The 111,738-nt window shown below is 70.6% G+C and carries 114 protein-coding genes, 1 tRNA gene and 3 pseudogenes (2 of these 118 running past the window's edge); 45 read left to right on the top strand and 73 right to left on the bottom strand.

Annotated features, from left to right (window positions below; translation table 11 throughout):
• On the bottom strand, positions 1 to 2,396 hold the 5' portion of the coding sequence (locus ACLQ23_RS11575; protein WP_355587394.1) for a putative bifunctional diguanylate cyclase/phosphodiesterase. The gene continues 130 nt to the left of window position 1, outside the view; the window shows 2,396 of its 2,526 coding nt (coding positions 1–2,396); it begins with the start codon at positions 2,394 to 2,396; its stop codon lies beyond the left edge, outside the window.
• 639 nt (positions 2,397 to 3,035) lie between these two features.
• Between ACLQ23_RS11575 and ACLQ23_RS11570 the strand changes: the two genes are divergently transcribed.
• The 6 genes from ACLQ23_RS11570 to ACLQ23_RS11545 all read left to right on the top strand — a co-directional run bounded on the left by ACLQ23_RS11570 (position 3,036) and on the right by ACLQ23_RS11545 (position 9,081).
• Complete coding sequence (locus tag ACLQ23_RS11570) at positions 3,036 to 4,727, top strand: BTAD domain-containing putative transcriptional regulator (RefSeq protein ID WP_425880633.1); 1,692 nt, start codon at positions 3,036 to 3,038, stop codon at positions 4,725 to 4,727.
• On the top strand, positions 4,643 to 6,094 hold the full coding sequence (locus tag ACLQ23_RS11565) for a tetratricopeptide repeat protein (RefSeq protein ID WP_425880632.1): 1,452 nt from the start codon (positions 4,643 to 4,645) through the stop codon (positions 6,092 to 6,094). Before ACLQ23_RS11570 ends, ACLQ23_RS11565 begins: the two co-directional genes overlap by 85 nt.
• Before the next feature lie 285 nt (positions 6,095 to 6,379).
• The gene (moaC, locus tag ACLQ23_RS11560) at positions 6,380 to 6,871 is read left to right on the top strand and encodes a cyclic pyranopterin monophosphate synthase MoaC (RefSeq protein ID WP_377672306.1); all 492 of its coding nucleotides are present in this window, start codon (positions 6,380 to 6,382) and stop codon (positions 6,869 to 6,871) included.
• On the top strand, positions 6,868 to 7,338 hold the full coding sequence (locus tag ACLQ23_RS11555; RefSeq protein ID WP_425880631.1) for a MogA/MoaB family molybdenum cofactor biosynthesis protein: 471 nt from the start codon (positions 6,868 to 6,870) through the stop codon (positions 7,336 to 7,338). The genes moaC and ACLQ23_RS11555 overlap by 4 nt, the downstream gene beginning before the upstream one ends.
• Before the next feature lie 61 nt (positions 7,339 to 7,399).
• Positions 7,400 to 8,656, top strand: coding sequence for a molybdopterin molybdotransferase MoeA (locus ACLQ23_RS11550; protein WP_425880630.1), 1,257 nt, complete (start codon positions 7,400 to 7,402; stop codon positions 8,654 to 8,656).
• On the top strand, positions 8,653 to 9,081 hold the full coding sequence (locus tag ACLQ23_RS11545; RefSeq protein ID WP_425880629.1) for a molybdenum cofactor biosynthesis protein MoaE: 429 nt from the start codon (positions 8,653 to 8,655) through the stop codon (positions 9,079 to 9,081). The genes ACLQ23_RS11550 and ACLQ23_RS11545 overlap by 4 nt, the downstream gene beginning before the upstream one ends.
• Positions 9,082 to 9,085: 4 nt before the next feature.
• Here the strand turns inward: ACLQ23_RS11545 and ACLQ23_RS11540 are convergent, their stop codons facing one another.
• Complete coding sequence (locus tag ACLQ23_RS11540; RefSeq protein ID WP_355629324.1) at positions 9,086 to 10,531, bottom strand: glycosyltransferase 87 family protein; 1,446 nt, start codon at positions 10,529 to 10,531, stop codon at positions 9,086 to 9,088.
• Positions 10,532 to 10,746: 215 nt separating this feature from the next.
• Positions 10,747 to 11,295 (bottom strand): DoxX family protein, encoded by a 549-nt coding sequence (locus ACLQ23_RS11535; RefSeq protein WP_355587370.1) that lies wholly within the window; start codon positions 11,293 to 11,295, stop codon positions 10,747 to 10,749.
• Between the two features lie 137 nt (positions 11,296 to 11,432).
• On the opposite strand from ACLQ23_RS11535, the gene ACLQ23_RS11530 reads away from it, so the two are divergent.
• Positions 11,433 to 11,981 (top strand): GNAT family N-acetyltransferase, encoded by a 549-nt coding sequence (locus tag ACLQ23_RS11530; RefSeq protein ID WP_355587367.1) that lies wholly within the window; start codon positions 11,433 to 11,435, stop codon positions 11,979 to 11,981.
• A gap of 22 nt (positions 11,982 to 12,003) precedes the next feature.
• On the opposite strand, the gene ACLQ23_RS11525 is transcribed toward ACLQ23_RS11530, so the two are convergent.
• From ACLQ23_RS11525 to ACLQ23_RS11515, 3 genes are all read right to left on the bottom strand, one after another.
• Entirely contained in the window at positions 12,004 to 13,245 is a 1,242-nt protein-coding gene (locus ACLQ23_RS11525) for an ATP-binding protein (RefSeq protein WP_355587364.1), read from the bottom strand.
• Between the two features lie 153 nt (positions 13,246 to 13,398).
• Positions 13,399 to 13,806, bottom strand: coding sequence for an LppU/SCO3897 family protein (locus ACLQ23_RS11520; RefSeq protein WP_355588436.1), 408 nt, complete (start codon positions 13,804 to 13,806; stop codon positions 13,399 to 13,401).
• Between the two features lie 419 nt (positions 13,807 to 14,225).
• Positions 14,226 to 14,726 (bottom strand): LppU/SCO3897 family protein, encoded by a 501-nt coding sequence (locus ACLQ23_RS11515; protein ID WP_355588434.1) that lies wholly within the window; start codon positions 14,724 to 14,726, stop codon positions 14,226 to 14,228.
• A gap of 437 nt (positions 14,727 to 15,163) precedes the next feature.
• Here ACLQ23_RS11515 and ACLQ23_RS11510 point away from each other — a divergent pair, with 437 nt between their 5' ends.
• Together ACLQ23_RS11510 and ACLQ23_RS11505 are read left to right on the top strand one after the other, a co-directional pair.
• Positions 15,164 to 16,162 carry an EamA family transporter gene (locus ACLQ23_RS11510; RefSeq protein WP_425734985.1) on the top strand — a complete coding sequence of 333 codons (999 nt, stop codon included), beginning with the start codon at positions 15,164 to 15,166 and terminating at the stop codon, positions 16,160 to 16,162.
• Positions 16,163 to 16,172: 10 nt separating this feature from the next.
• Complete coding sequence (locus ACLQ23_RS11505) at positions 16,173 to 16,802, top strand: prepilin peptidase (RefSeq protein ID WP_425734986.1); 630 nt, start codon at positions 16,173 to 16,175, stop codon at positions 16,800 to 16,802.
• 47 nt (positions 16,803 to 16,849) lie between these two features.
• On the opposite strand, the gene ACLQ23_RS11500 is transcribed toward ACLQ23_RS11505, so the two are convergent.
• The 5 genes from ACLQ23_RS11500 to ACLQ23_RS11480 form a co-directional block, all read right to left on the bottom strand.
• Complete coding sequence (locus ACLQ23_RS11500) at positions 16,850 to 20,047, bottom strand: UvrD-helicase domain-containing protein (RefSeq protein WP_425880628.1); 3,198 nt, start codon at positions 20,045 to 20,047, stop codon at positions 16,850 to 16,852.
• Between the two features lie 61 nt (positions 20,048 to 20,108).
• On the bottom strand, positions 20,109 to 21,353 hold the full coding sequence (locus tag ACLQ23_RS11495; RefSeq protein ID WP_355587354.1) for a metallophosphoesterase: 1,245 nt from the start codon (positions 21,351 to 21,353) through the stop codon (positions 20,109 to 20,111).
• Between the two features lie 13 nt (positions 21,354 to 21,366).
• Positions 21,367 to 21,621 (bottom strand): MoaD/ThiS family protein, encoded by a 255-nt coding sequence (locus ACLQ23_RS11490; RefSeq protein ID WP_355587352.1) that lies wholly within the window; start codon positions 21,619 to 21,621, stop codon positions 21,367 to 21,369.
• A 3-nt stretch (positions 21,622 to 21,624) separates the two neighbouring features.
• On the bottom strand, positions 21,625 to 22,638 hold the full coding sequence (moaA, locus tag ACLQ23_RS11485) for a GTP 3',8-cyclase MoaA (RefSeq protein WP_355587350.1): 1,014 nt from the start codon (positions 22,636 to 22,638) through the stop codon (positions 21,625 to 21,627).
• On the bottom strand, positions 22,635 to 23,549 hold the full coding sequence (locus tag ACLQ23_RS11480) for a fructosamine kinase family protein (protein ID WP_425880627.1): 915 nt from the start codon (positions 23,547 to 23,549) through the stop codon (positions 22,635 to 22,637). Before ACLQ23_RS11480 ends, moaA begins: the two co-directional genes overlap by 4 nt.
• Positions 23,550 to 23,711: 162 nt before the next feature.
• On the opposite strand from ACLQ23_RS11480, the gene ACLQ23_RS11475 reads away from it, so the two are divergent.
• The 5 genes from ACLQ23_RS11475 (at position 23,712) to ACLQ23_RS11455 (ending at position 28,021) form a co-directional block, all read left to right on the top strand.
• Entirely contained in the window at positions 23,712 to 24,758 is a 1,047-nt protein-coding gene (locus tag ACLQ23_RS11475) for a DUF4192 domain-containing protein (RefSeq protein ID WP_425734990.1), read from the top strand.
• A gap of 125 nt (positions 24,759 to 24,883) precedes the next feature.
• Positions 24,884 to 25,837 carry an ATP-binding cassette domain-containing protein gene (locus ACLQ23_RS11470; protein WP_425880626.1) on the top strand — a complete coding sequence of 318 codons (954 nt, stop codon included), beginning with the start codon at positions 24,884 to 24,886 and terminating at the stop codon, positions 25,835 to 25,837.
• A gap of 11 nt (positions 25,838 to 25,848) precedes the next feature.
• On the top strand, positions 25,849 to 26,646 hold the full coding sequence (locus tag ACLQ23_RS11465) for an ABC transporter permease (protein WP_355587343.1): 798 nt from the start codon (positions 25,849 to 25,851) through the stop codon (positions 26,644 to 26,646).
• Positions 26,643 to 27,224 carry a TetR/AcrR family transcriptional regulator gene (locus ACLQ23_RS11460; protein ID WP_355587340.1) on the top strand — a complete coding sequence of 194 codons (582 nt, stop codon included), beginning with the start codon at positions 26,643 to 26,645 and terminating at the stop codon, positions 27,222 to 27,224. Before ACLQ23_RS11465 ends, ACLQ23_RS11460 begins: the two co-directional genes overlap by 4 nt.
• Before the next feature lie 83 nt (positions 27,225 to 27,307).
• Positions 27,308 to 28,021 carry a GAP family protein gene (locus ACLQ23_RS11455; protein WP_355629342.1) on the top strand — a complete coding sequence of 238 codons (714 nt, stop codon included), beginning with the start codon at positions 27,308 to 27,310 and terminating at the stop codon, positions 28,019 to 28,021.
• Here the strand turns inward: ACLQ23_RS11455 and fdhD are convergent.
• A complete protein-coding gene (gene fdhD / locus ACLQ23_RS11450) occupies positions 28,011 to 28,865 on the bottom strand; it encodes a formate dehydrogenase accessory sulfurtransferase FdhD (RefSeq protein ID WP_355587334.1) in 855 nt (284 codons plus the stop codon). The genes ACLQ23_RS11455 and fdhD overlap by 11 nt on opposite strands.
• Positions 28,866 to 29,017: 152 nt before the next feature.
• On the opposite strand from fdhD, the gene mobA reads away from it, so the two are divergent.
• The 3 genes from mobA (at position 29,018) to ACLQ23_RS11435 (ending at position 31,158) form a co-directional block, all read left to right on the top strand.
• On the top strand, positions 29,018 to 29,680 hold the full coding sequence (gene mobA, locus ACLQ23_RS11445; RefSeq protein WP_425734993.1) for a molybdenum cofactor guanylyltransferase: 663 nt from the start codon (positions 29,018 to 29,020) through the stop codon (positions 29,678 to 29,680).
• Positions 29,677 to 29,970 carry a DUF6457 domain-containing protein gene (locus ACLQ23_RS11440; protein WP_355587331.1) on the top strand — a complete coding sequence of 98 codons (294 nt, stop codon included), beginning with the start codon at positions 29,677 to 29,679 and terminating at the stop codon, positions 29,968 to 29,970. The genes mobA and ACLQ23_RS11440 overlap by 4 nt, the downstream gene beginning before the upstream one ends.
• An 81-nt stretch (positions 29,971 to 30,051) precedes the next feature.
• A complete protein-coding gene (locus ACLQ23_RS11435; protein WP_355587328.1) occupies positions 30,052 to 31,158 on the top strand; it encodes a T3SS (YopN, CesT) and YbjN peptide-binding chaperone 1 in 1,107 nt (368 codons plus the stop codon).
• Positions 31,159 to 31,163: 5 nt separating this feature from the next.
• Here ACLQ23_RS11435 and ACLQ23_RS11430 read toward each other — a convergent pair whose 3' ends face one another.
• Together ACLQ23_RS11430 and ACLQ23_RS11425 are read right to left on the bottom strand one after the other, a co-directional pair.
• Complete coding sequence (locus ACLQ23_RS11430; protein ID WP_425880625.1) at positions 31,164 to 32,120, bottom strand: zinc-binding dehydrogenase; 957 nt, start codon at positions 32,118 to 32,120, stop codon at positions 31,164 to 31,166.
• Between the two features lie 78 nt (positions 32,121 to 32,198).
• Entirely contained in the window at positions 32,199 to 32,657 is a 459-nt protein-coding gene (locus ACLQ23_RS11425; protein ID WP_053651590.1) for an Lrp/AsnC family transcriptional regulator, read from the bottom strand.
• A gap of 59 nt (positions 32,658 to 32,716) precedes the next feature.
• Between ACLQ23_RS11425 and ddaH the strand changes: the two genes are divergently transcribed.
• The gene (ddaH, locus tag ACLQ23_RS11420; RefSeq protein ID WP_355587323.1) at positions 32,717 to 33,550 is read left to right on the top strand and encodes a dimethylargininase; all 834 of its coding nucleotides are present in this window, start codon (positions 32,717 to 32,719) and stop codon (positions 33,548 to 33,550) included.
• 76 nt (positions 33,551 to 33,626) lie between these two features.
• Here the strand turns inward: ddaH and ACLQ23_RS11415 are convergent, their stop codons facing one another.
• Both ACLQ23_RS11415 and ACLQ23_RS11410 read right to left on the bottom strand, forming a co-directional pair.
• A complete protein-coding gene (locus ACLQ23_RS11415; RefSeq protein ID WP_355587321.1) occupies positions 33,627 to 34,814 on the bottom strand; it encodes an ABC transporter substrate-binding protein in 1,188 nt (395 codons plus the stop codon).
• Positions 34,815 to 34,893: 79 nt separating this feature from the next.
• Positions 34,894 to 35,691 (bottom strand): alpha/beta hydrolase family protein, encoded by a 798-nt coding sequence (locus tag ACLQ23_RS11410; protein WP_355587318.1) that lies wholly within the window; start codon positions 35,689 to 35,691, stop codon positions 34,894 to 34,896.
• Positions 35,692 to 35,783: 92 nt separating this feature from the next.
• Here ACLQ23_RS11410 and ACLQ23_RS11405 point away from each other — a divergent pair, with 92 nt between their 5' ends.
• The gene (locus ACLQ23_RS11405; RefSeq protein ID WP_355587316.1) at positions 35,784 to 36,386 is read left to right on the top strand and encodes a bacterial proteasome activator family protein; all 603 of its coding nucleotides are present in this window, start codon (positions 35,784 to 35,786) and stop codon (positions 36,384 to 36,386) included.
• A gap of 7 nt (positions 36,387 to 36,393) precedes the next feature.
• Here the strand turns inward: ACLQ23_RS11405 and ACLQ23_RS11400 are convergent, their stop codons facing one another.
• The 3 genes from ACLQ23_RS11400 to ACLQ23_RS11390 form a co-directional block, all read right to left on the bottom strand.
• The gene (locus ACLQ23_RS11400) at positions 36,394 to 37,206 is read right to left on the bottom strand and encodes an HAD family hydrolase (protein WP_425880624.1); all 813 of its coding nucleotides are present in this window, start codon (positions 37,204 to 37,206) and stop codon (positions 36,394 to 36,396) included.
• Entirely contained in the window at positions 37,206 to 38,027 is an 822-nt protein-coding gene (locus ACLQ23_RS11395; RefSeq protein WP_355587312.1) for an HAD family hydrolase, read from the bottom strand. Before ACLQ23_RS11395 ends, ACLQ23_RS11400 begins: the two co-directional genes overlap by 1 nt.
• 210 nt (positions 38,028 to 38,237) lie before the next feature.
• On the bottom strand, positions 38,238 to 38,984 hold the full coding sequence (locus ACLQ23_RS11390) for a hypothetical protein (protein ID WP_425880623.1): 747 nt from the start codon (positions 38,982 to 38,984) through the stop codon (positions 38,238 to 38,240).
• Between the two features lie 172 nt (positions 38,985 to 39,156).
• Between ACLQ23_RS11390 and ACLQ23_RS11385 the strand changes: the two genes are divergently transcribed.
• From ACLQ23_RS11385 to ACLQ23_RS11375, 3 genes are all read left to right on the top strand, one after another.
• Complete coding sequence (locus tag ACLQ23_RS11385; protein ID WP_355631962.1) at positions 39,157 to 39,588, top strand: OsmC family protein; 432 nt, start codon at positions 39,157 to 39,159, stop codon at positions 39,586 to 39,588.
• A gap of 167 nt (positions 39,589 to 39,755) precedes the next feature.
• The gene (locus tag ACLQ23_RS11380) at positions 39,756 to 40,103 is read left to right on the top strand and encodes a metallopeptidase family protein (RefSeq protein ID WP_197281399.1); all 348 of its coding nucleotides are present in this window, start codon (positions 39,756 to 39,758) and stop codon (positions 40,101 to 40,103) included.
• A 106-nt stretch (positions 40,104 to 40,209) separates the two neighbouring features.
• Positions 40,210 to 40,932 (top strand): AIM24 family protein, encoded by a 723-nt coding sequence (locus tag ACLQ23_RS11375; protein ID WP_053651572.1) that lies wholly within the window; start codon positions 40,210 to 40,212, stop codon positions 40,930 to 40,932.
• Positions 40,933 to 41,007: 75 nt separating this feature from the next.
• On the opposite strand, the gene pheA is transcribed toward ACLQ23_RS11375, so the two are convergent.
• The 5 genes from pheA to ACLQ23_RS11350 form a co-directional block, all read right to left on the bottom strand.
• On the bottom strand, positions 41,008 to 41,964 hold the full coding sequence (gene pheA, locus ACLQ23_RS11370; protein ID WP_355587305.1) for a prephenate dehydratase: 957 nt from the start codon (positions 41,962 to 41,964) through the stop codon (positions 41,008 to 41,010).
• Between the two features lie 10 nt (positions 41,965 to 41,974).
• Positions 41,975 to 42,487, bottom strand: a complete 513-nt coding sequence (locus ACLQ23_RS11365) for a hypothetical protein (RefSeq protein WP_425880682.1) — start codon at positions 42,485 to 42,487, stop codon at positions 41,975 to 41,977.
• 157 nt (positions 42,488 to 42,644) lie between these two features.
• Positions 42,645 to 43,034 carry an ACT domain-containing protein gene (locus ACLQ23_RS11360; RefSeq protein ID WP_355587303.1) on the bottom strand — a complete coding sequence of 130 codons (390 nt, stop codon included), beginning with the start codon at positions 43,032 to 43,034 and terminating at the stop codon, positions 42,645 to 42,647.
• 75 nt (positions 43,035 to 43,109) lie between these two features.
• Complete coding sequence (locus ACLQ23_RS11355) at positions 43,110 to 43,568, bottom strand: hypothetical protein (protein WP_355587301.1); 459 nt, start codon at positions 43,566 to 43,568, stop codon at positions 43,110 to 43,112.
• 165 nt (positions 43,569 to 43,733) lie between these two features.
• The gene (locus tag ACLQ23_RS11350) at positions 43,734 to 44,474 is read right to left on the bottom strand and encodes a hypothetical protein (protein ID WP_355587298.1); all 741 of its coding nucleotides are present in this window, start codon (positions 44,472 to 44,474) and stop codon (positions 43,734 to 43,736) included.
• A gap of 163 nt (positions 44,475 to 44,637) precedes the next feature.
• Between ACLQ23_RS11350 and ACLQ23_RS11345 the strand changes: the two genes are divergently transcribed.
• Positions 44,638 to 45,867 carry an arginine deiminase gene (locus tag ACLQ23_RS11345; RefSeq protein WP_355587296.1) on the top strand — a complete coding sequence of 410 codons (1,230 nt, stop codon included), beginning with the start codon at positions 44,638 to 44,640 and terminating at the stop codon, positions 45,865 to 45,867.
• Between the two features lie 26 nt (positions 45,868 to 45,893).
• Here the strand turns inward: ACLQ23_RS11345 and ACLQ23_RS11340 are convergent, their stop codons facing one another.
• The 13 genes from ACLQ23_RS11340 to ACLQ23_RS11280 form a co-directional block, all read right to left on the bottom strand.
• Positions 45,894 to 46,781: a DUF5926 family protein gene (locus ACLQ23_RS11340; protein ID WP_355587293.1), complete on the bottom strand. Its 888-nt coding sequence runs from the start codon at positions 46,779 to 46,781 to the stop codon at positions 45,894 to 45,896.
• A gap of 61 nt (positions 46,782 to 46,842) precedes the next feature.
• On the bottom strand, positions 46,843 to 47,259 hold the full coding sequence (locus ACLQ23_RS11335; protein WP_355588427.1) for an ATP-binding protein: 417 nt from the start codon (positions 47,257 to 47,259) through the stop codon (positions 46,843 to 46,845).
• Between the two features lie 61 nt (positions 47,260 to 47,320).
• Positions 47,321 to 48,772 (bottom strand): PAS domain-containing sensor histidine kinase, encoded by a 1,452-nt coding sequence (locus tag ACLQ23_RS11330; protein WP_355587292.1) that lies wholly within the window; start codon positions 48,770 to 48,772, stop codon positions 47,321 to 47,323.
• A 52-nt stretch (positions 48,773 to 48,824) separates the two neighbouring features.
• Positions 48,825 to 49,613, bottom strand: a complete 789-nt coding sequence (locus tag ACLQ23_RS11325; RefSeq protein WP_355587290.1) for a glycerophosphodiester phosphodiesterase — start codon at positions 49,611 to 49,613, stop codon at positions 48,825 to 48,827.
• Between the two features lie 10 nt (positions 49,614 to 49,623).
• A complete protein-coding gene (locus tag ACLQ23_RS11320; RefSeq protein WP_355587287.1) occupies positions 49,624 to 49,959 on the bottom strand; it encodes a rhodanese-like domain-containing protein in 336 nt (111 codons plus the stop codon).
• A gap of 58 nt (positions 49,960 to 50,017) precedes the next feature.
• Complete coding sequence (locus ACLQ23_RS11315) at positions 50,018 to 50,980, bottom strand: LCP family protein (protein ID WP_355588425.1); 963 nt, start codon at positions 50,978 to 50,980, stop codon at positions 50,018 to 50,020.
• A 168-nt stretch (positions 50,981 to 51,148) separates the two neighbouring features.
• Complete coding sequence (locus ACLQ23_RS11310) at positions 51,149 to 52,180, bottom strand: LCP family protein (RefSeq protein ID WP_355588423.1); 1,032 nt, start codon at positions 52,178 to 52,180, stop codon at positions 51,149 to 51,151.
• A gap of 497 nt (positions 52,181 to 52,677) precedes the next feature.
• A complete protein-coding gene (locus tag ACLQ23_RS11305) occupies positions 52,678 to 53,079 on the bottom strand; it encodes a hypothetical protein (protein WP_355587284.1) in 402 nt (133 codons plus the stop codon).
• 86 nt (positions 53,080 to 53,165) lie between these two features.
• Positions 53,166 to 54,389 (bottom strand): LCP family protein, encoded by a 1,224-nt coding sequence (locus ACLQ23_RS11300; RefSeq protein WP_355631956.1) that lies wholly within the window; start codon positions 54,387 to 54,389, stop codon positions 53,166 to 53,168.
• 76 nt (positions 54,390 to 54,465) lie between these two features.
• Positions 54,466 to 55,443 (bottom strand): NAD-dependent epimerase/dehydratase family protein, encoded by a 978-nt coding sequence (locus tag ACLQ23_RS11295; RefSeq protein WP_053651553.1) that lies wholly within the window; start codon positions 55,441 to 55,443, stop codon positions 54,466 to 54,468.
• A 93-nt stretch (positions 55,444 to 55,536) separates the two neighbouring features.
• On the bottom strand, positions 55,537 to 57,228 hold the full coding sequence (locus ACLQ23_RS11290) for a solute symporter family protein (RefSeq protein ID WP_355587280.1): 1,692 nt from the start codon (positions 57,226 to 57,228) through the stop codon (positions 55,537 to 55,539).
• Positions 57,206 to 57,571 carry a DUF485 domain-containing protein gene (locus ACLQ23_RS11285; protein WP_355587277.1) on the bottom strand — a complete coding sequence of 122 codons (366 nt, stop codon included), beginning with the start codon at positions 57,569 to 57,571 and terminating at the stop codon, positions 57,206 to 57,208. Before ACLQ23_RS11285 ends, ACLQ23_RS11290 begins: the two co-directional genes overlap by 23 nt.
• Before the next feature lie 169 nt (positions 57,572 to 57,740).
• Complete coding sequence (locus tag ACLQ23_RS11280) at positions 57,741 to 58,493, bottom strand: flavin reductase family protein (protein ID WP_355588421.1); 753 nt, start codon at positions 58,491 to 58,493, stop codon at positions 57,741 to 57,743.
• Between the two features lie 475 nt (positions 58,494 to 58,968).
• Between ACLQ23_RS11280 and ACLQ23_RS11275 the strand changes: the two genes are divergently transcribed.
• Together ACLQ23_RS11275 and ACLQ23_RS11270 are read left to right on the top strand one after the other, a co-directional pair.
• Complete coding sequence (locus ACLQ23_RS11275) at positions 58,969 to 59,754, top strand: helix-turn-helix domain-containing protein (RefSeq protein ID WP_355587275.1); 786 nt, start codon at positions 58,969 to 58,971, stop codon at positions 59,752 to 59,754.
• Positions 59,751 to 59,957: a DUF397 domain-containing protein gene (locus ACLQ23_RS11270; protein WP_355587273.1), complete on the top strand. Its 207-nt coding sequence runs from the start codon at positions 59,751 to 59,753 to the stop codon at positions 59,955 to 59,957. The genes ACLQ23_RS11275 and ACLQ23_RS11270 overlap by 4 nt, the downstream gene beginning before the upstream one ends.
• Positions 59,958 to 59,966: 9 nt before the next feature.
• Here the strand turns inward: ACLQ23_RS11270 and ACLQ23_RS11265 are convergent, their stop codons facing one another.
• The 7 genes and pseudogenes from ACLQ23_RS11265 to ACLQ23_RS11235 all read right to left on the bottom strand — a co-directional run bounded on the left by ACLQ23_RS11265 (position 59,967) and on the right by ACLQ23_RS11235 (position 63,811).
• A complete protein-coding gene (locus tag ACLQ23_RS11265; protein ID WP_355587271.1) occupies positions 59,967 to 60,506 on the bottom strand; it encodes a S24/S26 family peptidase in 540 nt (179 codons plus the stop codon).
• 14 nt (positions 60,507 to 60,520) lie between these two features.
• The gene (locus ACLQ23_RS11260) at positions 60,521 to 60,757 is read right to left on the bottom strand and encodes a hypothetical protein (RefSeq protein WP_425880687.1); all 237 of its coding nucleotides are present in this window, start codon (positions 60,755 to 60,757) and stop codon (positions 60,521 to 60,523) included.
• A gap of 72 nt (positions 60,758 to 60,829) precedes the next feature.
• Positions 60,830 to 60,895 (bottom strand): annotated as a pseudogene (locus ACLQ23_RS11255) (hypothetical protein); the annotation flags it as partial.
• A 71-nt stretch (positions 60,896 to 60,966) separates the two neighbouring features.
• Positions 60,967 to 61,581: pseudogene (locus tag ACLQ23_RS11250) on the bottom strand (ATP-binding cassette domain-containing protein); the annotation flags it as partial.
• An 830-nt stretch (positions 61,582 to 62,411) separates the two neighbouring features.
• Entirely contained in the window at positions 62,412 to 62,615 is a 204-nt protein-coding gene (locus tag ACLQ23_RS11245; protein WP_355587269.1) for a hypothetical protein, read from the bottom strand.
• 90 nt (positions 62,616 to 62,705) lie between these two features.
• Positions 62,706 to 63,263: a TlpA family protein disulfide reductase gene (locus ACLQ23_RS11240; RefSeq protein WP_355587267.1), complete on the bottom strand. Its 558-nt coding sequence runs from the start codon at positions 63,261 to 63,263 to the stop codon at positions 62,706 to 62,708.
• Positions 63,260 to 63,811, bottom strand: a complete 552-nt coding sequence (locus ACLQ23_RS11235; protein WP_355587264.1) for a MauE/DoxX family redox-associated membrane protein — start codon at positions 63,809 to 63,811, stop codon at positions 63,260 to 63,262. The genes ACLQ23_RS11240 and ACLQ23_RS11235 overlap by 4 nt, the downstream gene beginning before the upstream one ends.
• 152 nt (positions 63,812 to 63,963) lie before the next feature.
• On the opposite strand from ACLQ23_RS11235, the gene ACLQ23_RS11230 reads away from it, so the two are divergent.
• The gene (locus ACLQ23_RS11230) at positions 63,964 to 66,720 is read left to right on the top strand and encodes an ABC transporter permease (protein WP_355587262.1); all 2,757 of its coding nucleotides are present in this window, start codon (positions 63,964 to 63,966) and stop codon (positions 66,718 to 66,720) included.
• A gap of 12 nt (positions 66,721 to 66,732) precedes the next feature.
• On the opposite strand, the gene ACLQ23_RS11225 is transcribed toward ACLQ23_RS11230, so the two are convergent.
• A complete protein-coding gene (locus ACLQ23_RS11225) occupies positions 66,733 to 67,482 on the bottom strand; it encodes an ABC transporter ATP-binding protein (protein WP_355587260.1) in 750 nt (249 codons plus the stop codon).
• A gap of 195 nt (positions 67,483 to 67,677) precedes the next feature.
• Between ACLQ23_RS11225 and ACLQ23_RS11220 the strand changes: the two genes are divergently transcribed.
• Positions 67,678 to 68,445, top strand: a complete 768-nt coding sequence (locus ACLQ23_RS11220) for an AfsR/SARP family transcriptional regulator (RefSeq protein ID WP_355587258.1) — start codon at positions 67,678 to 67,680, stop codon at positions 68,443 to 68,445.
• A gap of 22 nt (positions 68,446 to 68,467) precedes the next feature.
• On the opposite strand, the gene ACLQ23_RS11215 is transcribed toward ACLQ23_RS11220, so the two are convergent.
• The 12 genes from ACLQ23_RS11215 to ACLQ23_RS11160 form a co-directional block, all read right to left on the bottom strand.
• Positions 68,468 to 70,171, bottom strand: a complete 1,704-nt coding sequence (locus ACLQ23_RS11215) for an ABC transporter permease (RefSeq protein WP_355587256.1) — start codon at positions 70,169 to 70,171, stop codon at positions 68,468 to 68,470.
• On the bottom strand, positions 70,156 to 70,920 hold the full coding sequence (locus tag ACLQ23_RS11210; protein WP_355587253.1) for an ABC transporter ATP-binding protein: 765 nt from the start codon (positions 70,918 to 70,920) through the stop codon (positions 70,156 to 70,158). The genes ACLQ23_RS11215 and ACLQ23_RS11210 overlap by 16 nt, the downstream gene beginning before the upstream one ends.
• Positions 70,921 to 71,009: 89 nt before the next feature.
• Positions 71,010 to 72,650, bottom strand: coding sequence for a cation acetate symporter (locus tag ACLQ23_RS11205; RefSeq protein ID WP_355587250.1), 1,641 nt, complete (start codon positions 72,648 to 72,650; stop codon positions 71,010 to 71,012).
• Positions 72,651 to 73,064, bottom strand: a complete 414-nt coding sequence (locus tag ACLQ23_RS11200) for a hypothetical protein (RefSeq protein ID WP_355587247.1) — start codon at positions 73,062 to 73,064, stop codon at positions 72,651 to 72,653. It lies immediately after the preceding gene.
• 37 nt (positions 73,065 to 73,101) lie between these two features.
• The gene (locus ACLQ23_RS11195; RefSeq protein ID WP_355587246.1) at positions 73,102 to 75,222 is read right to left on the bottom strand and encodes a DUF4153 domain-containing protein; all 2,121 of its coding nucleotides are present in this window, start codon (positions 75,220 to 75,222) and stop codon (positions 73,102 to 73,104) included.
• Entirely contained in the window at positions 75,219 to 76,298 is a 1,080-nt protein-coding gene (locus ACLQ23_RS11190) for a sensor histidine kinase (protein ID WP_355588419.1), read from the bottom strand. The genes ACLQ23_RS11195 and ACLQ23_RS11190 overlap by 4 nt, the downstream gene beginning before the upstream one ends.
• Positions 76,298 to 76,975, bottom strand: a complete 678-nt coding sequence (locus tag ACLQ23_RS11185; RefSeq protein WP_355587244.1) for a response regulator transcription factor — start codon at positions 76,973 to 76,975, stop codon at positions 76,298 to 76,300. Before ACLQ23_RS11185 ends, ACLQ23_RS11190 begins: the two co-directional genes overlap by 1 nt.
• 122 nt (positions 76,976 to 77,097) lie before the next feature.
• Complete coding sequence (locus ACLQ23_RS11180) at positions 77,098 to 77,760, bottom strand: DUF5701 family protein (RefSeq protein WP_355587241.1); 663 nt, start codon at positions 77,758 to 77,760, stop codon at positions 77,098 to 77,100.
• A 65-nt stretch (positions 77,761 to 77,825) separates the two neighbouring features.
• Positions 77,826 to 78,584, bottom strand: a complete 759-nt coding sequence (locus ACLQ23_RS11175) for a LytR/AlgR family response regulator transcription factor (RefSeq protein WP_355587240.1) — start codon at positions 78,582 to 78,584, stop codon at positions 77,826 to 77,828.
• Positions 78,581 to 79,807 (bottom strand): sensor histidine kinase, encoded by a 1,227-nt coding sequence (locus ACLQ23_RS11170; protein ID WP_355628436.1) that lies wholly within the window; start codon positions 79,805 to 79,807, stop codon positions 78,581 to 78,583. The genes ACLQ23_RS11175 and ACLQ23_RS11170 overlap by 4 nt, the downstream gene beginning before the upstream one ends.
• Positions 79,808 to 79,845: 38 nt before the next feature.
• A complete protein-coding gene (locus ACLQ23_RS11165; RefSeq protein WP_355588417.1) occupies positions 79,846 to 81,417 on the bottom strand; it encodes a sugar transferase in 1,572 nt (523 codons plus the stop codon).
• 265 nt (positions 81,418 to 81,682) lie between these two features.
• Positions 81,683 to 82,543 carry an Fpg/Nei family DNA glycosylase gene (locus ACLQ23_RS11160; RefSeq protein ID WP_355587235.1) on the bottom strand — a complete coding sequence of 287 codons (861 nt, stop codon included), beginning with the start codon at positions 82,541 to 82,543 and terminating at the stop codon, positions 81,683 to 81,685.
• 24 nt (positions 82,544 to 82,567) lie between these two features.
• Between ACLQ23_RS11160 and ACLQ23_RS11155 the strand changes: the two genes are divergently transcribed.
• Positions 82,568 to 83,842 (top strand): glycosyltransferase, encoded by a 1,275-nt coding sequence (locus ACLQ23_RS11155; RefSeq protein ID WP_355628434.1) that lies wholly within the window; start codon positions 82,568 to 82,570, stop codon positions 83,840 to 83,842.
• Positions 83,843 to 84,063: 221 nt separating this feature from the next.
• On the opposite strand, the gene ACLQ23_RS11150 is transcribed toward ACLQ23_RS11155, so the two are convergent.
• The 5 genes from ACLQ23_RS11150 to ACLQ23_RS11130 all read right to left on the bottom strand — a co-directional run bounded on the left by ACLQ23_RS11150 (position 84,064) and on the right by ACLQ23_RS11130 (position 87,835).
• Complete coding sequence (locus ACLQ23_RS11150) at positions 84,064 to 84,783, bottom strand: CDP-alcohol phosphatidyltransferase family protein (protein ID WP_355587232.1); 720 nt, start codon at positions 84,781 to 84,783, stop codon at positions 84,064 to 84,066.
• Positions 84,758 to 85,825, bottom strand: a complete 1,068-nt coding sequence (locus ACLQ23_RS11145) for an iron-containing alcohol dehydrogenase family protein (protein ID WP_355628431.1) — start codon at positions 85,823 to 85,825, stop codon at positions 84,758 to 84,760. Before ACLQ23_RS11145 ends, ACLQ23_RS11150 begins: the two co-directional genes overlap by 26 nt.
• Positions 85,813 to 86,544 carry a phosphocholine cytidylyltransferase family protein gene (locus tag ACLQ23_RS11140; protein ID WP_355628428.1) on the bottom strand — a complete coding sequence of 244 codons (732 nt, stop codon included), beginning with the start codon at positions 86,542 to 86,544 and terminating at the stop codon, positions 85,813 to 85,815. The genes ACLQ23_RS11145 and ACLQ23_RS11140 overlap by 13 nt, the downstream gene beginning before the upstream one ends.
• A 77-nt stretch (positions 86,545 to 86,621) precedes the next feature.
• A complete protein-coding gene (locus ACLQ23_RS11135; RefSeq protein ID WP_355587225.1) occupies positions 86,622 to 87,389 on the bottom strand; it encodes a hypothetical protein in 768 nt (255 codons plus the stop codon).
• A complete protein-coding gene (locus ACLQ23_RS11130) occupies positions 87,386 to 87,835 on the bottom strand; it encodes an NUDIX domain-containing protein (protein ID WP_355587222.1) in 450 nt (149 codons plus the stop codon). The genes ACLQ23_RS11135 and ACLQ23_RS11130 overlap by 4 nt, the downstream gene beginning before the upstream one ends.
• A gap of 114 nt (positions 87,836 to 87,949) precedes the next feature.
• On the opposite strand from ACLQ23_RS11130, the gene ACLQ23_RS11125 reads away from it, so the two are divergent.
• From ACLQ23_RS11125 to corA, 4 genes are all read left to right on the top strand, one after another.
• On the top strand, positions 87,950 to 88,342 hold the full coding sequence (locus tag ACLQ23_RS11125) for a CBS domain-containing protein (RefSeq protein WP_355628425.1): 393 nt from the start codon (positions 87,950 to 87,952) through the stop codon (positions 88,340 to 88,342).
• An 86-nt stretch (positions 88,343 to 88,428) separates the two neighbouring features.
• Positions 88,429 to 88,887 (top strand): ester cyclase, encoded by a 459-nt coding sequence (locus tag ACLQ23_RS11120; protein WP_355587218.1) that lies wholly within the window; start codon positions 88,429 to 88,431, stop codon positions 88,885 to 88,887.
• Positions 88,888 to 88,992: 105 nt separating this feature from the next.
• Positions 88,993 to 90,087, top strand: coding sequence for a PLP-dependent aminotransferase family protein (locus tag ACLQ23_RS11115; RefSeq protein WP_355587215.1), 1,095 nt, complete (start codon positions 88,993 to 88,995; stop codon positions 90,085 to 90,087).
• A gap of 387 nt (positions 90,088 to 90,474) precedes the next feature.
• Entirely contained in the window at positions 90,475 to 91,623 is a 1,149-nt protein-coding gene (gene corA, locus ACLQ23_RS11110) for a magnesium/cobalt transporter CorA (protein WP_355628422.1), read from the top strand.
• A 110-nt stretch (positions 91,624 to 91,733) separates the two neighbouring features.
• Here corA and ACLQ23_RS11105 read toward each other — a convergent pair whose 3' ends face one another.
• Entirely contained in the window at positions 91,734 to 92,513 is a 780-nt protein-coding gene (locus ACLQ23_RS11105) for a hypothetical protein (RefSeq protein ID WP_355628419.1), read from the bottom strand.
• Between the two features lie 84 nt (positions 92,514 to 92,597).
• On the opposite strand from ACLQ23_RS11105, the gene ACLQ23_RS11100 reads away from it, so the two are divergent.
• Both ACLQ23_RS11100 and ACLQ23_RS11095 read left to right on the top strand, forming a co-directional pair.
• Positions 92,598 to 93,128 (top strand): peptidylprolyl isomerase, encoded by a 531-nt coding sequence (locus ACLQ23_RS11100; protein WP_355587207.1) that lies wholly within the window; start codon positions 92,598 to 92,600, stop codon positions 93,126 to 93,128.
• A 100-nt stretch (positions 93,129 to 93,228) separates the two neighbouring features.
• Entirely contained in the window at positions 93,229 to 94,140 is a 912-nt protein-coding gene (locus tag ACLQ23_RS11095; RefSeq protein WP_355587204.1) for a rhomboid family intramembrane serine protease, read from the top strand.
• A gap of 7 nt (positions 94,141 to 94,147) precedes the next feature.
• Here the strand turns inward: ACLQ23_RS11095 and ACLQ23_RS11090 are convergent, their stop codons facing one another.
• Positions 94,148 to 94,582 carry a PH domain-containing protein gene (locus ACLQ23_RS11090; RefSeq protein WP_355587201.1) on the bottom strand — a complete coding sequence of 145 codons (435 nt, stop codon included), beginning with the start codon at positions 94,580 to 94,582 and terminating at the stop codon, positions 94,148 to 94,150.
• A gap of 79 nt (positions 94,583 to 94,661) precedes the next feature.
• Here ACLQ23_RS11090 and ACLQ23_RS11085 point away from each other — a divergent pair, with 79 nt between their 5' ends.
• The 6 genes from ACLQ23_RS11085 to ACLQ23_RS11060 all read left to right on the top strand — a co-directional run bounded on the left by ACLQ23_RS11085 (position 94,662) and on the right by ACLQ23_RS11060 (position 100,454).
• On the top strand, positions 94,662 to 95,834 hold the full coding sequence (locus ACLQ23_RS11085; RefSeq protein ID WP_355587199.1) for a thiolase family protein: 1,173 nt from the start codon (positions 94,662 to 94,664) through the stop codon (positions 95,832 to 95,834).
• Between the two features lie 93 nt (positions 95,835 to 95,927).
• Entirely contained in the window at positions 95,928 to 96,941 is a 1,014-nt protein-coding gene (locus ACLQ23_RS11080; protein ID WP_355628416.1) for an aminoglycoside phosphotransferase family protein, read from the top strand.
• Between the two features lie 111 nt (positions 96,942 to 97,052).
• Positions 97,053 to 97,565 (top strand): hypothetical protein, encoded by a 513-nt coding sequence (locus ACLQ23_RS11075; protein WP_355587194.1) that lies wholly within the window; start codon positions 97,053 to 97,055, stop codon positions 97,563 to 97,565.
• A gap of 78 nt (positions 97,566 to 97,643) precedes the next feature.
• A complete protein-coding gene (locus ACLQ23_RS11070; RefSeq protein WP_355587191.1) occupies positions 97,644 to 98,336 on the top strand; it encodes a response regulator transcription factor in 693 nt (230 codons plus the stop codon).
• Positions 98,329 to 99,810, top strand: coding sequence for an ATP-binding protein (locus ACLQ23_RS11065; protein ID WP_425735005.1), 1,482 nt, complete (start codon positions 98,329 to 98,331; stop codon positions 99,808 to 99,810). Before ACLQ23_RS11070 ends, ACLQ23_RS11065 begins: the two co-directional genes overlap by 8 nt.
• A gap of 56 nt (positions 99,811 to 99,866) precedes the next feature.
• Positions 99,867 to 100,454 (top strand): hypothetical protein, encoded by a 588-nt coding sequence (locus ACLQ23_RS11060; RefSeq protein WP_425735006.1) that lies wholly within the window; start codon positions 99,867 to 99,869, stop codon positions 100,452 to 100,454.
• Positions 100,455 to 100,506: 52 nt separating this feature from the next.
• On the opposite strand, the gene ACLQ23_RS11055 is transcribed toward ACLQ23_RS11060, so the two are convergent.
• Positions 100,507 to 102,117, bottom strand: a complete 1,611-nt coding sequence (locus ACLQ23_RS11055) for a ricin-type beta-trefoil lectin domain protein (protein ID WP_355587185.1) — start codon at positions 102,115 to 102,117, stop codon at positions 100,507 to 100,509.
• A 196-nt stretch (positions 102,118 to 102,313) separates the two neighbouring features.
• Complete coding sequence (locus ACLQ23_RS11050) at positions 102,314 to 104,461, bottom strand: hypothetical protein (RefSeq protein ID WP_425735007.1); 2,148 nt, start codon at positions 104,459 to 104,461, stop codon at positions 102,314 to 102,316.
• Between the two features lie 123 nt (positions 104,462 to 104,584).
• Between ACLQ23_RS11050 and ACLQ23_RS11045 the strand changes: the two genes are divergently transcribed.
• Complete coding sequence (locus ACLQ23_RS11045) at positions 104,585 to 105,292, top strand: glycosyltransferase family 2 protein (RefSeq protein ID WP_355587180.1); 708 nt, start codon at positions 104,585 to 104,587, stop codon at positions 105,290 to 105,292.
• On the opposite strand, the gene ACLQ23_RS11040 is transcribed toward ACLQ23_RS11045, so the two are convergent.
• Positions 105,278 to 106,171 (bottom strand): transketolase family protein, encoded by an 894-nt coding sequence (locus tag ACLQ23_RS11040; RefSeq protein WP_425735008.1) that lies wholly within the window; start codon positions 106,169 to 106,171, stop codon positions 105,278 to 105,280. The genes ACLQ23_RS11045 and ACLQ23_RS11040 overlap by 15 nt on opposite strands.
• A 5-nt stretch (positions 106,172 to 106,176) precedes the next feature.
• Positions 106,177 to 106,872, bottom strand: a complete 696-nt coding sequence (locus ACLQ23_RS11035; RefSeq protein WP_355628407.1) for a transketolase — start codon at positions 106,870 to 106,872, stop codon at positions 106,177 to 106,179.
• Between the two features lie 46 nt (positions 106,873 to 106,918).
• On the opposite strand from ACLQ23_RS11035, the gene soxR reads away from it, so the two are divergent.
• A complete protein-coding gene (gene soxR / locus ACLQ23_RS11030; protein ID WP_355587171.1) occupies positions 106,919 to 107,374 on the top strand; it encodes a redox-sensitive transcriptional activator SoxR in 456 nt (151 codons plus the stop codon).
• A gap of 20 nt (positions 107,375 to 107,394) precedes the next feature.
• Here soxR and ACLQ23_RS11025 read toward each other — a convergent pair whose 3' ends face one another.
• Complete coding sequence (locus tag ACLQ23_RS11025; RefSeq protein WP_355587169.1) at positions 107,395 to 108,369, bottom strand: NAD(P)H-quinone oxidoreductase; 975 nt, start codon at positions 108,367 to 108,369, stop codon at positions 107,395 to 107,397.
• A 172-nt stretch (positions 108,370 to 108,541) separates the two neighbouring features.
• Between ACLQ23_RS11025 and ACLQ23_RS11020 the strand changes: the two genes are divergently transcribed.
• A tRNA-Ser gene (locus tag ACLQ23_RS11020) sits at positions 108,542 to 108,628 on the top strand.
• Between the two features lie 124 nt (positions 108,629 to 108,752).
• Here the strand turns inward: ACLQ23_RS11020 and ACLQ23_RS11015 are convergent.
• On the bottom strand, positions 108,753 to 108,881 hold the full coding sequence (locus tag ACLQ23_RS11015) for a hypothetical protein (protein WP_425880686.1): 129 nt from the start codon (positions 108,879 to 108,881) through the stop codon (positions 108,753 to 108,755).
• Between the two features lie 75 nt (positions 108,882 to 108,956).
• On the opposite strand from ACLQ23_RS11015, the pseudogene ACLQ23_RS11010 reads away from it, so the two are divergent.
• Positions 108,957 to 109,172: pseudogene (locus ACLQ23_RS11010) on the top strand (HAD family hydrolase); the annotation flags it as partial.
• A gap of 137 nt (positions 109,173 to 109,309) precedes the next feature.
• On the opposite strand, the gene ACLQ23_RS11005 reads toward ACLQ23_RS11010, so the two are convergent.
• Positions 109,310 to 110,266, bottom strand: a complete 957-nt coding sequence (locus tag ACLQ23_RS11005; protein WP_425880622.1) for a toll/interleukin-1 receptor domain-containing protein — start codon at positions 110,264 to 110,266, stop codon at positions 109,310 to 109,312.
• Between the two features lie 136 nt (positions 110,267 to 110,402).
• On the opposite strand from ACLQ23_RS11005, the gene ACLQ23_RS11000 reads away from it, so the two are divergent.
• Positions 110,403 to 110,957 (top strand): hypothetical protein, encoded by a 555-nt coding sequence (locus ACLQ23_RS11000; protein WP_425880621.1) that lies wholly within the window; start codon positions 110,403 to 110,405, stop codon positions 110,955 to 110,957.
• A gap of 290 nt (positions 110,958 to 111,247) precedes the next feature.
• On the opposite strand, the gene ACLQ23_RS10995 is transcribed toward ACLQ23_RS11000, so the two are convergent.
• Positions 111,248 to 111,568: a hypothetical protein gene (locus ACLQ23_RS10995; protein WP_425880620.1), complete on the bottom strand. Its 321-nt coding sequence runs from the start codon at positions 111,566 to 111,568 to the stop codon at positions 111,248 to 111,250.
• On the bottom strand, positions 111,565 to 111,738 hold the 3' portion of the coding sequence (locus ACLQ23_RS10990; RefSeq protein ID WP_355587163.1) for a helix-turn-helix domain-containing protein. It continues 333 nt past the right edge of the window; only the last 174 of its 507 coding nucleotides appear in the window; its start codon lies beyond the right edge, outside the window; its stop codon occupies positions 111,565 to 111,567. The genes ACLQ23_RS10995 and ACLQ23_RS10990 overlap by 4 nt, the downstream gene beginning before the upstream one ends.

Here is a 111,738-nt window from a genome sequence, read left to right as displayed (position 1 = left end):
CGCTGCAAGGTGGCGAGCAGCGTGCCGGCGGGCATCGGCCGGGCGAACAGATGGCCCTGGCCGGCGACGCAACCGAGCTCCCAGAGGGCGCGTCGCTGCGGCTCGCTCTCGACGCCCTCGGCGACCACGTCCAGGTTGAGGCTCCGGCCCAGGTCGAGGGTGGAGCGGATAACGGCAGCGGCCTCCGCCGAACTCTCCATCGTCGTCACGAAACTGCGGTCGATCTTCAACTCGTGGACCGGGATGCGGGAGAGCAGGGAGAGCGAGGAGTAACCGGTGCCGAAGTCGTCAAGCGCCAGCCGGACGCCCTCGTCGCGTAGCCGGCTCAACACCCGGTCCACCACGTCGAGCTGACTGAGCGTCAACGTCTCGGTCAACTCCAGCACCAGCCGGTCCGGTGGCAGGTCGTGGGTGCGCAGGCGGGCCAGCACCGAGCCCGGGAACCGCGCGTCCAGCAGGCTGCGCGGAGACACGTTCACCGCGACCGGTATGTCGAAGCCGGCGTCCCGCCAGTTGGTCGCGGCGATCAGCGCCTGATCGAGGATCGCCTCGGCGAACGCCGGCAGCAGGCCGGAGCGCTCCACCGCCTCCAGGAAACGCAGCGGATCGATCAGGCCGTGCGTGGGGTGGTGCCAGCGGGCCAACGCCTCCGCGCTCGTCACCTCGCCGGTGCCCAGATCGACGATGGGTTGGAAGTTGACGATGAACTCGTGGTCGGCGACGGCCCGTGGCAATTCGCCGCCGAGGGTGAGACGGCCCAGGTCGGCGGTGTCCCGGGTCGGGGCGTACGTGGAGATGCGCTGCCCGGCCCGCTTGGCCTGGTACATCGCGACGTCGGCGCGGCGCAGCAACTCGGCCATGCCGCCGCTGGCCGGGGCGACGGAGATCCCACCGCTGGCCTCGACGCTGATCCGCATGCCGTCCAGATCGAACGGCTCGTGCAACGCCGCGAGCAGCGTCTCCGCCCGGTGCGCGGCGATCGCGGGGGCCGGCAGCCCGCGCAGGAGTACGGCGAACTCGTCGCCGCCGAGACGCGCCACCAGGTCACTGCCCTGGGCGGCGTTGCGCAGCCGATCGGCGACCTGCACCAGCACCTGGTCCCCGGCGGCGTGCCCGAGCGTGTCGTTGACCTCCTTGAAGTGGTTGAGGTCGATCAACACCAGCGCGGTCACCCCGTCGGCGTGCCGGGTGGTCAACTGTTCGGTGCCCTGATCGAGCAGGTGCCGACGGTTGGCCAGGCCGGTAAGCGCGTCGTGCGAGGCCGCGTACGCGTGTTCGTCGGCCACCCGGGCCAGTTCGGCGTACGCCTGGGCATTCCGGACGGCGGTGCAGAGGGCGGAAGCGAAGGTACGCAGCGTGTACTGCTCCCGCTCGGAGAGCTGCACCGGGCCCCGGAAACGCAGCCGCAGCATGCCGACGTCGACGGAACGGTCATGACCTTCCAGCGGCGCGGGGACGACGGTGCCGTCCACTTCGGTGGGCGTACCGGTCGCGGCGTCGAAGGTGATGCCGCCGGTGCCGCCCCGGACGGTACGACCGCCGTCGCGCAGCTCGATCTCGACCTCGTCGGCGGAGAACAACTCGGCCGCCTGGGTGACGGCGGTGGTGAGGACCTTGTCGAGGTCGACGACGTTGAGGGCGTCGGTGGTGCGGGCGAGGCGCTGCCACGCCTGCTGCTCGGTGCGGCCCCGGATGCGCGCGGAGTAGGCCAGGTGCAAGCTCAGGACCAGAGGTGGGACGGCAAGCAGAAGGCGAGGGTCTATCCGAAGGACGAGCAGCGTGCAGGCCGCGACAACGAAACGCACGGCGAAGCCGCCGAGCCGGAGGTCGAGATTGCTCCGAAACTGCTTCGCGATCTTGGTCCCGGACGCCAGCGCGATGACCGGGATGGCGAGCAGATCGTCCAGTAGGGCGGCGACCATGTAGGCGAGGGCCAACGGCACGATGAGGGACGCGGTGCCCGCCGGGGGCCAGGTCCACGTCGTCATCGCCAGTGCCGTGCCGGCACCCCAGGCCACGATCACGTTCTTTCCGATGCCGAATGCCAGCTTCATCGGCGAGAGGCGAATTGAAGCGAGAGCAATCCCGACCGCAGTGCAGAGCACCACGACCGAGGTCGGAGCAATGGCTACGCCGACGATGATCGCCGTATCGTTCCAACTGATCGACTGGGTCGTCGACCGGATCCGCACCCGGGCCTTGACCAGGGTCCCCAGCGCGATCACGAGGGTGATCATGACGAGCTTCGCCGCGTCGTTCACCGTCGCAGGCTTTGCTGAACTCAGCGCGGCTGAAAGCGATGTGACGACGATGGTTCCGGCCACAACGACGATGAGACCGACGAGCAGCAACAGCCGCCGATCGGTCTCGATCTCTCGTCGCTGAGGAAGGGTCACGCCCGCTCCCGAAGGACTGCTTCCACCGTGTTCGCAGCCTACCCCTCGGGCCTCAGAAGTTCCCGGGCCGAGTTTTCAGTTCCAGTCGGTGCCACGCATCGGGATGCCCCTCTCTTCAGCCGTGCCGTTGGATGACCTACCCCATGGGGTCTTCCTACGAAAGGCAGCTTAAGAGGAGTAAGGGCAGCATAGAAGTAATAAATGTCGGTATGCGCAACATTAGTCAAGCTGAGGCTTATTTATCACGTTCTGTCCATCGCCGCTAAACGGAGTGCGGTCGGTCTGCGGGTGCTGGATCCGGGGTCAGGCGACAACTGCGGACGCTATCCGTTCAAGTTATGGACGTGCTATTCCCCCTGAGTCTGGGTGAGTTACGGCAGATCCCTCATCCGAAGTTTGGCTGGGCGTAAGGGCGGGTTGGGCAAAGTTGGCACAGTCGGGGCGTCCGGCTGGGGACGAGCGGTGCAACTTGCTGCTGGCATGCTGCCGTAGTGGGTAGGCAATCGGCGTCTCCTAGGTAGATCCTGAGGTCGACGACCCGTGTGGCTTCATGCGCGAGCGGCGAGGCGTCCAAGGCCCAAGTCGTCAACTTCGTTGCGTGATTGACTGAATACCGGCGATGGCTGGAGCGGGGACGGGGTGGAGATTCAGGTTCTGGGTGGCCTTTCGGTGCAAGTCCCTGCCCGCACGTTGCGCCTAGGTACGCCGAAACAGCAAGCCATCTTCGCAATGCTCGCAGTTCAGCCGGGCCAACTGGTGACAGCGTCCGAGCTTGTCGATGAGTTATGGAACGATTGCCCACCGCGATCAGCGGTCGCGAATGTTCTCAGCTATGCCGCGAATCTGCGCCGGGCTTTCGAGGCTTGCCCGTCGGGCCGAGGGATCATCGTGCGGCAGCGGAACGGCTATCGGCTCGACGTACCGCCGGAGCTGATAGACATCTTTTGCTTCGAGGCGGAGCGGAGCGCTGGTCGGGAAGCCCTGACCGCCGGCCACCTGGACGAGGCTCGGGTGCTGCTCGGTCGCGCGGTGACGAGGTGGCAGGGCCCGATGCTGGCAGGCATCCCGCTCGGGCCAGTCCTGACCGCCCGAACCGTGGCTGCCGAAGACGAGCGCCTGTTGGCCACGGAACTCCTGGCCGATGTCCAGCTCCGCGCCGGCCGGGATGACCTGGCGATTCCGCTGTTGCGGGAGGTGGTGGCCCGCCATCCGCTCCGCGAACCGGCCTACGCCCTCCTGATGCGGGCGTTGTATGAGCGTGGCGATCATGCTGGGGCGCTCGTCGCGTACGACGAGATCCGGGCACGGCTGAGCGCGGACCTGGGGGTGGCCCCAGGGGGCGACATCGAGGAACTGCACCGCAGGATCGCCATCCCAGTCCCGACGCCGGTCGCGGTCGCCCAACCAGGACGCCCCGCATGGGCCATGCGCGACGCGGCGGGTGCAGCGGCAACTGAACAGACGCGCCAGCTCAAGCCGGTGGATCATCTGCCCCGGGCGGTCGCCGACTTCGTCGGGCGGGAAGACGTGCTGGCGCGGTTGCTGGCGGAGACGCGGCGCGTCGAGGAACGAGTGCCCGCCGTGCACATCATCGACGGGATGGCTGGTAGCGGGAAGACGACCCTCGCCGTCCACTTGGCCCGTCGGTTGTCCGCCCGGTATCCGGATGCCGTGCTGTTCATCGACCTGTGCGGGCATGGCGAGAAGAATCGGGTGGAGCCAGCGACCGCCCTGGTCACCCTGCTTCGTCAACTTGAGGTGCCGGTCGAGCAGGTTCCGGTCGAGTTCGAGGCCAAGGTGGAGTTGTGGCGACGGGAACTCGCTCGCCGGAGGTCTGTGATCGTCCTCGACAACGCCGCGAGCAGCGAGCAGATTCTGCCACTCCTGCCGACCGAGCCGACCGCCGTTGTGCTTGTGACTTCGCGGCGGCGACTTGCCCACCCGGACGTCGCCCCTTCGCAGACGCTGCCGGTCATGAACCCCGAAGAGAGCGTCGACCTCCTCGCGCTCACTGTTGGTCGGGCTCGGGTCGACGCCGAGCCGGAGGCGGCCGCCGAGGTGGTCCGGCAATGCGGCCACCTTCCCCTGGCGATCCGACTCGCCGGCGCGAGGCTGGCCCACCGACGCAACTGGCGGTTGGCGGATCTCGCCGAGCAGATGACCGCTGGCGCGCCTGCGCTGCACTCGTCTACCTGGCGCAGGAGGAGAGCACTGTCGCCAAAGCCTTCGCCGCCTCGTACGAACCTTTGCCGGAGCCGACCAGGCGAGTCTTCCGGTTCCTCGGTCTGTACCCCGGTAAGCGGCTCAGCCCGTCGGCCGTCGCCGCCCTGACCGGCCTGACGGTGACGGAGGCTCATGCGGCGCTCGATGGCCTTGTCGATCGGAACCTGGTGGAGGACCTGGACTCCACGCGGTACGGGCTGCACGACCTCATGCGCCAGTACTCCGTCGAGCTGTGCGTTCGCACCGACTCCCCGAGCGACCGGAGGCTTGGGCTGGGCCGGCTGTTCGACTTCGTGCTGGAGGCGGCCCTCAGGGTCGCCGACCTGCTGGAGCCCGGTGTCGTCAGAGCCCAGGTCACCCACGTCTGGTCCGGACATCCCGAACTGGCCGAGGCCCTCGGAGAGTCGACCGCTGAATGGTTGGAGACTGAGCGGACGGAACTGGTGACGATGGTGCGGTCAGCACACGAGGCGGGCTTCTATCGGCACACGTGGCAACTTGCGCGGAGCCTTTGGAGATTCTGCTACATCCGCGGTTACTACGAGGACATCATCCTGACCCACACTGCTGCGCTGGCGGCAGTAGAGGCAGCGGGTGATGTCGATGCGATGGCGATGGTGAACAACTACCTGGCTTCCGCCTACGTGCGAACCGGCGACAACCGCAAGGCGCTCGATCATCTGACCCGCTCGGTTGCTCTCTCCCGCGACTCCCGGGACGTGTTGAGCGCGGCGCGCTACCGCGCCAACCTCGCCGCGATTTACTGGTGGAGCGGTCAACTCACCGAGTCTGTGGAGCTTGGCTTTGAGTGCCTGCGTGACTACAAGGTGTACGGCAATCTCGGGGTCCCGATCCTGTTGCCGAACCTCGGCTTGGCACTCATGGCGCTGGGGCGCCATAAGGAAGCGTTGCAGCTTCATCGTCGCCACCTGGCCTGGGCGCGGACGAACTCCGACGAATTCCATCTGCTGAACGCGCTCAGCCACATCGGCACCGTACGAATCCGTATGGGCGACTTTCGTCAGGCGGCCCGGATCCTCGTGGCCTCCCTGGCCCTGCGCGACCGCACCGGCCACCGGTATGCCGAGGCGGAGGTGCACAACGACCTCGGCATTGCCTACCGCGGTCTTGGTCGACTGGTCGACGCCCAGCATGAACACGAGGTCGCCCGAAGGCTGTCGATCGCCTCAGGGGAACGGCACGTCGAGGCGGCGGCGTTGAACGACCTCGGGCGCACCCTGCGGGCGCAGGGGCGGGACGGAGAGGCGGCCGGGATGCACGAGGCGGCACTGCGGTTGGCGACCCGGATCGCGCACCCGTACGAGCAGGGACGGGCTCTGGCCGGGTTGGCCGAGCACTTCGCCGGCATCGATTCGGCCGAGGCCCGGCGACACTGGGAGCGGGCGCTGGCGATCTTCCGGCGGATGGGTGTGCCGGAGCGCCTCGAAGCCGAGCGCCGCCTTGCCGAGACGTAGACCACCAAAGCAGGGCGCTGAGCTGCGCAGACAGCGCTTATCGATTTCTTATCGCCAGCCTCGGTAGCTTCTGCCGCGTATCGGCGGACGGGGGAGGTTCTGCCCCTGGGGCAGAACCGGGTCGTCGACACGACGCCTGCTGCCAGGTTTCCCCAGTGGCCTCGGCGGCGGGTCGGTGAGGAAGGGGCGGCGATCCCGCGAGCGCGCTGACGCACCCGGCGACGTGAACGGGCCGCCGCTCCTTCCGAGCACCTTCACGTCGTACCGCACCGATAGGCTCACGCCGTGACCGAACCCGCGCAGCTCAGCCACGTCGATCGCGCCGGCGCGGCCCGCATGGTCGACGTCTCCGCCAAGCCGGTGACCGGCCGGTTGGCCGTGGCGGCGGGCCGCCTGCGGACGACGCCCGAGGTTGTCGACCTGTTGCACCGTGACGGGTTGCCCAAGGGCGACGCGCTGGCGGTCGGGCGGTTGGCCGGGATCATGGGCGCCAAGCGCACTCCGGAGCTGATCCCGCTCTGCCATCCGATCGCCCTGCACGGTGTCACAGTCGACCTGCGGCTGACCGCCGACACGGTGGAGATCACCGCCACCGCCCGCACGGCGGACCGGACCGGCGTCGAGATGGAGGCGCTCACCGCGGTGGCTGTCGCTGGTCTCGCCCTTGTCGACATGGTCAAGGCTGTCGATCCGGCGGCCTCGGTGGAGGCGGTCCGGGTGCTGCGCAAAGAGGGCGGCAAGACCGGCGAGTGGGTCCGGCCGGAGGACCGGCCGTGATCCGGGCGCGGGTGATCGTCGCGTCCAACCGGGCTGCTGCCGGCGTCTACGCCGACACCAGTGGGCCGCTGCTCGTCGCCGGCCTGCGTGAGCTGGGCTGTCAGGTCGACGACCCGGTGGTGGTGCCTGACGGTGAGCCGGTCGGCAGGGCTCTGGAAAATGCTCTCGACGACGGCGTCGACGTGGTCTTGACCAGCGGTGGCACCGGCGTCACCCCGTCGGATCGCACGCCGGACGTGACCCGCGGCCTGCTGGATTACGAGATCCCCGGCATCGCCGAGGCCATCCGCGCGCACAGCCGCGACCGGGTGCCGACCGCGGTGCTGTCCCGCGGGCTGGCGGGGGTGGCGGGCCGGATGCTGGTGGTCAACCTGCCGGGCTCGACCGGTGGCGCTCGCGACGGGCTGGCCGTGCTCGGGCCGATCCTCGGGCACACAGTCGATCAACTTCGCGGGGGCGACCATTGACCGGGCACCGGGGGTGCAGGCACCGGAGGTGTGGTGCCGTCCGCCCCGATAGGCTCGACCGGTGAGTACGGAAACCGCACCAACCGCGGACCGGATCGTCGCGCCCCCGCCGGCCGGGTGGGAGGAGGCGCGGGCCCGGGTGTACGCGGTCGGCCTGTCCGCCGCGCTCCCCGCCGTCGCCCGGCCACTTGTCGACACCGACGGTCTGACTCTGGCCGAGCCGTTGACCACCCGCACCGACCTGCCCGCCTTTCCCACCTCCAGCGTGGACGGCTGGGCTGTGCGGGGCGACGGGCCGTGGCGCGTCGTCGGCCGGGTGCTGGCCGGCAACACTCCCGCCCCGCTCGGGGACGACGGCACGACAGTCGAGATCGCGACCGGGGCCATGGTGCCCGAGGGCGCCACGGCCGTGCTGCGCGTCGAGGAGTCCACGGTCACGAATGGCCTGGTCAGCGGCACTCCCCGGCAGACGCCGGAGTGGCGGCAGCCGGGCGAGGAGGCGTACGCCGATGAGGAGCTTCTGCCGGTCGGCACGCCTGTCGACCCGGCGGTGATCGGCCTGGCCGCCTCCTGCGGGCACGACACGCTGCGCGTCCGGCGGGCGCCGCGGGCCGCGCTGCTTGTCTTCGGCGACGAATTGCTCACCACGGGCCCGCCCTCGGCGGGTCGGGTACGCGACGCGCTGGGACCGGCGGTCCCGTCGTGGCTGCGGCGGTACGGCTGCCAGGTCCGCCCGTCCGACGTGGTGGGTCCGGTGGCCGACACGTTGCCCGCGCACGTGGCGGCGCTGCGCTCGGCGCTTGCAAACGCCGACCTGGTCTGCACGACCGGCGGCACGATGCACGGCCCGGTCGACCACCTGCACCCGGCCCTGGAGGCGCTGGGCGCCGACTACGTGGTCAACACCGTGGCGGTCCGGCCGGGCTTCCCGATGCTGCTGGCACGGCTGGCCGGCCACGACGGTCGGGTCCGGTTCGTCGCCGGTCTGCCCGGCAACCCCCAGTCGGCGATCGTCGCGTTGGTGTCGCTCGTCGCCCCGCTGCTCGCCGGGCTCCAGGGCCGCTCGATGCCGGTGTTGCCGCAGGCCACGTTGGCTGAGGCGGTGCCCGGCCGGGGCAATCACACACACCTTGCGCTGGCCCGGTTGGACCGTGCTGCCGGCACCGCCCATCCGGTGCGGCACGTCGGTTCGGCGATGCTGCGAGGGCTCGCCGGTGCCGACGGTTTCGCCGTCATCCGGCCCGACACCAGCGGCGAGCCGGGTGACAGGGTGCCGATCGTGCCGCTGCCGCTGCTGCCTGGGGAGTGGGCGTCGTGACCGCACCGGTGATCACGTTCGGTGAGGTCACCGACCAGCCGCTCGACCTCGCCGCGCACGAGGCGGCGGTCGCCGACCGGCGGGCCGGGGCGGTCGTCTCCTTTCAGGGTGTGGTCCGCGACCACGACCACGGGCGCCCGGTGGTGGGCCTCGAATACGAAGGGCACCCGAGCGCCGCCCAGGTGTTGCGTGACGTTGCCGCCGAGATCGCCGCCGATCCCGACGTCTACGCGGTGGCGGTCTCGCACCGGGTCGGCCCGCTGGCGATCGGTGACGTGGCGTTGGTCGCCGCGGTGAGCACCGCGCACCGCGCGGCCGCCTTCGCGGCCTGCGCACGGCTCGTCGACGAGGCCAAGGCCCGGTTGCCGATCTGGAAGCGTCAGGTCTTCGCCGACGGCACCGAGGAATGGGTCAACTGCCCCTGACGGATCAGCGGCGACCGTTGACGAGCGCGGCGCGGTTGAGGCGTTCCCCGTAGAACGCCGGCTCGGCGCCGGGCCGCCACGGCAGCGCGGCGACGAGCACGATCAGCGCGAGAGCCAGCGAGTTCTCCATGAGCGCGCCGAACAGGCCGTCCTGGTAGTGCGACTCCTCCGGCAGTTGGTGCTCGTACGGCCAGATCGGGGAGACCAGGAAGAGCAGGTAGAGCCCGACCGCCGCGACGCCGTGCCGCAGCCCGGTCAGGGTGGGGTACCAGATCGGTGGGCGGAGGCTGTTGAGCCCGGTCAGTCCGCCGAAAGCCTGACCCTGGCTGCTGCGCTGCGCCACGCTCCGACTCGCCTCCCGGCGGCGGACCGCCGCGTCGGCCAGCACGATGATCGCCGGGATCACCCAGACCAGGTGGTGCGTCCAGGAGATCGGGCTGATCACATTTGCGGTGAGGCCGACCAGAGTGAACGCCGTCAACTCGTCACCGTCGGCGCGGGAACTGGCCGCCCGTGACAGACCGAGCGCCAGGATCAGCACCGAGAAGGCGAACCAGAGCAGCCCCGGAGTCTCGATCGAGTCGTACAACCGGGCCAGCAGGCCGGCGAGCGACTGATTGGGCGTCATGTCGGCCGCGCCGACCCGTTCGGTCTGCCACAACACGCTGCCGAAGTACGCCCGTGACTCGTCGCCGACGATGCCGAAGCTCGCCACTGTGACGCCGATTGTGGTGCCGATCGCGGTGGCCGCCACCCGCCACTGACGGGTGATCAGCAGGTAGGCGATGAACAGCGCCGGAGTGAGCTTGACGGCGGTGGCCAGGCCGATGCCGGCACCGGCCCACGCGCCGCTGTAGACGAAGCGCAGCAGGGGGCCGTCGGTCGCGGCGTAGTGGGTGCCCCGGCGTGAGCGCCACCGAAGCCCGATGAGGTCGGCCATGATCAGGGCGAACAGCAGGATGTTCACCTGGCCGTAGCCGAGGGTCTCCCGGCCCGGCTCGATGGCGACGGCGAGTGGCACCGCCACCGCCACTGTGAACCAGAGGGGCCAGCCCAGCCGGTCCACGATGGGTCGGAGCAGCCCGGCCAGGATCAGCGCCAACGCGGCGATGCTGGCGAGCGCGTTGACCATGCCGGCGCCGGCGATCGGAAGCTGCGCCATCGGCAGCATGACGAGCCCGGCGAACGGTGGGTAGGTGAAGCCGAGCGTGGTGCCGGGCGCGATGAACTCGTAGAGCTCGTGACCGCTCGCCCACCACACCACCGCGCCGTGGTAGATCTTCATGTCGAAGAAGTTGTACGGCCGCCCGAACTCGCCGATGGCAAGCCATGCGGCATAGGCGACGGCGGCCACGATGGCACCCCGTACGACGTTCCTGCGATCGATCCCACGCATCACGCGTTGAACTGGGGCGAGGCGGTCCGCCCGTCTACCGACAATCGTCGGCATGGCGTGGCCACCCCCGTACCAAGGTCGTCCTACCCGTCCAGGTCCTGCACGGAGCCTAGAACGGCGCCTCACGTCAGTGCCTCCCGCGTTATGCGACCGTGTCCGATCCCACACATGTTTTTGACATTTCCACCGCGTTAACGCCTAGCGGGTGGTTCAGGTAATTCGCGGCCTTAGCGGGGGTGGGAGGCAGCGGAGAGGTAGATCGACGCAGGTCAGCCGGGTAGGCGTCGGGCGGTCGCGGCGGACCGGACGGCGATCCGGGCCTCCCGCTTGGCCGTACGGACGGCTCGCTCCACGGAACGTCGAGAGTGACCGATGCGGTGGCCGGTGCGCCACCGCAGACCCGGCTTGCCCTCGGTGTCGGCTGCGGCGAGCAGTAGACCGCCGAGGAGACCGATGTTCTTCAGAAAGTGAACCTTGTTCGTGTCACGCAGGGATTGTTCGTCATCCTGGTTCCAGAAAGGATGCCCGGCGAGGGTCGTCGGCACGAGCGTGCCGGCGAGGACCAGCGCGGCGGGCCGCGTCAGCCGTCCGGTGGCGAGCATCAGCCCGGCGCCGAGCTGCACCGCCGCGTTCATGCGGATCAGCTGCTCGGTCTCGGTCGGGAAGTTGGGGTGCACCTTCTTCAGCAGCGGCGTCGCCCGCTCGGTCACCGGCGCGGCCTTCTGGGCGAGCCGCTCCGGAGCACGGAGGTTGCGGTATCCGCTGACGACGAAGATGCCGCTCAACATTGCACGGGCGAGGGAGCGTACGGGCGTCATGGATCAGTCATACCCCGTCGCGGCGTTCGCTACCCTGCCAACCGCCGGATCCGGATCGGTGGACGTGGACGCCGCGCGCCACGCCGATTTGAGCGACAGTCGCTGATGGACCGGCCACGACGGGTAACGTCGCGCGGGTGACGACGCTGCGCCTCCGACCCGAGGGTCCGGCCGACGCCGGGTCGGTGCGTCGGGTGCTGGCAGGCGCGTTCGCCAGACCGGACGTGTCGACACCGCCGGAGGTCGCCCTGGTCGACGAGCTGCGGGGCACCGAGGCGTGGCTGCCGGAGCTCGCCATGGTCGCGGAGCACGGCGGTGAGGTCGTCGGGTACGCGCTGCTCACCCGCGTACGGGTGCGCCCGGACCGGGGCGGCGACGCCCTCGCCCTGGCGCTGGGGCCGGTGGGCGTCGCACCCCACCGCCAGCGGGTGGGGCATGGCACGGCGGTGGTGCAGGCCGCGCTGGACGCGGCCACCGAGTTGGGTGAGCGGACGGTGGTGGTGCTCGGCGCCCCGGCCTTCTACCGGCGGTTCGGCTTCGGGCCGGCCGTCGATCTGGGCCTGACAAGCCCGTGGTCCGGGCTCGGCGAGCCGTGGCAGGCGCTTGTCCTGCCGCCGTCGACGAGCGGCGAGGCACCACCACCGCGAGGTGAGGTGCTCTTCCCGGCGCCCTGGTCCAAGGTCTGACGTCGGATGCGCCCCGGTGCTGTCAGGCCGGCTGGGTACGCAGGTACCGGCCGAAGTGCGGGACGGTGAAGGCCACGGTGCCGCGCTCACCGGAGTAGATGAGCCCCTTCTTGATCAGCGCGTCCCGGGCCGGTGAGAGGCTGGCTGGCTTGCGGCTGAGCGCGCGGGCGATCTCCGCGGTGGGCACCGCGGCGTCCATGTCGTCGCGCGTGACACCGCTGGACTCCCCGTCCACCAGGGACAGCGTGGCCATCGCCCGCATGTACTCGCGTTCGGCCGGGGTGGCCCGCTCGAACCGGGAGCCGAAGAAGCCGACTGCAAGTTCGGCCTCCGCTTCCGGGGCGGCGACCCGGACGTCGGCGGCGGTGATCGGGGAGCGCGGCGCGTGATCCCAGGTCGCCTTCCCGTACGCCTGCACGAAGTAGGGGTATCCGCCGGACTTCTCGTAGAGCAGATCGAGCGCTTTCTGCTCGTACTCCACTTCTTCGCGCTCGGCCGGCGCGCAGAGCGCCTGGTCGGCGGCGATCCGGTCGAGGCGGTCGATGCGTTGGTAGCGGAAGAGCCGCTCGGAGTACGACTTCGCGGCGCTGAGCACGGCCGGCAGGTGCGGAAGCCCGGCGCCGACGACGATCAGTGGCGCACCGATCTGGGACAGCTCGTGGCAGGCGGCGCAGAGCGCCGACACGTCCTCCGGACCGAGGTCCTGCATTTCGTCGATGAAGATGGCGATGCCGGTGCCCACGTCGCTGGCCACTGCGGCGGCGTCGCTGAGCAGCTCGACGAGGTCGATTTCGATGTCGCCGGAGTCGGCCCGACCGCTTGCGGCGGGAACGTCGATGCCGGGTTGCCACCTGTCGCGCAGCTTCGGGGACGCCCCGGCGCGCCCGACCGGTGCGGACCGCTGGGCGAACGCCTTGAGGACGCCGAGGAAGGCATCGATCCGGTCGGGCGCGCGGTGCCGGGGCGCGAGTTCGCGGACCGCCATGTGCAGCGCGGCGGCGACGGGGCGGCGCAGTGACTGGTCCGGACGTGCCTCGATCTTGCCGCTGCCCCAGAGGTGGTTGATCGCCTGCGACCGCAGAGTGTTGAGCAGGACGGTCTTGCCGACGCCGCGAAGCCCGGTGAGCATCAGGCTGCGTTCAGGGCGGCCCCTGGCGATGCGTTCCAGCACGATGTCGAAGACGTCGAGCTCCCGCCCCCGCCCGGCGAGTTCGGGCGGGCGCTGGCCTGCGCCCGGGGCGTAGGGGTTGCGGACCGGATCCACGCATCGCAGAGTATCGGCCCGTCTAGCTGCCAGGCTAGACATGGATAGACGGAGCTACCGGCGTGTCGGGGCCGCCGACAGGAGTCAGGGCCGTCGACAAAAAACTAGGGCTGTCTAGCGTCCACGCTAGACAGCCCTAGTTTTGTCAATCGCCTAGCGCTTCTTCAGGCAGAGCACGTAGTCGAACAGGTCGACAGTGTTGTCGTGCACGTAGTTGGCGGTGGCCTGCGGCGCAAGCGTCTTGCACCGGTCCCCGTCGGTAGTCGCAGGAATCCGCAGCAGCACCTGGTAGGTGTCCGGCCCACACGGCACCTTGCGCAGATCCGCATCGGCCTCGGTGCCGTCGTTGACCACGCAGTCGCCCCTGGCGAACTCCTCCCTGTCCGGCGACGGCTCGGCCGGGCTCGGCGCGTCGCTGGGCAGCGCAGGCGGAACGACGGAAACGCTCGCCGACGGCGCTGGCGCTGCCTCGTTACCGCCGTCGGTGGCATTCCAGACCGCCCAGCCGGCCAGACCCAGACAGGGGCAGAGCACGAGCAGCACCACGAGCGCCACGATCAGCGCGACCTTCCGGCCGGTCCGGTTCGCTGGCGGGGCCGGCGGCACCCCGTACCCACCGGGCGCCGGCGGCCCCCACGGGCCCGGAGTCGGGCCTGAGGGCGGGAACGGACCCGCCTGGCCCGGAGGAGCGACGGCCGGCGGGAACTGGCCCGGAGGCGGGAACTGGCCCGGAGGCGGGCCGGCGGGCGGGAACGGGCCGGGCGGCGGCTGGCCAGCGCCGGAACTCGGGGTCGGAGGACCCGCGTCCGAGGTCGGCGCAGGGCCCCAGGCGGCCGGTGGCGGCTCCGCGCCGGGCGAGGGCTCCCACCGGGGTACGGTCGGTGGCTCGCCGCCGGACGGCGGGCCCCACTGCTGTCGGGTCGGGTCCTCGTCGGGCGGCGGGCCGTAGGTCGTCATGTCATCCCCCGGAATCTGTGGGTTCAGCGCTGCTTGAGGCAGAGGACGAAGTCGAGGGTGTCCAACTCGCTGTCGAAGAAGTACCAGTTGGTGTAGCCCTCGACCTTGGCGCACTTGGCCTCGGCGTCGCGCTCACCGCTTGTCGCGCCATCGATGCGGCGCAGCACCTCGTACGACTTCGGCGCGCAGTCGCTGATCAGCAGCTTCGGTTTGCCGCCCGCAGGCCCCTCGTTGCGTACGCACTGGCCGACCTTGGCGAACCGCGGGTCGGCAGACGACTCGGGTGCCGCGGCGCTCGGCGGCGGATCGGTCGGGGCGGGCACGTCCGCGTCGGGCTCCCCGGCGGCAGCCGAAGCAGTCGGGGTGGCAACAGTGGCCGGGTCGTCCGAACCGCGCAGGAACCAGTACGCGCCACCGCCGGCCACGAGCAGCAGCACGACGCCCAGAACCGCGATCAGCGGCCCCCGGCCACGCCTACCCGGTGCGGGCGAGGGATCGCCGCCGTACGGGCCACCGGCGGGCAGGTACGGCTCCCCGCCGTACGCCGGGCTCGCCTCGGCAGGCCGGTACGCGCCACCGTAGGGCGCGCCCGACTCGTAGGGCGCCGGGTTGCCGCCTCCGTACGCCGTCCCGCCGCTCTCGCCGCCGTAGGGCGTTCCGGGACCGCCGCCATAGGGCGCCCCGCGTTCGGCGCCGTAGGGCACCCCTGGGCCGCTGCCGTACGAACCGTCGCCGTAGGACCTCGGCGGTCCCTGCGGCACCGGTGGGTAGGACTCCGCCGCAGGTGGGTAGGGCTGGCGAGCCCGCTGTTCGGGTGTGTCGTCGGGTCGCTGCCCACGCCACGGGCCCCCGACGCCGCCACCCGGTGGTCCGTAGTTCGTCATGCCGCCCTCCAGGCTGGTGAGAGGCCGGCCACCAATGGACGACGCCGACTTCGAAGTCACCGTAGCGTGGTCCACCGATGACCTCATCCCCACCGAGTGCCGCACCAGGCCGCCGCGCCGATGCCGCACCGGCCCTGATCTGGACCGCGTTGATCGTGGTCTACCTGTTGTGGGGCTCCACCTACCTGGCCATCCGGGTCACAGTGGAGACGCTTCCCCCGCTGCTCTCGGCCGCCGGGCGTTTCGCCGCCGCCGCCCTGGTGCTGGCGGTGGTGCTGCGACTGCGCCGAGGGCCCGGTGCCCTCCGGGTGGACCGGCGGCAACTCGGCTCCGCCGCGCTTATCGGAGTCCTCCTGCTCACCGGCGGCAACGGCCTGGTGGTGCTCGCCGAATCCGGGCCGCCCGGGGTGGCGGTGCCCTCGGGGATCGCCGCGCTGCTTGTGGCGACAGTGCCGCTGCTCGTCGTGCTGCTGCGCTCCGCGACCGGGGACCGGCCACCGCTCTGGACGTTCGCCGGGGTCACGCTGGGCTTCGCCGGTCTGGTCCTGCTGGTGCTGCCCAGCGGCGGCACGGACGCGGTGCCGCTGGTCGGGGCGCTGACAGTGGTGGCAGCGGCCACCGCCTGGTCGATCGGGTCGTTCCTGTCGGGACGGATCCGGATGCCCACCGACCCGTTCGTGGCCACCGTGTACGAGATGGTCGCAGGCGCTGTGGCGCTGGCCGTCGTCGCCGCCCTCCGGGGCGAGCTGCGCGACTTCCATCCGGCGTCGGTAAGCACCCGATCCTGGCTGGCACTCGTCTACCTCATGGTGGCCGGCTCGCTTGTGGCCTTCACTGCGTACGTGTGGCTGCTGCACAACGCACCCATCTCGCTCGTCTCGACGTACGCCTATGTGAACCCGGCGGTCGCGGTGGCGCTGGGTGCGCTGCTGGTGGCCGAGCCGATCACCGGGCAGGTGCTGCTCGGTGGTGCCGTCCTCGTCGCCGGGGTGGCTCTGGTGGTGAGCACCGAACGGCCTCGACGCAAGAGCGCGGCTACACGATCGGGGGCCACGCCAGCGGGCGACCGGCGGTAGCCTCCGGTCCATGTCGGCCGCCGCGCTGGTGCCTGTCGCGTCGCTGGGTGCGGTTGTCGGTGGCGTCGTACCCCTGGTTGCGTGGCGCTTCACGACCGTGCCGCCCTCTCGGCGTGTCTGGGCCTGGCTCAGTCCGCCGCTCGCGGCGGCCGTGTTCGTCGGGCTTGCCGCCGCGCTCGGTGACGACCCGGCGCTGCCGGTCTTCCTCGCGGTGGCGGCGGTGGGGCTGGTGCTGGCCCTTGTCGACCTGGCCTGCCTGCGGCTGCCCGACCCGCTGGTTCTCGCCGCCGGTGCGGTGGCCCTCGGTGGCCTGACCAGCGCTGCGTTGCTGACCGGCACCCCCGGGCGGCTGATCGGTGCGTTGGTCGGCGCGGCGGTCGCCGGCGCGGCGCACGTGCTGCTGGCCGTGCTGCCCGGCTCCCGGCTGGGCTTCGGGGACGTGAAGCTCGCTGGCGTACTCGGCCTGCCGCTCGGCTGGCTCGGCCGGGATGCTCTGCTGGCCGGGCTGTTCCTGCCGCACCTGCTGCACGGTGCCGTGGTGCTCGGCCTGCTCGCCGCGCGGCGGGTCCGCCGGGGCACGCTGCTGCCGCTCGGCCCGGCACTGCTCGCGGGCGCCTGGCTCGCCACGATGATGCATTGACGCCGCCGCACCGGTCGAGCCCTGCCGCGCAGCCGGCACGCCAGGCGTCAGATCAGGCGGAGCTGGCGGTCCTTCGGGCGGCGCGGCTCGGTCTCGCCGAACCGTTCGAACAGGCCCGGGTCGATGGACCCGAGGAACGGTGACGGTACGCAGTCGCGCTCCACACCGTGCCGGGTGCGGCGGGCGGCGTGGCTGACGTACAGGCGGTCCTGGGCGCGGGTAAGGCCGACGAAGAAGAGCCGGCGTTCCTCGGCGACCGCGTCCTCGTCGGGTGTCGAGCCGGGCCAGCGCAGCGGCAGCAGCCCGTCTTCGGCACCGACCAGGAACACCACAGGGAACTCCAGGCCCTTCGCGGCGTGCAGGGTCAGCAGCGTGACCGCCTCGGCGCGCGGGTCGAGGGCATCCACCTCGGCGCCCGTGGCCAACTGCGACAGGAACATCTCCAGGTCGTCGCCGCAGCGGCGAGCCAGTGGGGTCAGCAGGTCCACGGCCGCGCGGACGTCCTCGGGGCGTACCGTGCTGGCGGCGCCGTCGAGGGTGGGCACCGCGAACCGTTCAGCGACGACCTGGCCGGCCAAGCGCACCCGGGCGGCGAGCGAACCGGCCAACCCGTCGGCGTGCCGCAACTCGCGGGCGATGGCTGCCACCCCGGGTCGGTCCCGCAGCCTGTCGTGCGAGCGCTTCTGCACCGGGATGTTGGCCCGGGCCAGGGCGTCCACGATCGGGGCGGCCTGCGCGTCGGTGCGGTACAGCACGGCGATGTCGGAGAACGACAGGGTGGTGGACCGGCCGTCGATCCGGCCCGAGTCCAGCGAGCGGTGGGACAGCCCGCCGACCAGTTCGTCGACGGTACGGACCACGAAGTCGGCTTCCTCGGCGACCGACGCCGCCGGGTAGCGGCCGACGAGCGGCGCCTCCGGGTCGAGTCGGGCCGGGTCCAGTCGCCGGCCACGCACCAGCGAGGACGGCGCGATGGCCTGCACGGCGGCGGCAAGGATGGGCGCCGAAGAGCGGTAGTTGCGGTTGAGCCGGACCAGCCGGGCGTCGGTGAAGTCCTCCGAGAAGCGCAGGAAGTAGCCGACGTCGGCGCCCCGGAACGAGTAGATCGCCTGGTCCGGGTCGCCGATCGCGCACAGGTTGCCGTCGGCGGGGCTGAGCAGCCGCAGCAGCTCGTACTGCACCGCGTCGACGTCCTGGTACTCGTCGACGAAGATCCACCGCCAGCGGTCCCGGTACCGCTCGACAAGCTTCCGGTCGGCCCGCAGCAGCTCCACCGGCAGGCTCACCAGCTCGTCCAGGTCGACCAGGTCCTGCTTACGCAGCAGCGCGACGTAGCCGGCCAGGTCGTCACCGGCCTCCGACCGGGCCGCCGCGCGCTCGCCGTCGTCGGCGATCCGGAAGCCGGCCGGCAGGCCCGCAGCCTCGGCGTTCTCCCGCAGGATGGTCAGCCCCAGCGCGTGGAACGTACCCACTGTGACGTCCTCGGCGACCGGGCCGAGCAGGCTGTCGAGGCGGTGCCGCAGCTCCTCGGCCGCCCGCCGGGTGAAGGTGATGGCCAGGCAGTGCTCGGGAAAGACGTTCAGCTCCGCGCAGAGGTACGCGATCCGGTGGGTGAGCGTACGGGTCTTTCCGGTGCCCGGTCCGGCCACGATGAGCAGCGGACCGCCGGGCGCGGACGCGGCAACCCGCTGCATCGCGTCCAGCCGGTCCAGCAGACCGGTGCCTACCTCCTCCATCCCCGCGAGCATCGGTTCGAACGGCTCGTGCGGCGAGGGCGGCGACGCGATCGGCGGAGCAGGAGGCGGTGCCGGAGCCTTCCGTTTCGGCTCCGCCTTCGCCGCCGCCGGGCGCTTGGCCGCCGAGCGGGCTGCCGGCTCCGTGGGCCGCCGCTGAGCCGGCACGGGTACGTCGAACAGCGTCTCCTGTGCCGCGCCGGCACCCGTTCCCAGCTCCGCCGGATCGAAGAGGGTGATGACGCCGTACTCGCCGTCGTAACCGGGCACCCGGCGTACGTCGCCGCGCCGCAGTCGACCGATGCCCTCCGCGAGCAACTCGCCACCGGCCTGGGCGATGTCCGGCAACGGAGTGGTGGTGAGGATCTCCAGTTCGGGGCCGAGCGCTGCGAGCAACTCGTTGAGCCGCCCCTCCACCTTCTTCGAACGCGCGCCCACCTTGTTGATCTCACCGAGGATCTCGGCGAGCGGCACCAGGTGGGTAACGTCGCGGGCGTGTGCCGGTCGGTGCCCGTCCGGGCGGTCGGCCAACTCCTCGATGCGGCTGAGGACGCCCACTGTGAGCGGCTTGCCGCACTCGGGGCAGCGCCCGTCGGCCGCCCGGGTGCGCTCCGGGGACCAGTTGACCCCACACAGCCGGTGCCCGTCCGCGTGGTACTTGCCCTCCTCGGGGAAGAACTCGATGGTGCCGGCGAGACCGTCGCCGGTCCGCAGCGCCTCCCGGATGGCGAAGTAGTCCCGTTCGGCCGCCAGCACCGTCGCCTCGCGGCCCAGCGCCGGTGGGGAGTGCGCATCGGAGTTGGAGACCAGTTGGTAGCCGTCCAGGCTGCCGACCCGCCAGTTCATCGCCGGGTCGGAGGAGAGCCCGGTCTCCACAGCGAAGATGTGCTCGGCCAGGTCGGCGTAGCAGTCGGCGATCGCGTCGAAGCCGGACTTCGAGCCCAGCGCCGAGAACCACGGCGTCCAGATGTGCGCCGGGACCAGGTAGCCGTCCGGGCTCGCCTCCAGGGTGATCTCCAGCAGGTCCCGGGAGTCCAGACCGAGGATCGGCCGGCCGTCCGAGCCGAGGTTGCCGATCCGCCCCAGCGCGGTGTTGAACCGGGCCACCGCCTCCAGGTCCGGCAGGTAGATCAGGTGGTGGACCTTGCGGGTGCGGTCGTCCCGCTTGTAGATGGTGGAGATCTCCACGCTCAGCATGAACCGGACCGCGTCCGCGTCGGTGGTGCCGGCGAGGCGCGGCGGCAGCCGGCGGGCGATGTCGCGTTCCGCCTCCGGGTCGAGGCGGTAGAGACCCGGCTCGGCCGGGCGCAGCGTCTCCCGCAGGTGGTCGTACCAGGCGGGATGGGTGAAGTCGCCGGTGCCGAGCAGGGCGATGCCCTTGCGGCGGGCCCACCACGCGAGGTTCGGCAGCGTGAGATCGCGGCTGCACGCGCGCGAATATTTCGAGTGGATGTGCAGGTCCGCGACGAAAGGCGGGAAGCCACCGGGGGGTACGGCGCTGAACGGGGGCACGCCGCATCCTGTCACGTGCGCCATGCCGACCGCCTACCGCCACGCGCGGACGTGACGTCCGCTATGACGAGCGCAACTCCACAAGGGTGATCTGCGGTTCGGCGCCGACCCGCACCGGCGGACCCCAGAAACCGGCGCCGTTTGTCACATAGACCTTGGTGCCGTCGACCTCACCGAGGCCACTGACCACCGGCTGTTCCAGACGGACGGCGAGGTTGAACGGCACCATCTGCCCACCGTGGGTGTGCCCGGAGAGTTGCAGGTCGACGCCGTAGCGGGCCGCTTCCTTCGCTGCCACCGGCTGGTGCGCGAGCAGCACCACCGGGCGGCTCGGATCGCGATCACCGAGGGCGGCGGCGAAGTCCGGGCCAGCAGCGAGGCCGGTGCCCGTGCCGGACAGGTCGTTCACACCGGCCAGGTCGAGCACGCCGCCCCGGGCCTGGATCTCCTGCCGCTTGTTCTGCATGACCCGCAGGCCGAGCCGGTCCACCTCCTGGACCCACTCCTCCACCCCCGAGTAGTACTCGTGGTTGCCGGTGACGAAGAAGCTGCCGTACCTCGAACGCAGGTCACGCAGTGGCGCGGCGGCCGAGCCCAACTCGGCGACCGAGCCGTCGACCAGGTCACCGACGACAGCCACCAGGTCGGCGTCGAGTCGGTTGATCGCGGCGACGATCCGCTCGGTGTGCGCACGGCCACGCAGCGGGCCGATGTGGATGTCGGAGACGGTGGCGATGCGCAGGCCGTCCATGCTGCGCGGGAGCTTGGCGAGCGGGATCTGCACCCGGTCGAGTTGTGGCGGGCCGAGGGCCGTGCGGATGCCGTACCCGGTGATGCCGGTGGCGGTGAGGCCGGCGAAGATGGCCGCCCCGCGGGCCAGCAGCAGCCGGCGGGCCGGGTCGTGATCCGGTGCCCGCATGGCGGCGGCTGCCGGCGGCTCGGTGGGCCCGGCGGCGCCGACGAGCACCGGCTCGGGCGCCGCGGTGGTCGGCTCGGCGGCGGTCACGCGGCGGCGGAGCGCCAGCCGGGCCACAAGCATCGGCACTTCCAGCACGACGAGGACGACAAGCAGGTAGAACATCAGCGCGAGCCAGAGGTAGCCCGGCCAGGCGAGCCAGTAGAGACCGGCCTGCGTGCCGGCCATGGTGGCCGGCACGAGCAGCGCCAGCACAAGGGCGGCGATCCCGCCGACCCGTCGCCAGCGGCCCGGCGCGGTGGTGTCGCGGATCAGCCGCTTCCACAGGTAGAGGTGGATGAGGCCGGTGACCACAGCCAGCACGGTCACGAACCCGAGTACCGCCAACATCCGTGCGCCTCCCTCAGCCGCCCGCGAACGGGGGCAGGACATCGATCGTGGCCCCGCCGGGCAGGGGTGCCTGCCGATCATGACAGGTGACGCCGTCCACGAGGAAACTGGCGACCCGCAGGACGGCGGCGAGCCGATCACCGTGCCGCTGGACCAGGTCAGCGGTGAGGTCGTCGAGCGACCGGCCCGCGGGCGTCGTCTCCTCGGAGCGCCCGGCGGCGGCACGCGCGCCGGCGAAGTAGCGGACGGTCAGCTGGTCCTGGGTCACAGCTCAGCCCCCGATCGCTGACATCGGCCGGGTCGGCTGGAGGAACGTCGGGTCGTCGATGCCGTGGCCGGCACGCTTGCCCCACATCGCGGTGCGCCACCGCTGGGCCAACTCGTCGTCGGTCGCGCCGCCGCGCAGGGCCGCCCGCAGGTCGGATTCCTCGGTGGCGAACAGACAGGCGCGGACCTGGCCGTCGGCGGTCAGCCGGGTGCGGTCGCAGTCTCCGCAGAAGGGGCGGGTGACGCTGGCGATCACGCCGACCCGGGCCGGGCCGCCGTCGACCAACCAGGTCTCCGCCGGGGCAGCGCCGCGCTCGGCCGGGTCGGGGCTGAGATCGAACCTGGTACGCAGGGAGGCCAGGATCTCCTCGGCGGTAACCATCGTGGTGCGGTCCCAGCCGTGCTGCGCGTCAAGCGGCATCTGCTCGATGATCCGCAGCTGGTAGCCGTGGTCGACGGCGAAGCGGAGCAGCGCCGGTGCCTCGTCCTCGTTGACGCCGCGCATCAACACAGAGTTGATCTTCACCGGGTTGAGCCCGGCGGCGGCCGCTCCGGCGAGGCCGACGAGCACCGCGTCCAGGCGGGGGCGGCGGGTCAGCTGCGTGAACCGGGCCGCGTCCAAGGTGTCCAGCGAGACGTTCACCCGATCCAGGCCGGCAGTGGCCAGCGCGGGGGCCAGCCGGTCCAGGCCGATGCCGTTCGTGGTGAGCGAGATGCGCGGGCGGGGCGTGAGTGCGGCGACCGCTGCCACGATGCCGACCAGCCCGGGTCGGATCAGTGGCTCACCGCCGGTGAACCGCACCTCGGTCACGCCGAGCCTCTCGGCGGCCACCCGGACCAGCCGGACGATCTCGTCGTCGGTCAGCAACTGCGGACCCGCGAGCCAGGGCAGCCCTTCGGCCGGCATGCAGTAGGTGCACCGAAGGTTGCACTTGTCCGTGAGGGACACGCGAAGGTCCCGCGCGACGCGGCCGTACCGGTCGACGAGGACGCCGTCGGTCGGCGGGGCGACGCTCACCTGTCGACCGTAGCGCGCTCGAACCCGCCCAGAGCGGCACCGGCGGCCTGGACGACCGCATCCCGGTAGCTGGCACCGAAGAGCGCCGTGTGCACGAGCAGCAGATGCAGCTGATGCAGGGGCACCCGGGCGCGCCAGCCGTCCGGCAGCGGCCAGGTCTCCCGGTAGGCCGCCAGGACCCGGTCCAGGTGGGGGATGCCGCCGAAGAGCGCCAACTGGGCGAGATCTGTTTCCCGGTGCCCGCCGTGCGCCGCCGGGTCGACAAGCCAGACCCGCCCGTCGGCACCCCACAGCACATTGCCCGGCCACAGGTCACCGTGGATGCGTGCGGGCGGTTCGTCCCCGCCGAACTCGCCGATCCGGCCGATGACCTGCTCGACCAACGCCGCGTCGGCACCCTCCAACGCGCCACCGTCGACCGATCGACGCAGGTAGGGGACGAGTCGACGCTCGGCGAACCACGTCGACCACTGCCGGTCGTCGACGGTGTTGTCCTGCGGGAGCGCCCCGACGAAGCCGGGCCAGGTCGCACCGAAGGCCGGCGGACCGGCCCGGTGCAGGCCGGCCAGTTCCCTACCGAACCGCTCGGCCGCCGTGGGCGTCGGCTCGCCGGGCTCCAGCCAGTCGAGCGCCAACAGGTCGGGCAGCGCCACGATCACCTCGGGTACGCCCACAGCGCCGGCCTCCCGCAGCCAGCGCAGCCCGGCGGCCTCGCTGGCGAAGAAGCCCTCCGGCGACGGCTGGTCGGCCCGCTCCGGCCAGGACTTGGTGAAGATCGAGTGGCCGTCGTCAAGGGTGAGCCGAGCGGCGGCGCAGATGTGCCCACCGGCGACAGGCGTCTCCCGGATCCGCTGATGGGTCAGGAACGTCGGCAGGTGTGCCGGGTGCGCGCGCAGGTACGCCAGGTCCATCAGCGCACGGTAGCCGCTGCCCATGACGCCCGGGTGCACGCGACCACATCGAGGCATACGTGACCGACGATTACCAGGCCAAATACGCTGCGTAGCTGTGGATAAGCCGCGTGTCATCCACAGGGGCGGCGCAGCCGGGTGGCCGCCCCGCAGGCTGCCGACATGACCTCGACCGAACGCCCGCAGCTCGCCGTCCGCTCACCCGCCGACCTGCTCGCCGCCGTGCCGTACCTGCTCGGCTTCCATCCCGCCGACAGTGTGGTCGCTGTGGCGCTGCTCGGCCGGCAGATCATCTTCGCCGCTCGCGCCGACCTGCCCGACCCGTCCACCGATCCGGTCGACCAGGCTCGGCACCTCGCCGGAGTGATCCACCGCCAGGGCGCGGAGGCCGCCACAGTCGTGGGTTACGGGCCGCCCGACCGGGTGACCCCGAGCGTGGACGCCGTCCGCGCCGCCCTGACGAATGCCGGCCTGGACGTCCTCGACGCGCTGCGGGTGACCGACGGTCGATGGTGGTCCTACCTCTGCACGGAGGCCGACTGCTGCCCACCCGAGGGTCGGCGCTACGACCCGGTGGCAAGCCCTGTCACCGCGTCGGCCGTCTTCGCCGGCCAGGTGGCGCTGCCTGACCGGGCCGCCCTCGTGGCGCAGGTCGCTCCGGTTCAGGGCCCCGCCCGGGACGCGCTACGCGCCGCCACGGTCAGGGCCGACCGGCGACTGGCCGACCTGATCGAGCGTGCTCCCGCCAGTGATCTGCTCGGCGGTCGGGCGGTGCGCTCCGCCGGTGCGACGGCGGTCCGGGAGGCACAGCGCCGCCAGCGTCGCGACGAGCTGCTCGACGACGACGAGGTGGCCTGGCTGTGTCTGCTGCTTACTCACCTGCCGGTCCGCGACCACGCCTGGGAACGCACCGACGGCCGTGACCGGGACATCGCTCTCTGGACCGACGTGCTGCGCCGGGCCGAGCCGGAGTTCACCGCCGCGCCTGGTGCGTTGCTGGCGTTCGCCGCGTGGCGAGCCGGGCAGGGGGCGCTGGCGGCCGTCGCGCTGGAGCGGACGCTCGGCCTGCACCCGGACTACTCGCTCGCCCTGCTCCTGGACGACCTGCTGCGGCGCGGCGTGCCCCCGTCCGAGCTGGACGGCTGGCCCTCGGTCGGGATGCCGGGGGTGATCCGCCCCCGCAGGAGGCGTCGGCGTGGCCGTAGCTGACCGACCCTTGACCCGAAGCGTGACCACCACCTCGGCCCGCGCGCCGAGCATCGCCACCAGCAGCGCGGTGTCTGCTGCGTCACTTCGGCCGGCCAGCCTACCTACCGATAGGTAGGTTGGATTCCATGACCGCCACCTCAACGATCTCCGTCAGCGACCTGACGAAGTCCTACGGCACCCGGAACGCACTGGATCGGCTCTCGCTGACGGTCGAACGTGGCAGTCGTACCGTGGTCCTCGGTCACAACGGGGCGGGGAAATCCACCCTCCTGGAGATCATCGCCACGCTGCGCACCCCGACGTCCGGCACAGTCACCGTCGAAGGCCACGACACTGTCACGCACACCCGCGAAGCCCGCCGACTCATCGGGCTGACGCCGCAGGCCAACGCACTGGACCCACTCGCCACCCCGACCGAGGTTCTCACCTTCCAAGGTGTCGCCCTCGGGCTCGACCGCACTGTCGCCGCACGCCGTACCCGGGATCTTCTCGAACTCTTCGGCCTGGAGGACCAGCACAGGACACAGATCTCGAAGCTGTCCGGTGGAACGCGCCGTAAGGTCGACATTGCCGTGGCCCTGGTCTCCGAACCCCCGATCGTGATCCTCGACGAGCCGACCACCGGCCTCGATCCCCTCAGCCGCCTCGAGTTCTGGAACGAGCTGAGGCGACTCAACCGGAACGACCGGACCCTCCTGATCTCCACCCAGGATCTCCACGAGGCCGATGTCCTCGCCACCGACGTAGTGGTCCTCCGCGACGGCGCCGTCACCGCGCAGGGCTCCCCGGAGTCCTTGAAACGGTGGGTCGGGGAACGCACCCTGACCCTCGGGCTGACTGACGAACCCACCACGCGGACGTTCCTGACCTCCTCGCGGGCGCCGTTCCGCGCTGAGACCGACGAACCCCGAACGGTGCGGCTCGCGCTCTCCGGCGACCCGGAGGCGCTGAAGACAGCACTTGACGACATCGGCCGGTTCGCCGGCGGAATCGAGGAGTTCCGCCTGACCGAACCCTCGCTCGACGACGTCTTCGTCGCCCTCGCCGCCCGCGGACGCGGGCCCGACCACCTCCGGTAAGGACGCCACACGTGAGTCTTCTCGACATCTCTCTCGTTCCCGCGCGCAGGACCGCGCTTCCGGTCGCCGTCGCCGCGACCAGGCGCTGCACCCGCGTCGTCCTGCGTTCTCCGGCCCTCCTGGTGGCCCCTGTCGCACAGTCGCTGTTCTTCCTGCTCATCTACTCCGGGCAGCTCAGCACCGTGGGCAGCGGCTATCTCGCGGGGGGCAGCTTCATCTCGTTCCTGCTGCCACTGATCCTGCTCACCGGAGTGGCAACCGCCGCCGGTACCGCAGGGACTCTCGTTCTACGCGATGTCACAAGTGGTTACCTCGATCGACTTCGGTTGGCGCACGGCACCGCCACGCCGTTCCTCCTGGGTGCCGTCATCGCTGCGCTCGTCGCCGTCATCATCGGAATGCTCACCACGATCGTCGGGGCGGTGCTCATCGGCTACCGGCCCGGGAGCTGGGCGGGGGTGACAGCCATGATCGTCCTGATGCTCGTGCTCGGCCTGGGCATCGCCCTGCTCAGCATCGCCGTCGCGATCCGGTCGGGCTCGGCGACGAGCACCAACCTTGTCACTCTCGCGGTGTTCGGGCTGTCGTTCTTCACAGGGGTGTTCGCTCCGCTGGACGAGCTCGCCGGTTGGATGCGCGTGATCGCGACCGTCAACCCGCTCACCTACGTCGTGGACACCGCCCGCCAGCTCGAGAGCGCTGCCGCGCTCTCGGCCGCGCCAATTGCTCTCACCGCACTCAGCGCGCTTGTCGTCGCTGGAGTCGCCGCCTGCGTCCTGGCCGTCAACCACGCTCGGAGGAACCGATGACCGCCACAGCAGACACCCGGTCGCAGATCCTGGACGCCTTCAGCCAGCAGTTGGCCGCCGTGGGTTATCAGGGCGTGTCCCTGGTCGCAGTAGCGCGGACGGTGGGCATCCAGAAGCCGTCCATCTACCACCACTTTCCCGGTGGCAAGGAGGACCTCTACGCGGCAGTCGCGCTGAGGTTCGTCGAAGACCTCCGTGCCCGCCTCGCGGCGGCGCTGACGACCGAAGGGACGCTTGAGGAGAAGCTGCGGACGCTCGCAGTCGTGTCGGCGGAGCACTCCCCCCGGGCCATCTCCTTCGAGCAGCGTGTCTACGACGCGCTCGACCTCGTCTCCGAGGAGACACGGACCGACGTGTCGCAGCGGTACGTCAGCGGCGTCCTCAACCCGGTCGCCGAGCTTTTTCGCGCAGCGGTCGAGGCCGGAGACGTCACGGGTGATCCCTGGTTCCTCATGAACGCGTTCCTCCACCTCGTACGCGCGACCGACCTCGCTCAGGAACCTGACGGCAGCGCCCAGCTCGTCGCGCTCTTCCTCGACGGCGCTCGGGCGCCCGGGGCTGTCCGTCGAAGGATGTAGCTGACGTTCGTTCCACGGGTCGAGTTGTCCGACGTGGCGTCGCAGCAGACTGATCAGGTGCCTCTCCGAAGCGAATGCCCCACGTGAGCGTCGCGCTGCTCCTGACGCTCGCCGGCCTGGCCCTGGTCGACAGCACCAGCATCGGCACCCTCTTCATCCCCGTCTGGTTACTGCTCGCGCCCGGGACGGTGAACGCCCGGCGGATCCTCGTCTACCTGGGCACGATCACCCTGTTCTACTTCGCGGTCGGGCTGTTGCTCGCCGTGGGCGGCAGTCGACTGGCCGACGTCCTCGGCGGAGCGCTCGACAACAGGCCGGTGCTGTGGGCTCAGCTCGTGCTCGGTGTGGGGCTGTTCGCGCTCAGCTTCCGCTACGACGGCAAGCGACGCCCGCGCGGTGGTGGGGTGCTGCGGTGGCGGGATCGGGTGACCGCCGGTGACTCCTCGGCGCGCTGGCTGGTGGGGTTGGCGCTGCTCGCCGCGCTCGCGGAGGTGGCGACGATGCTGCCGTACCTCGGCGCGGTCGGCCTGCTGACCACCTCCGGGCTCGGCGCGGCGCAGATCGTCGGGCTGCTCGCAGGCTACTGCCTTGTCATGGTGGTGCCGGCGGTGCTGCTGCTGGGGGCGCGGACAGCGTGGCCGAAGCTGGTCGAGCCGGTGTTGGTACGGCTCAACGCCTGGATCGTGCGGCACTCCGGCGGCATGCTCGGTTGGATCCTCGGCATCGCCGGTTTCCTGCTGGCCCGCGACGCCGTGCTCCGGCTGGGGCTGCTCGACGAGCTGGTGATCAGACTGTGACCCGCTCGGGACGGGCGTAGACGTTCATCGTGTTTCCGCGCAGGAAACCGACAAGCGTCATCCCCGCCTCCTCGGCCAGTTCGGCGGCGAGGGTGCTCGGGGCGGACACCGCGGCGAGCAGCGGCAGCCCCGCCATCCACGCCTTCTGGGTCAGCTCGAAGCTGGCCCGGCCGGAGACGAGCAGCAGGTGCCCGGCCAGCGGCAGCAGACGTTCCCGCACCGCCCAGCCGATCACCTTGTCCACAGCGTTGTGCCTGCCCACGTCCTCCCGGAGCACCACCAGGTCGCCGGCCGGGGTGAACAGCCCGGCCGCGTGCAGCCCGCCGGTCCGGTCGAAGCCCCGCTGGGCAGCGCGCAGACGGTCGGGCAACTCGGCCAGGACGGCTGCCGCAACGGTGAGCGGGTCCGCCTCGACCGGGAACGCCGACCGGGTGCGGACTGCGTCGATGCTGGCCTTGCCGCAGACCCCGCAGGAACTGGTCGTGTAGAAGTTCCGGGACGGGTCGGTGGTCGGTTCCGGCACGCCGGGGGCGAGCACCACGTCCACCACGTTGTACGTGTTCGGTGTCTCCGCGCCTGCGCAGAGCTGGGCGGTCAGCACGTCGTCGGTCGACCGGATCAGCCCTTCGGTCAACAGGAATCCGATGGCCAGGTCCAGGTCGTCGCCGGGGGTGCGCATCGTGACGGCGAGGGGTTTGCGCCGTCCGGGCCCGGCAGCGCCCACCCGGATCTCCAGCGGCTCCTCCACCGCCAGGTTGTCCGGCCGGCGGACGGAACGGCGGCCGTCGGCTGCCGCGCCCAGGTCGATCCGGAGTACGCCGCGTCGGTCAGTCGCCCGTCCCATCCCGCAATCCTGCACCCCGCGCCGGTACGCCCGCACGCGTGCCGGGCATCGGGCACCCGCAGTGACCGCCGACAGGGCTCCGACACGACCGCTCAGGGATCGGGCTACCGGCAGGCACCGCCGGTCGGCGGCGATCCGGCTACCGTGACCGGGTGGGGACGTACGCCGCCGTGGTGCTCGCCGGTGGGGCTGCCCGCCGGATGGGCGGGGTGGACAAGACCGCGCTCCCGGTCGGTGGCCGGTCGATGCGCGACCGGGTGCTGGCGGCTGTCGCCGATGCCGCGCCGCTGGTGCTCGTCGGTCCGGCCGACGTGGTCCCGCCCGGTGTGCGGGTCACCAGGGAGGATCCGCCCGGCGGGGGGCCGGTCGCCGCGACGGCGGCGGGGCTTGCGTTGCTCGATCCCGACACGGCAGTGGTCGCGCTGCTCGCCGCCGACCTGCCGTTGCTCACGAGGGCTGCGCTCGGCGCGTTGCTGAACCACCTCGACGGCAACGGAACCGCTCCGCCTGGTGACGGCGCTGCGCCGGATCGCACAGGCGCAGCCGGTGGCGAGCAACGGCCGGACGGGGTGTGCTTCGTCGACGAGTCCGGCCGGCGGCAGTCGCTGTGCGGGGTGTGGCGGGTGGCCGCACTGCGGGCCGCGCTGGCGCGGTTGACTGTCGAGCGGGACGGGGACCTGGCCGGTGCGTCGGTCCGGGCTCTGCTGGCCGGCCTTGTCGTGCGGGAGGTGCCCTGGTCCGTCGACGGCCCGCCGCCCTGGTTCGACTGCGACACTGACGAGGACGTCCGCCGGGCGAAGGAGTGGGTGCGATGACGGTGCTCGACGACTGGGTAACGGCGGCGTGCGCAGAGGTGAATCTGGACCCCGCCCAGGTGCCGGTTCCGGCGGTGCTGGATCTTGCCCGCGACGTCGCTCACCAGGTGTTGCGGCCGGGCGCGCCAGTCACCGCGTACGTGTTGGGGTTGGCGGTTGGCCGGGGCGCCGACCCGGCGGACGCCGCGGCCCGGCTCAGTGCGCTCGCGGCCAACTGGCCGGTCGCGCTGGGCGGCGACCCGGCCGACCCCATCGCGCCCACCGCCCCGGTCGATCCCACAGTCTCCTGACCGCCGTTGTCCGATGCCGGTCCGGATGGATTCGGCCTCCGGAGGGCGTGGGTAGGGTGTTCGGAACGGACGGAGGCGATCATGACGGCTGACCACCCCTCGGCGCCGGACGGTGAGCTGCCCAGCGGTACGACCGAGCACGGGGAGTCGATTCTGCTCGACGAACCCAGCACCACCGACCTGCGGGCCAAGGTGACCGAGGCGTGGCAGGAGTTCGCCCGGATGCTCGCCCTGCGGCTGCGGGAACTCCCCGTCGGCGCGCACCTGGAGTTGACCCTGGACCCCACGGCCTCCGGCACTGGTGACGCCGTCTACTCGATAAGCGTCGATGTGGCCGGCGACGGCGGGCTATCGGCTCGGGCGGTCGGCAACGCGGCACTGCCGCAGGGCTACCGGTTGGACCGCGCCGCCGTGGCCGACATGGTGGCGCTTGGCTGGTCGCCGCCCGGGGTGGTGCCCGGGTCCGGCGGCTCGTTCGGGCTGGACGGCACGACGGCGGAGGCGGCCCGGATCGCCCCGTTGCTGTCCCGGACGCTGCGCGACGTCTACGGCGCCCCGCACCCGGCCTTCCTCGTCTACCTGGTGCACGACGCCGAGGGCGAGCCGTTGACAGTGGGGCCGCTGGGCACCGCGCGCAGCGAGTTCGGCCCGGACGCGGACGTCGAGGGCGACCTGGAAGAGGCGTTGGCCGAGGCGGCCGCCGCGCAGGTGGAGCGGGACGACGTGCTCGACCTGGCCGAACGCGTACGCACAGTGGTGTCCACGATGCTGAAGTCCGAGCCCGACCGGTTGCAGATCGACTCGGACGGCGACATCAACATCCGTGCCGGTTCGGCGATGGTCTTCGTGCGGGTGCGCGACAACCCGCCGCTGGTGGACGTCTTCTCCCCGGTGCTCACCGAGGTCGAACCCACCGAGCGGCTCTACGTGAAGCTGTCCGAGCTGACCAACCGGATGCCGATCGGTCGTCTCTACTGCGCCGACGACACGGTCTGGGCGTCCATCCCGGTGTTCGGCCGCAGCTTCCAGGCCACCCACCTGATGCTGGCGGTACAGGTGATGACAGGTCTCGCGGACGAGTTGGACGACCGGTTGCACGGCGAGTTCGGCGGCAAGCGGTTCTTCAGCGAGGGCGACAAACCGGTGCGACGCGAGGACTCCGAGCACCGCACCGGCATGTACCTCTGAGCGGTTCAGGCCACGTCCAGCAGGGTCTTGCCGACTGTCGCGCGCGCCTCGATGGCGGCGTGCGCGTCAGCGGCGCGTTCCAGGGGAAAACGCTGACCGATGAGCGGCCGTAGCTGGCCGGTCGCCGCGCCCGCCAGCGCCTGATCGGTGTACGCCCGCATCCGTGCGGGCGGCGCGTCGGATCGGACCAGCGTGATCTGCCAGGCTGCGGCGTCCTCCGCCGACACCGGCGACCACTCACCGCTTGCCAACCCGAAGCTGACCATCCGGCCACCCGGGTCCAGCAGCTCGAACGCCGTCCGGGCGGTCGGCCCGCCGACGCCGTCGAACACCACGTCGACTCCACCCATCGTGTGCCGGACCTGGTCGGCCCAGCCCGGCAGGCGGTAATCGACCGCCAGGTCGGCACCGAGGCCGGGCAGCAGGTCGACCTTGCGTGCGCCACCGGCAGCACCGACCACCTGTGCGCCGGCGCTCGTCGCGAGCTGCACGAGCAGGCTGCCCACGCCGCCCGCCGCCGCCTCCACGAGCACCCGGTCGCCGGGGCGGACGCCGGCCGCCTCGACCAGCAGGGTGGCGGTCCGTCCGTCGGCCAGCAGGGCAACCGCGTCGTCCAGCGCCAGCCCGGCCGGTACCTCGAAGGGCGCGGACGCGTCCACCACCGCACGTTGCGCGTACCCGCCGGAGCCGCCGGTGGCGCTCACGACCCGGCGCTCGGTCAGCGCCGGATCGACGTCCGGCCCAACGGCGGCGATCACCCCGCCGACGCCGTTGCCGGGGATCAGCGGCGGGGTGACCTGGAACGGTCCGGACCGGCCGGCGCGTAGCTGCGTCTCGATGAATGTGATGTTCGCGTGCGCGACGTCGATCAGCACCTGACCGGGGCCGGGCGTCCGGTCGGGTGCCGGGCCGGGCACCAGCACCTCGGGGCCGCCGAACTCACGTAACCAGATTGCCCGCATGAGATCCCCTCGATCGTTGCGGGCGTCGCCGCCCGCTCGAAGGGCAGTCCAGCACCTCAACGAGGGTTGAGGTCAATGTCAGCGGGTGGACGGGCCGACGCCGGGGGACTCAGCGAGTCGGGACAGCACGATGGTGCTGCGGGTGGACGTCACGAACGACTCGGCGCGAAGCCGTTCCAGCGCCGCCTCCAGGTGGGCGATGTCGGCGGCGCGCAGGTGCACGAGAGCGTCCGCCTCGCCGGAGACGGTGTAGGCGCCGACCACCTCGGGGTGCCGGCGTGCGGCCACGCCGATCTGCGCGGGGGTGGTCCGGCCGGCGCAGAACAGCTCGACGAACGCCTCGGTGGTCCAGCCGACGGCAGCGGGGTCCACGACGGCGGTGAACCCTCTGATCACGCCTGTCGCGCGTAGCCGGTCCACCCGACGCTTGACCGCTGGGGCGGAGAGTGACACCCGGGTGCCGATGTCGGCGTACGACGCACGGGCGTCGGCGACGAGCAACGCAATGATCCGCTGGTCTACGGCGTCTATCTGCAACGTTCCGCCTCTGGGAAGCAATGGTTGTGGCTGTTACCAAAGTTCTACGGTACCTACTCTTGGTGACCGTGAACCAGCAGCGACTGCCGCGAAAGCGGACATATCTCATGTGCTCGCCGGAGCATTTCGCGGTCGAGTACGCGATCAATCCGTGGATGGACGTGACCACCCCGGTGGACAGCGAGTTGGCCGTCAAGCAGTGGGACCGGCTGCGCGAAACGCTCGTCGGCCTCGGCCACGAGGTGCACGTGCTGACGGCCGAGCCGGGCCTGCCCGACATGGTCTATGCCGCCAACGGCGCCTTCATGGTGGACGGCAGCGTCTACGGCGCGCGGTTCAAGCACGAGCAGCGTGCCGCCGAGGCCGCCGCCCACCACGCCTTCTACGAGACGCAGGGCTGCCGGTTCATCGCGCCGAGCGAGACCAACGAGGGCGAGGGTGACTTCGCGTACGTGCCAGAGGCGCATGGCGGGCTCATCCTTGCCGGGCACGGCTTCCGGACCGAGATCGCGGCGCACGCCGAGGCGCAGGAGGCGCTGGGCCGCCCGGTGGTGTCGCTGCGGTTGATCGACCCTCGCTTCTACCACCTGGACGTGGCGCTCGCCGCTATCGACGACTCGAACGTCGTGTACTTCCCCGGCGCGTTCTCCGCGGCCAGCCAGCGGGTCCTCACCCAGCTCTTCCCGGACGCGGTGATCGCCGATGACTCCGACGCGTTGGCCTTCGGGCTGAACCTGGTGAGCGACGGCGCGAACGTCGTCCTCAACAGCGAAGCCACCCGGCTGGCGGGCAAGCTCAAGGCCGGCGGCTACACACCGGTTCCGGTCGAGTTGGCCGAGCTGAAGAAGGGCGGCGGCAGCGTGAAGTGCTGCATCGCCGAACTGCGGCACTGACCCGTTCGCCACCGCGTACGTCAGGGGCCGGCCTCCCGCGCGGGAGGCCGGCCCCTGATCGTGCTCCGAGGGGCGTTCAGCCCAGGGTGGCCAGCTCGTTGATCAGCACGTTCGAGGTGGCCTGACCGTCGCGCTGCACCTCCCGCAGGTACCACTTCTGCTGGGGGGTGCGTGGCTGGTTGAACTGCCAGATCCCGCGCGGGCTGTCGATCTGACCGATGCGACCCAGCGCCAGGTTGACCTGCTGGGGCGACGGCGACCCGCCGGTCAGCTGGATGGCCTGGTCGAGCACCTGCGCCGCGTCGTACGACGCCATGGCGTAGGTGGTGGGCGTGAGCTGGTGCTTCTTCCGGTATGCCGAGGCGAAGACCCGGTTCGACGTGTTGTTCAGGTCGGCCGAGTAGTTCAGGGCGGTCTGGATGCCCAGGGCGTCCTGGCCCAGGCTCTCCAGTACGTTGCCCTCGGTGAGGAAGCCTGGCGCGTAGACGGGCCCGGAGAACTGGTCGCGAAGTTGCTTGATGAACTCCACGGCGGCCGCGCCCGCGAAGAAGCAGAAGACCGCGGTTGGCTTCTTGGCCAGCGCCTTCTCGATGTCCGCCACATAGGTGGTCTTGTTGGGGCTGGTGGTGGGGTTGGTGTTTGTCACCGGGTCGGCGATGCGCCTGTCGGTGGCGCCGAACTCCTGCCGGAAGCCGCGCACCACGTCGGGGCTGCCCACGTTCTCCGGGACGATGATCGCCACCCGGCCGTTCGCCGGTAGCTGGTCGCGCAGGTAGCGGCCCAGGGCCCGGCCGGCCTCGTCAAGCACGTACGACGTGCGCCAGATGTAGACGACGCTCTGGAGGCTGCTCGGCGAGGCGTTCGAGCCGATGAGCGGGACGCGGGCCTCCTCCACCGTGTCGCGGATGCCGACCATCACCGACGAGTTGACCACCCCGGTGAGCGCCAGCACGTTCTGCTTGAGGAGTTGGTCGACGGCGGCCTTGCCGCTCTTGGCGGTCTCACCTTCGTCGGCGATCAGCAACTCCACCGGGTGCCCGCCCAGGCGTTGGTCGTGCAGGTCGAGGAAGAGTTGGAAGCCGTTGGCGATGTCGTCGCCGATGGACTTGACGCCGCCGGACTTGGGTACGATCAGACCGATTTTGATCGGGCTTCGGTTGGTGGTCGGCTGGCTGTCGGTGTCGGAGCCGCACCCGGCGGCGAATCCGGTGGTACCGAGCGCGGCCAACAGTTGGAGCGCCCGCCTGCGATTCATCTGCGACACCGAGTTCCTTCCAAGGAGCGTTTCAGGGCAGAACACGCCCCTCCGGCGTTCTACCTGCTCAACGACGCTGCGTCAATGGTTAATGATCATGGTGCAGTGAGCGCAAGGCATCGAGAACCCGGGGCCAGGCTGCGGACTCCGGGTCGATCAGCCCGAAATGCTCGGATCCGGGCAGCTCAATAAGGGAAATATCGGACCCTGCGGTATCTGCCGCTGTGACAAAGTCCCGGCTCATCGCCACCGGAACCTGAAGGTCTACAGACCCGTGTATCACTACTGTGCGTGTTTGCGTGGGCACCAACAATCGCGGGTCGGCCGCCGCGTACCGCTCTGGAACCTCCGCCGGACCGCCGCCCAGCAGCGCGGTCACCGCACCCGCGTCCAGATCCCACCGGTACGCCTCGACCAGGTCCGCCACGGGGGCCAGCGCGAGCACCGCGCGTACCGTCGACGGCGCTGTCGCCGCCACGTACAGCGCCAAGTGACCACCGGCGGAGTGACCGACCACGATCGGGGCGCCAGCACTGACCCGGCCGGGCAACGCCTCGGCGGCCAACTCCGGCAGCGCCGCGATCCCGGTCAGCGCGTCGGACAGCGTCCCCGGCCAGCCGCCGCCCGGCTGACCGGTACGCCGGTACTCCAGTTGGGCGACCGGATATCCGTCGGCGGCGAGCGCGGCAGCGAGTGGACCGGTGTGCCCCCTGTCGTACTCGGCCCGCCAGAAGCCGCCGTGCACCACGACGACCAGCGGCCGGGCCGGGCCATCCCCAGCCGGAAAGCGCAGGTCGGCCACCTGGTCCGGGTGATCGCCGTAGGCCACCGTCCGGTCCGGTGCGGGCGCGGGCCTGGTCAGCACGTCGCGTGGGTCGGCAGGCATGGCGCGACGGTAGCGCGTCCCGCCCGGGTGGCGTGGCCCCGGGAGTTGGTCCCGGGCGGCATGGCTCGCGTGCACTGGGTAAAGATGGACCCATGACCGAAGCGCACTCCGCTGGACAGAACGATGAGCCCGGCTCCGACGACTCCGGCCACTCCGGCACCGTGGTGGTGGTCGGCGCGGACGGGCGGCCGATCGGCACGGTGCAGACCGAGGAGGGGCAGGGCGAAGACCCGACCCGCCTGGTCGAACAGCCGGCCAAGGTGATGCGGATCGGCAGCATGATCAAGCAACTGCTGGAGGAGGTCAAGGCGGCTCCCCTTGACGACGCCAGCCGGCACCGCATGCGGGAGATCCACGAGCGCTCCATCGTCGAGCTCAAGGAGGGCCTCGCCCCCGAGCTGCGCGACGAGCTGGAGCGGATCTCGCTGCCCTTCACGGAGGACAAGGCGCCGAGCGAGGGTGAGCTGCGGATCGCGCACGCCCAGCTCGTCGGCTGGCTGGAGGGCCTCTTCCACGGCATCCAGGCGGCCCTGGTCGCCCAGCAGATGGCCGCCCGGGTGCAGCTGGAGCAGATGCGCGGCGGCCGGCAGGCACTGCCCAGTGGCCCTGGCGGTCCCGGCGGGATGGTGCCCGGGATGCCGGGCATCGGCCAGCCGGCCGGCGGCGAGGGGCACAGCACCGGCCAGTACCTGTAATCGGCGCTCAGCCCACCTCGAAGATCTTCTCCAGGTACGCCGCCACGCCGTCCTCCGAGTTCGCCGACGTCACCTCGTCGGCGACCGCCAGGACGGCGTGGTGCGCGTTCGCCACCGCCACGCCGCGCCCGGCCCAGGTCAACATGGGTACGTCGTTGGGCATGTCACCGAAGGCCACGACGTCCGCCGCGGCCACGCCGAGCCGGTCGCAGTACCAGTCGAGCCCTGCCGCCTTTGTCACCCCGGCAGCGGAGATCTCCACCAGCCCGGACGACGACGAGTGCGTCGCCTCGGCGAGCCCCGCCACCGCCGAGGCGATCAGCGCGGCGAACGCGTCCGGGTCCTGCTCGCCGGCCCGTGCAAGCAGCTTCACCGCAGGCAGGGACAGCAGCTCTTCCGGCGTCTCGATCGGCCGGATGCCCTCGGGGTCGACGTCCCAGCGCAGCGGGTAGTGCGTCTCGTGACGCATCTCCCGGCTGTCCAGGATCTCCACGGCGAAGCTGATGCCTGGCACCTCGGCACGTAGCCGTTCGGCCACCTCGGCGAGGTGCTGCGGAGCGAGCGGATCGGCCCGCAGCACCTCGTCGCGCACCGGGTCGTAGACCACGGCGCCGTTGGCGCACACCGCCGGCAGCGGCTGGGCCAGCTGTTCGTACACCATTTTGAGCCAGCGGACCGGACGGCCGGTGACAAGCACCACCGGCGTGCCCTCCGCTACGAGCCGGGCGAGCACGCCGGCGGTGCGGGCGCTTACCGTGTGGTCGTCGCGGATCAGCGTGCCGTCAATGTCGGTGGCGACGAGTCGAGGGGTCTCTCCCATCACCGGGACAGTAGTCGGTCCAGGTAGACGGCCACCCCGTCGTCGTCGTTGCGCAGGGTCACCTCGTCGGCGATGGCGCGCACCATCGGGTGCGCGTTGGCAACCGCCACCCGGGACCAGCCGGCCCACTCGAACATCGGCAGGTCGTTGGGCATGTCACCGAAGACCAGCACGTCACCCGGGTCGACACCGAGGGTCTGTGCGACAGCCGTCAGCCCGGACGCCTTGTCCACGCCGGGCGGGCAGATCTCGATGAAGCCGAGCCCGGCCTGGGTGAGTGTCGCGATGTGCGGCGGGATGACCTGCCGGGCCACCGCCAGCAACTCGTCCACGTGGTGGTCGGCGGTCCGCGCGAACGCCTTGATCACGTCACCGGAGAGGCACTCCGCGCGGCTGCGTGCCTCGAACCGGTCCTGGTAGGGCCAGCTCGCGTGGTAGTCACCCCACAGCGGGGCGTCGTGCTCGTCGGACGCCTCGACCATGACAGTCAGCGGGCCGGCCGCCGCCTCCAGGTCGGCGAGCAACTGGGCGACCACCTCGCCGGCCAGCCGCTCGTCGCGGAGCACCACCGGGCCGGTCGGGTCGCTCTGGTCGACGACCCGACCGCCACCGGCCATCACCAGGAAGTCGGCGGCCCGGATGTCGTTGCGGGTCAGCTCGGTCAACCGGGGGCCGCGTCCGGTCGCGGCGACGACCGGAATTCCGGCGGCCCGCACCCGGTCCAGCACCCCATGGGTGTACGCGGAGACGGTCTCGTCGCTGCGAACCAGCGTTCCGTCGAGGTCGGTTGCGATCAGCTTGGGCAGCCCCGGGCGGGTCATCGTTCCTCCTTCGCCCGCCGCCGTCGCAGCCTGCCGTACGGTCCTGGATCGAGACCCGGCGTGACGGCGGGCAGCAACCGTACCTCGCGTGAGCGGTCGCAACCACGGCTTCCAGGCGAATCGGGAACCAACGGGCGCCCTACCGTCGGTGTCGCCGAAACGGCAGGTCAGGCGGGTGCACCCGGACCCGTCGGGGTCAGGGCGCGCAGCTCAGGCCGGAGGTTGGGGGTGCGTGAACGGTGCCGCCGACGTGACGGTCAGGTCGGCCGGCGCGGGCAGGCCGTCCTCCGGGGTCGAGGCCCGGTCCCGGCGGCGGCGCCAACCGCGCTCCGGTGGCCCGTCGTCGGGGTGGTCGTCGGCAGTCGGCCCTGCCTGCACCTGCTCGGGAGCGCTCGGGGCCAGCCGCAGGGCCGCCCCGAGCAGCACGCAGGCGACGAACGCCATCACCAGACCGCGGCCGTACTCGACGCGGAAACCGTCCTGCGGTGCGTAGAAGTAGGTCCGCTGACCGCTGTCGTTAAGCGTCGCCGTCGCGGCGATCAGCAGCGCCAGCAGGGCTCCGGTTAGGGCGAGCCCCATCAGCCGGGCGTTCTGCCGGACCGACGCCGTGCCCCGCAGCGCCAACGCGACGGTGCAGACCAGGCCGAGAAGACCCACCAGGTAGCCGACCCCGAAACCGCCGATGTCGGACACGCCGGCCGGAACGTCGATGGTGCTGGTCCCGACCGGCCCGCTGTTGGGCAGGGTCATCACCAGCCACTCGCCGATCAGCGAGGCGACCCCGGCGACCGCGCCGAGCCCGGCGAGCAGCAGGGGCAGCCGGGGGTCGCGGGTGAAGCCGGTGAGCGACAAGCCGAAGCGTCGACGCTCGGTGGGCTCGTCGTCGCCACCCCACTCGATCACGCTCGGCCCGTCGGACGGGTCGCCCTGGCGGGGGATCGGCAGCTCATCGGACATCGGCCATCCTTCCGCCGGTCACGGGCCTGCGTCGAATCATGGCACAGAGCGAGTGGCTGGTCGCGTTGGCGAAGTCGCCCACGCCGAACCGCGATCAGGTGACAGGGATCGCAGGGCGGGCGTCGGTGCCGGTCGGTCGCTCGGCGGTCACCTTTCCGCTAGCGTTCTCCTCATGCCAATCCGTACCGCTTCCGCACAATGGCAGGGCAATCTCACCGAGGGTTCCGGCACGGTCCGCACCGGTAAGGGCGGCCTGTCCGGCAACTACTCCTTCAAGTCACGCTTCGAGGAGGGCGAGGGCACCAACCCCGAGGAGCTGATCGCCGCGGCACACGCTGGCTGCTTCTCGATGGCGTTCTCGAAGGGCCTCGCCGACTCCGGCTCGACGCCCACCTCCGTCGAGACCACCGCCAAGGTCCACCTGGACAAGACCGACGCCGGGATGACCGTGACCCGGATCGACCTGGAGACCGTCGGCCAGGTGCCTGGGATCGACGAGGCCGAGTTCCAGAAGCTCGCCGAGGCCGCCAAGGCGAACTGCCCGATCTCCCGCCTGCTCTCGCCGGGTGCCGAGATCACCCTCACCGCTCGCCTGGCCTCCTGAGGCGACGGACCTCTACCCGTACGTTCACGGAGGGAGCCTCCGCCCGACCGGGTGGCCGCTCCCTCCGCGAGCGCGCGGGCATCGCGCCTTCTCCGCCGGCCCACGATCAGGTCCCGCGGCGTGACCGGGCCGGTCGGCCGGACGTCGGGCACAATGGTGGAGTGCCGGTGGAGATGACCCGCGAGCGTTTCGAAGAGTTGGTCGGTGACGCCCTCGACGAGGTTCCCGGCGAGCTGCTCGGCCTCATGAACAACGTCGTGATCCTGGTCGAGGACGACCCGCCGCCCACCGAGCCCGACCTGCTCGGCCTCTACGAGGGGCACGCGCTCACCGACCGGGGCTGGGACTACGCCGGCGTGCTGCCGGACCGGATCTTCATCTACCGCCGCCCGATCCTGCGGATCTGCGACAGCGACGAGGACGTCGTCGACGAGGTGGCCGTCACGGTGGTCCACGAGATCGCCCACCACTTCGGCATCGACGACGCACGGCTGCACGCGCTGGGCTGGGGCTGACCCCGCGCTACGGCCCGCCAGCGGTACGCCGCTCGGCTGATGGTCCGTGCTTGCTGGAGTCGCCTACCGTCGGTGCAGCAACCGCGACCTTTCAGGAGGCACCCTCATGCGCAGCGAGCTGTTCTCCGCCGAGAACCTCGAGAAGGAGTCCGCGCAGCCCGGCATGCGGCTGCAGAACTCCAAGATGTTGAAGATCGAGCTCAACGGTGAGGCGATGGCCCGGGTCGGGTCCATGGTCGCCTACCAGGGAAACGTGCAGTTCCAGGCGTTGGGCTCGGGCGGGCTCGGCAAGTTCCTCAAGCAGAAGCTCACCGGCGAGGGCGTCCCGCTGATGAAGGTCACCGGCCAGGGTGACGTCTTCCTCGCCGAGTTGGCAAAGGACGTTCACATCATCGACCTGGAGCCGGGCGACGCGCTCTCCATAAACGGCTCCAGCGTGCTCGCCTTCGACTCGACCCTCCAGTACGACATCAGGATGGTCGGCGGCGCCGGCATGACCTCCTCGTCGGGCCTGTTCAACTGCGTCTTCAGTGGGTACGGCCGGATCGCCATCACCACCAAGGGCACCCCGGTCGTGCTCAACGTGGACGCCCCGACCTATGTCGACCCGCAGGCAGCGGTCTGCTGGTCGGCAAACCTCCAGACCGGCTACCACCGCGCCGAGCAGCTCGGTCTCGGCACGCTGCTGGGCCGGCGCACCGGTGAGGCGTACACGATGAGCTTCGCCGGTCACGGCTTCGTGGTGGTGCAGCCGTCCGAGGAACCGCCGGTCAGGGGCAGCGGCGAGCAGCAGCAGGAGGGCGGCCTGCTCGGCGGCCTGCTGAGCTGACCCGATCGGTTGGCTGGGCGGGCGCTTCAGTCGTGCGGGGTCGCCAGCCCAGCCCAGCTCGTCAGCCCAGCCGGGTCAGGTCAGCTCGCCGGTGCGCAGTCGGGCCAGCCAGGCAGCCGCATCGGCGTAGTCGACGTCGGAGAGACCGGCCGGTGCCGGTACGGGTCGTTCTCCGGCTGTCTCGGCCCAGCGGTGCCGGGGATAGGAGCCCAGGAAGCGGACGTCGGCGCAGACCCGGTGCAGCCCCTGCAACGCCTCGCCCAGCCGCACGTCGGCCACGTGCCCCGTGCAGTCCAGGAAGAAGACGTACCGACCCAGGGCCTCGCCGGTCGGCCGGGACTCGATGCGGGTCATGTTGACCCCACGGACGGCCAACTCCATGAGCACCGTCAGCAGCGCACCGACCCGGTCGTGGGCGATGTAGACGGCAAGCGAGGTGAGGTCGTCACCGGTCGGCGGCGGGGGCGGGCCGGGGCGGGAGGCCAGCACGAACCGGGTCACCGCGTCGGGGTGGTCGGCGATCTTGTCGGCGAGCAGCGCGAGCCGGTGCCGGGTCGCCCCGATCGGCGCGCAGATCGCCGCGTCGAACTCACCTGAGCCGGCGCCTGCGGCGGCTGCGCCGTTGGAGAGCACGTCGAACACCACCGCGTCGGGCAGGTGGTCGCGCAGCCAGCCCCGGCACTGGGTGGACGCCTGCGGGTGCGCCGCGATCGTGCGGATCGACGGCAGCGACGTCCCCGTCCGTGCGGCGAGCACGAAATCCACAGGCAGGATCACCTCGCGTGTGATCACCAGCGGGTCGCCCTCGATCATCTCGTCGAAGGTGATGCCGACCGCCCCGCCGATCGAATTCTCCAGCGGCACCAGCGCGGCATCGGCGTCTCCCGCCCGGACGCTGTCCAGCGCCTCCCCGACACTGCGGGCGGGCGTACGGCTGCCGTGTTCGGCGGCGGGGATCGTGCGCAGGGCCTGTTCGGCGAAGGTGCCCTCCGGGCCGAGATAGACGAAGCGCGTGGGCGGTGTTCCGGGCATGTCGACCAGCCTACGCACCCGATCCGGGCGGTGTGCCGGCGTCACAGGCGAGGGTGCGGATCCCGACCGGCCCGGTGGCCCGGACCTCGATGGTGCACACGTCGGTGCCGGCGGTGACCAGCTCGGGGGCGCTGGGTCGCCCCCGGGTGACGACCTGGAGTTCCTCGTGCCCGGTCACCGTGACCACGGTGTACTGCCAGTCGGCGGCGCAGAGCGGCCCGCTGCGGACCTTCACCTGCACGTTGCTCGGGAGGACTCCGGTCCGGCCGCGTAGCAGCCGGAGGACCTGCTGACCGGTCGGCCCGCTCCGGCAGGCGGTGGCGACCAGGCCGGCATCGGGCGTGGCCGACGGGGTGCCGACCGGAGGGGCGGTGGGCACGGCGGTGGGCGATGCCGTCGGAGTGCCTGTCGGCCCGGGTGCAGTGGGCGTGCCGGTGACCGTTGGCACGCCGGATGGCTGCCGCAGCTCGGGTGGGGCCCCGCAGCCGGTCAGTGCCAAGATCGTCAAGAGCGCCGCCAGGATCCGGGTCGCGGGCAGCGTTCGGACCGTCGCCTGCGGTGGGGGAGACGGGCGGCGGAACGGGGTGAACGGCACGGGCCGATCCTCGGGGGCATCGGGGAAGGTCGCGGCCGGGGGGTGGCCGAGCCCATCGTAGGGCGAGCGGCCGGCCGGGTGAAGCTCAGCCGAGGACGCGGTGCCCGGCGCGCTCCAGGGCGGCAGTGCCTTCGGCCAGGCGGACGATCGGCACCAGCAGGTAGTCGGTGTCAAAGGTCGAGAAGGTGACCACGTTGACCCGGGCTTCGGTGAGCGGCGCGACGAGGGCCGCAAGCGTTCCCGTGGCGGCCACGCCGTCCGGGCCGGCGACCTTGAGGCAGCGCCAGGAGGTTTCCACGACCGCCTGTGCCGGGGCTCGGGTGGTCGGGCAGATCACCGATATCCCGTCGGCGGTCCAGCTCACAGTTACCACCTCGGCGCGGTCCAGTTCGCTCGACAGCGCATACGGCAGGGCGGCGCCGGGGGCCAACCGGCACACGGCGTACTCCCCTGGCAGCAGAGCGATATCGAGCATGAGGGCACCTTACGGTGTCGGTGTGGGCCGACGCCGACATCGCCGCGTGCGGTGAACGCCACACTCCGCCGCAGGTCAGACCTCGGAGAAGAAGGTGAGGGAGCCTGCCACGGCGCCGTGGGCGTGCACCGGGGTGGAAATCGCGTCGACAGTTGCGTCGGAGCTGCCCGCCGCGGCGCCCTGCACCCGCAGCAGCCCTCTGGCGAGACGGCCGGAGGAGAGCGCCAGCAGGGGCGGGATCTTGTCGATCTCGGCCTCGGTCAGCTCGCCCCGGTTGGCGGTGAAGTCCAGCAGGCGCAGCCCGCCGTCGAGCAGCGGCCGCCCGATCAGGCCGGCCGGCTCGCCCAGGCAGAGCAGCTCGCAGCCGGCCGTGGAGATGGCGACCACCCGGGTGTCGGCGTCGATAAGCAGGCACGGCTCGTCGGCCCGGCAGACCGTCGAGGACCACTGGCCGAAGTTGTCGAACTCCGGCTCTGTGGAGGCTCGCGCCGCCGGCACGAACACTTCCGAGAGCGAAAGTTCGACGTGGGCCACCGAGCCTCCTATGTACACCGACGGACTGTCCACGCTAGCCGGTCTCCGACGGGACCACCGAGCGCACCTTGTCACCGGGCCGCACGGTCGAAACCGGGGCGGTCGGTGACGGCGCGGGAACCGGTGGGGGGTGGGAACCGGGGCCGCGTGGCGTCGTCGGTGACGTTACCGGTGGTGGGCCGGCTTGTCAGCGGCCGTTCGGCCCTCGTCGTACCACCGGTAGTCGGCCGTTGGACGGTACGTGCCCTTCAGCCAGGTGCTGGGATGCTGCGCCACCCGGGACAGCTTCTCGGCAGTGGCGGGGCTGATCCGGCTGCCACCGGCCACGAGGAGCCGGTCGAGCTCCCGGTGGGTCGCCATCAGACAGTCCTTCGGCAGGCCGTAGACGCTGATCACGCCGGAGCCCACGAAGGTCAGCACCGGCGACACCGGAATCGTCAGCCCCACCGCGTCGCTGAGGGCCTTGCTGGCCCGCTTGGCGTCCCGACGGGCCTCGGCCACGTACGGCGGCCGCTTGCCGTTGATCTGCACCACGTCACCGGCGACGAGGACCCGGGCGCGACCGTGGTCGGCGATGGTCACCGCGAACAGGCCGCTCGGCCCGATGGCGAGGAACCCGGCGCGGTCGTCCTGAGCGCGGTCGAGCAGGGCGTCCGCCACATCAGTGCGGGGCCATTCGATGACGTGCCAGGCTGGCCCGAGGTGGTCGAGCTGACCGAGTGCCCGTGCTCCGGCCGCCTCCAGCCGACGTGCGCCCCGCTCGGCACGGCGGCGGCGCGCCCATTCGAGCGGTGTCGGACGGATCGGTTCGAGAACCCCCGGCGACTCGACGCGGGGGTGGGGCACGGCGGCGGGCGGCAGTGCCCGACCGGTCGGTACGGCTCGTCGTGCGGGAAAGACAGTCATCGCGACCTCCGGCAAAAGGTCCCTCGAAGTTATGTCCTCACTACCCTACGTTGCCAGTCCCGGTGTTCGGCAAGCCGGAGCGCCGGAGTGACTGTGGATGAATGCCATATTCATCCACAGTTCTTTTGTCGGATGCCGCTAAACCCTGCCCTACGCTGCGGGGGTGACCCACTACGTCGACAGCGAAGTCGGCCGGCTCGGCACCGTGCTCCTGCACCGGCCCGGCCCGGAACTGGCCCGGCTCACCCCCCGCAACAACGACTCCCTCCTGTTCGACGCGATCCCCTGGGTGGGCCGTGCCCAGGAGGAGCACGACGCGTTCGCCGCCGCGCTGCGCGATCGCGGTGTCGAGGTGCTCTACCTGGCAACCCTGCTGGCCGAGACACTCGCCGTCGCCGACGCCCGGGCCGAACTCACCGAGCATGTGCTGCGCTCCCCCCGGCTCGGCGACACCCTGCGCGCCCGGGTCGCCGACCACCTCGCCTACCTGGATCCGGTCGCGTTGGCCGACGTGCTCACCGCGGGGCTCGCCCACGAGGAGCTGCGGATCAGCCCGGAGCGGCCGGGCGGGTTGGTCTACACCCTGATGGACCGTCACGATTTTGTGATCGATCCGCTGCCGAATCTGCTGTTCACCCGGGACTCGTCGTTGTGGATCGGCGACCGGGTCGGCGTCACAAGCCTGGCCATGCCGGCCCGCCGCCGGGAAACCACACTCACCGACGCCATCTACCGCCACCATCCACGCTTCGCCGGCACCGAGTTCGTCTACCGCCCCCACCTGGAGCACCTGGAGGGCGGGGACGTGCTGCTGCTCGCTCCCGGCGTGCTGGCGGTCGGGGTGGGCGAGCGCACCACACCGGCAGGCGCGGAACGTCTGGGCCGGCAGGTCTTCGCCGCCGGGCTGGCCCACACCATCCTCGTGGTGCCGATCGCCCAGGAACGCGCCACCATGCACCTGGACACCGTCTGCACGATGGTCGACGCCGACGCCGTGCTGATGTATCCCAACATCGCCAGCACCCTCTCGGCGTACACGGTGATCGCCGGCGCCGACGGCGAGGACCCGCGGGTCGACGGCCCTGCGCCCTTCCTGCGGGCCGCCGCCGACGCGATGGACCTCGACCAGCTCCGGGTCATCGACACCGGGCTGGACCCGGTCACCGCGGAACGCGAGCAGTGGGACGACGGCAACAACACCCTCGCCCTGGCGCCCCGGCTCTGCGTCGGCTACGAACGCAACACCGCGACAAACGCGCAGTTGGAGCGGGCCGGCATCGAGGTGATCCCGATCGCCGGCTCCGAGCTCGGCTCCGGCCGGGGCGGCCCCCGCTGCATGTCCTGCCCAATAGTCCGCGAGTCGCTGAAGGAAGGGCCCCCTATTAACGCCTGATGCATAACAAGGGGCCCCTCCTAACGTCAGCGCAGGGTGAGCTGGCGACCGAGCAGACCCTGACGGGCACGGCGGCCGGCGGCGTCCAGCGGATCGGTGGCGGCGAGCGCCTCCGCGTACCGCTTGCTGAACTGCGCCACCGGGTCCTCCCAGTCGGTCGCCGGCGCCTGCTCCGGCAGGTCCCAGACCGGCACCAGCCGGCCGTGCGCGCGGAACATGCCAGCGAACTTGGTCTGCTCGCCGAGCGTCAGCGTGCCGGCCGCGCCGAGGCGGGCCAACGCGTCCAGGGCGGCGTCCTCGTCGTCGGGCAGCACCCAGCGCACATGTGCCTTCTCCGGGACCTGGCACCAGTAAGCGGCCTTCGCCGCGGCCATCCGCACAGTCGGGTAGATGGCGGCGTTGGCCCGCTCCAGCGACGCCTGGACGGTCGGGTCGTCCGCCGCGCCGGGATCGAGCCAGAACTCGAACCCGTCGTGCATGGTGATCTCCAGCGGGCCGTCCACCAGGATGTCCTGAAGTCGAGGGCCCGGGCCGGGCAGCGGCGGCACGGCCACCTGGCCGCCCGGCTCGGTCCGCAACGCGCAGAGCAGCGCCTCGGCCAGGTCGCGGGAGACGTCGCCGGACTGCTGGTGCCGTTGCAGACCGATGAGCACCTGGCCGTCCGGCTTGGTCACCGCCGGTGCGGCCATCGGCAGCACCGTGGCCAGCGTGACAGGCCGGTCGCCGAACTCCTCGACGACGGCGGGCGCCAGCCGTAGCGGCGCGGACGCGGCGGGCACCAACTCGCGCAGCGCGATCCATTCAGGCTCGTCGGCCAGCCCTTCGAACGGTCGCGGCACGAAAACGTCCCGCACCTTGTCCTTCCGGGGGGCGGTGTCGACGGCGGCGCGCTGGCTCTTTCGACGCTTGCTCACGGCGTCACAGCCTAGAGGGCCCGCCTGCCCGTCGTGGGCCGGACCCGCCTCGGACCGTCGTTCAGCCCGCCGCCACCAGGTCCGAGCGGCTCGTCGCCGCCGGCTCGAACTCCGCCCACACGCGCTGACCCATGCCGTCGCGCTCGACACCCCAACGCGTGGCCAGACCGGCCACGATGTGCAGACCTCGCCCGTCGGCGGCGTCCGGGTTTGCCGTCCGGATCCGTGGCCTGGTGCTCGCGCCGCCGTCGGTCACAGCCAACTGGACGCGCGGACCCTCGGCCGAGGGCCGCAAACGCCAGGCCACCCGGACCACGCCGCCGGGCAGCGGCCGGGCATGCCGCACCGAATTGCCCACCAGTTCGGCGAGGACCGCGATCAGGTCCGCGAGAAGCACCGGGGGTACGACGTCAGCCAGATCGTCGGCCAGCCGGTGCCGGGCCAGCCGTGCTCCAGCGGGATGGTGGGGAACCACCACGCACCACGCCCGATCCCTCACTGCCGCTGCCACCGTCGCCTCCACGTCGCGCCGCCGCCGGTCAACCGCGCGGCAGTCGCACCTCTGCGACCGTACCGCCGTCGGTCCTTGGACGTAGGGATACCCATCCATTCTGCTGTTCAACGATCCGGCGGACGAGATAGAGGCCGAGCCCTGCCCCCGGGTAGCCGCGCCGGTCGCCGGACTCGCCCTGCCAGAACCTGTCGAACGCCCGCTCCACGTGCTCGGGACGGATGCCGATCCCTCGGTCGCTGACCCGGAACCCGACGAGCTGACCGTCGACCCCGGCCGTGATCTCGATGGGGGAGCCCGGCGGCGAGTACTTCCCGGCGTTCGTCGCCAGCTCGGTCAGCACAGTGGTCAGGCTGGGCCGGTGGCCGAGCGCCTTGGGCAGGTCGGCGGGAAGGCGCAGCACCAACCGCCGACGCAGCTCGACAGGCAGGTCGACGACTGCGGCGCGCAGCGCCTCACCGAGGTCGAACGGGCTGGGCGGGTCGTCGCCGGGGCCGGTCTCCGCGGCCGAGGAGAGCAGCCGGTCGACAAGCCGGGCCAGCTCGTTGGCGCGCTGCCCGATCACGCGGGCGGCCTGCCGACGATCGGCGTCGTTGAGCGAGTCCCAGTGGTCGGTGAGGGTGTCCGCGTACCCCTTGATCACGGTGACCGGGGTACGCAGCTCGTGGCTCGTCACAGCGACGAACAGCTCCCGGTCGTGGTCGCGGCGCTGCTGGTCGGTGATGTCGCGGAAGGTGACCACCCGCAGCGCACCCGGGCCGGGCAGCTCGCCGGAGGTGATCCGCAGCCAGCGCCCGTCCGGGAGCCGGTGGTCGCGGACCTGGCCGGAAGGCGGCAGCGGCAGCGGCAGCGGGCGGCTCAACGCCTGTTCGGCGGTCTGACCGGTGACCTGGGCGGCGGCCGGGTTCCAGAGTCGGACGGTCCCCTCCCGGTCGACAACTGCCAGTCCGTCGGCGAGCGCCGCCACCACCGGCCCGTCACCGTGCACCGGCAGCCCGCTCGCGTCGCCGTACATGTGCGCGATGCACGAGGCGAGGTAGGCGACCACCGCCTGTTCGTCGCCCGGCTCGTCGTCGCCCGGGTAGAGGGCGTGCAGGCTGCCGACGGTGTGCCCGCCGATCTCGGCCCGGGACACCACCATCCGGCGTAGCCCGCTGCCGGCCAGCTCGCCGGAGAGCTTGCCGTTGAGGTCCGCCACGCGGACCTGGCGCGCCCGTGGCCCGGAGAGCAGGCAGACGGTGTCCGGGTCGTCGGCAGCCAGTGGACGGCCCAACGCCCAGTTCGCAGCGCCGGTCGCCGCGATCACCCGGCCGCCGGTCGGGCCGAACTCGACGAACGCCATACCTTTCGCCCCGAGCGCCGGCTGGGCAGCCTGGAGCAGCTGGGTGAGGACCGGCAACCCCGCGTCCCCAGAATTGATCATCTCGATCACGACAGCGTGGCCGGCGATGAGAGCGGGAAAGTCGATACGCTCCGGCATGTGCCGAGTCTGCCCCGGAGATTCGGCTTTCGGCACCCCCGGTCGACGTCGATCAGCGATCCCGTCGGGCGAGGGCGTGCGCCGGCCGGTCGGTGATGATCCCGTCCACTTCGGCAGCCAGCATCAACTCCAGATCGGCCGGCTCGTTGACCGTCCAGACGTACACCTGGTTGCCTGCGGCTCGCAGCGCGGGCAGCAACTGCGGCCGGGCCCGGACCAGGCTGATGCCCGGCCCGGCGATGCGGGCGCCGAACGGCAGCCGACCCGCCGGCCACCAGCGTGGCAGCACCTCGAGCAGCAGCACCGTGGGCAGCGTCGGAGCCAACTCCCGGACCCGCCGGACCGCAAGCGGGGAGAACGACATCACGGTGACCTGGACCGGGTCGTCGGGTGCCGGGTCGGCCAGCCCGTAGCGCCGCAGCAGGGCGACCAGCCGCCGTTCGACGTTCGAGCCGTAGCGGGACGGGTGCTTGGTCTCCACAAGCAGCCGGACGGGCCGCCCGGCGGCCAGTACGGCGTCGAGCAGTCGCGCCAGGGTCAACAGCCGGGTGTGCGACTCGTCCGGCGGCAGGTCACCGCTCGGGGCGCTGCCCGGATGCCAGGAACCGAAGTCGAGCGCCTCCAACTCGGCGAGCGTACGTGCGCTGACCAGACCGCGGCCGTTGCTTGTGCGGTCCAGACGTCGATCGTGCACGCAGACCAGGTGCCCGTCGCGGGTCAACCGGACGTCGCACTCCAGCCCGTCGGCGCCCTCGTCGAGGGCACGCAGGTAGGCGGCGAGAGTGTGCTCCGGAAGGTCGTACGAGGCGCCGCGGTGCGCGAAGACCAGAGGCCCGCCCATGCCGACCGCCTCAGATGACCTGGCCGGGCTGTCCGTTTCCGTCGACCACCGGCCGGCCGACGGCTGCCCACTGGCGCATCCCGCCGTCGGCGTTACGCACCCGGTCCCAGCCGTTGTTCACCAGGTAGGCGACGACCTGGGCGGAGCGCCCGCCGGAGCGGCAGACGACCGCCACATCCTGGTCGGTGGGCACCTCGGCCAACCGGGCCGGCAGTTCCATCATCGGCAGGTGATGGGCGTTGGGGGCGTGGCCTGCCGCCCATTCGTCGTCCTCCCGCACGTCGAGCAGGTAGGTGTCGTCGGCGATCTCGGTCACGGGCACGGTGGGAACCTGGGGTCCGAACACAGGGACCAACATTAGATCCTCGTCGGCCGGTTCGGTGCCGACCCCGCCGTCGACACCATCACAACCGGGTCACCCAGCGCGGGTTGGCCTGCGCCCAGGCCGGCAGTCGGGTGCTCCGGACGGCTTCGAACAGCCCGTTGCCCCCGTTGTCGAGCACCACGTACGAGACCTCGTCGATGGTCTGCGGCGACGAGGGCACCTGGACGCCGCGCATCCCGTCGGGCGGCAGCGCACGCAGTGCGAGGAGCAGATCCTCCAGGGGTACGCCGTTGGTGTCGACAGTCAGCGAGCCGCCGACGGCCCGGAGTACCTGATCCAGTTTCATCGGATCCGTACGCAGGTCCGCCTGGCCGGCGCTGTCCAGCATCGCCCGGAGCAACTGCTGCTGGTGGCGCTGCCGGTCGTAGTCACCACCCGGCAGGTCGTAGCGCTGCCGCACGTAGTCCAGCGCCTGTGCCCCGTCCATCCGCTGGCAGCCGGTGGGGAAGACCCGGTTGGTGTGGATCGAGCGGACCTCGGTGTCCACGCACATCCGTACGCCGCCGAGCAGGTCGATGACCTTCCGGAAGCCGGAGAAGTCGACGAGCGCCGCACCGTCGAACCGGAGGCCGGTGAGCCGGCTCAGGGTGGCCGAGAGCAGTTGGGCGCCGGCCTGCCCACCGCCGCCACGCTCGTACGCCGCATTGATCTTGTCTTGGCCGCCGCCGAATCCGTTTGTGGGTGGGATGGCGACAAGCAGGTCACGCGGGATGGAGACCAGGTACGCCTCGCGCCTGCCGGCGGGCACGTGCACGATGAGGATGGTGTCCGACCGCTGGTCGGGTTCGCTGCTGCCGGCACGCCTGTCGGTGCCGATGAGCAGGTAGTTGAGCGGCCCGTCCAGGTCGGTGCGTCCGCTGCGGGCGTCGTCGTCGAGCAGTTGCTCCCTGGTCACCGAGCTGTCGTACCGGTGCGAGAGTGTCTTGAGACCGACAACTGTGAGCCCGGCCAGCAGGACGAGGGCCAGCCCGACGCCGAGCATGATCCGTGAGCCACGGGCACGACGTGACCGGGCGGTGCCGACCTGGCCCACCACGTTGCGTCCGGACCTGGACGTGTCCGCCTCCCCGCAGCCGTTACGTGAAACGTGCTCACGTCAGGCTACGGTCGGTGATGGAACCGTCGCGGGCTTTCCCCCACATCGGCCCGCTCACTTGCGGGTGGAGATCACCTGGGGGTTGGCGAAGACGAACTCGGCAAGCTTGTCCTGCTTGATCGCACGGAACATGGCCATCGTCTCTTCGCTGAGCGCCTCGGCGCCGGTGCCGGTGCTGTGGAAGGTGCCGTTGTTGGTCTTGAGCATGGTCAGCTCGTTCGCGGTCACCCCGCGCATGGTGTAGATGAAGCTCTCGATCGACGTGCCGCCGGTGTCCAGCACGAACGCCTTGCCGGCGGCTTTGATCAGCTGCTGGAGCTTCGCCGGCTTGGTCAGCATTTCGCCGTCGCTTGCCTTCTTGGCCATCGCCTTGATCAGTTGCTGCTGGTTCTGCTGACGGTCGTAGTCGCCGTTGCGGAGGGTCTTGCGCTGCCGGGAGTAGTCGAGCGCCGCCCAGCCCTCCATCTCCTGGCAACCCTTCTTGTGCACCACCGGGGTCCTCGGCTTGCCGGTCTTCTTGGCGTCCGCGTTCCACATCGGCTTGCCGTCGACGTACGACATGTGCAGCGACTCGACCTCCTGGGTGACGCAGATCCGCACCGTGCCGAGCGCGTCGATGACGTTCTTGAAGCCGCCGAAGTTGATGATCGCCGCACCGTCGAAGCTGACCCCGGTGAGCCGTTTGATCGTCTGCGCCATCAGTTGGGCGCCGCCCTCCCAGCCACCGCCGTTGGCGGCGCCGGCCTGGAACGCGCCATTGATCTTGCCGGTGCCGCCGCCGTAGCCGCTCTTCGAGAAGGCGGGAATCTGCGCCTGGGTGTCCCGGGGGATGGAGATCAGGTACGCCTGGTCGTGCGAGGCCGGGATGTGCAGGATGATGATGCTGTCCGAGCGGACGTCGTCGGCTGCCCAACGCTCCCGCGCGTCCACGCCGAGCAGCAGCATGTCGATCGGGCCGTCCAGGCTGGCCCCGCCCTCGGCGTCGGACTTGCTGGCGTCACCGAGCAGGTTGCGTTGCGCGATGTCCCCGGTGGCCTGGCCGATCAGCACCTTGCCGCCGACGATGCCCACCCCGCTGCTGAGCATCAGCACCGCACCGAAGATCACAGTCAGGCGCGCCCAGAGCGGATCCTTGCGCCGGGGCCGCTTCTTCGACGGCCCCTTTCCACCCGACCGGCCGTCGCCACCACCCGGCGGGCGATCGCCTGGCCCACCACCTGACCGGCCCGGCTGCACTGGTATGGATGCGGCAATTCGACCGCTCGGCGCGGCTGAGGTAGGGCGTCGGCTGGCCTGAACCGGCATTCGTGCTCCAGTTCGTGATCAAGATGGGGCGGCGACCACTGTACGTGCATCAAATCGACTTGGCGAGTTCATCCGGATTCAATTCGGACGTCAGGTGCAGCCTACCGGCGATCGGCCTATCTCGATGACCCGTCGGGGCAGTTGCGGTATGACGCACGCCTCATTCGAAGAAAATGACCCTCGGTGATCGAGTTGTTCGCCGAAGGTGAGCGCCGGTCGGAGTAGTGGCCGTCAGGCCGGGGGTCGGGGGCCCGGCGTGCACCGGACCCCCGAATGGGTCAGGTGCTCGGCCCCGGGATGGTCGGGTACGCGCAGGTGGACGCCGAGTCGATGCGGATTCCATTGGTGATTCCGAAGTAACCGACGTCGTAGATCTTGTTGGGCTTGCCGGAGGGCATGCACCTGATGAGCCCATTGGTGTAGCGGACGTATACAACGTCATCATTGCGGCTGTTGACGCCGTAGACGACGGCTGCCCCGTTGGAAACCGACTGGAAGCCGGAGGTCACGACCTGGTACCTGTGATCGAGGTTCTTTTCGAAGTCGTAGAGGCACGTGTACGGGTACGGACAGCCGAGCGCGGCCGCCTGGGCGGGTGCGGGGGTGACTGCCAAGGCTGTCGCCGACATGAGTGCAGCGGTAGCCGACGCCTGGAGTGCCCGTCGCAGTTTGCCTGCCATCGATTCTCCTCTCGGTTACATCGATCGTGGTGCCAGGCAAACGTAGAACGCGGTGAATTTGCCGGTCAAGGCAAATACGGTGCCGCTCAGCCGCCGTCGTTGCTCTTCGGCGGATTGGCTTTGACCCAGTCCGCCATGGTGTCCGCCGACATGGCCCGATACATCGCCAGCGCCTTCTCCCGGTCGGAGACCACCACCGACTCACCGTTAATCGTCTCGCTGCCCGAGTTGGGGCTGGTCAGAAATGTGAGGTTCTGTCCACGCAGGTTACGGAACTGCACTGCCATGTCTGTCAACGAGAAGTCCTGGTCGACCGTGACGGCAGCGGTCACCGACTTGAGGAAGTCGTTGAGCTTCTTCGGGTTCGCAAGCGTGCCGGTGCTCGCCGCCTTGTCCATCAATGCCCGAAGGAATTCCTGCTGGTGCCGCATCCGGGCGAAGTCGCCGTCCGGGAACTGTTTGCGCTGCCGGATCCAGTCCAGCGCCTCGGTGCCGTCCATGTGGTTGGTGCCCTTGGTGAACGTCCGGTACGGCTTGTGGATCGAGGTGATCGTCCGCTCCACCTTGAGGTCGACGCCACCGAGGGCGTCAGTGACCTCCTTGAAGCCGCCGAAGTCGATGGCCATCACGTGGTCGATCCGGACGTCGGTGAAGCACTCCACGGTGCGGACCGCCAGGGGCAGACCGCCGAACGCGAACGCTGCGTTGATCTTTCCGCGTTGGCCGGAGCCGCAGTCCGCGCCGGCGCTTTCCGGGATCGGCACGTAGAGGTCACGCGGAACGGAGACCAGGTAGGCCTCCTGGTGGTCGGCCGGAATGTGCATCACGATGATCGTGTCGGCCCGCCACTGGCTCTTGGTGTCGACCGGCGCGTCCGGGTCTCGGGAGTCGCTGCCGACCAGCAGGATGTTCAGCGCGCCGTCCACGGCCTTCGCCGGTCGGCCGCCGGTGATCTCCGCGAACGGGTCGGTGCGGGCCAGGTCGTTGTTGAGGTTGCGCGCGTACATCCAGGCGCCGAGGCCGCCGAGCAGCGCCAGCACCAGCACCGCGACCCCGGCTACCAGGCCGATGCGCCCCCAGCGTGGCCGTGGGCCACGTCGCCCCGAGCCGCCGACACCCCCCGGGCCTCCCGGACCTCTCGGCCCGGCCGGGCCGCCCGGCTGGCGCTGTTCATCGTCGTGCGACGGGTACCAGCGGGCCTCCGTCCGGCGGGCGCGTCCGGAGGCGCCCCGGTCGGAGCCGGGCACCGAGGCGCGGCCGGCGCTGCGGTTCAGGTACGGCTGGGGAACGCCGGCAGAGGTCGCTGACATGTAATTCAGGGTACGTAGCGGGAGCCACTCCCGCCCCCAGGCGACACTCAACGATCGGCGGTCAGCGGCGCGCCGGTTACCCTAGCCGCGCCCGGAAATACTCGATCGTGCGTCGTAGGCCGTCTTCGGGCGCGACGGTCGGCTCGTATCCGAGCAGTTCCCGGGCGAGGCCAAGATCGGGGCGCCGCATCTCCGGGTCGTCGGCGCTGCGCGTGACGTACGTCACCTCCGATGTGCTGCCGGAGAGTGACACGATCAACTCGGCGAGTTGCCGCATCGTGAGCTCGTGTTCGGTGCCGCAGTTGACAGGGCCGGTCTCCGTCGAGTCGAGCAGCAGCAGGATGCCCCGCACCAGGTCCTCGACGAAGCAGATCGAGCGGGTCTGGTTGCCGGTGCCGTGCACGGTGATCGGCTCGCCGCGCAGCGCCTGCGAGATGAAGGTGGGGATGGCCCGCCCGTCGTCCGGGCGCATCCGCGGGCCGTACGTGTTGAAGATCCGGACGATCGCAGCGTCGAGCCCCCGGTAGCGGTGGTACGCCATGGTGGCCGCCTCGGAGAAGCGCTTCGCCTCGTCGTAGACGCTGCGTACGCCGATGGGGTTGACGTTGCCCCAGTAGGTCTCGCGCTGCGGGTGCTCCTTCGGGTCCCCGTACGCCTCGGAGGTGGAGGCCATCAGGAACCGGGCGCCGTCGGCGACCGCGCGGTCAAGCAGGTGCAGGGTGCCCACCGAGCCGACCCGGAGGATCTCCACAGGCAGTTGGGCGAAGTCGGTGGGGCTGGCCGGCGAGGCCATGTGCAGGATCGCGTCGAAGCGCTCGGCCAGGGCCGGGTGATGGGCCGGCAGGCCCTCGGAGATGTCCGCCTCGACCAATGTGAAGGTCGGCCGGTCCAGCAGGTGGGCGACGTTCTCCTTCGAGCCGGTGACGAAGTTGTCGAGCGCCACCACCGTGCAGCCCCGGGCGATCAGCGAGTCGACCAGGTGTGAGGGGACGAAACCGGCGCCGCCGGTGACGAGAACGCGGTGACCGGAACCGAAGCGCTCAGCAACCTTCATGCCGGTCAGCCTACCGATCCCCGTATGTAAGGAAGGGACCCCTGTTAACGCCAGGCGTTAACAGGGGTCCCTTCCTTACAAGATGGGCGACGGTCAGTGGGCGCCTGCGCCGGTGAGGGCGCGGACCTCCAGCTCTGCGTACTTGTCCTCGTCGTGCTCCTTGGAGATGACGGTGCCGATCCACCCGCACAGGAAACCGAACGGGATCGAGAGGATGCCCGGGTTGGACAACGGGAACCACTGCCAGTCGTGGTCCGGGAACATCGAGGTCGCAGCCCCGGAGACCACCGGTGAGAAGAACACAAGCAGTACGGCCGACAGCAGACCGCCGTAGATCGCCCACACCGCGCCGGAGGTGTTGAACCGCCGCCAGAACAGGCTGTAGAGAATCGCCGGCAGGTTGCCCGACGCGGCGACCGCGAAGGCCAGCGCCACAAGGAACGCCACGTTGAGGTTCTGCGCGTAGATCGACAACAGGATCGACACCGCGCCGATCACCAGGGCGGAGATCCGGGCGACCCGCACCTCCTGCCGCTCCGACGCTTCGCCCTTCTTCATGACGTTCGCGTAGAAGTCGTGCGCCAGGCTGGAGGAGGAGGCCAGTGTCAACCCGGCGACCACCGCCAGGATGGTGGCGAAGGCGACCGCTGCGATGATCGCCAGCAGGGCCGCCCCTCCCAGGTCGCCGCCGAAGAAGTCGATACCGAGTGCCTCGGCCAACTGTGGCGCGGCGGTGTTGCCAGCCTTGTCCTGCGCGGTGATCGCCTCGCTGCCCACCAGCGCCGCCGCACCGAAGCCGAGGGCCAGGGTGAGCAGGTAGAAGGTGCCGATGATGCCGATCGCCCAGAGCACGCTCTTACGGGCCGCCTTCGCGGTCGGCACGGTGTAGAAGCGGATCAGGATGTGCGGCAGACCGGCGGTGCCGAGCACCAGGGCGATGCCGAGGGACAGCAGGTCGACCTTGTTGTAGAAGGTCTGTGTCGCGTTGCCGGCCACCTCGACGCCGTAGCGCAGCCCGGGTTCGAGGAACGCGCTGCCCTTGCCGGACGAGGCGGCGGCGTCACCGAGCAGCGACGACAGGTTGAACTTGTACTTCGCCAGCACCAGCAGGGTCATCAGCAGCGCGCCGCCCATCAGCAGGAACGCCTTGACGATCTGCACGTAGGTGGTGCCCTTCATGCCGCCCACGGTGACGTAGATGATCATCAGGGCGCCGACCATGATGATGGTGGCTACCTTGGCGGTGGCGGCGTCCATGCCGAGGAACGTCGTGCCCGGCCGGATGCCCAGCAGCAGCGCGACGAGCGCACCCGCGCCCACCATCTGCGCCAGCAGATAGAAGATCGACACCGTGATCGTGGAGACCGCCGCCGCCGTACGCACCGGACGCTGACGCATCCGGAAGGCGAGCACGTCCGCCATCGTGTACCGGCCGGAGTTGCGCAGCAGCTCGGCGACGAGCAGCAGGGCCACCAGCCAGGCGACCAGGAAGCCGATCGAGTAGAGGAAGCCGTCGTAGCCGTACAGCGCGATGATGCCGGCGATGCCGAGGAACGAGGCGGCCGACATGTAGTCGCCACCGATCGCCATGCCGTTCTGGAAGCCGGAGAACGACCGGCCACCCGCGTAGAAGTCGGTAGCCGTCTTGGTCTGCCGGCTGGCCCAGATCGTGATGGCCAGGGTGACCGCCACGAAGACCAGGAAGAGCGTGATTGTCAGGTTGCGGGCGGTGTGGTTTGTGGCCTCAGCCGCCAGGAACGTCTCAACCGCGTGGACCGTCTTCACGGGTCACCTCCCCGATCTCGGCGCGGATGCGGTCGGCGATGGGGTCGATCTTCCGGTCGGCGTACCGGGAGTACAGCCAGGCGATCAGGAACGTGGAGACGAACTGGAGCAGGCCGAAGACCAGTGCGACGTTGATATTGCTGCCGAACAGCTTCGTGCCCATGAAGTCCCGGGCGTACGCGGACAGGATGACGTAGAGCGCGTACCACAGGAAGAACGCGACGGTCATCGGGAAGACGAAGCCGCGCAGCGCGCGCCGCAGCCCGGCGAACTCGTCCGACCGTTGTACGGCCAGATACTTGTCCGGCTGGGAAGCGGTCGGCGCGGGTGTGTCCGTGGACATCTGTGGATCACCACCTTCACAGGCGTCGGAGGAGTTTCGCGCACGGTAAAGAGCGCGCTCCCGGACGGGGAAGGGTGAGATCGACACCGGTCGTCGAGTGCGCCGAGCGGTTGCCTGGCTGCGCCGAGTGACTCAGGTCACTCCGGTGACCGGTCGCCGGGAAGCCTGATCAGCCCGGCAGCTCGTGGTAGCGCCCTCGGTAGTGCAGCAGGGGCGTTGCCTCCCCGGTCAGGTCGACCGCCTCGATGGTCGCCTCCACCAACAGGCCCCAGCCGTACTCCCGGGCGGCGTCCAACCGGCATCCCGCCCAACCACCCGCGTCCGCCGGCACCGGCCCGTACGGCGTGTCGATCCACTCGCCGGTCGCGAAGAGGCCGCCCGGGGCGGGAAAGAGGCCGGCGAACCGGTCGGCGAGTTGCCGGTGCGGTGGGCCGAGTGGCGCGACCGCGAACCGCCCCGCCTCTTCGACCGCCGCCCACAGGTCGGACTCCGGGTCGATCAGCCCCAACAGCCGGTCCGGTTCTCCCTCGGCGACCAGTGTGGACGCGACGGTCAGCCCGGCCGGGCCGGGTGCCGTCCAGAGGGTCACCGGCGCGGCGAGCCGACCACGCAGCCGGCGAACCGGCGACCGCTGCCCGCTCGGCACGGCGAACGGGTCGGTGTGATGGATCTCGGCACCCGGCTCATGATTCACGTGAAACATTGTGCCGCCCCGCCCTCGCGCCCAACCCAGGAAGCGCTCGTGCAGGTCACTGGGTCGTCCGTTGAGCTGGGCGAGTTGACTGCCCGCCTCCGCCATCGCGGTGCCCAGGTAGACCAGCAGCGCCAGGCGGTCGTGCCGGTATTCGGCGAGCAGCGCCAGCCGCGCCGGTTGGCAGGGCCAGGGCGCGCCGCAGCCGCGACACCGCCAGAGCGGCCGCATCGGCAGGTGCGGGCGACTCACCACCGCCGTCCGGTCGGCAGCGTCGGCGGGGCCGGTCGGCCGCCGTTCGCCCGCCAGGTCTGCGCCGGGGTCAGCCAACCGGCACGACCCGGTCGCGGCAGGGCCGCCGTCGGCCCCGTCGCCCACGCGGGTCGTTGATCCGGCGGGCCGGCCGGCCGCTCCGGCCCGGTCGCGCCCGGCACCGCCGCCGGTGCCGCCATCTTCCTTCTCCGGTACGACCACCGCGCCCCGTTCCTGCCGCCTATGAACCCGAACACGGCTGATCTCCCTCCGGTTGACGGGGGCCGCCCCGATCGGGGGATGACCGGGACGGCCCGAACGCAGGACCGGACGCCGGGACGTCGCCTCCACCGACCGGGCCGCGTGCAATCCACCCTGGACCGAGAGGCGCGGACAGGGGAGGATGCCAGGGCTTACTACGCAGCGGGGTCACGTACTTACCGGAGAGGTAAGGATGAACGTCGAGATGTGGGTACGGGCGTTGAAGGCCGCCCGAGCGGGTGCCGACATGTCCCAGGAGGCATTGGCGACCGTCACCAGATGGAGTCCGTCCACGGTGGCGGCCATCGAGACCGGCCGGCGTCGGCCGACAATGGAGTTCGCGGTCGCCGCGGACGAGGCCCTAGCCACCGGCGGCCTCCTCGCCGAACTCCTCAAGGCTGCGGACCAGGATCGCGGTCCATCCTGGTTCGTCCCGTGGCGGGGATATGAGCAGCAGGCGACCCGCCTACGAGCCTTCGAGGCATGCCTCGTGCCTGGCCTCCTTCAGACCGAGGAGTACGCCCGCGCCGTTATCTCGGCCGGTGGACTGCACCCGCCGGCTCTGGTCGACGAACTTGTTGCGGTTCGTTTGGAACGTCAGCTGCTGCTGTCCCGTGATGTGCCGCCGTATTGCGTCTTCCTCGTGGACGAGATGGGTCTTCACCGCCCGGTGGGCGGCCCTGACGTGTTCAATGCCCAGTTGGGCCGACTACTCGAGGCAGCAGATCTGCCGTTCGTTCGGCTGCACGTCATCCCCCTGAGTGTCGGTGAGCACGTCGGCTTTGGCGGTGGGTTCGTGTTCGCCGAACTGCCCGACGGAGACAGGGTGCTCTACCTGGAGAATGCCGCCCGTGGACACGTCATGGATGACCCCGAAACCATCCGCTTGATTGATCGCAAATGGGATAGTCTGCTCGGCGAATCGCTCTCCACGAGCGCCTCTGTGGATCTGATCCGGAAGCTGAAGGTGACGCCATGACGATGAACGAGCCGCGTTGGCGCACGTCCACCCGGTCGACCGACTCCGGCGGCAACTGCGTCGAGGTGGCAGACAATCTGCCCGGCGTCGTCCTGGTCCGGGACAGCAAGGACCGCTCGGGCCCGACCCTCACCTTCGCCCCGGCCGCGTGGCGTGGCTTCATCGCCGACGCCGCTCAGGTTCCCACTCGACGCGACGCTTAGCGGCGGGGCCTACCTCGCCGGCGGTATCGGCGGTTCCTCACGCTGGGACGCCGGGGTTGGTGCGGGCGTCGGAGAGGTCGCGGGCCTCGTGGCCCGCGGTCGACAGCAGGCGCAGCCCTCGCCCGAGCACCTTCTCGTGGGGCAGAGGGCCGAGGTGCGCGAGTCGTAGCCGACGCTGTCGCCGATGACGACGATCGTCCCGGGCGGAACTGTCGCCCCGGCACCGACGACACCTTCAGGCAGCGGGTCACCGGGAATTGCTGCCACCCGTTTGACCAGCCACCGTGCCAGCATGTCGGACCGCTGCTCGGGCATCGCGGACCACTGATGGTCGTAGCCGGGTGCCTCGAACACCACGATGTCCCCGACGGTGACCTGGTTGCCGGCACATCTGCGGACCAGCAGCAGGTCGCCATGTCGCAGGCTCGGTTCCATGCTCTGCCCTGACACGCGTACCGCCACCTGCCGGCGACGAAGGCCGCGCAGTGCCAGTGCGCCGCCGGCTGAGACGACAACCGCGGCCAGTACGCCGATCCACAAAGCGGGCATGGCTCCTCCTGTGCTCATCCGGCATGCGTCTCGGTGTGCTGGTAGCCCTCGGCCTGCATCCGGAACAGCTCGGCATAGCAGCCGTCGGCGTCGATAAGTGCCGAGTGGGTGCCGCGCTCGACGACCTGGCCCGCATCGAGCACCACGATCTCGTCGGCGTCGCGCACAGTGTTGAGGCGGTGGGAGATCAGGATGCTCGTACGACCATGGCGGTGCTCGGCCAGTTGACGGTGGATGCGCTGCTCAGCCATCGCGTCGAGCCCGGAACTCGGCTCGTCAAGGATGAGCAGGTCGCGCTGCCCGCGCAGCAGCGCCCGGGCGAGCGCCAGCCGCTGCCACTGGCCGCCGGACAACAGAACACCCTGTTCCTGGGCGGTGTCGTAGTCCACGAAGGTCCGGGACAGCAGTGTGTCCGCCCCTCGGGGAGCGCCTTCAGCACGTCCAGGATCTCCGCCTGCCCGGCTGCGGCGTTAAGCCGCTCCTCGCTGAGGTCGACCTCGTCGCGTCCGTCGACGTCCCCGAGCGCGATGTTCTCGCGTGCGGTCAGCTCGTAGCACATGAAGTCCTGGAAGACCGCTCCGATGCGCTGGCGTAGTTCGTCGATCGGGATGTCGCGCAGGTCGATGCCGTCCCAGTAGATGGCACCCCGCGTGGGGTCGTAGAACCGGCAGAGCAGTTTGATCAGCGTGCTCTTCCCCGACCCGTTCTGCCCGACCAGGGCGAGGGAGCGACCGGTCGGGATGGTGAGCGTGACTCCGCGCAGCGCCCAGGGGTGCTCGTCGTCGTAGCGGAACCACACGTCGTCGAGTTCGATGCCGCTCCTGGTGCCGGGGAGGGCTCGCCCGAGCACCCGGGGTTCGGTGGCCGGCGATTCGGCGATCAGGTCGCGGTAGTGGGTCGTCAACAGATTGGCGTGGTGCCCGGACGCGATATATCCGACGAGCGCCGCCAGTGAGGACTGCGTACCCCCGGCGACTATGACCAAGGCGCCGATGTCACCCGGACTGAGTCGACCGGCAGCCGCCGCCAGCAGTGCCCAGCAGAGCGTGCCTCCCAGGAGCCCTGCGGAGAGCATCGCCAGCGCTGACTGCACCATCAGCTCCCGGCGGTCGGTGCGCCGTCGGGCACGATTGCTGCTTGTGAGTTCGGCGAGCATGCGATGCCGAAAGAGCCGGTGGGCGCCGAACAACCGGCTCTCCTTGGCGGCGCTGAGACTCGTCATCAGGTCGGTGAAGAACGCCTCACGCCGCTCCGCCGGGCTGATCTGCCACATCATGTCCATCCGGCGCCCACTGAGCTTCAGTTCCGCGATGAGCGCCGGCACCGCGGCGGCGACCAGAACGCCGGCAAGCCACGGTTGGATCGCGATGACGGTGGCGAGCATCCCGCCCAGGGTGACGACAGTCCGTCCCCCGGCGATGAGGCTTTCGACCACTTGCGCCGGGCCGCTCTGGCTGGCCTGTTCGGCCAGACGAAGACGGTCCCGAAAGCTGGGCTTCTCCAGGGTGGAGAGCATCTGGAGTCGGGCCAGGGCGGCGTAGAGATTCGCCTTGGCCAGAACAGCGACGGCCCGCCGGAGTTCCGCCTGGAGGAACCGGTGCAGGGGCGCGGCGGAGGCGGCGACGAACGTGATCACCGCGAACGCGACAGCCAGTGCCTCCAGTCCGCCCCGCCCCGGTTCGGAGAGCCGGTCCAACGCCAGTTTCACCAGCCACGCGGAGCCCACCGGCAGGAGTCCGGTGACGAGTTCGAGGACCGCGAGGCCGGCCAGTGGGCCACGGGCAGCGGTCCAGGTGAGGCGCAGGGCGGTGATGGAGCCCCCGCGTTTCGGACGAGTTGGCATGGACTCTCCAGTAGAGAGAGCAGGGCCCGGCGGCCGGAAGGCCGCCGAGCCCTGACCCGGGGTCAGCAGGTGCCGGCGGGACCACACGGGTTGCAGACCCAGTAGTAGCCCCCGGCTCCGTCCGGGCACTTCTGGCAGACCCGCTTGTAGGCGATGCCGCCGCTGCAGTAGCAGTACAGGGTGTCTCGGACGCAGGCTGCCTCTGCGGTGACGCCCGGAACGAACCAGGCCAGCATGCGGTCAGCGGCTCTGTTGATCAGTTTCATTCGCCCTCCAATGGGTGGTGGATGCCGGCGTCTGTGGTGCTACCGGTGGCCGACCCGCGCGGCTGCAGCCGACACCGGAGCGATGCCCGACTACGTCCGGGTGAGGGTGGGTGCGATGAACTGTTGAATGTCCTGCACGTTCGCGGACACCACTCCGTCGCGGACGGAGACCATTGTCGGCAGGCGGTCCACACCCATGGCGGAGCTCACCGGACCCATCGGGGACTCGACCACGACCCGCCCGGCGCGCTCCGCGAGCTCGATGAACCGGGCCCGTTCGGCGAGGTCGCGCCCGTCGTCGTCGATGACGACCAGGACCCGGTCCGGACCGGCCGCCGCGACCAGGTCGACGAACCGGGGCAGGTGCTCGACGCAGGGTGCGCAGCCGGTGGAGAAGAAACCGAGATAGGTCTCTCCGCTCGCCGCGAAGTCCTCTGTGATCGGCTCGCCGGTCAACGTACGTGCCGTGAAGGACGGCAGGCGTTCCCCGACGGACGGACGAGCCGGTCCGAGGGAGTCCGCTGGCGTGCTCACCGCTAGTTGCTCGGTCAGTGCGCGGAGTCGACGGATGACGCCGAAGAGCAAGAGCAGATTGAGGCAGCCGAGGGCTCCGACCACCACGACCGCGGTAAACAGGACGTCGTTCACGTTCGTTTCCTCCGTTGGGGAACGGCCCTGCCGGGCATCGGATCGGCGAAGACTGCGACGAAGTCGACGAAGAACACGACAAGGAGCGCGCCGGCCACGGCGGCGATGACGCTGGTCGCGACCTCGGCGGACGACGAGGCACCGAACGGCGGAGCGGCGAGACCGGTCACGGCGACGGCCAGCAGCAGCGCGTCCCGGCCCAGATGGACCGGACTGAGCAGGCGGCGGGAGGCGCCGAAACAGTGGCAGGCGACCGGTATCCCTCGACGCACTGTCAGCCCCGTGACGACGAGGAATCCCGTGATCAGCACGGCGGCGAGAGCGAAGCCGGCGGTCGAGGTGCCGGGAAAGAGGAGCAGGAGTACCACGAGGACCTCGCTGGCGGCCACGACGACAGCCAGTGGCCCGACCAGGCCGGCCGGCAGCAGCCGCATGGCCGCCAGCATCGAACGGAAGCCGGCCCGCTCCGGCGCGCTGCGCAGCTTCACGGCGGCGGCGGCGAAGACGAGCCCGAGCAGGATCCGGGCGGTCAGTTCCGCATACCGCACGAGCAACTCCTCCCCCTGAACCGACGGGTGCGACACGGAGTCTGGAGGAGCCCTGTTGGTTAATTGTTGTCGATGTGTTGTCGTCGCGGGCAGGAAAATGTCGCCTGCCGTAGCTGCTTGCGATCAGTGGCGCCGACATTCATGATCGTCAAGTGCGTCGAATCATCTGGGCCCAGTTGCGACGCCGGGCCGGCCGGACTCTGGCCATGTTCTTCGCGATCGTCACGGCGACGATCGGATTCGTCGTACTCACGGGCAACACCCGGACGTCTCAACTGACCGTCGCCGGTGAGGTGAATGCTCACTTCCGCGGCTCGTACGACATCCTGGTCCGTCCCACGGGGAGCAGATCGGCCCTCGAATCGGATCGAGGGCTGTTACGGCCCAACTTCCTGTCGAGCCGGTACGGCGGCATCACCCTCGATCAGTGGCGCGGGATCACCAAGGTCCGAGATGTCGAGGTCGCGGCGCCGATCGGCAATCTCGGGTATTCCCCGTTCTTCGCCGGGCGCCGTTTCGACCTCACCGCACTTGTCGACCGCAGCGCCACCCGGCAACTGATCCGGCAGCGCCGGGTGTGGAGCGCCGACCGCGGCCTCACCGTCGCGGAGGAGTCACCGGAACTCGTCTACGTCACTAAACGGCCGGTCATCCGGCCGGTGGACGAGGACCCGGTGAACGGCACACAGAAATACGCCGACGGCCGGACCCGGCGCAACCCGTGCCCGGACGGCATCCCTCCGCCCGTGCTGGAGGTGCGGGAGGACGGCGACGAGGTGCCCCTGTGTCTGGCCAGCGGGGAGGGGACGCGACGGCGGCCGGCACTGGTCGTCGAGCTCGACGCGGATGGTCTCTTCCACTACCCCTCCTCCACGCCGGGTCAGCCGTCCCCTCGTCTCGACCCCCTGGCCCTGGTGATGATGTCCTACTCGGTGGCGGCGATCGACCCGGATTCCGAGGCGAAGCTCGTGGGGCTCGACTCGGCCATGACGTTCGGCCGGTACCTGGAACCGGACCGGTCCGGTGGCGAACGACGCCGGTTCGACGGCCCGGTCAACCTGGTGCCCGCCATCGGCACCGCAGCACCGCAGATCGACGAAAAGGTGTTCGTCCGCGCGGAGCGGGTGACCGCCGACCCCAGCGCCGGGGACCTCGGCCGGTTGGCGGAGCTGGCGGATGCCGCCCCCGCGGAGGCCCGGCTGGACACCCCGCCGGTGGATTCGGTGGACGCCCAGCAGTCCGCCCGAACCGACGGCACACTCTATTTCGCGGGTGGGTTGTTGAGCCGGATCGGTCGGTCGGGTGCCGTGGAATACCAGGTGGACCCGGATGGCACTCTTCGACCCGAGCCGCGACGGCCCGCCGGTGCGGCCTGGACCGAACCTGTGGGTGCCCCACCCCAGTTGTGGAACGACACGGCGCTACGCGAGACCACAATGATCCGTTCTGGTGACCGGGCGGGCGCCAATCAGATGGGCGTCGGGCTCGACCCGATCGGCTTCTTCGACCCGACCCGGCTCACCCAGCGGGACCCGCTCGCGGAGACACCGATGGAGACGTACGACGCGAACGTGCTCAGGGGCGCCCGGACGGTGGACCGGGAGTTGCTGGGTGACCAGCCGCTGTCGCCAAACAGCAACCCCGGCGGGTACCACAGCCCGCCGCCGGCGTTCCTCGTCTCGCTCAACTCGCTGGCCGCGTTGACCGGGGAAACCGCGCCGATCAGCGCTGTGCGGGTCCGGGTCGCCGGCATCGACGGGTTCAACTCGGTCAGCCGGGAACGTGTCCGTCGGGTGGCCGACGACATCAGCCGGGCGACCGGGCTGGACGTGGAGGTGACGCTTGGTGCGTCGCCGTCCGCGCAGACAGTCGTCCTGCCGGCTGGCCGGTACGGTCGGCCCGAGCTGCGCCTGAGCGAGGGTTGGACCCGCAAGGGCGTGTCGGCAACGATCGCTGAGGCGGTGGACCGCAAGAGTCTGGTGCTGTTCGGGCTCATCCTGGTCGTTTGCGTCCTCTTCCTGGTCAACGCGGTGAGCGCCGCAGTGCGCGAGCGGCATCGGGAGCTTGCGCTCCTTTCCTGTCTGGGCTGGAGCCGGGCGCGGCTGGTCGCGTTACTGACCGGCGAGACGATGCTTCTCGGTGTGCTGGCCGGCGCGGTGAGCAGCGTGCTGGCGGTGCCGCTCGGGCTTCGCATCGGCACCGACGTCGGCTGGGACAGAGCGCTCTGGGCCATTCCGGTGGCGGGCGCGGTGGCACTTGTCGCAGGGCTCGTTCCCGCTTGGCGGGCATCCGCGGCGGCACCGTTTAACGTCGTCCGCCGCAGCGGTCGCAAGGTGACAGTCAAACTCGGCCACGGCCGCGCGGGCGTGCTCCGGCTGGCGATCGCGAACCTGCTCCGGGTGCCGGGCCGCACGGCGTTGGGCTGCGTTGCGCTAGCTGCCGGCGTTGCCGGTCTGACGCTGCTCATGGCGATCGTGTGGACGTTCCAGGGGGCGGTCTCGGGCTCGATCCTCGGAGAGGCGGTATCGCTGCGCGTGCGCGGCGCCGACGTGCTCGCGGTGGTGCTCACCGTACTGCTGGGGTTGATGTCGGTTGTGGATGTCCTCTACCTCAACATCCGCGAGCGTGCGGGTGAGCTGGCGATCCTGCGGGCGTCGGGGTGGTCGCGCTCGTCGGTGCGCCGACTCGTCGGTTACGAGGGCGTCGGCATCGGTGTGCTGGGCGCTCTTGCGGGTGCCGCGACCGGATGTGTCGCCGCGGCGTGGTTCGCCGGCGTGCTCGACGTCCGGCTCCTGTGGACCACGGCGGCGGTCGCGCTGGCGGGCGTGGTGCTCGCCGGTCTGGCGGCCCTGGTGCCGGTGATGTTGCTGGACAGACTGCCGCTCGCTGGGCAACTGTCGGCGGATTGAGCACGCCCCCGGTCAGGGCCGTAGCTCAGGCGCCCGCGCCAGCGTCGACTCCGTGTCTGCGCCTGCGTCTGCGGGTCGCGGCACCTCCAGATCGTCGATCACCCGGCCGTCGCGGAGTCGTAGCAGCCGATCACAGCGGGCGGCGACGTGTTGCTCGTGGGTCGCGATGAGCACTGTCATCCCCCTGCCCGACTGCAGCCGCACCAGCAGATCGAGCACGTCGGTGCCGGCTGAAGAGTCGAGGTTGCCGGTGGGCTCGTCGGCGAGCAGCAGTGCCGGCTCGTTGATCAGTGCACGTGCGATGGCGACCCGTTGTTGCTGCCCGCCGGACAGTTGGCTGGGCAGGGAGCGTTCCCGGTCGGCCAGCCCGACCGCGTCGAGCAGTTCGCGCGCGCGTGCCACCTTGTTGAATGTGGTGCGGTACGGCATGACGGGCGCGAGTACGTTGTCCAGTGCGGTGAGGACGGGCAGCAAATGATACTGCTGAAAGACGAATCCGACCGTCCGCCGGTAACGAACCAACTCTTTCTGGCGTAACGCCGTAATATCCTGACCGCCCACCAGAACAGCGCCGGAGTCGGGCACGTCAACGCCGCCAATGAGATGCAGGAGTGTCGACTTGCCGGATCCTGACGCCCCGACCACCGCTGTCATTGTGCCCGCCGTGAACCGGGCACTGACATCATCTACGGCAGCAATCGTCGAGCCACCTGACCGGTAGCGACGACAAACCCGGTCCAGTTCGATCTCGACGCCTGCCACGCTGTGCCCCCATTCGTGCCTGCCCACGGATAGCCCGTGCGAGATGCGTAACCGTCGAGCGGAATCCACGCGACAAACTGTCGACAGCTATCACGATATTCACCTATGCGTCGATATTAGGATTAATAGAGTGCCGTTACAAGATGATCCGGGCGAATATCTAATTCGTTGTTCATCGATCCACGGGGGATGCGGATGGAGCTACGACTGCTGGGTCCTGTCGAGTTGGCGGTGGGGCACCAGGTCTTCGACGTCGGCCCGCCGCAGCGGCGCATCGTGCTCGCCGCGCTCGGCATGACCCCCGCCGCCAGGGTCTCCACCGACCAACTAGTGGATCGGGTGTGGGGCGATCAGCCCCCGGCGCAGGCGCGTCGGGCTCTGCACGCCCATCTGAGCAGGATCCGGCGCATGATGGCCGGCCTCTGCCACCCGACGCAGGAGGACGCCCCTCGTCTGATCCGCCGGGCGGACGGTTACCTGCTGCACCTGGACGCGGACCGGGTCGACGTGCATCGCCTCCGACGGTTGGCGTCGACGGCTCGGAGCCTCTCCGACCGGGATCCGGCGAAGCTCTCCGCGCTACGGTCCCTGGTCGCTATCAGTGACGAGGGTCTGCTCGTCGGCCTCTCCAGCGATTGGGCGAGCCAGGTCCGGGAGAACTGGCGACTTGAACGCCTGCGCCTGCTTGAGATGTGGGCGCGGGCCGAGATGGCGCACGGCAACCTTTCCGGCGTCATCACCCGCATGAGCGCGCTTTCACCCGATCACCTCGTTGCGGAACCACTCGCGGCGATCCTGATGCGTGCTCTCGGCCTTGCTGGACAACGGGTCGAAGCGCTGCGGGTCTTCGACTCCGTGCGTCGCCGCCTGGCCGACGAGTTCGGCGTGGAACCCGGCCCGCAGCTCTGGTGTCTGCATTCCGAGTTGGTGCGCAACGACCCGGGTTGCCTCGCAACCTCCTGAGGTCGAGTGGCTGCCCGGCGGGTCAGCGGCGTGGGGTGACCGTTCCGAGTAGCTCGGGCTGACGCCGGTCCAACACGTCGCCGGCCAGGTACGCGCCCAGCAGCGCCCCGCCCAACCCGTACGCGGCGCCGAGCGGGAGGGCCAGCCACAGCCAGGCGTCACCGAGCAGCGCGGCGGCGACCACCATCGGCACAGCCGCGACCGCCGTAACGATCATGGCGACGAAGGTGAGCAGCCCCTTCGTCAGGCCCGCGCCGCTGTTCATCGCGAACGGGTTGCTCGTCTCCGGCAGCGAGTACGCCGCCAGCACCGAGACGAAACTGTTCACCGCCAGCCCGACGCCGTAGGTGGCGGCCAGGCTGCCGGCGGTCAACCCGATCCAGCCCGGTCGACCCAGCACCACCGCCAGCACCACGCCGACGAACGCCAGCAGTGGCAGGACGTACAGCGAGAAGGCCGTCATCCGGGCGCGCAACTCGACCCGGCCGGGCACACCGGCCACCACGTTCGCGGCGTACGCGCTGCCGTCGAAGCCGAACTGGTTTGCCAGCGTGACCGAGGCCAGCACCCCCACGAAGATCATGGAGACGGTGACAAGCACCGGCGAACTGTCGCCGGCACCCATCGTGAAGCCCTCTCCTCCCTCGACCGCGAAGCTCGCGCCACCGAGGTTGATCATCACGGGGACGAAGAGGCCGACCACGGCGATCGTGATCAGGTTGGCGCGACGGCGGGCATCCCGCCACCAGTAACGGGCCTCACGGGCGACCAGGGCACCGAACCGGTTCCGACGGAACGAGCCGGCGACCCGGGGAAACAGTTGCGCGACGGCACCGCCGGTGACAGTGCGCTGAGCGGGGGCCTTACCGGAACTCGCGGCGCCCACCATCGCCGACTCCAACGACCGCGACCACCAGACCAGCAGGGCGCCGATGGCCGCCGCCGTGATCAGCAACTTGACCGGGGCCGCCCACACCCGGCCCTGCGCCACATCGATGCCGGCGGTCCAGGGTGCGCCGAGCGGCGTCCAGCCGAGCACAGTCGCCGCGCCGGTCAGCCGGGTCCAGTCCGCCTCCCGCAACGCGGCGAGGCCGAAGATCTGCAACGGGCCGAGCAGCGCCGCCGTCACCGCCAGGAGCACTGCCGCGAGGTCCCGCACCCGGCGGGACCGCAGCATTGTCGCGAAAGCGCTGGTGACCGCCCGGCTGGCGGCCACACAGAGCAACAGCCCACCGAGTACGCCGAACACGGCCACCAGACCGGCGGACCATCCCCCCAGTGCCCACGAGGTCAGCACCAGCCCCGACGACGCGATCAACACCGCCAGCACCGGAACGCTCACCAGCGCGGCGGCCAGGAGACCGGCGACCAGCGTGCGACGGGGCAGCGGCAACAACGCGAACCGGGCCGGGTCGAGCGTTTCGTCGACCCCGAAGAAGACCAGCGGCAGCAGCAGCCAACCCAGCACCAGCAGTCCACCGCCGGCCGCCGCGACCAGCACCGCGTACCTGCCGTTGTCCGTCATGCCCGGCGCGGCGAACAGGAAGAAACCGCTTGCGGCGAACCAGAGCCCGAACAGCGCGCCACCGATGAACAGGGCCACCCGCCAGCCCTGGCCCCGGAAGTTGTTGCCCATCACCCGCAGCTTGAGCCGCACGAAGTGCCGTGCGGATACCGCCCGCACCGGACCCGCGGTTGCGGCGTCGACGCTCACCGGGACAGCCACGACAACTCGTCACCGGTAGCGGTGCGCCCGCCGACCACCTCGACGAATACCTGCTCCAACGAGCGGTCGCCGCGTACGTCCGCGAGCGTTCCGACCCGCTTGATGACGCCCTGGGCGAGGATCGCCACGTGCGAGCACAGCCGCTCGACGACCTCCATCACGTGACTGGAGAAGACGACGGTGCCGCCGCCGGCCGCGTACCGGGTGAGGATGTCCCGGATCAGCGCGGCCGAGACCGGGTCGACGGCCTCGAACGGCTCGTCAAGCACCAGCAGCCGGGGGCCGTGCAGCAGCGCGCAGGCCAGGCCGATCTTCTTCTTCATGCCGGCCGAGTAGTCGACCACGAGCGTCCGGCCGGCGTCGCCGAGCGCCAGCACGTCCAGCAACTCCGCCGCACGCTTGTCGACCACCGCCGGGTCCATCCCCCGCAACAGCCCGTTGTACGCCAGCAGCTCCGCACCGGTCAGCCGGTCGAACAGTCGCACCCCGTCGGGCATGACGCCGAGCAGCCGCTTGGCGGTGACCGGATCGCGCCACACGTCGTGACCGAGCACCCACGCCGAGCCCGCGTCCGGTCGCAGCAGGCCGACCGCCATCGACAGGGTGGTGGTCTTGCCGGCGCCGTTCGGGCCCAGCAGGCCATAGAAGGAGCCGGCGGGGACGTCCAGGTCGACGCCGGCCACCGCGACCGTGCCGTCGAACCGCTTGGCGAGGCCACGCAGCGCGAGGGCGGGGTGCTCAACAGTCATGGGCCGACGTTATCGGGCGACCACCACTTCTGCCGTCCGGCGGCAGGCGGACGCGAGGTCATCCCCGTGGCGGACCAGGATGGCCCGCGTCACAGCCGGAGGGCTTCGGGGGTGTGCAGGCGGAGCATCGTGGCCGCGACGTCGACAGGTGCACGTCGTCGGGTCGCCATCGACACCGCGATCATCACGGTGAAGGCCAACGGCACCGTCCAGGCGGCCGGCTGTGCGATCAGCACGGCGGGCCAACCGGACAGCGGTGGGCCGAGCACTGTGACCAGCACCGCGCTGATCGCCGCGCCCCCGCCGACCAGGACCCCGGCGGCGGCACCCAGATCGGTGAGCCCTCGCCACCAGATGCCCAGCACCAGCAGCGGGCAGAAGCTCGATGCCGCGACCGCGAAGGCCAACCCGACCACCTGGGACACGTCCAGCCCGGAGAGGCGCAGTGCCAGCACCGCAGGCACTGCGCCGGCGATCACGGTGGCCAGCCGGAAGCCCCGTACCGAGCCCTGACCGAGCACGTCCGTCGAGATCACCCCGGCGACGCTTGTCAGCAGCCCGGACGAGGTGGAGAGGAACGCTGCGAACGCGCCCGCCGCGACAAGTGCGGCGAGCAGCCGCCCGGTCAGCCCGTCGCCGAGGGCGGCGCCGGGTAGCAGCACCACGACAGCGTCGGTCTGCCCACTGACGAGCAGTTGCGGGGTGTAGATCCGGCCCAGCACCCCGTACAGGGTGGGCAGCAGGTAGAAGACGCCGACAAGTGCCAGCACCACGAGCGTCGTCCGGCGGGCCGCCGCACCGTCGGGGTTCGTGTAGAAGCGCACCAGGACGTGCGGCAGACCCATGGTGCCCAGGAACGTGGCAAGGATCAGCGAGTACGTGGCGAACAGGCCCCGGTCGTCGTCACCGGCAGCGCTGGGCAGCAGCCAGTCCGCTGCGCCGGTAGCCACCCCGGACACCTGCGGCACCGGGTCACCTGCGGCGAAGGTCAGCTCGTCGCCGGGGCGTACCTCGCGGATGTCGCCACCTGGCATGGTGAGGGTCGCGCGGTGCTCGACCACGACGGTGGTCGCGGTCCGGAACGTCGGCCCGTCGGGCGGCGTCACCGCCGGGCGGCCGTCGGCCTGCCACTGCAACGCCAGGAAGATCACCGGTACGGCCAGAGCTGTCAGCTTGAGCCAGTACTGGAACGCCTGCACGAAGGTGATGGCCCGCATCCCGCCGAGCGCCACGTTGGCGGTGACCACTGCGGCCACCAGCAGGGCACCGACCGGGTACGGGGAGCCGGCGAGCGTGGCAAGCGTGAGGCCCGCCCCCTGAAGCTGCGGCACCAGGTAGAGCCACCCGATGAAGATCACGAAAGCGGTGGCCAGGATGCGCAGCCGCCGTGACCCGAGCCGCAGCTCGCAGAAGTCCGGCAGCGTGAACGCGCCGGAGCGGCGCAGCGGCGCGGCCACGAAGAGCAGCAGGGCCAGGTAGCCGGCGGCGAAACCGACCGGGTACCAGAGGACGTCCACGCCGTACTTGAGGACCAGGCCGGCGACGCCGAGGAAGCTCGCCGCCGACAGGTACTCCCCGCCGATCGCCGCGGCGTTCCAGGTCGGGCTGACCACCCGGGAGGCGACCAGGAAGTCGGAGGTGGTCCGGCCCAGCCGCAGCCCGTAGAAACCGATCCCTAGCGTGACCAGGGTGACCGCGACGATGGCCGGGACCACGTAGTCGTTGCCCACTCAGCGCTCCGGCCGCTGCACCAGGTCGGTGAACTCCTGCTCGTTGCGCTCGGCCAGCCGTACGTACGCCCAGCCCACCGCGATCAGGAACGGGAACGAGGCCACGCCGAGCAGCAGCCAGGGCAGGTTGACGCCTCCCACCGTGGTCCGGCCGAGCGACGGCGCGATGGCGAACAGCCACGGCAGCCCGCCCAGCCCGATGACGACCACAAGCGACAGCCGCAGCGCCAGCGCGAGTTGCGCCCGGACCAGGCCACGGACCAGCGCCTCACCGACCTGGGTCTGCTGGGCCAACTCGGCGCGGGTGTGCTCGGCGCGGCTGTCCCGCCGGGTGATCTCGGCAAGCACGATCCGGGCGCGCTGGGGCGGCGGTGTCGCACCGCCCGACCCCACCTCGGGGAGTTGCTTGGCCACCCCGGCAGTCTTGCCCGCCCGGCGCGAATGTCAAGCGTCACCAGCGCCGCAGACCGGGACAGTCCACCAGGCTGCCGGTGACCGGCATCGGGCCGAGTACCCGCCGGGCCTCCTCCCGGCCGAGGTTCGTCGCCCAGAAGCCGTCCTGGGGCAGTTCGGCGGCGATCTGCCCCAGCGCGCACGTCCGCATCGGCTCGGGCAGCCGGTCCAGAGCCGGTACGGCGTCGGCGGAGAGCCCGGACAGGTAGCTGACGTCCAGGCGGCCGGTCTCCAGATAACGGTCGACGTTCCGGTCGGCGATCAGCCGATCCGGGTTGACCAGAGCCAGCCCGAGCAGCGCCAGCACCGCCGTGCCGATCACCAGTCGGGGCAGCCAGTCCGCCCGCAGTCGGGCCACTGCCACCGCCACCAGGACGAAGAGCAGCCCGAGCCACAGCTCGACGGTCGCCACGAACAACCTCAGCCGGGTGGCGCCGTACGCGTCGGCGTAGACCTGCATCCGATAGAGCGCCGAGGCGACGACGACCAGGCTGAGCACTGTGAGCGCGCCGAGGAGCACGCGGACCAGAATCCGGTCGGCGCGGGTCGCCTTCGGTGCCCGGCGGGCCGCGACCGCGATCACCAGCAGGGTGAGGGCGGTGACGGCGAGCAGTTGCCAGAAACCGCCGCGGGCGTACTCGGCGTAGGTGAGCCCTGCCGTGCGCAGCACGTGCCCCGCGCCGCCGAAGAACACAGTCAACTGCACAAGGACGAACACCGTGAACAGGGCGTCGAGCAGCACCAGCGGCAGGATCCACTCCAGCCGGTGCGCCGGCCGACCCGGCGTCGCGCGCAGGCTGGCCAGGTCGGGCGGGCGGTTGACCAGGTACGCGCCGGCCAGCAGGCCCATGCCGACAATCCCCAGCCGCATCAGCCAATTGAACAGACCGGCAAACGAGATGTCCGGCAGGAGGCCGCTCACCAGGTCGGCGAAGACCGCGTCCGCGGATGCGAAGAGCAGGCCGAACAGCGTCAGGAGACCGGCCGAGACCGCGAGGCTCGTGATGATCCGGCCGATCCCGGGCCCGACCGGGCCGGTGCGGTGCAATCCGCGTACCGCCCAGGGCATCGCCCGTACCGCGGCGGCGGGCGGCAGCGTCGCGGCCACAAGCATCCCGAGAGGGGTCCGTCCGCCGGTGACCGCGAGCGTCGCGGTCACCGCGGCGGCGAGCAGGCAGAGCACGAACAGCCAGCCGGCGGCCCGGACCGTGCCCACGGCGACAAGCGCGACCGTCGCGGCGGCCCAGGCGGCCTGCGCCGCCCGCCCCGGTGCCCCCGTGGCATCGGGACGGGCGGTCGCTACCGCCGGAGCGGCTGCCGCTGCCGTGGACGGACTCGGCGTGGTCGCTGCGGGCCGTGCGGTGGTCGGGGCCGCCGGCGGCGTGGCCGCCGCTGGCGTCGGCGTGACTGCCGGCGGTGGCGCGGTGGTCGGTGCGGCCGTCTCGGTGGGCTCCGGTTCGGACCGTGCGGCGGTCGACGCTTCCGGTGACGTCGCGGCGGTCGCAGCCGGCTTCGAGTCGGCCGGCGGTGCGACCGGCGTGGCGGTGGAGGCGGCGGCGGGCGACGGCGTCCCCGGCGGGAGACCGGAGGCAGATGGGGCGGCGGGCGGCGCCGTGGCCGGCGTGGGACCGGAGGTAGACGTGGCGGCGGGCGACGGCGTCACCGGCGTGGGACCGGCGGCGGTGGGGGCGGACGCAGCAGCGGGCGGCGGCGCTTGCCGGGCGGCGGGTGCGTCGCCGGGCGAGGTCTGTCCGGTGCTTCCCGCTGGCGACGACGTGCCCGGCCGGACGGCGCCCGCGACGGCGAGCGCGGCCGTGGCCGCCAGCGCGGCCACCAGCCAGCCGAGGCCGGGACGGACCACCGTCAGCGTCGAGGCACCGAGTGCTGCCGCCACCGCCAGCACGGTCAGGAGCAGCGGGTGCGGGGCGCGGGACGGACCCGGCCAGTGCTTGTCGACGAACGACGGCTGCCGTGGTGGGAGGGGCGGGGCGGGCCAGGGCCGGGACTGGCCAGCTGTCGGCGGGCTCGCCGGGCCGGGACCGAACCAGGGCTGGCCCGGGGCGGGCGGCCGTCCGACCGGTCCGGTCGCCGGAGCGGACGTACTGCCGGGGCTGGTCATGCGGCCTCTTCTCGAAGTGATCCGTTGCTCGGGATGGTGACCTGGATGTGGCAGCCGGGTGCGGTGCCCCTGGGTGTTCCGGCGGGGTCGAGAACGCGGATCTGGCCGCCGTGGAGTTCCACGACCCACCGGGCGATGGCAAGGCCCAGCCCGGTCCCACCGCCGGCCGCCCGGTCGCCGCGGGTGAACCGCTCGAACACCCGGGACCGTTCGGCCGACGGGATGCCCTGCCCCTCGTCACTCACCTCGAAGTGGAGTTGGCCGGCGTGCTCGTCGGCGCTCACCCGTACGGTGCCGCCGGGCGGGCTGTGCCGCGCCGCGTTGTCCAGCAGGTTCGCGAACACCTGGTGCAGCCGCCACGGGTCCGCGTGCACGGTCAGCGGCGCCGCCAGCTCGCCGAGCCGGAAGTGCACGTCCAGCCCTGCGCCGGCCGCGCTGGCGGTGGCGTGCTCCACCGCCTCGTCGAGGAAGTCCCCCACGTCGATGCGGACCCGGCGCAACGGCACCACCCCGGCGTCGAGGCGGGACAGGTCGAGCAGGTCGGCCACGAGGTGGCCCAGACGCTGGGTCTGCGACAGCGCCGCGCGCAGCGCCGCCGGTTCGGGCTCGGCCACCCCGTCCACCATGTTCTCCAGAACGCCCTGCAACGCGGTGATCGGCGTACGCAGCTCGTGGGAGACGTTCGCGATCAGCTCGCGTCTGCGCTGGTCCGCGGCGTGCAGGTCCTCGGCCATCTTGTTGAACGCCTGGGCCAGCTCACCGACCTCGTCGCGGGACGTGGCGCGTACCCGTCGGGTGTAGTCGCCCCGGGCCATCGCCCCGGCGGCGGCTGTCATCTCGCGCAGCGGCGAGGTCATCCCGTGGGCGAGCACCTGGGAGGTGACAAGCGCGATGCAGATGACAGTGATCGACGTGCCCGGTGGGAGCCAGCCGATGCCGTACCAGAAGTAGCCGATGGCCACGGCCCAGGAGGCGACAAGCAGGACGCCGAGCTTCATCTTGATCGAGCGGACCGGATCCAGCGGGCGGGGGAGCACCCGATCCAGCCAGTCATGCACCCGATCCAGCCGGCTGATCACGCGGGCACCTCCAGGGCGTACCCGACGCCGTGGACGGTTCGGATCAGGTCGGCGCCGAGCTTGCGGCGCAACGCCTTGACGTGGCTGTCAACGGTGCGGGTGCCGCTGCCGTCGGCCCATCCCCAGACCTCGGCGAGCAGTCGTTCCCGGGGAAGGACCGTGCGCGGTCGTCCCGCGAGATGCACAAGGAGGTCGAACTCGGTGGGCGTCAGGTGGACGTCCGCGCCGGACCGGCGTACCCGCCGCTCGGCTTCGTTGATCTCGATGTCGCCGAGGCGGATGGCCGGTGGGGCGGGGGCGGCGGCCCGTTCCACACGGCGCAGCAGCACGTGCACCCGGGCGGCCAACTCGCGCATCGAGAACGGCTTGGTGAGGTAGTCGTCAGCGCCGACCGCGAGCCCGACCAACAGGTCGGTCTCGTCGTCGCGGGCGGTGAGCATCAGCACCGGCACCGGCCGGACGGCCTGGATCCGCCTGCACACCTCCAGGCCGTCGAAGCCGGGCAGCATCACGTCGAGTACGACGAGGTCGGGCTGTCCGGCCCGGAACCGCTCGACAGCGCTGGGGCCGTCCCCGGCGATCTCCACCAGGAAACCTTCGGCGCGGAGTCGGGCGGCGACCGACTCGGCGATGGTGCGTTCGTCCTCGACCACCAGGACGCGGCGTTCCTTCATGGGCTCTGACTGTAGGGAGCCGCCGTGGAGATCAGTGGGTCGCGTTGTGAATAACCTGTGGAGAACGGCTCACCCCTGTGGATAACTCCAGGGGTGAGCCGATCGGCCGGCCCAACCGCAGGTCAGTCCAGGCCGACGCGCTCCGGACGAGCCGAGGCGGAGCCGAGCCAGGTGTGCGGGTTGCCGTACCAGCACCAGCCCAACTTCGGCGCGCCCTGACTGATCCACAGCGCAGGCACCCGCTTGTCGCCGCAGCGGGAGCCGACAAGCGAGAAGCACTTGTTGCTTGCCAGCGCCGCCGGGTGCAGCGTGATGAAGGCGAGCCCCTCATCGATCGTGAGCGGCAGCCGGCCCTGTGCGGTCATCCCGTCCAGCGCCGCGGCCGGCGCGAGGTTGCGGAACTCCTCGCCCCGGTCGACGTCGAAGAGCAGGTACGCCGGCCCGGCCGGCACCTCCAGTTCCTTGATCGGGTTGAAGCGCGGCAGGTCGTCCTCCGCGTAGTTGTGGTCGACGAAGCCGGGCTTGCGCTTGCCGACAACCGTGGTGAGTTCGAGGCGGGCCTCCACAGCGATCAGGTCCCTGGTGATGACAAGCAGGAACGGCACCCGGGCGTCGGTGGGCGCCGGCAGGCCCTGGGCGCCCTTGACGGCCTGGGCCCGCAGCGGGGCGACCAGGTCGCGGAAGGCGCTCTCCGGCAGCCCGGCCAGGGCCGGGTAGCCCAGCTCCACGAGCCGGTCGAGTTGGCGGTCGAATTCGGTTTCGACGTCGAACAGAGTCTCGGTCACGGCAGCCTCCCGGAAGTCGTACGACCTAGCGTACAACGTACGGGATGGGTTCTGTCATTCCCGAATCAGCGACTCCAGTCCTGCTTGGCCGCCCTGACCAGCTTGTCCTTCAGCTCCCGGGTGTGCCGCCGGCTCACCGGCAGCTCGGTGGAGTCGACAACCACCACGTAACCGGAGTTGACAAGGCGCAGCTCGGCGATCAACTTCAACTGCACGAGGTACGACCGGTGGACGCGTACGAAGCCCGCATCGGCCCACCGCTCCGCGAGCGTGGCAAGCGACACCCGCACCAGGTGTGACCCCTCCGCTGTGTGCAGCCGGGCGTAGTCCCCCTGCGCCTCCACCCAGCGCACCGCCGACCGGGGCAGCATGCGGGTGGTGCCGGCCAGCTCGATGGGGATCGTCGGATCCTCCTCGGCGCGGGCAAGCGCCGCCGGATGCGACGGCACCACCCGTGAGCCGATCACCCGGCGCAGGGACTCGGCCAGCCGCTCGGCGCGTACCGGCTTGCGGACGTAGTCGGTGGCACCCAGGTCGAACGCGTCCACAGCGCCGTCGTCGTACGCGGTGACGAACACGATCGCCGGTGGCCGGGCGAACCGACGCAGCACCCGTGCCAGCTCCATGCCGTCCAGACCGGGCATCCGGATGTCCAGGAAGACCACGTCGACGTCACCGTCGCGGAGCAACCGCAGCGCCTCGGTGGCGTCCCCGGCGGTGTGCAGCCGGGCCACCCGAGGGTCGGCCCGCAGGTGGTACGCCAACTCGTCGAGCGCAGGCGGCTCGTCGTCCACCGCCAGGACCCGCAGGAACCCAGAGGTCACGAGCCGGCCCGTACACCTGGATGGAACTTCGGCACCCGCATGCTCACCTTCGTGCCCGACCCCAGTCCCGTCTCGACGACCAGGCCGAAGCGGTCCCCGAAGACCGACCGCAGCCGCTCGTCGACGTTGGAGAGGCCGACGTGCTGGCCCGTGTCGTCGCCCGGGTCGGCGGTGGCGCGGGCCAGCTCGGCGATGCCGGCGGTCAGCGCGGTCGGATCCATTCCCACCCCGTCGTCCTCCACGGTTATGTGGCACTCGGCGCCCGCGTCCCGGGCCTCGATGCTCACCATGCCCGTGCCCGGCTTACGGGACAACCCGTGGCGAACCGCGTTCTCCACCAACGGCTGGAGGCAGAGGAACGGCAGCGTCACCGGCAGCACCTCCGGGGCGATCTGCAACCGCACCTGCAACCGGTCGCCGAAGCGCGCCCGCTCGATCGTCAGATACCTGTCGATCGACCGCAACTCCTCGGCGAGGGTGGTGAACTCCCCGTGCGCCCGGAACGAGTACCTGGTGAACTCCGCGAACTCAAGGATCAGCTCCCGCGCTCGCTCGGGGTCGGTACGGACGAACGAGCCGATAGCCGTAAGCGCGTTGTAGATGAAGTGCGGGCTGATCTGCGCCCGCAGGGCACGGATCTCGGCCCGCGCCAGCCGCTCCCGCGAGGAGTCCAGCTCGGCAAGCGCGAGCTGGTTACCAGCCCAGTGGGCGGTCTCCAGGGTGGCCTGCACCAACCCGGGCGCCGGTGGGCTGTCGGAGATCGCCAGCAGCGCACCGACCACCCGGCCGTCCGGCCCGTGCAGCGGCGCCACCACCGCCCCCCGGATCGGGCAGTCGACCCGGTCGCACCGCAGGTCGGCCTCCCCGAGCACCGTCGAACGCCCCGTGGCCACCGACCGCTGGGCCGCCGCGAGCAGTTGCTCGCCGTGGTGCGTGCCACGCCCGTCGAGGGCGAGCACCTGCTCGGCGTCGGTGAGAGCCAGCCCGGCCGCCCCCACCAGGGCCCGCAGATGGCGTACGGCCTTCGCCGCGCCGGCCGCGCTCAGCCCCGCCCGCAGCGGCTCGGCGGCCAACCCGGCGGTGTGCAGCACCTCGTAGGTCGCCCGCTGGGTGGCTGTGGCGATGCCGCGTCGGGCGCGCAGCCGCAACACCGCCAGCAGGGCAGCGGTGAGCGCGGTGACCAGTGAGACGACGCCGACGACGGCGGAGAGGTTGCCACCCACGCAGCGATCCTGGCCCCTCCGGCCCGACAGGCCAAGCCCTAGTACGCGCCCTTGCGGGCGAGCACCACCCCGACGGTGCGCCAGAGGATGCTCAGGTCGTACGCCAGCGACCAGTTGTCGACGTAGTAGAGGTCGAGCCGGACAGCCTCGTCCCAGGACAGGTCGGAGCGACCGGAGACCTGCCACAGGCCGGTCATGCCGGGACGGACCAGCAACCGGCGCCGTACGTCGCCGAGGAAGTCGCCGTCGTCGGCTGGCAGCGGACGGGGCCCGACAAGCGACATCTCGCCCCAGAGCACGTTGATCAACTGCGGCAGTTCGTCGAGCGAGGACGCCCGCAGGAAGCGACCCACCGGGAAGACCCGGGGATCCTCCTTCATCTTGAACAGCATGCCGTCGGTCTCGTTCTGGTCGGTCAGGCTGGCCAGGCGGTCCTCGGCGTCGACGTACATGGTCCGGAACTTCCACACCCGGAACGTGCGCCCCTCGTGCCCCACCCGGGGCTGGCGGAAGAAGACCGGCCCGGGGTCGGAGATCCGGATCGCCACGGCGATGGCGACGAAGAGCGGGACCAGCAGTAGCAGGCCGAGGCCGGCGGCAACCCGGTCCATGAGGTTCTTGGCCAGCAGCGCCGGCCCGGACAGGGTCGGCTCCTCGACGTGCAGCAGCGGCAGGCCCTCGATGGGCCTGATGTGCACGCGGGGGCCGGCGATGTCGGTCAACTGCGGGGCGACCACCAGGTCGACGCCGGAGCCCTCCAACTGCCAGGCCAGCCGGCGCAACTCGCCCGGCTCGGCACTTGCCGACCCGCAGACCGCGATGGTGTCCCCGCCGACCTCCCGGACCAGGGCCAGGACGTCGCGCCCGGCGTGCACAGGCACCGGCGTGGGCATCCCGCGCGCCGCCGCGTACCCGTCGGTGATGTGGATTGCGACCGGCACCAGCCCGGCGGCCGGGCTGCGGGTGACAGCCGCGTACACCTCCAGGCACTCCGGCAGGGTGCCGACCAGCACCATCCGGTGGGCGGCCTGACCGGCCCGCCGACGGATGTTGTGCAGCGCCCAGCGGGCCACGAAACGGCCCCACAGGATCAGCAGGAGCGCCCCGAGCAGCGCCGTGCCGACCGTCCACCGCGACAGCGCGGTCTTGGTGGCGAAGGCCAGGAAGGAGACGCTGGCCGCGACGGTGACGGCGGCTCGGATGACCCGTTTGAACTCGTCCGGCCCGAGCCCCAGATAGCGCCGGTCATAGGCCCGGTTGCTCCAGAGGATGACCACCCAGCCCAGCGGCAGCAGCAGGTAGGAGACGGTGTGGAACCAGGTCGGATCCTGGTGGGTGCCGGAAAAACCGGAGGCGGCCTGGTCGAACAGTTGGATCGCGATCCAACTGGCGAACGCCGCCGAGCCGAAGTCCAGCAGCAGCAGGATCGCGATGTAGGGGCGGTGCCAACGAGAGACACGACGGCGCGCCCTGGTCCACGCCGACCGAGGGACGCCGTTGTGTGACGGCGGCGTCGGCGGCTGGATCTCGAAGCTGTCGACGTGCCGCACGAGTCTGCTCCGGCCTTCGTTGGTTACCGGGCGCTGGAGGCTTGTCGTCACCTCACCCATGTCCTCCCGCATGACACGTGCCGCTCACTCGCCGTGAGGGCCCGGGTCGCCCACCGTCCCAGTCTCCCACGCGGACTCCGACCGGTCGCCGCCCCGAAAGAGATTGGCGACCGATGGTGACGGTGGGATCTGGCCGGCTCCGCACCATTTCAGAAGCCGGGGACCGGGCCACTATACCGATGGATACGCGTGTGGCGAGAACGGTGGACCGGAGCTTTCAGCCCAGTCGGGTCGATTCCGCTCTGTAGTCGCCGAGTTGAGCTACTCACCGTACTAGTCGGGACAACCGTCGGTCAGCGAGCGGTTTCCCGCCGGTCTGGCAGGTCGGGCAGTACTGAAGGCTGGAATCGGCGAACGACACCTCCCGCACCGTGTCCCCGCACACCGGGCAGGGCAGCCCGTTGCGGGCGTGCACCTTCAGGCCGGCGCGTTTCTCACCCTTCAGCTCCGCCGCGCGCTGACCGACGGAACGCTCGACAGCGTCGCCGAGCACCTGCCGCGTCGCCGTGTGCAGGGCGGCGAGCTGGGCGTCGGTGAGCCGATCGGTGATCGCGAACGGGGACAGCTTCGCGGCGTGCAGGATCTCATCGGAGTACGCGTTGCCCACCCCGGCGAGGACCGACTGGTCGGTCAGCACCCCCTTGATCTGCCCACGCCGGCTGCGCAGCCGCTCGGTGAAGGTGGGCAGGTCGGCGGCGAGCGCGTCCGGGCCGAGCTTTGCCACGCCGGGCACCGCCGAAGGCTCATTGACCAGGTACGCGGCAAGCTTCTTCTGGGTGCCGGCCTCCGTCAGGTCGAAGCCGGAGCCGTCGTCGAGACGTACCCGTACCGCGATCGGACCCTTGCCGGGGCGCAGCGGCGTCGTGGACGGGAACGCCTCCCGGTAGTGCAGCCATCCGGCCCGTGCCAGGTGGACAACGAGATGCAGATCACCCTCGATGAGTACGTCGAGGAACTTGCCGTGCCGGCGGGCGTCGACGACAGCCCGGCCGGCGACCGCGGACGGTGCCGGGTCGTACGTCTTCAGGGCGCTTATCGCGGCGATCTCCAGCCGGTCGACACGCCGCCCCACCGCGCGCTGTCGCAGGTATCCCGCGAGCGCCTCAACCTCCGGTAGTTCGGGCACGACCCAACGGTAGCCTTCTTTCCCGTGAGAATCGTGGTGGCACACAACCGGTACCGGGAAGCTCAGCCCTCCGGCGAGAACACGATCGTCGACGCGGAGATCGCCCAGCTCAGCGCCGCCGGCGTCGAGGTGCTGCCGTTCATCCGCAGCTCCGACGAGATCCCGTCGATGTCGAAGGCGGCCAAGGCGCTGCTGCCGATCTCGCCGATCTGGGCGCCGCGTGCCCAGCAGGACCTGAGCCGGCTGCTCACCGCGCATCGGCCGGACGTGCTGCACCTGCACAACCCGTACCCTCTGATCTCGCCCTGGGTGGTGCGGACCGCCCACCGGCACGGTGTGCCTGTGGTGCAGACGGTGCACAACTACCGGCAGGTCTGCTCCTCGGGGATCTACTTCCGCGACGGTGTGATCTGCCAGGACTGCAAGGGACGGGCGCTGGGCCTACCGGCGATCAAGCACCGCTGCTACCGCGACTCGGCTGCCCAGTCCGCCCTGATGGCGACGACCCTGGCCGTGCACCGGGGCACCTGGCGGTCGGTGGACCGGTACATCGCGCTCACCACGGCGATCGCCGACCACCTGCGCGAGTACGGCATTCCGGACGATCGCATCGTGGTGAAGCCGAATGCCGTGCCAGACCCGGGCCGACCGGCGCCGCTGGGTGACGGGTTCCTCTACATGGCCCGGCTCTCGCCCGAGAAGGGTGTGGACCTGCTGCTGGACGCCTGGCGCCGGCACCCCGTGGGCACGCTCGGCACGCTGCGCGTGGCGGGTGACGGCGAGTTGCGCCCGCTCGTGGAGGCGGCAGCCGCGGAGCGACAGGACGTGGTCTACCTGGGCCAGCTCGACCGGGCCGGGGTGCAGGCAGCTGTCGAGGCGAGCGCTGTGGTGATCGCCGCCTCCATGTGGCACGACGTGCTACCGACCGTGATCATCGAGGCGCTGGCCAGTGGCCGGCCGGTGCTCGGCACCGCGCTGGGCGGCATCCCGTACCTGGTCGGCGCGGACGCCCCGCACGAGCCCGCCGGCACCGGCCCGGCGGCTGTCGCCTCGGCCGTCGCCGGCCATTCCCCGCCGCCGGCCGGTCCGTCTGCGATGCCGGCCGGCCTGGTCACCGGCACCGCCGGCTGGGTGGTCCCGCCGGACCCGGCCGCGTTGGCCGCCGCGCTCCCGGTCGCTCGGGCTGGCGCCGCCGCGCTCGCCGCACCGGCCCGGCTGCGGTACGAGCAGACTTTCCACCCCGACGTCGTCATCAAGCGGCACCTAGACGTCTACGCCGGCGTGGCCCGCCCTCGTTGATCCCGGCCTGCCGGCTCCCGCTGCTGTCCCGCCTGGCGGGAGTGCGGAGATCTTGGCAGGAAAACGCCCTTATAGGGGCGGCTTCTTGCCAAGATCTCCGCAACGTGGTGTAGCCCTCGATCGCTGCGTGCCGGGGCAGCGGCGCCGACCACGAAGGCGCCGCCCAGCGTGGTTAGTAAGGGGCCCTTCCTATGCAAAAGGCGATAGTAAGGGGCCCTTCCTTACAGGGAGGCTCGGGCGGAGAAGGCGATGCTCGCCAGCAGGAAGCCGCCGTTGACGATGGTGAACGCCACCATCACCCAGAGGACCAGCGCGGGGGCGACGGCCAGCACCACGGCGGCCACGAAGATCACCGCGCCGTAGTCGCGTACCAGCTTCACCAGGCGGACCGGCAGCGAGGTCGAGGTGACCATGCTTGCCGCGTTGGGGCCGGACTGCATCACCGACGTGACCAGGTTGACCATCCAGGTGCCCGCGAAGGTCGCCACGAGCCAGGTCGGCGTGCCCGGCTCCTGCGCCACCGCCACTGCGGCGAGCGCGGCCACCAGGGCGATCTGCGCGGCCACGTCACAGAGAATGTCGATCCGCGCGCCGGCCGCGCTGCCCTGACCGGTCACCCGGGCGAGCTGCCCGTCGGCGCAGTCCAGGGAGTACGCCACCTGCCAGCCGATCAGGGCGAGCAGACCGACCACCCAGGCCGGTACGTCACCGGCGGCGACCGGCCCGGCGAGCGCCACAACTGTGATCGAGGTGGCCAGCCCGAGCACCAGGTTGGTGAGGGTGAGCGCGGTGGGGCGCAGCCCGAGGCGCTGGGCGACGAGCGCGAAGACGGCGCCCAGCCACTGGCTGATCGACTCGCTGAACAGGCCGCCGCCCCGGTTCACCCGGTGGAAGTCGGCGACGGTGGGACGGGGGTCAGCCAAGCTGGTCGCGGATTGCACCGGCGTAGTCTGCCAGCCGCTCCCGCGTCTCGGTAGGCGACAGTGCCAGGTGTTCGAGGATGGTGTACCGGTCGGGTCGGGTACGCGGCGCGAACTGCACGGCCTCCACGAACTGGTCGTCGGTGAGCGCCACCTCGGCGGGGAGACGCGGCAGACCGTGCCGGGCCAGGCAGGCCGACATCTCCCCGAAGCGGCGTAGATCCCCGCGCAGCCAGGTGCAGAACAACGCTCCCAGCCCGGCGAGTTCACCGTGCGAGGCGGTGCCGGGAAAGAGCGAGTCGACGGCGTGCATGATCTCGTGGCAGCCGCCGCTGCACGGGCGACTGGTGCCGTCGACAGCCATCGCCAGGCCACTGGAGATCAGTGCCTCGGCCAGCACTGTGACGAACGCGTCGTCGGTCATGTCGCCGGGGTGGTTGAGCACCGCCTCGGCGCCCGCCCGGGCCAGCGACGCGGCCAATCCGTCGACGGGTTCACCGCGGACCCGGCGGGACAGCTCCCAGTCGGCCAGGGCGCTGATGTTGCTTATGACGTCGCCGATGCCGGCGCGGTTGTGCCGCTCCGGGCCGCTCTCCACGAAGTCGAGGTCGACGATCACCGCGATGGGGATGTGCACCCCGTAGGAGCCCTTGATCCCGTCGGTGATGAGGCTGGCCACCGGGGAGGCGATCCCGTCGTTGGCGAGGCTCGTCGCCACCGACACCATCGGCAGCCCTCGGCGGGTCGCCGCGTACTTGGCCACGTCTATCGTCTTGCCGCCGCCGATGCCGACCACCGCGTCGTACGACCGGGCGCGGAGCTTGCCGCCAAGGTCGTCGGCGGCGTCCAGCGTCGCCCCGGCGACGGTGAACACGTCGGCCGTCCGCAGCGACGGTCGGATCAGCTCCGCGATCTGGGCACCCTGACCCGGGCCGACCACCACCGCGACGTCACCGCCTGCCGAGATCCGCCCGTCGGCCAGGATCGCGCCCAGGTCGGCGACCGCACCTCGGCGTACGTCGATGTGCAGCGGGGTGAGGATACTCCGGGCTAGTAGAGGCACGCGATCTCCCGCGCGCGGGCCAGGTCGGCGTGGTTGTCGACCTCGACCCAGGGGACGTCGCCGATGGGAGCCGCCCGCACCTCGCCGCCCCGGTCGGCGAACTCCTGGTAGCCGTCCTCGTAGTAGAGGTTCGGATCACGCCGCCAGGTCGCCTTTAGGGCGTCGGCGAGCGCGTCGGCGACCTGCGGCTCGATCAGCGTCGCGCCGATGTACTCCCCGTACGCCTCGCCCGGGTCCATGATCTTGGTGATGCGGGTGAGCTGGCCGGCGGCGTCGAAGGTGGTCTTCATCTCCTCCTCGGCCAGCGGCTTGAGGGTGTCAACGGCGAGCAGGATCCCCGGGCCGCGCTCGGCCAGCAGCGTCTTCTCCACGCTCACCGGGTGCACGGTGTCCCCGTTGACAAGCAGCACTCCACGCGCGAAGTGCTCCCGGGCCAGCCAGAGGGAGTAGGCGTTGTTCCACTCCTCGGCCTTGTCGTTGTGCACAAGGGTGAGGGTGACGCCGTACTTCTTCTCCAGGTCCGCCTGACGGGAGACGACAGCGTCCGCCGCGTAGCCGACCACGATCACGATGTCGGTGAGCCCGACCTCGGCGAGGTTGCCCAGCGCGATGTCCAGGATCGTGATCTCGCCGTCCACCGGCACCAACGCCTTCGGCAGGGTGTCGGTGTACGGGCGCAGCCGGCGTCCTGCTCCGGCCGCGAGCACCATTCCGATCATCGCGACATCCTCCCTCGTCCTGCTCCCGTCACCGGTGGAGGATAGCCCCGGGCGGCCCGGTGACTCCGGTCAACCGGTCAGCCGGGCAGCGCGGCCAGGTCGGCGAGCATCGTCAGTCGCTCGTCCGCGGTGAGGACGGCGTACGGGCCGGCCGCCCGTCGGTCGGTCTCCAACTCGATGGCGAGCCGTTCCGGGCCGGGCGGCAGGGCGGCGACGCTCGACGCGGTGTGCCCGGCGGCCGTCCAGGCGGCGGCGTGCGCGTCGGCCCGGTGGTACCGCAGCGCGCCGAGCCGGTTGAGCAGGAGCACGCCCGCCGGGGCGCCGTACGGCTCGTGCGGCGGCGCCATCGCGGTGAATGCCGAGTTGCCCCGGTCGCCTTCCTCGTCGGCAAGCACCAGGGCGTACGCCAGCACCCGGCCGAGTGACGCCACCAGCCGCGCCACCCGCTCGTCCTGCCCGGCCCACAGTTCGTCGGTGACCTCCGCGTGCACCTGGTACAGCTCGGTGAGGAAGGCAAGCCCGCGTTCGGTGGCGCAGAGCCCGCCGTCCGGGCGGCGGTGGATCATTCCGTAGGCGACCTGCTTGTCGACAGTCCGGCGGCTGACCACCGGATCGAGATACCTGGTGACCGCCGCGAACCCGGCCTCGTCGACGATGCCGCCGGGTGCGGCCAGCCGGGTCCGTAGCTCGACCAGGAGGCCGGTGGCGGCCGGCCCGCCGTACCGTTGGCTCAGCTCCGCTCCGCCCCAGTCGTGACCGGCGAGCATTCCGGCGCGGTACGCGCGGTCGACGGCCGGGGCGACCAGACCGGCGGCCCGGTGGGGCGCCAACTCGATGGTGTTCACAGACCGATCGACCGCAGGACGGCGAAGCCCTCCTCCGCGATCCGCCTGATCAGGCCGTCGTTGACGTCGCGGTTCTCATCCAGCACCGTCACCTCGTGCTCGGCCAGCCAGCGGTACTCGGTGTGCTTGCCTGCCTCAAGTTTCGGGTGGGCGAGGTCGCCGTCGACCCGTACCAGGAAGTCGTGCTCGATCCGGGCCAGGCCGTCGTCACCGACGTAGTGGTATTCGCCCACCGGGCCGAGGACGTGCGACAGGAGCCAGCCGGTCTCCTCGGTGATCTCCCGGCGGAGTGCCTCGTCGACGTCCTCGCCGGGCTCCAGATGCCCACCGACGATGTCCCAACAATTGGGAAAAAGCCGTCGGTGCGGCGACCGGCGCTGGAAGAAGATGCGGCCGTCGTGGTCGACGATCAGCGCGCCGGCGCAGCGCAGGGGGTCGGTGGGCACCGTTTGACAGTAGCGAGCGGTCCGGCGATTCGGCGACGCCGTGGTCTTGTCCAGGAAACATCCACAGACCACCATGTCCCTACCGGATGCCAACGTCGGCAGGGGTGATGCGTGATGCAGGTACGGGAAGCGATGTCCAGCCAGGTTCTCGTCGTCGGTCCGGAGCACACGCTCCGCCAGGCGGCCCAGATGATGTCGGCCCGCGGTGTCGGGTCGGCCGTCGTGATCGACCCGGAGTCCGAAGGGGTCGGGATCATGACCGAACGCGACGTGCTGAAGGCCATCGGCGCGGGCCTCGACTGCGACGTGGAACGCACCCGCTCCCACCTGACCTGGGACGTCGTCTACGCCGGGCCGGAGTGGACGGTCGCCGAGGCAGCCGCCGCGATGGCTCGGGGTGGGTTCCGGCACCTCGTGGTGCTTGACGGCCGGGAGGTCGCCGGAGTGATCTCCGTACGGGACATCATGCGGGTCTGGTCGGAGAATCCGGCGGTCGCCACCACCTGACCGGTCCATACGGGTGTGCCGGCGGAATCGACGGGTAAGGATTCCCTGCGGGCGCGGAGATTCCGCCGCCCGTGGGGGAGGGCCCGATGCGTGACGCGGAGCGCCTGGTCGAGCAGCAGTACGCAATGCTCCTGAGTCGGGACGTGGCCCGACTCCCGGATCTGTATGCCCCGGAGGCTTTCTACTCCATGCCGGGTGTCACGGTCCGCCCGATCGAACTGCCCGCGTTGTTGCGTACCTGGACGGGTGCCTTCCCCGACCTGCGGGTCGACCCGCTGGGCTCGGTGCGGACTTCCGGCGGCGCGGCAGTCGAGCTGCGCCTGTCCGGCACCCACACCGGCACGCTGCACTCGCCGTACGGCACAGTCGCGCCCACCGGCCGGTCGGTGAGCTGGGAGGTGGCGGACGTGGTGCGGGTCCGCCGGGGCCGGATCGTCGCGTGGCGTTCCTACTTCGACTGGAGCCACCTGCTCGACGCGCTCGGCGTGCAGTTGGAGGGGCTTTCCCGGTCGGCGCAGCACGACGCGCTCGCACTTCCGGTCTGATCTGACGGCGACCGGTGGAGTCGGGTCACCCGTCCGGTGGCTCAGGATGCGGACATCGCCGTGCCGTCCGCGCGCGCCCCGCAGTCGCCCGTACGCTCAATGGCCATGACCGCCGAGCAGCTGATCTCCTTTGCCCGTGGGGCGCCCTCGCTGGACATCGTCGATGTCGAGGGCCTCAAGGCCGCCGCCGTACGCGCCTTCGACGCCGACCCTGCGGGGATCACGGCGTACGGCACCTCCGTCGGCTACCTTCCGCTGCGGAAGTGGATCGCCGACAAGCACGGTGTCGAGGCCGACCAGGTGCTCGTCACGAACGGCTCGCTCCAGGCCGACGCGTTCCTCTTCGACCACCTGGTCCGTCCCGGCGACGCCGTGGTGGTGGAGCGCCCGACGTACGACCGGACGCTGCTCAACCTGCAGCGGATGGGCAGCGAGCTGTACGGGGTTCCGGTCGAGCCCGACGGCGTGGACACCGCCGAGCTGCGCAAGCTGCTGGAGTCCGGGGTACGTCCCCGGCTCGCGCACATCATCCCGAACTACCAGAACCCGGCCGGCGTGACGCTGTCGTTGGAGAAGCGTCGCGAACTGCTCGACCTTGCCGCGGAATACGGCTTCATCATTTTCGAGGACGACCCGTACGCGGACATCCGGTTCCGTGGCGAGGCGCTGCCGTCGATGCTGTCGATGGACACCCGCAGCGTGGTGGTCCACGCGTCGAGCTTCACGAAGACGGTCTGCCCGGGCGTCCGGGTCGGTTACCTGGTCGGCTCTGCGGACCTGATCGCCGACATCGCGAAGAACGCGACGAGCCTCTACATCTCGCCCGGCATGGTGTCGCAGGCGATCGTGCACCAGTTCTGCGTCTCCGGTGACATCGACCGCTCGATCGAGACCGTCCGGGCGGCGCTGGGCGAGCGGTCCCAGGTGCTTGCCGAGTCGCTGCGCCGGCACCTGCCGCAGGCCCGGTTCGTCGAGCCCGACGGTGGCTACTTCCTCTGGGTGGAGTTCCCCGAGGACGTCCTGGTGGACAAGCTCGCCCCGGCGGCGGCCGAGCGCGGGGTGGCAGTGGTCAAGGGCAGCGACTTCGTTCTGGACGGTGGGCAGCACGCCCTGCGGCTTGCCTTCTCGGCCGTGACCGCCGATCGGATCGACGAGGGTGTCCGCCGGCTCGCGGAAGCCGTCGAGGCCGTCCGGAGCTGAGGCCCGCGCCGGCCGTCGAGGCTGGCCAGAGGCGACGCCCGCGCCAGCCGTCGACGACTGGCGCGGGCGCATTCTGTCGGGTTCCTGACAAAACGACGATGCTGGCCGTCCGGGGCTCCCGCCCGGGCGGCCGGCGGCTCACAATGCTGCGAGCGTCATTCGTCATACGTCGTGAGCGCCGCAGGCGACTGCGGCCGCCGCGCCGTTTTCGGGTCACGCGTGCAGCACAACCCCCGCCCCCATGGGCGCCGGGTGGGCCGTGTCGTCCTCTCACCCCCCGACGCGACCCGGCCCGCCCGGCGCCGCCCCCGCGACCGCCGTCACACCTGCCGATGGCGACCATCGGCGTAGCCTGCAAGCCGCAGGCGAGCGCGGGGAGGTGTCGAGATGACAGATCGGGAAGATCGCAGCCGGTCGGTGCTGCCGAGCACCGGACGGGTGCTGCGACCCCGGGCGTGGCCGTCCCCGGTGCGGGCGGTGACCCGGATGCTCAACGCCGACGGCTCGCCCCCGACGCCGGCCCCCGCCGGCTCCGGCCGCAGCGGCGTTGTCGACTGCGCGCTGTACGTCGACGGCAAGCGGCAGCCCGGCGACTGGACGTACGCGGACGCGCTCGAGGCGGCCCGCCGCGAGGAGCACGGCTTCGTCTGGCTCGGGCTGCACCAGCCGGAGCTGGCCGAGATGACAGCCATCGCGGAGACCTACGGTCTGCACGAGCTGGCCGTCGAGGACGCGGTGAAGGCAGCGCAGCGGCCCAAGTTGGAGCGGTTCAACGACGTCACATTCCTCGTGCTGCGTACGGCCCGGTACTGCGAGCACGCCGAGCTGACCGAGAACTCCGAGGTCGTCGAGACCGGCCAGGTGATGCTGTTCATCGGCCCGAAGTTCCTGATCAGCGTCCGGCACGGGGACGCCTGCCGGCTCTCCCCGGTCCGCGCCGAGCTGGAGACCAAGCGGGACCTGCTGCTGCACGGCCCGTGGGCGGTGGCGTACGGCGTGACCGACCGCGTGGTCGACCTCTACCTGGAGGTGGCCGAGCAGCTGGAGGACGACCTGGACGTCCTGGAGGCCGAGGTCTTCGACCGCAACAGCCATGGTCGGATCCAGCGGATCTACCAGATGAAGCGGGAGCTTGTGGAGTTCAAGCGGGCGGTGATCCCGTTGCAGCGCCCGCTGATGACGCTTACCTCCCAGGTCAACCGCGAGGTGCCGAAGGAGATCCGGCGCTACTTCCGGGACGTGCAGGACCACCTGAGCCGCACCGTCGAGCAGGTGAACTCCTACGACGACCTGCTGAACTCCATCCTCCAGGCGCGCCTGGCCCAGGTCACCGTCGACCAGAACAACGACATGCGCAAGATCGCCGCGTGGGCGGCCATCGCCGCGTTCTGGACCGGCGTCGCAGGCATCTACGGCATGAACTTCGAGAACATGCCCGAGCTGAAGATGACGTACGGCTATCCCGTCGTGCTGGCCCTCATGCTCGGGGTCTCCCTCGCCCTGTACCGCTGGTTCCGCCGCAACGGCTGGCTCTGACCGCGTACGCCGGGCAACCCGGCACCGACGGGCGCCGACGGGTTTGAGTGCGCGAAAGCGCCGGCGAGCGGGAAACCCGCGTCGCCGGCGCCGGTGCGCTGTCGCTGAGGTCAGCGGCGGCCGTTGGTGCGGGCCGTGTCCTTGCCCAGCGCCTTGGAGATGTCGTCGGCCGGACGGCCGGAGACGTCCTTGGCACCCTCGGCGACCGACGGAACCTTGTCGGTCGGGCGGATGCCGGTCGTCGACGGGCCGGGGGTGGCGGGGGCGGTGGTGCTGGCGCTGTCGCCGCCGGCCACCGCCGAGCTGCCCGCGCCGGTCATCCCGGTCATGGCCGACCCGTCGGTACCCTTCGGCGTCGACGGGGTGCGCACCTCGAACGAGTCGACCTCGTCGCGCATCGGCTCCAGGGTGCGGGTCGGGTCGTACTCGGCCCACTCCTGCTGCTCCCGGCGACGACGCAGAGCGACCGCGCCGGCCAGGCCGGCGATGGCACCCGCGGCCAGAAGGCCGGTCATCATCGAGCCGCGACGACGCGGCTGCTTCTTCTTGCCAGTGATCCGCATGCTCTTCGACTTGGCCTTCCTGGTCAACGGCCCTGCCTGCGCGGCGCCATCACGGGCCACCGCGGCCAGCGGTGCCAGCGTGGTGAGTGTCGTCCCCCAGCCGGTCGACGCACGATCGCGTACCTTCGCCGCCGTCGGCGCAACGTAGCCACGGGCGACCTGCACCCGCGGGCCGACCGTCGAGCCAGCGCCCTTAGCGGCGTGGTTGGCTGCTTGCATCAGGTGGCTGATGCTCTGGTTCAGCTCTGCTCTGGCCAGCTGACCCTGGGACTTACGCCGCCCGATTCCAAACACGGTCCCACCTCCTGGGAGTTGTTCCTTCGTCATCCTCCACCTTCGGATGCCTCCGCGATGCCAGATCGGGCACATGGGAGGATCCGCATGGAACTGACCAACGAGTGAGGAGTACCCGTGGCCGAGGCTGTCTACGCCACCTTGCACACCAACGCTGGGCCGATCCGTCTGGAGCTCTTCCCGAACCACGCGCCGAAGACGGTCCGCAACTTCATCGACCTGGCCGAGGGCAACCGCGAATACACCGACCCGCGCACCGGCCAGCCGGGCAGCGGGCCGTACTACGACGGCACCATCTCGCACCGCGTGATCAGCGGTTTCATGGTTCAGATGGGCGACCCGACCGGCACCGGCCGGGGCGGGCCGGGCTACAAGTTCGCCGACGAGTTCCACCCGGAGCTGCGCTTCGACCGGCCGTACCTGCTGGCGATGGCGAACGCCGGACCGGGCACCAACGGTTCGCAGTTCTTCATCACCGTGTCGCCGACGCCGCACCTCAACAACCGGCACACCATCTTCGGGCAGGTCGCCGACGAGGAGTCGGTGAAGGTCGTCGACTCGATCGCGAACACCCCGACCGGCCCGAGCGACCGTCCGCTCCAGGACGTCGTGATCGAGCGGGTCGAGATCGAGCGGTCTGCTGGCTGACGAACCAGCGAGGTACCTTTGCTCGCATGATTGAGCGCTCCGGAGCACCGCACCGGCCAGCGCCGGTGCCCCGCGCGGTGACGGACGGAGGGTCGGCCCGGTGAGCGAGTCCCCACCGACCACCCCGGTCTGCTACCGGCACCCCGGTCGGGAGACCTACGTCCGGTGCACCCGCTGCGACCGGCCGATCTGCCCGGACTGCATGCGGGACGCGTCCGTCGGGCACCAGTGCCCGGAGTGCGTCGACGAGGGACGTCGTAGTGTCCGGCCGGCGCGTACCGCCTTCGGTGGTGGTGCGGCCGGCCGGCACGGCTACGTCACCAAGGCGCTCATCGCGCTGAACGTGCTTCTCATGGTGCTCTCCATCGCCTCCGACCGGGGTGGTGACGCGGCGGTCGGCGGTTCCGGCTTCGGCGGTCTGATGGGCGGCAGCACGCCGCTTACCAACTGGGGTTCGGTGCTCGGGCTGGCGGTCTTCCCCGACGGCACGCTCGGCGGCATCGCCGACGGCCAGTGGTACCGGCTGGTCACCGCGATGTTCCTGCACTACGGCGTGATCCACCTGCTGCTCAACATGTGGGCGCTCTGGGTGCTCGGCCGTTCGCTGGAGGCCAACCTGGGGCGGGCGCGTTTCGCTGCGCTCTACCTGATCGCGGGTCTCGGCGGTAACGTCGCCGCCTACCTGTTCAGCGCGCAGAACTCGGCCACCGCCGGTGCGTCCACAGCCGTCTTCGGTCTCTTCGCCGCGCTGATCATCATCGAGCGCAAGATGGGCCGGGACATCTCCCAGGTGATCCCGATCCTGGTGATCAACCTGGTGTTCACGTTGACAGTGCCGGGCATCTCGATCCCCGGGCACCTGGGCGGCCTGGCGGTCGGTGCCGCGATGGCGCTGGTTCTCGCCTACGCGCCCAGGGGCCGGCGCACGCTGGTGCAGGTCGGCGGCGGTGCGGTGATCCTGCTCATCCTGCTGGCCCTCGTCCTGTTCCGCACCGCCCAGCTACTGGGCTGACCACCGGCTATCCGGTCGCGCCCGGGCGGGCGGCGTGCAGCTCGGCGGCCACGTCCTCGGGCATTGTGCCCAGGTCGTAGCGGCCGAAGAGGTGCAGTGACTCGCCCGCGTCGATCTCCAGCATCTCGGTGGTCAGCCCCAACCGGGGTCGGCGGTCCACGGTGATCGCCTCGATCGCCGGCCAGGGCAGCATCCGCCGACCGGCGAACCCGTGGATGACGGTGACCCCCTCCGGGCCGACCGCCAACCGGACCGGCGCGACCAGGTCGCGTGCCGCCCAGCCCACCAGTGCGGCGGCCGCCAGGCAGGCCAGGACCAGCCGTACCGTGTCGCCGTCGGCGAAGAGCAGCCCGATCGCGACGAGTGCCACCGCGCCGGCGATCTTGATCGCCGGAAGACTCGCGGGCACCCGCCACTGCCGGGTCGTGGAGGTCTCATCCATCCGCCCAGCATGCCCGGGGGCGGACGGCCGGTCCACCGACGACGTAGGATCGGGGCAGTCAGGTTACCGGGGAGTAAACATGAGTGACGCGGTCATCGTCGGCGCGGTACGCACCCCGGTCGGGCGGCGCAAGGGCAGCCTCGCCGGTGTCCACCCGGTCGATCTCTCGGCGCACGTGCTGCGCGCCCTCGCCGAGCGCACTGGCCTCGACCCGGCGCAGGTCGACGACGTCTTCTGGGGCTGCGTGTCCCAGGTCGGCGAGCAGTCGTGGAACATCGCCCGCAACGCCGTGCTCGCCGCAGGCTGGCCCGAGTCGGTGCCTGGCACCACCATCGACCGGCAGTGCGGCTCCAGCCAGCAGGCACTGCACTTCGCCGCCGCTACCGTCCTCTCCGGCCAGGCAGACCTGGTGGTCGCCGGCGGGGTGGAGTCGATGACCCGGGTGCCGATGGGCTCCAGCGTGGGCGGTGGCATGCCGTTCAGCGACCAGGTCCGGGCCCGCTACCGGGGCGTCGAGGGCTTCGCCGACGACGAGCCGCTGCCGTTCAACCAGGGCGTCGGGGCCGAGCTGATCGCCCAGCGGTGGCGTCTGTCGCGTACCCAGCTCGACGAGTTCGCGCTGGCCAGCCACGAGAAGGCCGCCGCAGCCCAGGACGCCGGGGCGTTCGACCCGGAGCTGACGTCGGTGCCGCTTGCCGACGGCGGCAAGTTCGCCGCCGACGAGGGCATCCGCCGGTCCACCTCACTGGAGAAGCTGGGCGAGCTGGCCACCCCGTTCCGTGCTGACGGCGTGGTGACCGCCGGCTCCGCGTCCCAGATCTCCGACGGCGCCGCCGCGCTCGCCGTGACCACCTCCGACTGGGCCAGCCGGCACGGCCTGCGCCCGCTGGCCCGCATCCACACCGCAGTGGTCGCCGCCGACGACCCGGTCACCATGCTCACCGCGCCCATCCCGGCCACCGCGAAGGCGCTGCGCCGCGCGGGGCTGGGCATCGAGGAGATCGGGGTGTACGAGGTGAACGAGGCGTTTGCCCCGGTGCCGCTGGCGTGGCTGGCGGAGACCGAGGCCGACCCGGAGCGGCTCAACCCGCGCGGCGGCGCGATCGCCCTCGGTCACCCGCTCGGCGGTTCCGGTGCGCGGATCATGACCACGATGCTTCAGCACATGCGGGACAACGGGATCCGCTACGGCCTCCAGACCATGTGCGAGGGCGGCGGCATGGCCAACGCCACGATCGTCGAGCTGGTCTGATCCCGGGCCCCTCTGCCGCTGGCGAACTGTCGCGGCGCGCCGCCACTGAAAAAGCGTGGCCCGGGAGGGGCAACCGACCCTAGGGTGCCCACCGTGGAGACGATCGCCGGTGAGCATGCCCCCGACTGGTCCAGTGAGCAGTGGCAGGCGCAGGCTCGCGACTGGGTCGACGAGCAGCTCGCGGGAGTCGGCCTGCTGGTCACCGGGGCCGTGGAGCCCCGGGTCCGTCCGTGGTCGCTTGTGTGGCGGGTGCCCACCGACGGCGGGCCGGTGTGGTTCAAGGCCAACAACCAGGGCACCGTGCACGAGGCAGTTCTGATCGCGGCGCTGGCCGAGCTGGCCCCCGACCGGGTGCTGACACCGATCGCCGTGGACCCGCAGCGGGGCTGGTCGCTGCTGCCCGACGGCGGGGAGTCGCTGCGTGACGTGCTGGGCCGCGATCCTGACCTGGCGCACTGGGAACGGGCTCTGCCCGGGTACGCCGCGCTCCAGCTCGCCACCGCGCCACGCGCCGACGAGCTGGTCGCCCTCGGGGTGCCGGACCACCGCCCCGAGGTGCTGGCCGGGTTGCTCGCCGACCTGCTGGACGACAATGAGTCGCTGCGGATCGGCGCCGAGGGCGGGCTCGCCCCCGAGACGTACGAGCGGCTGCGGGCGGAGCTTCCGGCGTACGCCGAGCGCTGTCGCCGGCTCGCCGACCTCGGCATCGCGGCCACCATCCAGCACGACGACCTGCACGACGGCAACGTCTTCGCCGGCCCGACCGGGTACCGGTACTTCGACTGGGGCGACGCGTCGGTGGCGCACCCGTTCGGCACGCTGCTGGTGACACTGCGCTCCATCCGGTACGCCGCCGAGCTGGCTGCCGACGACGCCACGCTGGTCCGCCTTCGCGACAGTTATCTGGAGGCGTGGACCGACAGGTACGACCGCCGGACGCTTGTCGAGGCCGCCGACCTGGCGATGAATCTGGGCGCGGTGAGTCGTGCGCTGTCCTGGCGGCGAGCCCTGGACACCGTCGACCCGACACGCGCCGAGTACGCCGAGGCGGTGCCCGGTTGGCTCGCCGAGCTGTTCGCCGCCGTCCCGTTGCAGCCGGAATCCTGACCGGGATCCGTCCCCGTCGGAAGTCGGACATGCAGTGCGACGAGCGGCGTGGAACTTCCAAAAAAGCGCCGTGACCCGCGTCACCCCTGCCGGGGGGTCGTTGGGCAGGTCATGGACGTCTTCTCCCGAACGTTCCTCCCGGCCGCCGCCGAGGCTGGCCTGGCCGTGCAGACCGTGAGCCGGCACATGCCGGTGTTCCGGCGCTGCGTCGGCTCCGGTGACGCGACAATCCTGGTCACCCGTTGCAGCCGCCCCGACCGCCCGGTCACCGGCGACTACCTGCTCCTGCTCACCCACCGCCGGCTGGTGGTGACCCAGCAGACGCGGCTGCTGCACCGGCTCCGCCTGCACCTCAACACCGAGCTGCGCGAGCTGAGCAACGTCACCTGGAGCCCCGATCCGCGGCTGCACTCGGTCGAGCTGGCCGCCACCGCGATCGACGGGATCCGTGAGCGGTTCCTGATCCGCACCACCCACCCCAAGCAGGTGTGGCAGATGGACGCCCTGCTCAACCACGCGTTCCGGACTCGACTGCGGACGCCCCGCGAGCGGATCGTCGCCACCATCGGCGACGCGCCGGCGACCGTACGGCCCAGTGTGTTCCGCCCCGCCGTGGCGCGCTGACGCCGCACCGGGACGCCTTTACCGAACCCGAACACGCGTCGATCGCGCCGGGGCCGCCCCTTCCGCAATCATGGGCCGGTGACCGTCGAAACGTCGTACCGCGGGCTCGTCCTCGTGGTCGAGGACGAGCCGGCCATCGCCGACCTGGTGCGGCTCTATCTCACCCGCGACGGGTTCGGCGTGCAGATGGAACGCGACGGCGAGGCGGGCCTGAGCGCCGCCCGCCGGCTGCGACCTGTGGTCTGCGTCCTGGACATCGCACTGCCCGGCCTGCCCGGCACCGAGATCTGCCGTCGCTTGCGCGAGGCTGGCGACTGGACGCCAGTCATCTTCCTCACCGCCCGTGACGACGAGGTGGATCGGATCGTCGGCCTGGAGTTGGGCGCCGACGACTACGTCACCAAGCCGTTCAGCCCGCGCGAACTTGTCGCCCGGGTGCGTGCCGTGCTGCGCCGCGCCGCTGGCGGCCCCGAAGGGGCGGAGCAGCCACGCGTCGTCGGCGCGGTGACGCTCGACCCGGCCCGCCGGACTGTCACCGTGGCGGGCGCCCCGGTGCAGCTCACCTCCACCGAGTTCGACCTGCTGGCGCACCTCATGGCCCGACCGGGGCGGGTCTTCAGCCGGGAGGAACTGCTGGCCGGGGTGTGGGGTTACGCAGCGCACGCCGGAACCCGCACCGTCGACGTGCATGTCGCCCAGGTCCGGGCGAAGCTCGGCCCGGCAGGTGTCATCCGCACCCACCGGGGCGTGGGGTACGCCGTCGATGCCTGACCATCCCGTTCCGCGACAGCCCGCGCGCACCGAAGAGCAGGTCGGGGCGCTGCCTGTGGCCGCAGTTCCCCCGCCGGCAGCACCTCGGCGCCGCCGGTTCGGCGAGACCCTCACCGCCCGCGCGGTGCTCGTCACCTGCACAGTGGCGCTGGTGTCGGTGCTCGTCACCGCCATCGTCGCGGTGCCGCTGGCGATCCGGGGCGCGGAGCGGCGAGATCAGGAGGCACTCGCCGCACAGGCACGGCTCGCCGCCGAGGTGCTGCGGACACGGTTGGACCGGGGTCGCACCGCCGACGAGGAACGGCTCATCCGGCAACTGCGCAGCCAGGGCATCGACGCGTACCTGATCAGGCGCGGGACCGCCGACCGACCGGGCCTGCCGCCCCGCGTGGTGCAGCGGGTCGGCCAGGGCCGCAACGTGTCGGCGCGCCGCCCGGTCGACGGCCGCCGTGCTCTCGTCGAGGGCAGGGCTCTGCCCGGCGGCAACGGGGTGGTGCTCTCCCGCGCCTCGTCGCCGGGGCTGTGGCGGCAGGTACTGCTCAGCCTCTGGCTGCCGCTGCTGGCCGGGTTGGCCGCCGGTGTGGTGGCCGGGCTCCTGCTGGCCCGCCGCCTGGCCCGGCCGATCCGGGTCGCCGCGACCGCAGCGGCCCGGCTACGGGCCGGGGACCGTGCCGTACGGGTGCCGGTCGAGCCACCGGACGAGGTCGCCGACCTGGCGGAGGCGTTGAACGGGCTGGCCGCCGCGCTGACCACAAGCGAGGGGCGGCAGCGGGAATTCCTGCTCTCCGTCTCGCACGAACTGCGGACCCCGCTGACAGCGATCCGTGGGTACGCCGAGGCGCTGGCCGACGGAGTGATCGAGGCGGACGGCACGGCTGCCGCCGGACGGACCATGCTCGCCGAATCCCAGCACCTCGACCGGCTCATCGGTGACCTGCTGGCGTTGGCCCGGCTGGAAGCCGCCGACTTCCCCCTCGAACCGGCACCGGTGGACCTGGCCCGCCTCGCCGCCGACGCCGAGCCCACCTGGTCGGGCCGGTGCGCGGCGGTGGGAGTGTCGTTCCGGGTGGAGAGCCCCGGCCGGCCCGTCCCGGCGTACACCGACCCGGGTCGGATCCGGCAGGTGGTGGACGGGCTGCTGGAGAACGCGCTGCGGGTCGTACCCCCGGGGGCGTCCGTGGTGCTCGCGGTCCGGCAGGCGGGTATGGACCCGGCTGCCGGCGGCGTGCTGGAGGTCCGCGACGGCGGGCCGGGCCTCACCGACGACGACCTGGCCGTGGCGTTCGAGCGGGGAGCGTTGCACGAGCGCTACCGGGGGGTGCGCAAGGTGGGCAGCGGTCTGGGGCTGGCGCTGGCTGCCGGGCTGGTCCGCCGGCTCGGTGGAGACATCAACGCGGGTCACGCGCCGGAAGGTGGTGCCGCGTTCACAGTTCGGCTGCCCGGTGATCCTTACCGGATCCGAACATCGGCCTGACGTTGCGCTCGTCATCGCCGGGCAGGCTGAGGGCTCCACTGACGAGAGGGAACGCCATGCCACGTTGGGGACTCGCCACCGCCACCACGTCACTGCTCGCAGCTGTGGCACTCGGCGCCAGCGGCTGCGGAGCGGCCGAGGTGGCCAGCCCACCGGCCCGGGACGCCGCCGTCGAGGTCGAGGCCGCGCTGGGCGTGGAGGGCCAAGCGCTCACCGCGATGGGCTTCGACGCCGATGACCTGGACACGCAACCGGTCGCCGCGCTGGCCACCCCGTCTCCCACCACTGCGGAGAAGGCCAGGCAGAAGCGTGGTGAAGAGTGGCGCCAGCGCCGCCAGGCCCGGGTGCTGCTGCGCAAGAACACACTGCACGGCGAGGCCGTCGTGCAGACGAAGGACGGCGGTACGCGGACCGTCGCCGTGCAGCGCGGCGAGGTCACGGCGATCGACGGTGACTCGATGACTGTCAAGTCCACCGACGGCTACACGATGACCTGGACCTTCGGCGACGATCTGCGGGTCGTGCAGCGGCGCACCACAGTGCAGCCCAGCGAGGTGAAGGTCGGCGCGAAGCTCGGCGTCGCCGGCGCGAAGGACGGCGACAAGAGCGTCGCCCGGCTCGTCCTCATCCCGCGCATTAAGTGAAAGGAAGGGCCCCTCATTAACGCCTCGCGTTAATAAGGGGCCCTTCCTTTCGTCAGTAGACGCGGGAGCCGATGAAGTCGCCGTAACCGTAACCGACCGGGTTGGCGGCGGTACGGGCCTCGGACGACCACTGCTGCCGGGTGCTTGTGGAGCAGGCGGCCAACCGCAGTCGCGGAGTGCCCGCGGTGTCGAACGCCACGCAGAGGTTGCTGGCGCTGGCCGGCTTGAGTTGGTTGCCGACGAAGGCGAACTGCTGGGCAGGGGTGCCGTTGCAGTCGTAGATGTTGACAGCGGTACCGGACGTCATCGATCCACCGGCGACGTCCAGGCAGCGGTCGTGGGAGAGCTCCGAGTGCAGCGAACGCCGGGTCGCGTCGTACCAGAAGCCCTGGTTGCGCCCTCCGTGGCAGCCGTACGACTGCTGGGGGGTGCCGTTGCGTGAGTCGTAACCCTTACCGTCGACGCACGTGTTGGTGGCGAGATTGCGCAACTGCTTGAACTGGAGCAGGCCGGCGTAGAGCACGCCGCCGCCGGTGCTGGCCGGGTCGACGCAGGTGGCCTGGTTCTGCCCGGAGTTCCAGAACTGCGTGATGCACTGGGCGAACATGCCGTGCCCACGGGCGTTCGGGTGGAACGACTGCCGGGCGGCGTTCTCGTTCCAGATCCCCACCTCGATGAAGAGACCACGGACCGATGTGTTGTCGGTGCACACCTCGTGGCCGTGGAACAGCCGGCTCGCGTCGAGGTACCGGGTGCCGGTGTTGACGGCGGCCGAGCGCAGCGCCGACTCGAACAGCGGCACCGCCTTGTTCCGGGCGAACGCCGCGTCGGCGAGGTAGAGCAGGCAGCCGCCGGAGTACCAGCCGGGGAAGTTCGGGTTGTCCTCCACGTCCGGGCTGGCCGGGCCGGGGTACGACATCAGCACCAGCTCGTAGTCCGAGCGCAGGTAGCCGGCTTTGGTCATCGTCGCCCGGATGTCGGTGAGCGCCGCCTCCACCGCGCGCCGGCTGCCGTCGGTCCGGATCGTCCACTGGTCGGTGTAGGCGGGGTAGCAGTTGCCCTGTAGGAAGACCCGGCGTACGGCGCAGTCGGTGGCGACCGGCCCGAACTGGATGGTGCCGTCGCCGTTCGCGCCGACCACCACCCAGATCAGCTTGACGTGCGTGTTGCGCGCTTTGATGCCCAGGTAGTCGCCCTGGTTCAGCTCGTTGTGCTGGGTCGGCCCGCCCGCGATCAGGTTCCAGGGGGTCGCGCCGGAGCACGCCAGGTTGTATCGCGTGTCCGACTGGATGCCGGTGCGGAACACCGCCTGGTCGTACGAGCGGTCGCACCAGTTGCCGTTCTGGTGGGTGCCGGGGACGTAGTTGCCGACCCCCTCACCGGAGATCTGACTGTCACCCATGGTGATCAGCGCGGTGCGGCGTTGCTCGATCGGGCGGATGGCCGGGCTTCCGTAGAGAGCTGTCGCTTCGGTGGCCCGGATGGTCTCCAGGTTGGCGGGCAGTGGCTGGACAGCGGGTCGGTCGGCGGTGGTGGCGGGAGCGGCGGTGGCGGTGGCGGTCGGTCCGGCGAGCATCGGCAGGACAAGAGCGGCGACGGCGACGGCGATGGTGCAGGCCCGTCGTCGGGTCGCGCGTTCGGGCCTGGCGGAGGTAACAGGCATCGACGCACTCCTCTCGGCTCGATCGCGGGACGTCGATCGAGTTACCAGAAGGTAACCCGATGATCGGTGGATGTGAATGCAGCTCGGGTTCTTGCGCGCGGGTTGCCGAACCGCCCGGATCGGACGATCCGGTCACCCGACCCGCCCGCGTCAGCCCGGCCGGGTCAGCCCGTCGGCGTCAGGTCAGCGCGACGAGTCAGCGGCCGGGTGGCAGCGCGTAGCCGACGTAGCCGCGGAACTCCAGCCGCCAGCCCGCCGGAACCAGCTTGGCGCAGGCCGGCTGGCTGCCTGTGCAGACGATCGCGTCCACCGAGGTGGGGTCGGCGGGCGGCCGTTCCGAAAGGACCGACTGCAACGCCACCAGATCCGGCGACCGCCCGTCGGTGTGGCGCAGCAGCAGCCACCACGGGTACTCCCAGTTGTCGTTCTGCTGCACCAGCCCGATCCGCTGGGCGCCGCTGTCGCGGACGGCCGTCGCGGCCCAGCGGAACTCGTCGGTCCACTGCGGGCGGCGCAGGAACCGGGTGTCCCAGTCCGAGGTGGTGAAGACCGAGCCGTCGCCGACGAGCCGGCGCGGGAAGCCGTACGACAGGGAGAGCACTCCGGCCAGCGCCGAGGTGGCCAGTACCGCGATCGCGGTCATGGTGGCCACCGAACGCCGTCCGCGCCCACCTGTGGCGTGGCGCCGGAAGAACGCGTCGAGCCACAGGCCGGCGAACGGGATGGCGAGCACCAGGGCGTAGAGGATCAGCCGGTTGCCCCACGGCTGCCACTTGATCATCGAGGTGTGCAGCAGGACAGCGACGAGCACCACAACGGCGTACGCCCGCAGCGGCCCCGCCAGCCCGGGGTCGATCCGGCGGGGGCGGGTGAGCGCGACGACCGCGCCGATCAGTGCCAGCGCTCCGGCGATCGGGAAGGCCACCCGGTCCTCGTCCGGATACCAGGCGGGCTCGGGGAAGATCTCCCGGCCGAAGGTGATCTCCCGGTCCTGGGGGTCGACGCCGATCGCCTGCGCGCCGCTGATGATCGCCTCCGCGCCGGCCCGCCGCAGCGGCGCCAGTGGCGTGTCGAACGCTGTGTGCCCGATCCGCAGGGCGTTCACCAGGATCGACTGCGGATCGTGCCGTTCCATCGGGATCGACTCGCGAAGCCGGGGCGGGCCCAGCGGATGCCCGAACTCGGCAGTCACGCGGGCCATGAACGGACCGACCACAGTAGCCGCGACCAGCAGGATCAACACCGAACCGCCGACGGTACGGGCCATCGGACCAACCGGCCGGGCCCCACCAGCCTCCGCCCGGGCGCTCACTGCGAGCCGGAGCTGGGCCAGCCCCCAGAGCACCAGCAGCGGACCCACAGCGATCAGGCCACTTGTCTTCGTCACAGCGGTCAGCCCGGTGGCCGCTCCCAACCCGAGCAGGGTGCCCAGGCCGGTCCGTCGGCGCAGCCCGTCCAGCACCAGCGTCGCCGCGCACGCCACCCACGCCGCGCAGACCAGGTCGGTCTGCGTGCTCGTGGCCTGGAGTACGACCATTGGGGTGCTGGCCAACACGAACGCGGTGATCAGTTGAGCCCGGCGGCTGCCGCCGAGCTGCGCGGTGATCCGGGCGACCGCCAGCAGGCAGATGATCCCGGCGGCCCACTGCACCAGGTTGTGCAGCGCGTCGCCGCCCGTCAGCAGGCGCAGGTGCAGCAACAGGTACTCCGCGCCGGGCGGGATGGTCACCTGCCGGTGGATGGCGGTGGGCCAGAAGTCGAGGTCGCCCTGGGCGACCCAGTGCTCCACCTTGGGCAGGTGGTACGTCTGCGAGTCGAAGTTGTTCGGCTCGGCAAGCAGTGCGACAAGCAATTCCACCAGCACCAGGCCGCCGATGGTGCCGGCGAGCAGGCGCTCGCCCCGACCCGCCGTACGCCAGGCGTCGGCCGCTCGGGCGAGCGGGTTCGCGCGTACCCGATCGGGTTGGACCGGCGCGATGTCGTCGGTGACCGGGGCGGCTGTCGCCGGGCCGGTGCCGGCGGTCATCGCCGCGCCGACCGGCACCGAGCGGGGCGCGGCCACCTGCGGCTGCGCGGCAGCCTGCCGCTGGCGCAGCACCGCGGCGGTCCCGGCGGCAAGCAGGAACAGCAGCCAGGCGGCCACGAACGCCGGCCGGGTAAGCGCGTGCAGGGCTCCGAGCAGCTCGACGACGAGCACCGCGTACGCGCCGGTGAGCAGGGCGGCGCGCACCACGGCGAGTCGTAGCGGCGCCACCGTGTCAGTCCGGCGCGGCCTCATCGCGACGGTGAGTAGGAGCACCGAGGCGGCGGGTAGCGCCGCGAGCAGGAAGCCGGCAGCCGACATGGCGCGAAGTAAACACCATCCGGCTGAGCCCGCCACGCCGGCTGCCCGATGGTGCGGCCAGCGTTTGGCTGACCAGCCACGCTAGGCTATGCCCGACGTGTTGTCGCCACCGTGGAGAATCCCGTGAAGCTGTCGATCCTCATGCCGGTCTACAACGAGGAAGAACGCATCGCGGATGCCCTCAAGCAGGCATTGGCGGTGGATTACCCGTGCGAAATCGAGTTGGTAGTGGTCGATGACGGCAGCCGTGACGGCACCGGCGAAATCCTCGGCCGCGCCGACGACGCCCGCCTGCGGGTCATCACCCACCAGCGCAACGCCGGTAAGGGCGCGGCCATCAAGACCGCGGTGGACAGCGCCGAGGGTGACTACATGGTCATCCTCGACGCCGACCTTGAGTACGACCCGCAGGACATCCCCAAGCTGCTCGACCCGGTGCTCGACGGGCGGGCCACGGTGGTCTACGGCAATCGCACCTTCGGCAGCCACAGCGCCTACAGCTTCTGGTACGTGATGGGCAACAAGGGCGTCACGATGGCGGCCAATGTGCTTTTCAACTCGTACATCGGCGATCTGGAGACCTGCTTCAAGCTGATGCCTGTGGCGCTCTACAGGTCGCTTGAGGTGCGCTCGCGTGGCTTCGGCATGGAGGCCGAGGTGACGGGCAAGCTGCTGCGCCGGCGCATCCGGCCGTACGAGGTGCCGATCAGCTACCGGGCGCGCGGTCGCGAAGAGGGCAAGAAGATCACCTGGAAGGACGGCGTCGAGGCGATCTGGATCCTCGGTCGCGAGCGCGCACGCCGCCGTCCTGCCCCCTCAGCGGCGCGCTGACTTCAGGAACGCGCTTATCGACCGCCGCAGGCCGTCGGCGTCCAGGCCGTGCCACCGGGCGTGGTCGGCCGGGTCGCCGTACCGTCGCAGGTCGGTCTGACCCACGCCGAGCGCCAGCAGCCGATGCGGTACGTCCGCCAGCGCGCGGCTCACGACAGCGCTCGACGTTCCCGCCAGGTACGGCTCGACAAGCACCACGTCGGTCCCGACGAATGCCCGCAGTCCGGCCGTGTCGAAGGGCCGGGGTGTGTGGGTGTACGCGACAGTCACGTCCATCCCCTCGGTCGCCGCCATCGTGGGATCGAGCATCGGCCCGACGGCCACCACGAGCGGCGCGTTCGTCCCGCCCTGCCGCAGCACCCGGAGGCGGTCGGCGTCCGGGTACCCGGACGTGTTGCGCTGTTCGCTGAGCCGCAGATAGACCGGGTCGTCGGTGGCAGCGGCGGCACGCAGCAGGGGCGTGACCTCGTCGGGGTGGCCGGGCACCCGAACGGTCCAACCGCCGCCAAGTGAGTCGAAGAGCGCCAGGTCGGCCGGCGACTGGTGTGTCCGGCCCTCCCGTGACCCGTCGTACGACGCGCCGATGCTCACCAGGACCGCGCCCACGCCCTGGTGGTCCAGATCCAACTTGATCTGCTCGTACGTCCTGTCCACCAGGAACGTCGCGTACGAGTGCACGATCGGGCGGAGCCCGGTCAGGGCGAGCCCGCCGGCCATGCCGATCATCAGTTGTTCGCGGATGCCGACGTTGAGCACCCGGTCCGGGTGTCGGTGTCCGGCCGGTGCGAACTGGCTTGCCGAGATGTCGGCAAGCACGAGCGCCGTACGCGGGTCCTCGTCGAGCAGCGCGGCGGTGGTGTCGATGAAAGCGGTACGCATTGCGGTCATCCCTTGCTGTCGATGCGGGCGACCACAAGGTGCGGCCGTCGTGGCCGGTGCCCGGTCAGCGCCGTGTACAGGGCGGTGTGGTCCCGGCCGTCGACGGTGTCGGCCGTCCAGCCGTTGACGGTGAACCTGCTGGCGATGCCACCGGCCCAGCCGTGCGTGGTCGACGAGTTGTCGATCACGATCGCGGTGAGGCTCTCCAGCCCTGTCGCTCCCGCGTACGCGATGGCCTCGTGGTTGGAGCCCTCGTCGAGTTCGGCGTCGCCGAGCAGGACGTACACCCGGGGGTTGAGCAGGCCCTGGGCTCGCAGGCCGAGGGCGGTGCCGACGGCCAACCCGAGCCCGTGGCCGAGTGAGCCGGAGCCGATCTCGACTCCGGGCACGAGCAGCCGGTCCGGGTGGTGGCCGAGCTTGCTGTCCGGTCCGGCCAGATCGTCGAGCCAGGCGTCCGGAATGAAGCCGTGCGCGGCGAGCACCGCGTAGTAGGCGGCTGGCCCGTGCCCCTTGGAGAGCAGAAAGCGGTCCCGCTCCGGGTCGTCGACGGTGTCGGGGGTGACCCGCAGGACCCGGTCGTAGAGCACCTGGAGCACGTCGCTGGTGGAGTGCGCGCTGGGCCCGTGCTTCTCGTCGCCGGTGAGCCGACGGATCAACTGAGGCAGCCGGGAGCCGGTGTCGGTGGTCAGTGTCGAGGTCATCACACTACTGTGGTAGTTAAAGCGCACTTCACCTCAAGGGCATGGAATGCATGATCTGCTGACGATCGGCGAGTTGTCCGTCCGCTCCGGCGTGGCACCCTCGGCGCTGCGCTACTACGAGCGGCTCGGGCTGATCCGCGCCGACCGGACCAGCGGCAACCAGCGTCGCTACGCCCGCTCCGAGCTGCGACGGGTGGCCTTCATCCGGATCTCCCAGCAGGTCGGAGTGTCGCTTGACGAGATCCGCGCGGCACTCGAATCCCTCCCCGACTCCCGCACGCCCAGCCCACAGGACTGGGAGCGGCTGTCCGCGAGCTGGCGCGGCCGGCTGGACGAGAAGATCCGACTGCTCACCAAGCTCCGCGACGACCTCGACGGCTGCATCGGCTGCGGCTGCCTGTCCCTGCAACGCTGCACGCTCTACAACCCGGGGGACGCCCTGGCCGGAGAGGGCCCGGGTGCGCGCCTCATGCTGCCCCGCCCGACCGGTACGCCCGCCTGACGGTCGGCTCTCGCCCGCCCTCACCCGATCGTGAGGACGACCTTGCCGAAGTGCTCGTTCGACTCGACGAGCCGGTGCGCCTGCGCCGCCTCGGCCATCGGCAGCCGCCGGTCCACGATCGGCCGGATCGCGCCGGTCGTGACCATCGGCCACACCTCGTCCCGTACGCCCTGGACGATCTCCGCCTTCTCCGCGAGCGGGCGGGCGCGCAGCGACGTGGCGCTGACGCTCGCCCGCTTCGTCAGCAGCGCGCCGAGATCCAACTCGGCCTTGCGTCCGCCCTGCATCCCGATCACCACGAGACGACCGCCGGTAGCCAGCACGGCGACGTTCCGCCCCAGGTAGGACGCGCCCATGATGTCGAGGACGACGTCCGCGCCCCGGCCGTCGGTGACCCGCCGAACCTCATCGGCGAAATCCTGCTCCCGATAGTCGATCGTGTGTGCCGCGCCCAGCTCACGCAGCCGGTCGTGCTTGGCCGCGCGGGCGGTCGTCAGCACTGTGGCGCCGAGCGCTGCCCCGAACTGGATCGCGAACGTGCCGATCCCGCTGCCACCGCCGTGCACCAGCAGCGTGTCCCCGGCGCTGAGCCGCCCCACCTGGATCAGGTTCGACCACACCGTGCAGGCCACCTCGGGCAGCGCCGCGGCGTCGACCGTGTCGCAGGCCGGCACCGGCAGGAGTTGCCCGGCGGGGACGGCCACCCGTTCGGCGTACCCGCCCCCGGACAGCAGCGCGCAGACCTGCTGCCCGACCGCCCACCCGGCGACGTCCGCGCCCACCTCCGTGATCACCCCAGAGCATTCCAACCCGGGGTACGCGGAAGCGCCCGGCGGCGGCGGGTAGTGCCCCTGCCGTTGCAGCAGGTCAGCGCGGTTGACGCCGCTTGCCCGCACATCCACGATCACCTCACCGGGACCCGGCTCAGGATCGGGCACCTCGGCCCAGACCAGGGCATCGGGTCCACCGGGCTGCGGAATCGTGACGGCTCGCATGGCTCAGTCTTACCCGACGCCTGAGCGGGCCGCAGGCGGACCCAGCGCATCTCACCGGACACTGTGGACGGGCGCGGCTGGCCTGGCCCGCGCATTCGGGGAGGGACGCCGGGCCGCGCGGCGGGAGCCGTGGCAGACTATGCGTGGCCGTACACCCACGGGTGGCGGCCCGGGAGGGTTCGCCTAGTGGCCGATGGCGCTGGTCTTGAAAACCGGTAAGGCAGCGATGTCTTCGTGGGTTCGAATCCCACACCCTCCGCCCATCTGGACAGCAAAAACGCCCCCTGAACAGCGCGAACGCCGGTCAGGGGGCGCGTTTATCGATGGTGAATCAGTCTCACTTTGTCTCGCCCGGTGCCGCCGTGTCTCACTGGTTGTGTCGTCTACGTGTCGGCGTCACCCGGCGCTCTCTCGGCCTGATCGTCGGTGCCCAACGCTCCCTCGATCCGCTTGCGCGCGACCTCGTCCTGTCCGTCGATGCACGAGGCGTAGACCTTGAGCAGGACGTGCACGCTATGTCCGGCCCATTGGGCAACCTGGGTAGCCGGCACTCCGGCGTTGAGCCAGAGCGACACGGCGGCGTGCCGCAAGCCGTACGCGCCGTCGGCGAGCCGCCGAGCCGGTGCGTGCTGGTCGGCGACTCGCTTTCGGACATCAACGGAGCTCGGGCGGCCGGAGTGCGTGTGATTGGCTACGCAAACCGGTCATCCAAGTTGGAGGCATTCCGAGCCGCCGGAGCGGATCTGATAATAAAGAGCATGGGTGAAATTGCGAATGTTATGACCAAGTATTCAGGTGATTAGATGGAATGTGCCCAACCAGATTGGGTTGTGCGCCCACTTGCTGGCATGCCATCCCACCAGCAACGATTTGCGGAGGCGGTTCGAGTAGGCCAGGGGTGGCTATGCGAGAAACTATCCTTAAGGGCCGAACTAAGGCTTTATAGTCGCGCAAGCGGGTGTTGAGGCCGCATTCGTCGTATTTTTCCATCCCGGAATTGGATAGTTGCCATTTGCCCTTTCGCGCCCTCGGTAAGTTCAACTACCTTCCCCGGCCCAAACTCTGGGTGGGTAACTAAATCACCGAGCCCTGTCGTAAACGTTGTTGGTTGACGAACCAGAAGTGGTTTCTCGTGGCCGCGAATCGCCGTCTCTAGGGGCGACCGGTTCTCACGACTGTTAAGGCCCTCAAGCCACTCGATCTGGTGGCTGAACGATTCAATCGTTTCAGCCAAGCGAGACAGCCGTGAAACCGATTCTTCCATCGACCTGCTCGCGTGAGCGAAAAAAGCCATTTCTTGTTGCCAGAAACTAACATTCGACTTCTCGGATTCGCTGTCCCGCTCAAGGTTCCGTACGCGTGTAACTAGCTCTGCCAGCATGTCAGTAGTGCTACGGCGAGGGCCGTCTACGCTTTCATGCTGAGTGGCCGCTAGCTGGACTTGCCTATCTAACTCTGGCCACATTGCTTCGAATAGTCGATCGATATCCTCGCGAGGCTTTGGGTTCTCAGACATCTCGCCCAGTTCGTGGACGATTCGCCTCATGCCTTCCTTGTCCAGCTTTCGAGATTGAAACGACTGAAGCGGTGAGATAACTTCGGCTGGTTCGAGGTCAATACATAGAGGTACTAGTCGCGCCACGCTTAGCCGCTTAGCCAGCGCTCCGGCTTCGAACATTAGCCATGGAGCTGATTGATTAGAACGTGTAACGCAAACCAAGCCAAAGTCGGTGTCCTCCAGGTTTGTGGCAATGGCTTCGTTCCATCTAGTTCCACTCTCAATCTCGGCGTCAGACAGCCAAGGATCAACATGCTGGACGACAATTCCTAGCCAGCCATGCAATGCAGACGCAATTGAGCGACTCGGCTCGCCGCTCCACGAGATAAAGACCTTCAACAGTCCGCCCTTCGACCACGAGATGTGATACGGTACTTGACTTTCTGCGCGCTGTACACCTCACTCGAACCCAACTCGCACGGCCCGTGGTGCCTTAGGGCGTGACTTCGGCTTGCAGATGCGGCAGGCTGATCGGGTGGCCACAGCCGTCATCACCGCTAGCGCGAGCATCGTCGTTGCCGTACTAGCCTTCGTTTTGAACCAGTATGGCCAGGCGCGGCAGGAGCGGCGGCAGGTACGCCTGGCTCGAATCAACAGCCAGCTTCGTGATCTCTACGGGCCGCTGAACGCCATGGTGGACGCGAATGAAAGAACCTGGGAAGCGTTGCGCAAAGTCCATCTGCCGGAAGCGGCCGCTCGAAACCCGGATGGCGGTACTGCTAGCTGGCGCCGATGGCGAGACGAGGTGCTGCAACCGGCCAACCGTCGAATGCGCGATCTTATCTTTGCCCATGCGGACCTGGTGGTTGAGGTCGAGGTCCCAGACCCGCTGTACGACTTCTGCGCCCACGTAGCAGCGCAGGAGGTTGTCCGTGCCGCGGAGGTCGATGAGGGCATACGCGAACCGGTCCTCATTAATCATCCTGGCGACGCCTACGTCTTCTATGTTCGTCGGACGTTTGCCGCACTCAAAAGTGAGCAAGCGCAACTTCTGCGTCGGTCTCGCTCGACCCGTCCCTTTGAGCCGTAATCCGTAGCCAGCTACCCGATCATTGACCGGGTGTCACCTGCCTGACCGCATGGTGGGTAACGCTCGACGTGAGCGACGCTTCCAGCGGAAACCGGAGCAGGTTTGATCTGTGTCGCATCTGTGTCACAGGATGGTCTCGGATCGCATACCAGCTGGTCAGCGCCGCGAGCTTCGTGGTCTTGAAAACCGGTAAGGCAGCGATGTCTTCGTGGGTTCGAATCCCACACCCTCCGCCCATCTGGACAGCAAAAACGCCCCCTGACCAGCGCGAACGCCGGTCAGGGGCGTGTCTATAGATCGCGAGTAAGCCTCACTTCGTCCCGTTCGGGGCCGCCGGTTCTCACTCGTCGCGGCAAGCCCTGGGCGTAGTAACCGAACGTCTCGTGGAACGGTGAGAGCTCGCGGATGGCACCGTCGACCTGGTCAGCCTTATGGTCGTCCGGGTCATCGAAGAATGCCACGTCGACCTCCATGGAGGCGGTGGCCTCCAGCGGGAGTCTGCTCTCCGGGATCGCCCCCAGCACCGACTGGCTACCAATGACGAGGACGTCCGGGGCTCCCGCGATTTGGCACGCGGACCGCAGGACATGCTCCAGTTGCTCGCGCCTCATGCCGCTCGTTTCCAACCGCTGCGCGTGAACGACTCAAGGACCTTCTTGCGCTGCGACTGTGACAGGACCCCGGCGAAGGGTGAGTTCTGTCGTAGCTCCACAGCTTCCGGATCATCCGAGGTCAGCGTCTTGAGGACGGCATCGACGCCCTCTTCGAGCTTGTCTTCCCA

The organism is Micromonospora sp. DT41, assembly GCF_049841715.1.
GTDB lineage: Bacteria > Actinomycetota > Actinomycetes > Mycobacteriales > Micromonosporaceae > Micromonospora > Micromonospora profundi.
Note: the sequence above shows the minus strand (reverse complement) of the source record. Positions and strands in the feature narration are given on the sequence as shown.

Coding starts and splice junctions, on each gene's coding strand:
- ACLQ23_RS11430 (WP_425880625.1), bottom strand. CDS start 32,120: ATGCGGGCAATCTGGTTACGTGAGTTCGGCGGCCCCGAGGTGCTGGTG.
- ACLQ23_RS11495 (WP_355587354.1), bottom strand. CDS start 21,353: ATGTTGGCGGTACTCGGGTTCGTGACCGTGCTGGCTGTGGTCACCGGC.
- ACLQ23_RS11410 (WP_355587318.1), bottom strand. CDS start 35,691: ATGCCTGCCGACCCACGCGACGTGCTGACCAGGCCCGCGCCCGCACCG.
- ACLQ23_RS11195 (WP_355587246.1), bottom strand. CDS start 75,222: ATGACCAGCCCCGGCAGTACGTCCGCTCCGGCGACCGGACCGGTCGGA.
- ACLQ23_RS11275 (WP_355587275.1), top strand. CDS start 58,969: ATGAACGTCGAGATGTGGGTACGGGCGTTGAAGGCCGCCCGAGCGGGT.
- ACLQ23_RS11265 (WP_355587271.1), bottom strand. CDS start 60,506: ATGCCCGCTTTGTGGATCGGCGTACTGGCCGCGGTTGTCGTCTCAGCC.
- ACLQ23_RS11115 (WP_355587215.1), top strand. CDS start 88,993: ATGACCGCCGAGCAGCTGATCTCCTTTGCCCGTGGGGCGCCCTCGCTG.
- ACLQ23_RS11505 (WP_425734986.1), top strand. CDS start 16,173: ATGTCGGCCGCCGCGCTGGTGCCTGTCGCGTCGCTGGGTGCGGTTGTC.
- ACLQ23_RS11405 (WP_355587316.1), top strand. CDS start 35,784: ATGACCGAAGCGCACTCCGCTGGACAGAACGATGAGCCCGGCTCCGAC.
- ACLQ23_RS11395 (WP_355587312.1), bottom strand. CDS start 38,027: ATGACCCGCCCGGGGCTGCCCAAGCTGATCGCAACCGACCTCGACGGA.
- ACLQ23_RS11035 (WP_355628407.1), bottom strand. CDS start 106,872: ATGACCTCGACACTGACCACCGACACCGGCTCCCGGCTGCCTCAGTTG.
- ACLQ23_RS11310 (WP_355588423.1), bottom strand. CDS start 52,180: ATGCTCAGCAGCGGGGTGGGCATCGTCGGCGGCAAGGTGCTGATCGGC.
- ACLQ23_RS11440 (WP_355587331.1), top strand. CDS start 29,677: ATGACGGTGCTCGACGACTGGGTAACGGCGGCGTGCGCAGAGGTGAAT.
- ACLQ23_RS11375 (WP_053651572.1), top strand. CDS start 40,210: ATGCGCAGCGAGCTGTTCTCCGCCGAGAACCTCGAGAAGGAGTCCGCG.
- ACLQ23_RS11185 (WP_355587244.1), bottom strand. CDS start 76,975: ATGAAGGAACGCCGCGTCCTGGTGGTCGAGGACGAACGCACCATCGCC.
- ACLQ23_RS11330 (WP_355587292.1), bottom strand. CDS start 48,772: ATGCCGGAGCGTATCGACTTTCCCGCTCTCATCGCCGGCCACGCTGTC.
- ACLQ23_RS11535 (WP_355587370.1), bottom strand. CDS start 11,295: ATGACGCCCGTACGCTCCCTCGCCCGTGCAATGTTGAGCGGCATCTTC.
- ACLQ23_RS11295 (WP_053651553.1), bottom strand. CDS start 55,443: ATGAAGGTTGCTGAGCGCTTCGGTTCCGGTCACCGCGTTCTCGTCACC.
- ACLQ23_RS11090 (WP_355587201.1), bottom strand. CDS start 94,582: ATGGATGAGACCTCCACGACCCGGCAGTGGCGGGTGCCCGCGAGTCTT.
- pheA (WP_355587305.1), bottom strand. CDS start 41,964: ATGCCCGGAACACCGCCCACGCGCTTCGTCTATCTCGGCCCGGAGGGC.
- ACLQ23_RS11025 (WP_355587169.1), bottom strand. CDS start 108,369: ATGCGAGCCGTCACGATTCCGCAGCCCGGTGGACCCGATGCCCTGGTC.
- ACLQ23_RS11065 (WP_425735005.1), top strand. CDS start 98,329: ATGCCTGACCATCCCGTTCCGCGACAGCCCGCGCGCACCGAAGAGCAG.
- ACLQ23_RS11300 (WP_355631956.1), bottom strand. CDS start 54,389: ATGTCAGCGACCTCTGCCGGCGTTCCCCAGCCGTACCTGAACCGCAGC.
- ACLQ23_RS11305 (WP_355587284.1), bottom strand. CDS start 53,079: ATGGCAGGCAAACTGCGACGGGCACTCCAGGCGTCGGCTACCGCTGCA.
- ACLQ23_RS11360 (WP_355587303.1), bottom strand. CDS start 43,034: ATGCTCGATATCGCTCTGCTGCCAGGGGAGTACGCCGTGTGCCGGTTG.
- ACLQ23_RS11260 (WP_425880687.1), bottom strand. CDS start 60,757: ATGGCTGAGCAGCGCATCCACCGTCAACTGGCCGAGCACCGCCATGGT.
- ACLQ23_RS11460 (WP_355587340.1), top strand. CDS start 26,643: ATGACCGCCACAGCAGACACCCGGTCGCAGATCCTGGACGCCTTCAGC.
- ACLQ23_RS11435 (WP_355587328.1), top strand. CDS start 30,052: ATGACGGCTGACCACCCCTCGGCGCCGGACGGTGAGCTGCCCAGCGGT.
- ACLQ23_RS11210 (WP_355587253.1), bottom strand. CDS start 70,920: ATGACTGTTGAGCACCCCGCCCTCGCGCTGCGTGGCCTCGCCAAGCGG.
- ACLQ23_RS11140 (WP_355628428.1), bottom strand. CDS start 86,544: ATGATCGGAATGGTGCTCGCGGCCGGAGCAGGACGCCGGCTGCGCCCG.
- ACLQ23_RS11475 (WP_425734990.1), top strand. CDS start 23,712: ATGACCTCGACCGAACGCCCGCAGCTCGCCGTCCGCTCACCCGCCGAC.
- ACLQ23_RS11165 (WP_355588417.1), bottom strand. CDS start 81,417: ATGGGTGAGGTGACGACAAGCCTCCAGCGCCCGGTAACCAACGAAGGC.
- ACLQ23_RS11040 (WP_425735008.1), bottom strand. CDS start 106,171: ATGCGTACCGCTTTCATCGACACCACCGCCGCGCTGCTCGACGAGGAC.
- ACLQ23_RS11060 (WP_425735006.1), top strand. CDS start 99,867: ATGCCACGTTGGGGACTCGCCACCGCCACCACGTCACTGCTCGCAGCT.
- ACLQ23_RS11285 (WP_355587277.1), bottom strand. CDS start 57,571: ATGTCCACGGACACACCCGCGCCGACCGCTTCCCAGCCGGACAAGTAT.
- ACLQ23_RS11245 (WP_355587269.1), bottom strand. CDS start 62,615: ATGAAACTGATCAACAGAGCCGCTGACCGCATGCTGGCCTGGTTCGTT.
- ACLQ23_RS11220 (WP_355587258.1), top strand. CDS start 67,678: ATGGAGCTACGACTGCTGGGTCCTGTCGAGTTGGCGGTGGGGCACCAG.
- ACLQ23_RS11480 (WP_425880627.1), bottom strand. CDS start 23,549: ATGGACCTGGCGTACCTGCGCGCGCACCCGGCACACCTGCCGACGTTC.
- ACLQ23_RS11385 (WP_355631962.1), top strand. CDS start 39,157: ATGCCAATCCGTACCGCTTCCGCACAATGGCAGGGCAATCTCACCGAG.
- ACLQ23_RS11085 (WP_355587199.1), top strand. CDS start 94,662: ATGAGTGACGCGGTCATCGTCGGCGCGGTACGCACCCCGGTCGGGCGG.
- ACLQ23_RS11120 (WP_355587218.1), top strand. CDS start 88,429: ATGCGTGACGCGGAGCGCCTGGTCGAGCAGCAGTACGCAATGCTCCTG.
- ACLQ23_RS11325 (WP_355587290.1), bottom strand. CDS start 49,613: ATGGGCGGGCCTCTGGTCTTCGCGCACCGCGGCGCCTCGTACGACCTT.
- ACLQ23_RS11400 (WP_425880624.1), bottom strand. CDS start 37,206: ATGGGAGAGACCCCTCGACTCGTCGCCACCGACATTGACGGCACGCTG.
- ACLQ23_RS11315 (WP_355588425.1), bottom strand. CDS start 50,980: ATGCTCGGCGTCGGGCTGGCCCTCGTCCTGCTGGCCGGGCTCACAGTT.
- ACLQ23_RS11350 (WP_355587298.1), bottom strand. CDS start 44,474: ATGACTGTCTTTCCCGCACGACGAGCCGTACCGACCGGTCGGGCACTG.
- ACLQ23_RS11075 (WP_355587194.1), top strand. CDS start 97,053: ATGGACGTCTTCTCCCGAACGTTCCTCCCGGCCGCCGCCGAGGCTGGC.
- corA (WP_355628422.1), top strand. CDS start 90,475: ATGACAGATCGGGAAGATCGCAGCCGGTCGGTGCTGCCGAGCACCGGA.
- ACLQ23_RS11125 (WP_355628425.1), top strand. CDS start 87,950: ATGCAGGTACGGGAAGCGATGTCCAGCCAGGTTCTCGTCGTCGGTCCG.
- ACLQ23_RS11390 (WP_425880623.1), bottom strand. CDS start 38,984: ATGTCCGATGAGCTGCCGATCCCCCGCCAGGGCGACCCGTCCGACGGG.
- ACLQ23_RS11540 (WP_355629324.1), bottom strand. CDS start 10,531: ATGCCGACGATTGTCGGTAGACGGGCGGACCGCCTCGCCCCAGTTCAA.
- fdhD (WP_355587334.1), bottom strand. CDS start 28,865: ATGGGACGGGCGACTGACCGACGCGGCGTACTCCGGATCGACCTGGGC.
- ACLQ23_RS11280 (WP_355588421.1), bottom strand. CDS start 58,493: ATGCGGCCGCTCTGGCGGTGTCGCGGCTGCGGCGCGCCCTGGCCCTGC.
- ACLQ23_RS11105 (WP_355628419.1), bottom strand. CDS start 92,513: ATGACGAAGGAACAACTCCCAGGAGGTGGGACCGTGTTTGGAATCGGG.
- ACLQ23_RS11470 (WP_425880626.1), top strand. CDS start 24,884: ATGACCGCCACCTCAACGATCTCCGTCAGCGACCTGACGAAGTCCTAC.
- ACLQ23_RS11510 (WP_425734985.1), top strand. CDS start 15,164: ATGACCTCATCCCCACCGAGTGCCGCACCAGGCCGCCGCGCCGATGCC.
- ACLQ23_RS11050 (WP_425735007.1), bottom strand. CDS start 104,461: ATGTCGGCTGCCGGCTTCCTGCTCGCGGCGCTACCCGCCGCCTCGGTG.
- soxR (WP_355587171.1), top strand. CDS start 106,919: ATGCATGATCTGCTGACGATCGGCGAGTTGTCCGTCCGCTCCGGCGTG.
- ACLQ23_RS11055 (WP_355587185.1), bottom strand. CDS start 102,117: ATGCCTGTTACCTCCGCCAGGCCCGAACGCGCGACCCGACGACGGGCC.
- ACLQ23_RS11270 (WP_355587273.1), top strand. CDS start 59,751: ATGACGATGAACGAGCCGCGTTGGCGCACGTCCACCCGGTCGACCGAC.
- ACLQ23_RS10995 (WP_425880620.1), bottom strand. CDS start 111,568: ATGAGGCGCGAGCAACTGGAGCATGTCCTGCGGTCCGCGTGCCAAATC.